Genomic DNA, 114,513 nt, shown 5'->3' with positions numbered 1-114,513 from the left:
CGAACAGGTCGCGCGCGCGCGCCTCTTCGCCGGCCTTCATCAGGCGGGCGACATCGGCCATCATCTCGGGGTAGGCGAAGCCCGTCATCGCGCCATCGGCGCCGCGGATCATTTCTTCCAGCAAGAACATGCCGCCATTGCCGCACAGGATCGAGATGCGGCGCGCGCCCTCGGCCTCGTGCTTGCGCAAGGTGCTGATCTTTTCCAGCCCCGGCCAATCCTCATGCTTGAGCATGACGCAGGTCGGGCAGGTGTCCATGATGGTGCGGATCACGCGGGGCGAGATTTGCACATCTGTGATCAGCGGGAAATCCTGCAAGACCCAAGGCACATCGCCCAGAACCTCGGCCACCATCTGGAAATAGCCGATGATCTGGTCATCGGTGCGCAGAGTGGACGGCGGCGCGACCATGACGCCCGCGGCGGCGCGTTCCATCGCCGTGTCGGTCAGCGCCTTGATCGCGGCAAGCCCCGCAGCGGACACGCCCACCACCACCGGCACGCTGGCGCGCGTTGTGACGCGGTCGATGACGATGCTGCTTTCCTTGGCCGACAGCTTGCCCGCCTCGCCCATCATGCCCAGAATCGTCAGTCCTGTGGCGCCCTTGGCCTCGTAGAAATCGACCATCGTGTCGATGCTCTCGAGATCGAGCGCCCCATCGGGCAGGAAAGGGGTCGCCGCGATGGTGAACACGCCTGCGGCGGTTTCGTCGAGCAGCTTGGGGTCAACCATCTGGGCCTCCGGTGTTGTCATGGGCACGGCCTGGGACGGCCGTTCTGGCCGCCACCTCTAGCGCGCCCGCCGGGGCGTGCCAAGGTGGGTGCAGCGATCAGACGCCCGCGCGCGTGGCTTCCTGCATCTCGATCTGATAGCCCTCAGGATCACGGAAGACGAAGGCGCGGATGCCTATGGTGTCGTTGGAAAACATGCGCGACAGTCCAACGACGCCCTGCGCCCCAAGATAGGCATACCACGCGTCCACATCCTCGACCCGGATGCAGAGCTGCACGCATTTTTCGGCCTGCCAGTTGTTCATCCCCTGCGCCTCGTCCACCAGACCGACATGGGCGTTGGGGGCAATTTCCATGATCTTGGCAAGGCTGCCCTGATCGATGGCAAGGCGCAGGCCCATCACGTCGCGGTAGAAGGCGAACGCGGCGTCAAGGTCCTTGTAATAGAGGAACGTGATTGCAAGGACATTCGGGGCGGTAGGGCGGTCGGTCATCGTCTGTCTCCGGGTCAGGGGGCGATCACGCCTCGATCAGCTTGCGCAACTCGGCCAGTTTCTCGGCCACAAGGTCGGGCTTGCCCCGCGCCTCGATGTTGAGGCGCAGCAGCGGCTCGGTGTTCGACGCGCGCAGGTTGAACCGCCACTCGCCGAAGCTGAGCGACAGGCCGTCGGTCTCGTCGCGCGCTTGCGCCTTGGGGGCATAGTCGGCCTCGATGGCGGCGATCACGGCGGCCTGATCGGTGACGCGGAAATTCACCTCGCCCGAGGATGGGTAGGCCGCGCGGCGTTCCGACAAGATGTCCTTGAGGCTCCGGCCCTTGCGGCAGACCAGTTCGATCATCAACAGCATCGGGATCATGCCGCTGTCGCAGGCCATGAAATCGCGGAAATAGTGATGCGCGGACATCTCGCCGCCATAGACGGCGCTGGTGTCGCGCATCACCTGCTTGATGAAGGAATGCCCGCATTTGGACTGGATCGCCTGACCGCCCAGTTCGGCCACGATCTCTTGCGTGGCCCAGATGACGCGGGGGTCATGCACGATCTTCTGGCCCGGCTCCTTGGCCAGAAAGGCTTCGGCCAGCAGGCTCACCACATATTCGCCGGGCACAAACCCGCCCTCATGGTCGAAAAAGAAGCAGCGGTCGAAATCGCCATCCCATGCGACGCCCATCTCGGCGCCTTCGGCGATGACCGCGTTTGCTGTCAGGGGCTGGTTTTCATCCAGCAGCGGGTTGGGGATGCCGGCGGGAAAGCTTCCGTCGGGGTCGTGGTAGACGCGGACGAACTCGATCGGCGCGCCTGCCTTGGACAGCGCGTCGGCGATGGCGTCAAAGGTCGGGCCTGCCGCGCCATGGCCGCCGTTCACCAGCACCTTCATGGGTTTGAGCGCTGCAACATCGACAAAGCCCATCAGCCGCTCGACATAGGCCGTGCGGGTGCGGCTTGCGTCTGTCACATGGCCACCCGCAACCGCCGGGGCGAAATCGCCGCTTTCGGCCAGCGCCTTGATCGCGGCCATCCCGTCGGCGTTGCCGATCGGCGCGGACCCGCGCTTGACCATCTTCATCCCGTTGTAATCCATCGGGTTATGGCTGGCCGTCACGCAGATGCCACCATCGGCGTTCAAATGTGTGGTGGCGAAATAGGTCTCCTCTGTCCCCGACAGGCCCAGATCCAAAACCTCGACGCCCGCCTCGATCAGCCCGCGCGCCACTGCGCCCGCCAGCGCCTCGGACGTCGGGCGCACATCGCGGCCCAGAACCACGCGCTTGGCGCCCATCACCTGCGCAAAGGCGCGGCCGATGCGGTAGGCGATGTCCGCGTTCAACTCGTCGCCCAGACGGCCACGGATGTCATAGGCCTTGAAGCACTTCAGCGGGGGAATGCGTGTCATCACTTTGGGTCCTGTCAGGTCCGTTTCCCCAAAGACCTAGCCTATCGCGCCCGATGGTGAAAGCGCAGGCATTGGCGACCCGCGCAAATGCGCTAGGCTAGGGCCCAAGGGAAAGACCATGTTGATCGTCAGCGACACCACCACTTCCAATCGCGGGGTTTTGGAAACGCGAAGCCTGCCGAGGAAGTTCCTTGGCCGGGTGCAACTGCTGCCGCGCCGCGCAGGTCTGGGGCTGTGGCTGCGTCTGATCGTGGAAATGCAATTGCTGCGCTATCTCTTCGCGCTTCTGCCCTTTGTCATCATGCCGCTTGTCGCGCGCGACACGGCTGCGCCGATCATGCAGGCGCCTTTGGCGATGGTGGTTGTCATCGGTCTGGTCGAGATGAAGGTGCTGCGCCTGTCCAAGGCGGGCCGTGCCCGGGCGGTCGATGCCGACGAGGCCGCGCGCCGGCTCGACACGTTGGCGTTTCGCGCAAAGGGCTGCTTGCGCAAGATCGCGGCGCGGCACGAGGTGACGGAGGGAGAATTGCGGCTGGTGATCGAGCAATCGGAGCTTGCGCGCGTTCCGCCGTTGACGCTTGTCTCCGTCCAGACTGACCAACCCGCGCCTCGCCTTTTCTCGCTGGATGCCGAGGATCGCGCAGCCTTGGTCATGCTTTTCGACAAGGACCTGACCGAGCGCGACCTGCTGGCGGTCAACCATCGCGATGACCTCTATATTCGCGACATCGCGCAGGAGGCGCGGGCTGTCTCTGCCCATGCGCGGCTGGCCGCGGCGCTGGAAAAGCGGGCAGCGACGGCATGAGCGTGAACGCCACAACAGTCTCGGCGGGCGAGGCGCTGCGCGTGCTGGAGGCAGGCTGGGCCGCGCAAGTCTCCGGTGGGCTGACCGCAAGCTGGATGCTGCACGGCCGCCCCGGCGTGGGGAAAACCGAGCTGGTCCAGACGCTTGCGAGGCGGATCGGGGCGGAGCTGTTTGACCTGCGCCTCACGACCATCGAGCCGCAGGACCTGCGCGGACTGCCCTATTTCGACCACGAGGCCGCGAAAACCATCTGGTATCGCCCTGAGGATCTGCCAGACACCGACGCCCCTGCGATCTTGTTTCTTGATGAGTTGACCGCTGCCGCGCCCGCCTTGCAACCGACTGTCTACGGGCTCTTGCAGGAACGCCGCGTGGGCCGGCATCGCCTGCCCGACAGCGTAATGATCGTGGCCGCCGGCAATCGGATCGAGGATGGCGCCATCGCCTATGACATGGGCACCGCCCTGTCGGACCGGCTGATCCACATGATCGTGCAGGCCAACCCCGAGGATTGGCTCAAGAATTATGCCGTGGAGGCAGGCATCCATGCATCTGTCGCGGCCTTCATCCGCACGCGTCCCGACCTGCTCGAAACGACCGAGGACGCCCTGCGCCGGGGTCAGATGATCGCCTGCACGCCGCGCAGCTGGACCCGGGTGAGCCGCATCATGGAAACGGTGCCGGATCGCGCCTTGCGGCAGGTGATGGTCGCGGGCACGGTGGGCGCGGCGGCGGCGGCGGAGTTCGCCCTTCTGGCCGACGAGATTGCCGCGACGGTGCAGATCGACGCGATGATGGATGCGCCGCGCAAGGACCGCGCCGCACTGTATCCGCGCACACTGCATGGGCTGACCGCGCTGGTGTACGGCCTCGTAGGGGCAGCACACCGGGAAAACCTGTCCACAGCCATCGAGATTCTGGCGGATCTTCGCGGGCTTGGCGGGCAAGGCTACGGTGGATTGCCGGTAAGTGAACTGGCGGCCTTCGGTTTCGAGATGCTGATCGGGCGCGCGCTGGAGCGGGGGTGGGAGGAGGCCTTTGCCGACAGCCCCGATTACGCCGCTTATGCCGCCGAGAGGCAGGCGGCGGGCCTGCTGTGAGCCACCACAGCGCCCGCGCCACCCGCGCACTGGCCCATCTGGGCGAGGTCGATCCGGCGCTGGCGGTCTTGGCGCTGTGGTGTCGGCACCGCGATGGCGAGGGCGCCACACGGACCGATGGCGACATGATCAGCTACGGGTCTGGGTTCGACACATTGGGCCTGCCCGAACAGGTGGGACTGGTGGCGCATCACGTGTTGCACGTGGCTTTGCGCCATTCCGACCGGCAGGCGGGGCTGGCCGAGCGGCTGGGCGAAGGGTTCGATGCCTCGCTTTTTGGTTTGGCGGCGGACGGGATCATCAACGAGGTGTTGATCCTCGCCGGTCATGCGGTGCCGCGCCCTTCGGTGACGCTGACCGATCTGCTGGTCGAGGCGGGGATGCCTGCAAAAAGCGCCGTCGAGGCATTGGAAAGCTGGGATGCCGACAGGCTGGCCATGGCCCTGCATGCCGATCCCAAACGGGCCGAAAGACTGCGCGATTGGGGCGCGACCCGGGGATTTGCGGTCGATCTGGGGTTGGGCGAACCCGACAAGACAGGCGAGACGCAAAAGGCCGCCGACTGGCGCAACCAGATCCTGCGTGCGCTTGAGGCAGGGCGCAAAGCGGGCAGCGGCATCGGGAAACTGGGGGCTATTCTCGCTGATCTGGCACCCGCGCAGGTACCTTGGGAGGTGCAGCTGCGCGGGCTGATGGCGCGCGCGCTCACCGAGCGACCGAGGCGGAGCTGGCGGCGGCCCTCGGGGGCTTGGGTCGCGGGCATGGCCGAGGCGGAACGCTCGGGTGGGCCGGTGCCGGTCTATGAGCCCGGGCGCGCGCGGATGGATACGCGGCCGCGGCTGGTGGTGGCCCTTGATACCTCGTCCTCCATCGACGCGCAGATGCTGCGGCTCTTTACGGCGGAGGCGGAGGGCATTGCCCGGCGCACAGGTGCAGAGGTGCATCTGTTCGGGTTCGACGAGGCGGTGTTTGTGGAAAAACGCATTGATCCATTGGGTTGGCAAGGGATGCGCGATCTGCCGCTGCGCACGGGAGGGGGAACAGACTACGTCGATCTGTTCGAGAAGGCGGGGAAAAAGGCACCCTCGATGCTGGTGGTTCTAACCGATCTGGATGCGCCCTTGCCGCCCGCTCCGGGGTTTGCGGTGCTTTGGGCGGTGCCGCGCGCGGTCGCATCTCCGCCCTATGGGCGGTTACTGGTGATCGGCCAAGGTTAGCTATTCGGCCGCGGTGGCGCGGGCCTCGCTTTCGCGCTGGGCGTGGCGCCAGTCAGGGGCGATCCAGGGTTCGAGGTTTTCGGCGGACAGGCTGCGGCCAAGGATGTGATCGGCGGCCTTCTCGCCCACCATGATCGAGGGCGCGTTGAGATTTCCGTTCGGGATCAGAGGGAAGACCGAGCTGTCTGCGAGCCTGAGCCCCTCGACGCCGATCACGCGCGTTTCGGGGTCCACCACGGCCATCGGGTCGTCGCGCCGCCCCATCCGGGCCGTGCCGCAGGGGTGATAGGCGCTTTCGGCATGCTCGCGGATTACGGCGTCGAGCGCGTCGTCGCTTTGCGCGGCACTGCCGGGCTGGATCTCGTGATCGACGTAGTCCGCCATCGGATCGGTTGCGAAGATCTCGCGCGTGAGCCGGATGGCGGCGCGAAACTCTTCCCAGTCAGAGGCCTCAGACATGTAGTTGAAGTTGATGCGCGGGGCATCGGCCGGATTTGCCGAGCGCAGGGTGACGGCCCCGCGACTGTCCGACCGCATCGGCCCGACATGAGCCTGAAACCCGTGGCCCTGCGCGGCGGTCTTGCCGTCGTAGCGCACGGCTATGGGTAGGAAGTGGAACTGGATATCGGGATAATCGATGCCGGCGCGCGAGCGGATGAAGCCGCAGGCCTCGAAATTGTTCGACGCGCCCAGCCCCTTGCGGGTAAAGAGCCATTGCGCACCCACCAGCGCCTTGCCCCAGAGCGACCAGTAGGGCGCAAGGCTGACGGGCTTGGTCGAGGCGTATTGCACGTAAAGCTCAAGGTGATCTTGCAGGTTCGCGCCCACGCCCGGGCGGTCGGCGATCACGGGAATTCCGTGCTCGGCCAGATGCTTGCCGGGTCCAATTCCACTGAGCATGAGAATTTTGGGCGAATTGATCGAACCGGCGGAGAGGATGACCTCGGCCCGCGCGTGGATGATCCGGCCACCTGAAAGCCGGACGCCGGTGGCGCGGCCATTCTCGATCTCGACCTTTTCGACCAGCCCGCGTGCGACGGTGCAGCGCCCCGTGGCGATGGCGGGGCGCAGATAGGCCTTGGCCGCCGACCAGCGTTCGCCCTGCCAGACCGTCATCTCGAAGGCGCCAAAGCCTTCCTGACGCTGGCCGTTGTAATCCTCGGTCGCGCCGTAGCCCGCATTGACGCCCGCCGCGATGAACGCGTCGAAGAGCGGGTTCTTGCGGGGGCCGCGGGTGATGTGCAGCGGACCCTCATGGCCGCGAAAGGCCGGATCGCCCGCGTCGCCATGCCAAGTCTCGGCCCGTTTGAAATAGGGCAGGACATCGGCGTAGCCCCAACCTTCTGCCCCCATCTCGGCCCAGGTGTCGAAATCGCGGGCATGGCCGCGGACATAGATCATGCCATTGATGGAAGAGGAGCCGCCCAGCACCTTGCCGCGCGGGCAGGCCATGACGCGGCCCCCCATGTGAGGCTCGGGTTCGGTCACATATCCCCAGTCATAGCGGCGCATGCCCATCGGGTAGGACAGCGCTGCGGGCATATTGATGAAGGGGCCCCAGTCACTGCCGCCATGCTCGACGACAATGACGGATTTCCCTGCCTTGGCAAGGCGATAGGCGATGGCGCAGCCGGCGGAGCCTGCGCCGACGATGACGTAATCGGCCTGGGTGGTGTCGGACATCAGTAGGCCGCCCCCACGGGTGTCATGCCGACATAGACGGTCTTGAACTGGGAATAGGCCTCGATCGCCGCGCGGGAGTTTTCACGACCGACGCCGGAGCCTTTCACGCCGCCGAAGGGCACCTCCACGGGCGTGAGGTTGTATTGGTTGATCCAGACCGATCCGGCCTCCAGCGCGTGGACGACGCGGTGGCCGCGGGCAAGGTCGCGGGTAAAGACTGCGCCCGACAGGCCAAGGTCGGTGGCATTGGCGCGGGTGATCACCTCGTCCTCGCTGTCGAAGTCGAGGACGGACATGACGGGGCCGAAGATCTCCTCGCGCGCGATGGTCATGTCGTCGGTGACATCGGAAAAGACGGTGGGCTGGATGAAGGCGCCGGGGCGGTCCAGACGGGCACCGCCGTAGGCCAGCGTTGCCCCCTCGGCCTTCCCTTTTTCGATGTAGGAACAGGTGATTGAGAGCTGTTCTTCACTGACCATCGGGCCGAAAGTCGTGGCCTCGTCGCGCGGGTCGCCGATGACGGCCTTGGCCAACCGCGCGGTCAGGCGGTCAAGGAAGGCTGACTTGATCCCTTTTTGCACAAAGACCCGCGTGCCGTTGGAGCAGACCTGCCCGGTGGCGAAGAAATTGGCGTTGATGGCGGCGGAGACCGCCGACTCCAGATCGGCGTCGTCGAAGATGATTAGGGGCGATTTGCCACCCAGTTCCATCGTGACATGCTTCATCTGTGACGCGGCGCTGGCGTAGACCTTCTTGCCGGTTTCCGCCGAGCCGGTGAGCGAGACCTTGGCCACGCGCGCATCCTCGACCAAAGCGCGGCCCACGGTGCCCGCGCCCTGGATCACGTTGATGACGCCCGGGGGGGCGCCGGCCTCGGTCAGGATCGCGGCGAGTTTCAGCGCGCAAAGCGGCGTCTGTTCGGAGGGTTTGAACACCATCGTGTTGCCGCAGATGAGGGCCGGTGCGGTCTTCCACGCCGCGACCTGCGTGGGGTAGTTCCACGCGCCAAGGCCGACGCAAACCCCCAGCGGGATGCGCATCGTATAGGCCCAGTCGGCGCCCAGCGGGATATGTTCGCCCGTCAGCGTGCCCGCCAGACCGCCGAAATATTCCAGCGCGTCGGCCGCCGAGGTTGCATCGGCGACCAGCGTTTCCGAGATGGGCTTGCCGGTGTCGAGCGTTTCCAGTTCCGACAATTCGCGATTGCGGACGCGGATGATGTCGGCGGCGCGGCGCAGGATGCGGCCGCGTTCGACCGGCATCAGCGCGGCCCAGGGACCTTGGGCGGCATGGGCGGCGGCAAGGGCCGCCTCGATCACGGCGGGGGTCGCCTCGTGGACCTGCGCGATGGTCTCGCCGGTGCCGGGGAAGATCACGGGCATGGGGGTGCCCGACGTATCCTCGATATAGGCGCCGTTCACGAAATGGCTGGCGGTCGGTTGGGCTTGCATCATTCCCCCCTTGGATAGCGTTGATTTTCCTCAAGAACGTTGAGGTCCATGTGGTTGCGCATGAAGCGTTCGGAGGCGGCGCGCAGCGGTTGGAAATCCCATGGGAAATAGGCGCCGTTGCGCAACGCCTCGTAGACGACCCAGCGCCGCGCCTGGCTTTCGCGGACGGCGGCGTCGAAACCCTCGAGGTCCCAGCGTTCGGCGGCCATCACGCGGAAGCGTTCCAACGTTGCGGCATGGGCGGGGTCATCAGCGAGGTTCACCCGTTCCTGCGGGTCGGCGTCGAGGTCGAAAAGCTGCTCGGGGTCGGCGGCGCAATTGGTGTATTTCCAGCGGTCTTGGCGCAGGGCGACCAAGGGCGTGATCGAGGCCTCGGCGGCATATTCCATCGCCACGGGGCTCTCGCGGCGGCGGCCACGAGCCAGCGGCACAAGGCTTTCGCCATCGGTCCAAGGCATCACCTCGGCCATCGACACGCCCGCGAGGTCGCAAAGCGTGGGACAGAGGTCGATGGTAGACACCGGATCGGTCACGACGCCCGGCGCAAGCCCCGGGGCCGCGATCATCAGGGGGACGCGGGCGGACCCCTCGTAGAAGTTCATCTTGAACCACAGCCCACGCTCACCGAGCATGTCGCCGTGATCGGAGACGAAGACCACGATCGCCTCTTGCCGCGTGCGGTCGAGCACGTCGAGAAGCCCGCCGATCTTGTCGTCGAGATAGGAGATATTGGCGAAATAGGCGCGGCGGGAGCGGGCAATGTCACCCTCGGTGATGTCGAAACTGCGCCAGTCATTGGCATCGAAGATGCGCCGGGCATGGGGGTCGTGATCTTCGTAGGGCAGGGCGGGCACGTCGGGCTGAAGGTGCCCGCAGTCCTCGTAAAGGTCCCAGTATTTGCGCCGCGCGACGTAAGGGTCGTGCGGATGGGTGAAGCTGACGGTCAGGCACCAGGGCCGGTCGTCCTTGGCCCGCGCGAGGTCATAGAGCTTTTGCTCGGCCATGAAGGCCACCTCGTCGTCGTATTCCATCTGGTTGGTGATCTCGGCCACGCCTGCGCCGGTGACGGACCCCATGTTGTGATACCACCAGTCGATCCGCTGCCCCGGTTTGCGGTAATCGGGCGTCCAGCCGAAATCGGCGGGGTAGATATCGGTCGTCAGGCGTTGCTCGAACCCATGCAATTGATCGGGCCCGACGAAATGCATCTTGCCCGACAGGCAGGTGTGATAGCCCGCCCGGCGCAGGTGATGGGCATAGGTCGGGATGGAGGAGGCGAATTCGGCCGCATTGTCATAGACGCCCGTGCGCGATGGCAGTTGGCCGGACATGAAGCTGGCGCGGGCAGGCGCGCAAAGCGGGCTTGCCGTGTAGCTGTTGGTAAAGCGCATCGACCGCGCGGCCAGTGCCTTGAGGTGCGGCGCATGCAGCCAATCCGCCGGTCCGTCGGGGAAGAGCGTGCCGGTCAGCTGATCGACCATGACGATGAGGATGTTGGGCTGGGTCACGATCGGTCTCCGATGGCGAGGGCAAGGTAGCGCTCGACCGTGGCGATGGCCGTTGCGGCGTCGGGCGGGCCTGCGGAGGCAAGCGCGTGGCGGATGTAGAGCCCGTCGATCAGAGCTGCGGCAGTCCGTGCGGCCGTGGTGGGGTCGGCGGCCAGCGGGCGCAGCGCATGGGTCAGGTTCGACACGAGGCGGCGCTGGTAGACGGCAAGAAGGCGCGCGGCCTGCGGCTGGGTCTGGGCGAGAACGTAGAAGTTGAGCCAAGCGGCCACCACTTCGGGGCGGAAGTTCTGGCCGCCGAAACTGGCCCGCACGATGGCCGACAGTCGGGCCTGCGGTGTACTGGCCCGCGCCAGTTCGCGCCGCGCCTCCGCCCCGAACTCGGACAGAATCGCCCGCATGGCGGCAAGGAACAGCTCGTCCTTGGAGCCGAAATAGTGATGTGCCAGCGCGCTGGACACGCCGGCGGCCTTGGCGATCTGGCTTACGGTCACGTCAAGAGAGCCCTTGCGCCCGATCTGCTCGATCGTGGCGTTGACAAGCGCGTCCATACGCAGTGCCATCATCCCCACGCGCGGCATCGGGTCTCCTTGATTGGTTGCATCGCCGCAAGAAACAGGTTTTTAATTGACTGGTCAATCAACAAAAAGACCAGAACAGGGAGGTACGACCATGATCCGACTGACTCGAGGCGCTGCAACTGCGCTTGCACTGACGCTGGCCGCCGGGGGCGCGACGGCGCAGGATGCCTGCGACACGGTGCGGTTCTCCGATGTGGGTTGGACCGACATCACCGCGACCACGGCGGCCACGACCGTTGTACTGGAGGCGCTGGGATACGACACGGCGATCCGCGTTCTTTCGGTGCCTGTCACTTATACCTCGCTGGCAAATGGCGACATCGACATCTTCCTTGGCAACTGGATGCCGACGATGGAGGCCGATATCGCGCCCTATCGCGACGCGGGCACCGTCGACACGGTGCGCGCGAACCTTGAAGGGGCGAAATACACGCTCGCCACCAACGCGCATGGCGCGGCTATGGGGCTCACGGATTTCAGCGACATCGCGGGCGCGGGCGACGATCTCGCGCGCCGGATCTATGGGATCGAGCCGGGCAATGACGGCAACCGCCTGATCCTCGACATGATTGCGGCGGACGCCTTTGGCCTTGATGCGGCGGATTTCGATATCGTCGAAAGCTCGGAACAGGGCATGTTGGCGCAGGTGGCCCGCGCGGTGGACCGGGGCGAGCCGATCGTGTTCCTGGCGTGGGAGCCGCATCCGATGAACGCCAATTTCGATCTGACCTACCTGACGGGCGGCGATGACTGGTTCGGGCCCGATCTGGGTGGCGCCACGGTCTACACCAACACCCGCGCGGGTTATGTCGAGGCCTGCCCCAATGTCGGACAGCTGCTCACCAATCTCGAGTTCACGCTGGCGATGGAGAACGAGATCATGGGTGCGATCCTGAACGACGGCGCCGATCCTGATGCGGCTGCAACGGCATGGATGACGGCCAACCCCGAGACCGTGATGGCTTGGCTGGATGGCGTGACCACCATAGACGGGGGCGATGCGAAGGCTGCGGTGTCGGCGGCGCTAGGGCTTTGAGTTCTTGACACGCGCCCGACCGGGCGGCGCAGGTCCCGTGCCCGCGCCGCCCGTGTGACGACTGGAAGGGTCCATGATGCTCAACTGGCTGACCACCTGCCGCGATGGCCTGCCCGAGGGGCTTGGCCCGCTGGAGGTGCTGACCACCTGCAAGATCCGCGTCAGCGACGCGGCCTCGAACGGGTTTGGCTGGTTGCAGCGCAATTTTTCGGGGTTCTTCGATGCGCTGGCCGATGCGCTGAACGTGATGATCGGCGCGATCCTTGCGCTGCTGCAGCAGCCGCCCAATACCGGCTGGATCTACGACCTGCGCCGGTCAGAGATCGAGTATCTCTATCCGCCGGGCTGGCATCCCTTCTTGATGACACTGATCTTCGTCGCGCTGGCCTGGTGGGTGCACCGGGGCTGGCGGATACCGGCGCTGGTGGCGGCGGGCCTCATGTTCATTATCAACCAAGGCTATTGGGAGGAGACCACCGAGAGCCTGACTCTGGTGCTGTCGGCCTGCGTGGTCTGCATGGGGCTGGGGGTGCCCATCGGCATCGCGGCGGCGCACCGGCCGAGGCTATACGCGGCGATGCGGCCGGTTCTGGACCTGATGCAGACGCTGCCGACCTTTGTCTACCTGATCCCGGCCATCGTGTTCTTCGGCATCGGCATGGTGCCGGGGCTGATCGCGACGGTGATCTTCGTGCTGCCCGCGCCGATCCGGCTGACGCATCTTGGGATTTCCTCGACGCCCATGGCGCTGATCGAGGCGGCGGATGCCTTTGGGGCGACGCCCCGGCAAAAGCTGTGGAAGGTCGAACTGCCCTATGCGACGCCGCAGATCATGGCGGGGCTGAACCAGACCATCATGCTGTCGCTGTCGATGGTGGTGATCGCGGCGCTGGTCGGTGCCGACGGTCTGGGCGTGCCGGTGGTGCGCGCGCTCAATCAGGTCAACACCGGGTTGGGGTTCGAGGCGGGGTTGATCATCGTGGTCGTGGCCATTGTATTGGACCGCCTGTTGCGGGTGAGCCGCCGATGACCGCCGCAGTGACGTTCCACCAAGTCTGCATCATGTTCGGGGATGATCCCGAACCCGCGCTGGCGCGGGCTGACGATGGCGCGAGCCGGGCCGAGATTCAGGGCGCCACGGGGCAGGTTCTGGGGGTCCACAATTGTTCGCTCGAGGTCGAGGAGGGGGAAATCCTTGTCCTCATGGGTCTGTCGGGGTCGGGCAAATCCACGCTCCTGCGTGCGGTCAATGCGCTGAACCCGGTGGTGCGCGGCCATGTGGAGGTGCGCGTGGGCGAGGTGATGGTGAATGTCACCGAGGCGCGCGGCGCGGCCCTGCGGCGGTTGCGGCAGACGGCAGTGACCATGGTGTTCCAGCAATTCGGTCTGCTGCCCTGGCGGAGCGTGCGCGACAATGTGGGTTTCGGGCTGGAACTGGCCGGTGTTGCGCCGGAGGAGCGGCAGGCCCGCGTCGCGCGCCAACTGGCGCTGGTCGGACTGTCGGATCGCGCCGGCGCGCTGGTGGGCGAATTGTCGGGCGGCATGCAGCAACGCGTGGGGCTGGCGCGCGCCTTTGCCACCGAGGCGCCGATCTTGCTGATGGACGAGCCGTTTTCCGCGCTCGACCCGCTGATCCGGTCGAAATTGCAAGACGAGCTGCTGGACCTGCAGCGCGACCTGAAGCGGACCATCATCTTCGTCAGCCATGACCTCGACGAGGCCTTCAAGATCGGCAACCGCATCGCCATCATGGAGGGCGGGCGGATCGTGCAATGCGGGACGCCGCGCGAGATATTCTCCAGCCCCGCGAACGGTTATGTGGCGGAATTTGTGGCCAACATGAACCCCTTGGGTGTCTTGACCGCGCGCGACGTGATGCAGCCCATGCCCTGCACCGGCGCGCGGATCGCGGCCGATCTGTCGGTGCGCGAGATCCTCAAACGCTTCGCCGAAAGCCCTGCGGCTTTGGCCGTGGATGACGCGGGCGAAGTGATCGGCACGGTCACGCCCGAAAGCGTGACCGCGCGGCTGGGAATGTGAGCCGCCTCAGAAAAACGCCTGCAAACCGGTCTGCGCGCGGCCCAAGATCAGGGCGTGCACGTCATGCGTGCCCTCGTAGGTGTTCACCGTCTCGAGGTTCTGGGCATGGCGCATGACGTGGTATTCCGCCATGATCCCATTGCCGCCGTGCATGTCGCGGGCCGCCCGCGCGATATCGAGCGCCTTGCCGCAATTGTTGCGCTTGATGAGGGAAATGACCTCGGGCGCGCAACTGCCCTCGTCCATCATCCGGCCCGCGCGCAAGGCGGCTTGCAGCCCAAGCGCGATCTCGGTCTGCATGTCGGCCAGCTTCTTCTGGAACAGCTGCGTCTGCGCCAAGGGCCGCCCGAACTGCACCCGGTCAAGGCCATACTGCCGCGCGCGGTGCCACGCATCCTCGGCCGCGCCCATAACGCCCCATGCGATGCCGTAGCGCGCGCGGTTGAGACAACCGAACGGCCCCTTGAGCCCCTCGACGCCCGGCAGCAGCGCATCCTCGCCCACGGCCACGTCCTTCATCACGATTTCGCCGGTTACGCTGGCGCGCAGGGACAGTTTCCCGCCGATCTTTGGCGCCGAAAGGCCCGGCATGCCCTTGTCCAGCACGAAGCCGCGGATCTTGCCGCCATGCGCCTCGGATTTCGCCCAGACGACAAAGACATCGGCGATCGGGCTGTTGGAAATCCACATCTTGGCGCCGTTCAGCACATAGCCATCGGCGGTTTTCTTGGCCACCGTCTTCATCCCCGCGGGGTCGGACCCGGCGTCGGGTTCGGTCAGGCCGAAACAACCGATGAGCGTTCCGGCGGCCAGTCCTGGCAGGTATTTCGCTTTCTGCGCCTCTGACCCGTAGGCGTGGATCGGATACATCACGAGGCTCGATTGAACCGACATCATCGAGCGGTAGCCGCTGTCGACGCGCTCGACCTCACGCGCGACAAGGCCATAGGTGACATAGCCCGCGCCAAGCCCGCCGTATTCCTCGGGGATGGTCACGCCCAGAAGGCCCATCGCGCCCATCTCGGCAAAGATCTCGGGGGCGACGCGTTCGTTCAGATAGGCGTCGGTGACGCGCGGCATCAGTTTGTCCTGCGCATAGGCCCGCGCGCTGTTGGCGACCATCCGTTCCTCTTCCGACAACTGCTCGGCGAGGTGGAAGGGATCGGCCCAGTCGAAAGGGGCAAGCGAGGGTCCGGTGTGGCGGCTTTGTCCGTCGGGCATGGCGGGTCTCCTGATGGGGTGGCTTGATTCATAGCATTTGCACCGGTTGTGCAACCCCGCGTCGCCCGGTAGCGTCGATCTCGCGCATCTGGCAGGGGGAGGGTCGCGATGGATCTTGGGCTGAGCGATCATGTGCGGCCGCTGGTCGAGGCCGTGCGCCGCATGGTGCGCGAGGAGATCGCGCCGCTCGACGCCGAGTTTCATGGCGAGGTGGGGCGTCATCCGTCGGGCGACCGCTTCGCGCTGACAGCCCGCCAGATCGAGATCCTGTCGGACCTCAAGGGCAGGGCGCAGGCGCGCGGGTTCTGGAATTTCTGGCTGACGGACAGCGACAAGGGCCATGGCCTGTCGACGGTCGACTATGCCTATCTGGCCGAGGAAATGGGCGCGGTCAGCCTTGCCCCTGAGATCTTCAATTGCAACGCGCCCGACACCGGCAACATGGAGGTGCTGGAACGCTACGGCACCGCGCCGCAAAAGGCGCGCTGGCTGCCCGGCCTGATGGCGGGCGAGAGGCGGTCGGCCTACCTGATGACCGAACCCGGTGTTGCCTCATCGGATGCCACCCAAATTTCGCTCAAATGCGAACGGCAAGGTGAAGACTACGTTCTAAACGGCGAGAAATACTGGGCGACGGGTGCGGGCGATCCGCGCTGTACGCTCTTCATCGTGATGGCCTGCACCGAGCCTGACGCGCCGAAACACGCCCGCCACACCATGCTTCTGGTGCCCGCAGACAGCGCGGGCATCGAAAAGATCCGCCCCATGCAGGTCTTTGGCCATGACGACGCGCCGCATGGACACATGCACATCCGCTTTACCGATGTGCGCGTGCGCCAAGACGCCGTGGTGCTGGGCGAGGGGCGCGGGTTCGAGGTGGCGCAGGGGCGGCTGGGCCCGGGGCGCATCCACCATTGCATGCGCGCCATCGGGCGGGCGGAATATGCCCTTGAACTGATGTGCAAAAGGGCGCTTGCGCGCGAGGCCTTCGGCAAGCCGCTGGCAGAACTGGGCGCGAATTACGACATCATCGCCAATGCACGGATCGAGATCGAGATGACGCGGCTTTTGTGTCTCAAGGCCGCGTGGATGATGGATCATGCAGGCGTGCGCGCGGCTCAGCCGTGGATTTCCAAGATCAAGGTTCAGGCCCCCTTGATGGCGCTCAAGGTCGTGGACGAGGCGATGCAGATCCATGGCGCGACCGGCCTCAGTCAGGATACGCCGCTGGCGGCGATCTACACCGATTTGCGCACGCTCAGGCTGGCCGATGGCCCGGATGCCGTTCACCGGCGGCAGGTCGCGCGGGCCGAGTTGCGCAAGTATTCGAACCTCGGGCGATGAGCCTTGATCTGGAGGCCGTGGCGCGCTGGATGGCGGGGCAGGGGATCGACATCCAAGTCCCTCTGTCGGCCGAGAAATTCAGTGGGGGCCAGTCGAACCCCACCTATCTTCTAAAGTCCGCGCACAAGGCTTGGGTGTTGCGGCGCAAGCCCGCCGGGGCGCTGCTGAAATCCGCCCATGCCGTCGAGCGGGAATTTCGCGTCCAGTGCGCGCTGGCCGGATCGGATGTTCCCGTGGCCCCGATGATTGCGTTGTGCGAGGATGCGGGCGTGATCGGATCGGCCTTCTACCTGATGGATCACGTTTCGGGGCGCTGTTTCGACGATCCCCGCCTGCTCGACGTTCTGATGGGCGAAAGAGCAAGCTACATCAACGAGATGGGGCGCGTTCTTGCGGCAATCCATAAAATTGATCTGACCGCCACAGGCCTGTCGGACTACGGCCCGCGCGGCAATTATTACCGCCGCCAGATCGACCGCTGGTCGCAGCAATATCGCGCGTCCGAAACCGGGGTGATCCTTGCGATGGATGGGCTGATGGCCGCGCTCGATGTCGCCTGTCCGCAAGATGACGGGCGCGCCACGCTGGTCCATGGCGATTACCGGATCGACAACCTGCTCTTTGCGCCCGACGCGCCACGCATCGCGGCGGTTCTGGATTGGGAGCTCAGCACCATCGGCCATCCCTTCGCCGATCTGGCCGCCGTGATCATGCAATGGCAGATGCCGCCGGGCGATCAGGGGCGGGGGTTGCGCGGCGTCGGCCGGGCCGCCTTGGGCCTGCCATCGGATGAGGTGGTCGTGGCCGCCTATTGCGACCGCATGGGGTTGGCGCGGATCGACAATTTCGGTTTCTACGTCGGTTTTTGCTTCTTTCGCATGGCCGCGATCTTGCAGGGCGTGAAGAAGCGCGCGCTTGACGGCACGGCCTCCGACCCCGAGCGGGGGCTGAGGCTGGGCGCGCTGGTGCCCGATTATGCCGCGGCCGGGTTGGAGGCTTTGGGCTGAACGATTGCTCAACAATTAGGCGGAAAGCGTGAAGTCTGTGCGGTTGTGTCCCGCACCCTGTAGACAGCGCGCGCGCCCTGCGCCCATGTGCCTCAAACCGGAGGATGACATGACCCTGCCAAAGCCCCTGTGGCGCGAGATGACCACGCGCGAATTTTCCCTGTCCGACACGTCGGACTGGATCGCCGTCCTGCCGATCGCGGCGATCGAACAGCACGGGCCCCATCTGCCCGTGGGCGTCGATGCGATCCTGGCCGAGGCGATGGTTGGCCGCGTTGTCGCGGCCCTGCCCGGCGATCTGCCCGCCACTTTCCTGCCGGTGCAACAGGTCTGCAAATCGAACGAACATATTGAATTTCCGGGTACATTGACCCTGACATGGGAAACCGCGATCAAGGTCTGGATCGAGATCGGGCAAAGCGTGGCGCGCGCGGGCGTCGCCAAGATGGTCATCGTCACCAGCCATGGCGGCAACATCCCCCCGATGGAGATCGTGGCCCGCGAATTGCGCCAGACCTTGGGCATGGCGGTGGCGACGACCTCATGGACACGTCTGGGCGGCGCGCGGGTCTATGAGTATCCCGAAGGACCGATGGTGGACATACACGGCGGCTTGTCGGAAACCTCGATGATGCTGGCCAGCCGCCCCGATCTGGTGCAGTCCGATTTCGTTGAGGATTTCGACAGCCGCCAGACTGCGCTGCGACAGGGCTCGGCCAAGCTGGCCTATCATATGGCCGAGGCCAATCTGGCCTGGCTGTCCAATGACTTGAACCCCAAGGGCACCGTCGGCGACGCATCCGCCGCGACGGCCGCACTGGGCGAAGTCGATCTGAGTGCGCAAACCGATGGCTTCATCGCGCTTTTGCGGGATATGGCGCGGTATCGGCTGGAACGGTGATCGTGGACATGCAGTCGGTTTGGCACGAACTCAGTGGGCTACCGCCGGAATGTTTCTTCATGTCATGCATTACAAGTGCTTGTCCGTAGCCCGCCCACCCTACCGCCGACATGCGCGCCCCATGCTCACCCGCCTGATCTGGCTTGCGTCGATCCTACCTGCCCGGTGGCCTGATCTGCATGGCACCTTTTTCCGATGTGGGTGCCCGGAAAGGCTTCTCGGCGGCTTGCGGGATCGACCCGGCCTGCCTTGCGGCAGCACGGAAATGACCTCCCGCCCTTGCAGCCCCCCCCACCCGCAACTAAGACTGAAGGGCAACACGCGAAACGCATTCGAGGCAGGCCGCCATGATCGATCCGACACAGCAATACATGAACCTTGTGCCCATGGTGGTCGAGCAGACCAGCCGCGGCGAACGGGCCTATGACATTTTCTCGCGCCTGCTCAAGGAGCGCATCATCTTCGTCAACGGGCCGGTCCATGACGGGATGGCCACATTGGTCGTGGCACAGCTTTTGCATCTGGAGGCGGAGAACCCGTCGAAGGAGATCTCGATGTACATCAACTCGCCCGGCGGATCGGTGATCGCAGGGATGAGCATCTACGACACGATGCAATACATCAAACCCAAGGTGTCGACGCTGGTCTGCGGACTGGCGGCCTCGATGGGGTCGGTGATCGCTTTGGGTGGCGAGAAGGGCATGCGCTTTTCCCTGCCGAACTCGGAATTTCTGGTCCACCAGCCCTCGGGTGGCAGCCAGGGCACGGCAGAGGATATCTTGATCCAGTCGCGCCACATCGAGGCGACACGCGAGCGGTTCTACCAGCTCTACATGCGGCACACCGGCCAGGATTACGATACGGTGCGCCAGGCGCTGGACCGCGACAAGTGGATGACACCCGAGGAAGCCAAGGCATGGGGCCACATCGACGAGATCGTCGCGACCCGCAAGACCGACGCGGCCGAGGGCAAGTGAGCGCCCAGATCCCTTCGATCACAGGGCTGTTCCCGCGCCGCGATCCGGGGGAATTTGACATTGTGATGACTGCCCGCCTGTTCTAGGCTTTCCAGAGATTTCGGCCCGGGGTTTGCCCGGGCCCGGGGCCACGCGGGTCCCGAATGACCGATCAAGGTGGACGATATGGCGACTTCATCCGGCAGCGACTCGAAAAACACGCTCTACTGCTCGTTTTGTGGCAAGAGCCAGCACGAGGTCCGCAAACTGATCGCCGGGCCGACGGTTTTCATCTGCGATGAATGCGTCGAGCTGTGCATGGACATCATCCGCGAGGAAACGAAGACCTCGGGCCTCAAATCCTCGGACGGCGTGCCGACCCCGCTGGAGATCTGCGATGTGCTGGATGATTACGTCATCGGCCAGATGCATGCCAAGCGCGTGCTGTCCGTCGCGGTCCATAACCACTACAAACGGCTCAACAATTCGGGCAAATCCGACATCGAATTGTCCAAGTCGAACATTCTGCTGATCGGCCCGACTGGCTGCGGCAAGACGCTTCTGGCGCAGACCTTGGCGCGCATCCTTGATGTGCCCTTCACCATGGCCGATGCGACGACCCTGACCGAGGCGGGATATGTGGGCGAGGATGTGGAAAACATCATCCTCAAGCTTTTGCAGGCCAGCGAATACAACGTCGAGCGCGCGCAGCGCGGCATCGTCTACATCGACGAGGTCGACAAGATCACGCGCAAGTCCGACAACCCGTCGATTACGCGGGATGTGTCGGGCGAAGGTGTGCAGCAAGCGCTGCTCAAGATCATGGAGGGCACGGTCGCCAGTGTTCCCCCGCAGGGTGGGCGCAAGCATCCGCAGCAGGAATTCCTGCAGGTCGACACGACCAACATCCTGTTCATCTGCGGCGGCGCCTTTGCGGGCCTCGACAAGATCATCGCGCAGCGTGGCAAGGGTAGCGCCATGGGCTTTGGTGCCGATGTGCGCGACCCGGCGTCGAAGACCGTGGGCGAGTATTTCAAGGAACTGGAGCCCGAGGATCTGCTGAAATTCGGCCTGATCCCGGAATTCGTCGGCCGCCTGCCCGTGATCGCAACGCTCGAGGATCTGGACGAGCCCGCGCTGGTCACCATCCTGACCGAGCCCAAGAACGCGCTGGTCAAGCAATACCAGCGCCTGTTCGAGCTCGAGGACGTGAAGCTCAAGTTCACCGACGATGCGCTGAAAGCCATCGCCAAGCGCGCCATCGCCCGCAAGACCGGCGCGCGCGGCCTGCGCTCGATCATGGAAGACATCTTGCTCAACACCATGTTCGACCTGCCCAGCACCGAAGGCGTGCAAGAGGTCGTGGTGAACGAGGAAGCCGTGACCTCGGACGCGCAGCCGCTGATGATCTATGCGGAGCGCAAGAAAAAGGACGAGCCGGCGACCGCCGGATAACCTTGCGATCGTAACTTACCTTGCGGCCTCACCCATCGGTGGGGCCGTTTGTCTTTCAGATGTCACCGCAGCCAGAGTTTCTCGCGCTTGAGCGTGTTGCGGATCACCTGTTCCTTGCGCGGCAGGTTCGCCCGGTCGAACAGCGCGCGCGCCTTGGCGCCCTTGCCCTGATAGATCATCCGCTTGATCGGGTCGTAGCCCTTGAGGACCTTCTTGATCTTGTTGGGGGCGCTGATGCGTTCGAGCGTGTCGATCACGCGCTGATCTTCGCGCGCATAGGCCAAGGGCAGGACGCGATAGTGGCAGGAATGGCTGCCATCGAGAAAGCCCGGGGCGAGCGCGTCGCGCCCGCCGCCCAGCCCGTGGATGACCAGCGGCAGGGCGATCTGGTCAAGCCAGGGGTCGAGCGACTGGCACACCAATTCCGCCGGGCGGTCGTCGCGGATCGACCGCGCGTAGTCGAGAAAGCGCCGCCCGAATTCCGCCGGGTCGCGGTAATAGAAGAAGCCCGCGTTGAAGTAGAGGTAGCGCCGCCAGTATTCGTCGGGCCAGTTGAGGTCGAGCGTGGTTTCGAAATCGAGCCCGAACCGGTCGTAGAGCGATTTCCAGGTCGCGGTGTAGCCGGGGCCGTAAAGTTCGATCTCGGGCCATGTGCCTTCGACGCGGCGCGAGGCCGAGGGGCGGTCGAAATCGAAGGGCACCTCGGTCAGGTCGCCGGTGATGAGCGTGTCGGTGTCGAAGAACACGAAGGGTTCGCCGGCGGGCAGCGCGGACAGCATCTCGATCTTGTTGCCATAGGGGTAGCTGTCGCCGAAATGGTGGCTCTCGAAGGGCAGGATCGTCGCGCCTAAATCCTCGGTCAGAAGGCTCCGCAGGGCCGTATCGGATATCCGGGGGTCACGCGACCAGCGCGGGCCGGGTTGCGGCTCAGCGATCAGGAACTTGCCGGGAAAGGCCGGGTTGAAGGCACGAAAGGACGCAGCAAACAACACGGCCTCGTATTCCAGCCGCCCCGCCTGCGCCACGATCACGATGTTGAAGGGCTGCGGAGGGGAAGCCGCTGGCGGGTCTTTCAGGGCTGTGGGCATGGTCTTGCGGGGCCTACGGGGCATGGTCAACAGACCCTAGCCGCCCCGCACAAGGCGCGCCAGTCGTCTCAGGCACCGCGCATGCGGAAGACGGTGACCACGGTGCGCCAAAAGATCCACAGGTCCAGCCGCAGACTTGCTTGCCGGATATAGATCAAGTCGGCTGAAGTCTTGAGACGCGTTGCGTTCAGCCCGGCGGCGTAGCCATGTTTGATCTGGGCCAGACCGCTTATGCCCGGCCGCACATTGTGCCGCGCCCGGTAGCCGGGGATCACGCGCACGTAATGGCAGGCGTGGCGAAAATAATCGGGGCGTGGCCCAATCAGGCTCATCTCGCCCCGGTAGACATTCCAGATCTGGGGCAATTCGTCGAACCGCGACCGCCGCAGAAGATTGCCCAGAAGGGTGATGCGCTCCACCTCGATCGGGTCGTCCGGGCCGCGCATGCCCCGCGGTTGCACGAACATCGAGCGGAACTTGTAGGCGCGGAACGGTTTGCAATCGCGGCCCATGCGTTTTTGCACATGGATAAGCGGGCCCTTGTTGATGAACGGATTGAGAACCAACAGCGCAATTGCCACGATAAGGGTGGCGGGCAGCAAGACGATGGTCGCAAACACCAGGTCAAACGCACGTTTGCTGACCATGTAGACTAGGTCGCCATTGCCCGATTGCGCTGCGGCGGCTTTTGACGGTGCAACCAAGGGTGCAACGAAATCCCTGTCATCCGGAACAATAGTCATCAGCATCCTCTGGCGCGACCCGGTAGCAGCCCCAAAGTCAGCCCGTCAACCTTAGTGTCTGCATCGTGGTCGGACAAGCGCGGTCGGCCCGGCAAGGGCCGCGACCGGCACGAAAACGCTCGCAAAGTTAACACCTTTTCCGTGCCGCGGCGAAATTGCCGCAAGGTTGGGCAGGAAACGCATGACTGCGGCCGATCCGACGACACAAGGCGCACGAATCGACACGGATAGTGTGATTTTGAGGGGGGATGGTGGGCGACCCTGGAATCGAACCAAGCATCGCTTCTACTTGTATGAATTATATATTATAATCAGTTACTTATGAAAGGCATCGGATCGACATAATGTTAAATTGTAGCGAAATATCCATCATTTGTAGCGAAAATAGTGCATGTAAGTTGGTGCCACGCCGTTCATTGAAGGAGACGTTGATCTTGGAAAGGGATTTGTCTTGCTCTTCTGTCTAAACGTTTGCGCCATTACCTTCCAATTGGCTGAGATGGCCGTCACGCCCCCGATGGTCCTTACAATTCTCGCTACCATCCGCCACCTACGGACGCCAATCTAATGATTTCGAGAATTATACTCGTGACCTAGATCCAGACCCAAACTGAATCAGAGCTAGAGAACAGGTCTGTTTCTCGGCTGAAACACAGCAACGAAAGATAAAGATTATCCTAAAACTAAAAAAAGCCGCGCAAAAGATAAAAAAATATTCTCGTTTTCTACCAATGCAAACCAATGAAAGATTGTGCTAGCGGTCCGATCAAGTAATCTTGGGTGCTCAATCTGAGCACTTGGGGAATCTCAACTAAATGCGCTTGAAATCATTGCTCTCTAAATCTGAATATCTGGCTGACAACACCAAACTTTCGCATGAGATAACGCTTGGGCCTGAAATTATTCGAGATAATTACAGGAAAGTTGAAAGTCGAGATCTTGATATTGAAAATCACCCAAGCTTTAGCGCTAAGATCCACCAAAGGATGATCGATTTTCATACAAAGGGCGCTGACACTGCAACGCTTTTAGCAGATAAGCTCGCAGTAAAAGATTATGTTCGGAGTCGTGTCGGCAAAGAATTTATCCCTTCAGTAATTTGGCAAGCACCCAGATTAACATATAATTACTTTGTAGATATGCCAAAGCAAGGAATTCTAAAGTGTAACGAAGGCTGCAGGAAGAACTTAACGCTACGAGAGAATCAGAATTATAACAGCTTAAAAAAAGAAACCGATGATTGGCTTGACAACAGTTATTACTGGTTTCGTCGCGAGTATCAATATTATAACATTGCAAGTGAATTGTTTGTGGAGGAAGGCATCGATGATGGCCATCCAGATGGACCTATTGATTATATTTTTTATTGTTTTGATGGAAAAGTGCAGCTCATTCAAACAGGGAGCAGATCACATACTGTTCACAGTTTCTTCACGAGAAACTGGGAAAAACTAAATCTCACATATCGGAAAATTTATGAGGCGCCATTGCTCCCCCTACCAAGCAGATTGGGCCAAATGATCGAAGTTGCAGAAGCACTTTCGCATGGTATCGATTTTATTCGAGTAGACTTGTACCAGGCCAGAGAGAGAGTACTCTTTGGCGAAATGACGCTTACTCCGCGTGCGGGTGACATCCAATTCACTCCGTCTGAGTGGAATATGAAATTGGGGCAATTGTGGAACTACAGGTATCAATTCTAAAATGACAAAAAAATTGCTTGATATTGGTGATAAATGGAATGTGCATGCTGGTTTCCAGTATGGTGCATCCACTCAGACTATATCCGGGAGCCTTTATGTTGCGCGAAAAACGGTACAACGAGAGAAATTTAGATCCGTTGTAGGGCAAAAAATATTCAACATATTTCATAATTTCAGCGCTCTAGAAGGAGATCTAACTGAAGCGGATCTGCTTGAAGCAATATTTACGATTGAGCAACATTTTCAACAGCCGACACCCAAGCGTGGTTATTTGATAAGTAAAATCCAGGTTTTCAACGGCATCAACTATTTTGTCAGCCTTCAAACCTTCAATGTTTCTAGAACGCTAAAAATCCTCAAGTATATCAAGCAGTGCTGCATGTTTTTGAGCTCTCCCAAAAATCTACAGAACTTTGAAAAGGCTACAAGGGAGTTCGTAGAGCTTGCGGAAAGAGAGCGAAGCAGAAATTCGATTTCTGTTAATAATTCAAGAATTGTCCAATTTGCAGATTCCTCTAGTATCCCTTATAGACTCGACGGGCAAGATATCGTTAGAGTTGGCTCTGGGCGGCACTCGCATATTTTTAAAAGCACTATTACGCAATCAACGTCTGGCCTTGGTGTCGTTGATGCATCCTCAAAAGCTAGGACTGGACAATTGCTTGAGCGACATTTTTTACCGGTGCCGCGCAAATCTATCGCTACGGATTTAGCGCAAGCGCAAATGCAAGCTCAAAAAATTGGTTTTCCAATTGCAATTAAGCCAGATGATGGCAAGCAGGGTCGTGGAGTGACAGCGCCAGTCACCCACAAAAAGGATTTAGCAGTAGCGTTTGAGAGCGCTGTAAGGCATGGAAAGCGGGTGGTAATTGAGCAGTTTGTACCCGGTAAAGACTATCGAATTACAGTTGATAGCGGTAAAATCATCAAGGCGATCGAGCGGAGACCTGGCAGCATAACTGGCGATGGAATTCGTACTATTAAAGAAATTTTAGATGACGAATTAACTGACTTTAGAAAAGGTTTAAAAAAAGGCAAGCCAGTTCTTCTTGACGACGAAGCTAGCCACTTAATAAAGCAAGCAGGCTACACATTGAATACTGTATTAGTGGATGGACTAGAAGTCGTTCTCCGACGTAGAGCAAATATGTCCACAGGAGGAACCGCTTATGACGTGTCTGAACTACTACATCCCGACAACGCAAAGCTGGCTATTCGTGCCGCTGAGGCTCTAATGCTTGACATAGCGGGTGTTGACTTGATTGCTGAGGACATCTCACGATCATGGCGAGAAACAGATGTTAAGATTTTGGAAGTAAATGCGCAACCTCAGATATCGCCTCAGTTTGTTCCTGATGTGTACAGAGATATTATTATGCCCCGGTTAAAAGGCGGCACGCGAGCTCGTGTGGCTTTGTTTGTTACCGACGATTGGACAGCAGATGTTCAAAGTGCATTTGAAGTTCTTAAGCATAGCCTTCGAACAGAGTGGGGTGTGATGGTGGAGCAGGATAGAGAAGGCTTGTTCCGTTCGGGGCAATGGATCGCTCAGCCCGTGCAGTCCGGCTTAAAATTTGTCCAGAACGCAGAATGGGATCAGTCGATCGATGGGATTTTGGCCTGCCCAAGCTACGATGAACTTGCAAGACATGGAATGCCGGCGCAATTTGTTGATCGCATACTTTTCTATGCGACGAGAGCATCTGATGTAAATACTAACATTGCGAAAATTCTGGAAATACTATCAAAAACAGCGGACCATGTCGTTGAAAAAGACATTAAAGTCTCAATAGTAGGAGGTAATTTATCAGACCAACTTATTGCTGAGGGGAGGAAAGTTGGCTTTCGGTTATACCAAGCGAATACTAGCTGATAACAACTTATGGGAGAGTGATTTTCTAAGCTTGTTTGGATTGAATGAGATGCGGCACCACGTTGTGAAAGTTGGGGGTACTTTTTGTGAAAAAAATGGAAGATAACATGATCGCAATCACTGCTTTTTTTGCGCCGCCTGAGCAAACAATAAGAAAATATAATTTTCTGATTTTTCAGAAACATCTTCAGATTCCTCTTATTGTGGTTGAGTGGTCGCCAGAAGGTATTTTTCACATTCGGGAGGATGAGTGTGATCACTTAATTCAGATAACGAGTGGTTCCATTCTTTGGCAAAAAGAAGCATTATTGAATATTGGCATCATGAAAGCTCGGGCGTTAGGATATGATAAAGTTGCGCTCCTCGATGCGGACATCGTTTTCTTAGAGCCTAAGTGGGCTGAAGTGGTCTCTGAGACTCTAGATGATAATTATCTGGTCCAATGCTTTAATGAAGTGCGTTATCTCCCTGAAACTGGTCAAATAAATTTGATGACAATTAATCAAATTTCAGGGATAGAATCACAAATGCAAGTTCCTTCTCTGTCATTTGTAAATAGGCTAGGGTTGCAGCAACTTTTTGCGAAAAGAGACATGGATGATAGGCCGCTCGAAGCGTTAGGTACCAACCTATTGGGGAATCCAGGACTGGCTACAGCCATAAATATAGGAAAGCTTTCATTTAAACTATATGATGCAAATATTGTTGGAGCAGGAGACCTGGTGATGTTTTCCGCCGCAAATGGTTTGCTAGATGAACTTTTTGAAGAACGCTCTTTTTCCAATGCACACAAGGAACACATAATTTATTGGGCTCAAAGTAATGAAATTATCAATAGTAGATTTGGATGTTGCGATTTGTGCTTAGCTCATCTGTGGCACGGCGATGGGGAGTCTAGAAGTTATCTGAAACGTTTTGAAATTTTATCATCTAGAAATTTTAATCCTATCGATGACATTAAAAAAAATTCATCGGGATTACTCGAATTTACTGAATATGGAGGTCGGTTGATTTGCCCTGTAGGTGAGTATATGGATCGCAGGAAGGATGGCTAGAAAAAATGATACCTATTGTTATAAAGCCACGCGGTCGTTTGGGTAATTTAATGTTTCAGTTAATGTTGGCATTAAAAATCCAAGAGCGCTTAGATTGCAAAAGTGAAATATTTGGAATATCAATACCAGAATGGAATATTTTTAAAGAACGGGGGCCGGCGCTAAAAAACCCTTTGTTATTGAGTGGACACACATTTGATCTTGACGAGGTGTGTTATCTGCTTCGCTCAGGCGCTGTAGATGGAGTGCTGATAAACGGTTGGGGCATGAGGGTTGAATATTATGGTGATCCACGTTTATATAATCAAATTTTCCCTCCGCAAAAACAAGAATCATTCTTTGGTGACGATGTAATTTTGGTCAATGTAAGGGCCGAAGATATAACATCAGGCCGGTATCGAGGTTATTACCCCTTGCCGTTAGATTACTACGAAAAAGTAATTCGCGAAAGTGGTCGACACCCAGTTTTTTTTGGTCAGCTAGATGGTCAATCCTATATAGATATTCTTAAGGAGCATTTCTCAGAAGCAGAATTCTTGCCACAAGCTTCACCTATAGTCGATTTTGGAAGGCTGCGCTCTGCAAAGCACGTTTGTTTGTCGATTAGTTCTTTTGCTTGGCTTGGAACATGGTTGTCGTCTGTAGCTGAAACAATACACATGCCGGTAGCTGGGATTTTTGATCCAAGGCCTGGCATTCAAAATCTTATTCCCGCGAATGATCCGCGTTATCACTATTGGGAGGTGAAAATTCCTTCAATGAAGGAAAGATCTAAAATTGACTCTATGCTGTGGATTTCAAATTATTCTGGATCTCGAAAAATTGAAAAGCGAATGTTGCATAGCATTATTGCAGCTGGGGCTACAAGAAGGGTAAACAATAAGGTATTTCAAGAATTTATTAATAGAAGCGCGCCGGGTAAATGATCATTTAATTTTTTTATTATCTATTTTGTCGATTCGTTTTAAGAGATTCTAATTTAACCATCGGCATGGCACATCTCGATGCCGACGGGATGTTGCATCCACGTCATGAACAGTGTTGCTCTTTCGTCATCACAAATTTAATCTTTAACTAAGGATCTGGTGATTTTGAGGTTAGATTTAGAAAGATGACAAAACGCGCACTAATTACCGGTATCACGGGTCAGGACGGCTCTTACCTCGCCGAATTTCTCCTTGAAAAAGGCTATGAGGTGCATGGGATCAAGCGCCGCGCGTCTTTGTTCAACACGCAGCGGATCGACCATATCTACGAGGATCCGCATAACCCGAGCCCCAATCTGAGGCTGCATTACGGCGACCTGACGGACAGCTCCAACCTGACCCGGATCCTGTCCGAAGTGCAGCCCGAAGAGGTGTATAATCTCGGCGCGCAAAGCCATGTGGCCGTCAGCTTTGAAGCGCCCGAATATACGGCGGATGTGGACGCCATGGGAACGCTGCGCCTGCTTGAGGCGATCCGTTTTCTGAAGCTTGAGAACAAGACGCGCTTCTACCAGGCCTCGACGTCCGAGCTTTATGGTCTAGTGCAGGAAGTCCCGCAGCGCGAGACCACGCCTTTCCACCCGCGCAGCCCCTATGCCGTCGCCAAGATGTATGCCTATTGGATCACGGTGAACTATCGTGAGGCATATGGCATCTATGCGTGCAACGGCATCCTGTTCAACCACGAGAGCCCCCGCCGCGGCGAGACATTCGTGACTCGCAAGATCACGCGCGGCCTTTGCAACATCGCTCAGGGTCTTGAGACCTGCCTTTACATGGGCAACATCGACGCCTTGCGCGACTGGGGTCACGCAAAGGATTATGTGCGGATGCAGTGGATGATGTTGCAGCAGGACGCGGCGGACGATTTCGTCATCGCCACGGGTGTGCAATATTCGGTCCGGGAATTTATTCAGTGGACGGCCCGGGAATTGGGCATCACGCTGGAATTCACCGGCACGGGTGTCGATGAGATCGCGACCGTTGCGGCCGTGACCGGATACCGCGCGCCCGCGGTGAAACCCGGTGACGTGATCATGAAGATCGTTCCGCGCTATTTCCGCCCGGCCGAGGTCGAGACCCTTCTGGGTGACGCCACGAAAGCCAAGGAAAAGCTTGGCTGGGTGCCGGAAATCACGGCACATGAGATGTGTGTGGAGATGGTTGCAGAAGATCTGAAAGCCGCGCGGCGGCATAGGCTTTTTCGTGAGAACGGTCTTGATCTTCCGGTATCGCTGGAAGGCTGAAGGGGTGGCATGTGAGAACCTATGTAGCAGGGCATCGCGGCATGGTAGGTGGCGCGGTGATGCGTCAGTTGCAGGCGCGTGGCCAGACGGTCATCACCCGCACCCATGCAGAGCTTGACCTGACCGATCAGCAAGCCGTGCGCGACTTCATGCAAGCAGAGCGTCCGGATGCCGTAGTTCTGGCGGCGGCCAAGGTCGGGGGTATTCACGCCAATAACACCTACCCGGCCAGTTTCATTTATGAAAACCTGATGATCGAGGCCAATGTCATCCACCAAGCCTTCGAGGCCGGTGTGATGCGGCTTCTGTTTCTTGGATCATCCTGCATCTATCCGCGTGCCGTTCCGCAGCCTATGCGCGAAGAAGCTCTTCTGACCGGCGTGCTGGATCCGACGAATGAACCCTACGCGATCGCCAAGATCGCCGGTATCAAGTTGTGCGAAAGCTATAACCGGCAGTATGGCACGGATTACAGGTCCGTCATGCCGACGAACCTCTATGGTCCCGGTGACAATTTTCACCCCCAGAACAGCCATGTCTTGCCTGCCCTGATGCGCCGCTTTCACGAGGCTGTCGAAACAGGGGCCAACGAGGTGGTGATCTGGGGATCGGGCAAGCCGATGCGCGAGTTTCTGCATGTGGATGACATGGCGGAAGCCTCGCTTTTCGTAATGGATCTGGATGTGGTGACCTACCGCCAGAACAGCGATCTCATGTTGAGCCATATCAACGTCGGAACGGGCGAGGATGTGACCATTGCCGAACTCGCCCGGATCATCGCCGATGTCACAGGCTTTGAAGGACGGATTTCCTTTGACCCCAGCAAACCGGATGGCACGCCGCGCAAACTGCTCGACGTCTCACGCCTAACGCGCCTCGGCTGGCAAGCCCAGATCGAGCTGCGCCAAGGTGCAGCCGAGACCTATCGTTGGTATCTCCAAAACATTGCCGACTTGCGCTTCTGAACTTGTCACAAAAGCCATCGGCATCATCCATCCTGTTCCCCTCTGCCGCAGCCAGCACCATGGTCAGTCCTGACCGTCATCCTATGGGGCTATGCGCATGCTGAAGAAGCACTATTGGGTGGTAACTACCCTTCCTGATGCCAAAGGCGCATAGCAGTTTCTTAACGATTTTTACGTATGACCTGACTTGGCGTTTGGCTGTGAATGACTATTTTAATATGGTGGTTATGTTTACCGATGCTGCCGCCCTTACAAAAACTTTAGGAGATAAATGACTAAGATTCAGGAAAAGATCAAAACTGCTTTCGACCAGCTGGAGGAAGCAATGAAAGCGCAACAACACCTTGATGAAGGCAAAATTGACGAAGTGCTTGCGCTTACTGCCCAATGCTCAAAATTCTGGCGTGTACTGGATGATGAACACCGTGATTTTTTGAATGCTGTTCGGTTCGCCATTGAAGCCAAGATGCAGTGGAAATGAACATGCAGATCATTCAATGCAAAAAATGTCGATATTTGATCTGGAACCTTGGTGTGGGTCAGGGGATTAGATGTTCAAACCGCCAAAACTGGTCAGGTGATCGTCCTCCACAAATTGGCGAAGTCATTTCCTGCAAGTTCTATCAAGAAGAAGCATCAGTCGCCCACAAACCGTAACATTTTACCTTACCCTAATGATAAATTTTATGATATACATATTCTGTAGCAAATGAATAGGTTTTGCCTTTTTGCTACATCCTGCATCAAACATCTAGAATTAAATGAAACAAACATGGGGGATCCATGAAGATAGGCTATCGGCGTGTGTCAACTATTGAACAAAACCTTGATCGACAAGAATTTGGTGACGTTGACAAGGTATTTGAAGAAAAGCTTTCTGGCGCTACTGCGAAAGATCGACCAGCCCTTCAACAGATGATCGAATTTGCCCGTGAAGGTGATGAAGTTCTTGTGTGGTCTATTGATCGGATCGCACGGGATTTGCGGGATCTGCAAACAATCGTTCAGACCTTGGTTGATAAGGGTGTGACTGTTTGCTTTATGTCTGAACGCTTGACCTTTAGTGCCGCCCAAGATGATCCCTTTGCCAAGCTTCAACTTCACCTGATGGGTAGCTTTGCCGAATTTGAACGTGCCATCATCCGCAAACGCGTTGCTGAAGGCGTAGCTCAAGCGAAACTTCGTGGGGTCTATAAGGGTCGTCCGCCTTCAATAGATGCAAACAAGATCCGTGATCTACGGCAACAAGGTCTTGGCGCGACCAAGATTGCTGAACAGTTGAAGATCAGTCGTGTATCTGTCTACCGCGCACTTAAAGCCGCTTAGATGGCGATACTTCCCAATTATGGGACAACAGCCCATGAAGCACACACGGCTTGTACGGTGGATTTCATGGGCCGTGATGGCAACCCGAATACGAAACCGGACAACATTATAGGCGGATTGAATGACACAGATTTGGGACGATCCCGATGTGACCACACCTGACAACAAAATTCCACACCCGAACAGTTTGAACGACAAGCTGTCCGTTGACCAGATCCTCGAAATGGCAAAACTGCTTGGACAGCTACATGATCGGTTTGTGACAGATGACACCAAACCTGTTGCATGGCCTGAATGGCAATCCTTCATGCGCATGTCATATGATCTTGGCTTTGTCTGTCGTGATGCAACTGATCGTATGGATGATGAAACGCCTATAGGGGACTTCATCACTATGATGATCAAGGACAAGACACGTGTGGGGTCGCTGTCACTTCGTCAAATGCGCCAGGTCATCCACTACATTGTGCGATCAGAACGCCATGGTGACGGTGGCGGTGATCGTGGTGCAGGAACCCTCTACAAATTTGTTGAAAATGGACTTGCTGACGCCTTCGCTGGACGTCTGAACGGAAACCCATAGGAAAGGATATCAATGGGAAAAGGCCGCAAGCGGAAAGATGCAGAACGCAAAGCTGCACAAAAATGGGTGTTGGTCTATCTGGACGCCTATGCCTTTGCCGAACCAGCTATCGTATCAGACCCCATGTCATATGATGACGCCATGATAGCATTGGAAAAAGCAAAGAAATCAGAAGGTCCAGATGGCTTTGACAGCTTCGAAATCTGGCCTGCACCAACTATAAGTAGCAAAGACCATCACACAGCTACTACAAGGGCCTTACAGGCGGTCTAGCGCATCAGCTAGGGCATGACCCAAACCCGATTCCAGCATATCCCACACACAACCCCCGCCAAATTGGGATCCACCATCGTTCCAGCGTTCACATCTGATGATATGATGAACGACATGCCGTAGCTGTTGACCTGTAAGGGTCTGAACAAGTTGGGGATGAAATTCAAGCTGTTGAACTAAAGCATCGATGGAACCACCATCATCGACCTGTTGTTCAAAGTCGCTACATACAAACCCACAAACATATGCGGCATCGATGAAGGCAGAAAATTCTGGCCAATTAACAGGCTTGCACTTGGACGTGTCATAAACTTTGTCATACCGTCCAAGAAGGCTTCGTAAAATCTGTTTGAAATAATCGATCTGAATGCGCTTCAAGGGATCATGCTTGGAAAATAACGCATCATCTATATTCATGAAGATCCCTTTTACTTGCGCATCACTATATCATAATCAAACCACCTGATCCATATAGATCAAAATACTTTAGCGAACCCATGTGTTCTTTCGGCTACCCAAAGATTCAAGCTTCGTAATGTGATCACGAATAGCTTCGCGGACCATTTCTGATCGTGACTGACCTGTATCCCTATAGGAATCAAGTTCTATCAACAAGTTTGTGTCGACAAGGACATGGATGGGTGAATATGATTTCATAGGAATGTTCCTTTATTTTGATCGCAAAGCTGACGCTTTACTAGTGTGTCAAAGATTGAATCTGATCGTTTTATAGCTTTTTCATCAAGTAAAAGGTCATGCGGAAAAACGCTTGGCTGACATTTTGTTAGATGAAGTTTATTAGATATCAAGTCAGCCTTTATCGAATATGATACCAACTTACCCAATGGAAATCTGTATTCGTACTTGCTAAGCTTCTTCCGTGACTGATCATCATATATTGTCCACCAAAAATACTGCCTATACTGGTTTTTATTTATATCTTCGCGTTCAAACTTCGTTTCATTCAAATCAGCTAAGTGATAAGCGTAGCTACGCATAAGATAATAAAATCTTCGCTGTAGTTTATCCCATAGCGAACTAGAAAATACAATAATTACATGGTAGTGGGGTTCATATGGATTAATCATTGTAGATCTATCAACATTAAACTTTCTAGTTCCTTCAACATCACCAGCTACTAGCATCGAAATTTGATCACTTCTGATATCGACCTTAAGATCGCGAACGGCATATAAGAACTTCCTGTAAACTTGTAGCTTGAAGTTTTCATACCTTTCCATATTGGATACTTTGATTGAAACCATTAGACATCTGTTTTCAATACCTGTAATCTTCATTTGGTTTGAAAATAATCTTGATGTCGTCCACGCCACAATCTGATCCTGAATCGACAAGTCTTTTGATTTGGCTTTATGCTTGAACATGTTCTTTGATGTAGATATTGTATCGTTGTTTGATAATTCGTTTTTCATTCTTAATCCTTTCAATAGATAATAACCCTAAAAGACAATAGTAGGCTAAATACGGTATTTTAACACCGCATCATTTACGCTAGTTCTGGCTGACCCATAGTTCAGTACCATGCTTGACGCATAGGTTTGATCCAAATTTGCCGCAGCACTCGGACGTATGTATTTATAAGCCGAAATCTTACGCTGATGCAAAAATCTGATATTTTTTCGCCTATCTATTAATCATTTTCGATACGAGGGTCCGTCCTACTTACTGCCTCGTACTTCTTTTCGAATTCCGGGCCATCATCATAGTGGCGAATAGCACCAGACTCCTTATGCCCAAGAATTGCTCTTTGCATTTGTATGTCTGCGCCCGCACGGCGCATCGCATTCACAAATGTCGAACGTAGGCTGTAAAGCGCTTTCTGTTCATCAGAAATCGCTGGATTTAAGGTCTTTCTAATCAACTTCGTAAAGTTATGTCGGATTGCTCCAACCGCGTCGGTTTCAATGTTTCGGTAAGTCTCTAACCCTCCTGATTGTATCCATTCAGGAAAATCTTTAATTTCAGGATGCACTGGAATAACTCGTGTTGAACTTTCCGTTTTGCTTCCTGAAATCCGTATAAGACGCGCCGAAACATCGGAGGGCTTAAGCCTAAGGACTTCAATTGGCCTCATTCCAGAAAACATAAGAACTCGAACTACCATGACGAAGGCTTTACGTCTCTTCTCGCTCAGGCCTTGAACGTTATTTTCCCATATTATTCTTAATGCTTCATCGATCCTTTGTACCTCATTGGGATCAAACTTCTTCCACTTCCTTTCCTCAATGGGCCTCTTGTCTTTTGGCAAGGCAACTGCTGACATAGGATTAAATTCTATCAGCTGCTCATTGAATGCGTAGCGCAATAACCCCTTAATTGGGGTGAAGACTGCCTGCAAAGATGCAGGTTTTATCTCAAAAACTAATTCTTCTCGAAGTTCCTTTAAATGCGCTGGCGTTATTTGATTGATCGGCATGTCCCCAAAAATCTTTATAAGTCTTGAAACATCTCTGCGATACTTTCTGGCTGTTAAATTCTTTATTTGATTGAAGGCTATGTATTTCTCTAATACCGATGAAATTGTATTTGGGTTTGCTACGACCTCGGATAACTTGCGTTCGATCTTCGATTTAATAAAGAAGTGCTCTTCCCGATCATCAATTTTTTTAGGCGGATTGGGCGAATTCTTTCCATATACTTTTTCTAATATTGATTGAAGCTCGTAAGCGTATTCAGCATCGCTCAATGGCTTAGGAAGTGTTTTTTCAAATGTCACGAATTCGCGAAACGCGCAGAATTGCGCCATTTCTAGGATTTCAATGTATCTTTGGTAAGGGGGAACAGTTGTCTGTGTTGGTTGTAACTTACCTGCTTTCCATCGGGATAACCTTGCCAAAAATTGTGCTTCTGCCCAGCTTTCCGGTAATCCACCAAGGCGCTGCTTATCAAGATCGTTAAGGCGACTCTTTGCCCATAGCCAATTTGGTTCAGTTTCTTGACCGTAGGTTATACTGCATCCTTCAATTTCAGGAGGAAGGAAATGTATGATTTCAGCACCATTGTCGGCGACAAAGGTATCAAGTAATTCATGTTCTCTTTTGCGGTGGTCTAAAAGATAAGCTTCCCTTTCATCGGGGCTTTTTAGTCTAGCTATCAGTTTGTCGTGTTCTTCCGCCCATGTGACCACAAGCTGCACAGCCTTAGGATAGGTGACGTTCCCGCAAGGGCGTCTCCAGACATCCTCATTGGGAAAGCACTCCTTCAGTCCAAGGGGAATTCTGCGCTGGTAAAAGTACCTACCGCGATCAATCTTGAGGTATCGAACCTTCTTGGTGTCGGTCATTGTAGCGAAAACTGCCGCAAAAGTAGCGAAACACGCGTTGTCATGGTGGCAGATTAGCACCATTTTCTATGAAATTCAATGACTTCAGGAGAATGGTGGGCGACCCTGGAATCGAACCAGGCATGGGTCTCCCCGGCGGAGTTACAGTCCGCTGCCGCACCTTGCAGCACGTCGCCCGACGCGAAGCGGTGGATAGTCGGGGGGGCTGGGGGCGTCAACCGGAAATCTCCGCCGCACCCGGCCTTGGCAAGCGAGCGTGGCGGGCGTAACCCGATGGGGCAGCAAGGGCCGGGGGCAGGGTGCGTGGCGAAGAAACCGACATGGGTGGTCGACAAGGAACGGACACGCCGGATGGCCGCAGCGGAAACCGTGTGGCTTTTCGGCCTGCATGCAGTGCGCGATGCGTTGATGAACCCCGACCGGGTCAAGTTGCGTCTCGTGCTGACCAAGAACGCCGAGGACAAGCTGCAAGACGCGATCGTCGCAGGCGGCCTTGCGCCCGAGATTGCCGATCCGCGTAAGTTTTCCGCACCTCTCGACCCCGGATCGGTGCATCAAGGCGCAGCACTCGAGGTCAAGGCGCTCGACTGGGGGCGGCTCGAGGATGTGGCGCTGGCACAGGGTCATGGCGCGCCGCGTCTGCTGCTGCTCGATCAGGTGACCGACCCGCATAACGTGGGCGCGATCCTGCGTTCGGCCGAAGTGTTCGGCGCGCGTGCCGTCATCGCGCCTGCCCGCCATGCCGCGCCCGAGACGGGGGCGCTGGCCAAGACGGCCAGCGGCGCGTTGGAACGACAGCCCTATCTGAGGGTGCAGAACCTCGGAAATGCGATCGAGACGTTGAAAGGAATGGGCTATACCGTTCTGGGCCTCGATGGCGATGGCGAGGTCGAGATCGGCACGCTGGCGGCCACCTTGCGCGACCGACCCGTGGCCCTCGTGCTGGGCGCCGAGGGGCCGGGGCTGCGGGCCCGCACGCGCGAGCTTTGCGACCATCTGGTGCGGATCCCGGCCGCAGGTGCCTTTGGGTCGCTGAACGTCTCGAATGCGGCGGCCGTGTCCCTATATGCGGTCACACGCCCCTGAAGGACCGCACCGATGCCGGATACAAAGATCGCCACCTGTTGCTATTGCGGCAGGCGGCAGGCCTTTCAGTTGCTGGCGCGCGGCGGGCGTGAGCTGGCGTGCGGGGCCTGCGGTGCACCGCTGCACGAGATGAAATGGCTGAAAGTCCCCGATCCGGCGTATCCCAAGAAACGCAGTCCCCGCATCCCCGCGCCGCATCCTGTGCCCTTGGCGGGGTCCGGCCGGGGCGCGGTGCGGGCCGAGGACCCGCGCAACCGCCGACCCAAGAAGCGGCGCAAGCCCGTGTGGAAAAAGGTATTGGAAGAGGTTTTCGAGGTGATCGAGGACATCTTCGATTGAGACCGCCCCGCCGCTGTCTTGGATGTCTGTGGCATCACGATTGTGTAATCCGGCTTTAATCCTGTGCGTTGTTTCCTATTTCCAACACATGGCGCTGCGGTTCGGAACACCGCACGCTCTTCACTGTCCCTCGTTCCGTGACTTGCGCCCGCGCTGTACAAGCTGCGGGCGCTTTTTCTTGGGCCGCGGCTGTGGCAGGGTAAACCCATGACGGAAACACCCTCTGACGATCAGCTGCGCGATATTCTCGAACGCGCCAAGGTCTTTGCCTGCATCGGCGTGTCGCCCAACCCGGTGCGGCCCAGCCATTACGTAGGCCGCTACCTGACGCTCAAGGGTTACCGGGTGATCCCGGTCAACCCAGGGCGGGCGGGCACGACGCTCTGGGGGGGGGAGGTCAAGGCGCGGCTGTCGGATGTGACCGAGCCGGTCGACGTGGTCGACATCTTCCGCAAGTCCGAGGCGGTGCCCGAGATCGTGGAGGAGGCGCTGGCGCTGGAGCCATTGCCGTCGGTGATCTGGATGCAGATCGGCGTGAGCCACCCGGAGGCCGCGGCCAAAGCCCGCGCAGCCGGGCTGACCGTGATCGAGAATCGCTGCCCCAAGATCGAATACCAAAGGCTTTTTGGCGAATTGCGCATGGGCGGCTTCGCCACCGGCATCATCTCGTCCCGGTTATGAGACGCGCTCTCTGGCTCTGGGTTGCGCTGGGGTGCATCGCGGTTCCTGTCTCGGAGCTGATGTTCTGGCCTGTCCATCTACGCGACCTGCCAGGGGCCGTGGCAGTCTATGGCGCCGCGGGCCTTATGGCGCTGGGACTTGTCGAACGCGCCGGGGCCTTGGGCTGGGCCCCCCTTGTTCTGTCGGCGGGCGTGTTCGGCTGGCTCATCGAAGGCGTGATCGTCGGCACGACCTACGAGGACATGCCCTTTTCGCTCAGCTGGACGCCGCTTGCCTGGCACGGCTTGCTCACGGTCGGCATCGGTCTGGTCGCGATCCGACAAGGATTGATAGCGCGGCGGGTCTGGCCGGGCGTCGCAGTGCTGGCCGCCACGGGGGTGTTTGCCGGTCTGTGGGCCGCCCAAAGCTGGCCCGCTTTCGCCCGCGACATGGGCGATGCCCTGCCCGCGCAGGGATTTCCCGTGCAGATCGTGACCGCGACCGCTTGCCTTGCACTGGGGCACAGGCTGCTGGACCTGTTGCCACCCGGCAAGGTGCCGGACGGGGTGCTGGCGGCCCTTGCGCTTGCGGCGGCGACTGTCTGGGGATTGGTCTGGGCCGTCCCGCTCTTTCCGGTGTCGCTTGCGGTGCCAGCCCTGATCGCGGTGGCGGCCCTTCTGATCCGGCGCTCGGGCGAGGCGGGGTCCGCGTTGCGCTATGGGCGCATCCCGCTGCGGCGCTATGCGGGTTTCGCGCTGGTGCCGGCTTTGGCCATCTTGGTTCACGATGCGGTCGCGGGGTGGGGTGGTCTCGACGTTCTGCATATCTGGGTGGCGCTGCCGACCACCGTCGCGGGGGCCGCGATCTGGCTTTGGGCGGCGACAGGCTGCGCGGTGCACAGGACCGGGCGGGCATGATGACCCGAAGCGGGGTTTGCCTTAGCGGCTGGCTTTTTCCGCGATGCCCGATTGGCCTTCGCGGCGTTCCAGCACCGTGTATACATCCGACAGGCTCACGCCGCGCGCGGTCAGCATGACGAGGAAGTGGTAGAGCACATCGGCTGCTTCTTCGGTCAGCTTGTCCTTGTCGCCGCGCGCCGCCTCGATCACGGCCTCGATGGCTTCCTCGCCGAATTTCTGCGCCGCCTTCTTGGGGCCGCGCGACAGCAGTTTGGCGGTCCACGATGTTTCGGGGTCGGCCCCCTTGCGCGCTTCGATGGTGGCGGCAAGGCGGAGGAGGGTATCGTCGCTCATGGTCTGCCTCAACTCAGTCTCATGGGAATGCCTGCGGCCTGCATATGCGCCTTTGCCTCGGCGATGGAATAGGTCCCGAAATGGAAGATCGAGGCGGCGAGAACTGCGCTGGCGTGCCCCTCGGTCACGCCTTCGACCAGATGGTCGAGCGTGCCGACACCGCCCGACGCGATCACCGGCACAGGCACGGCATCGGCGACGGCACGGGTGAGGGGCAGGTTGAAGCCCTGTTTCGTCCCGTCGCGATCCATCGAGGTCAAAAGGATCTCGCCCGCGCCCTTGGCCACGACGGTGCGGGCGAATTCGACAGCGTCGATGCCCGTGGGCTTTCGGCCGCCATGGGTGAAGATCTCCCATTTGCCCGGTGCCACGGTCTTGGCGTCGATGGCGACCACGATGCATTGCGACCCGAAGCGGTCGGCGGCGCGCGCCACCACATCGGGGTCGGCCACGGCGGCGGAGTTGAAGCTGACCTTGTCGGCGCCCGCGAGCAGCAGGTTGCGCACATCGTCCACCGTGCGCACGCCGCCTCCGATGGTGAGCGGCATGAAGCATTGTTCCGCCGTTCGCGTGGCCAGATCATACATTGTGCCCCGGTTTTCATGCGTGGCGTGAATGTCGAGGAAACACAGCTCATCCGCGCCCGCCGCGTCATAGGCCTGGGCCTGTTCCACCGGGTCGCCCGCGTCGATCAGGTCGACGAAATTAACGCCCTTGACCACGCGGCCATCGGCGACATCGAGACAGGGGATGATGCGGGTCTTGAGCATGGAATGTGCCTAGCCGATCGGCGGGGGTGAGGGAAGGCGGGCGTTGCAGTGCATATTTGGGGAAAGATGAAGGGATCAGGCCAGCGCGACCAAAGCCTCGGCCAGATCGAGCGCGCCGTCATAGAGCGCCCGGCCCGAAATGGCGCCTGCGATCGCGCCGGTATCGCGCAGGGCGATGAGATCGGCGAGCGAGGAAACGCCACCGCTCGCGATGACGGGGATGGCAGTGGCGCGGGCAAGATCGGCGGTGGCCTGCACGTTCGGGCCACCCATCGCGCCGTCGCGGTCGATGTCGGTGTAGATGATGGCGGCCACGCCCGCATCCTCGAAGGCGCGGGCAAGGTCGGTCACCATCACATCGGTTTCCTCAGCCCAGCCCTTGGTGGCGACCCGGCCCTTTCGCGCGTCGATCCCCACGGCGACCCTGCCCGGAAAGGCGCGGGCGGCCTGCCGCACCAGATCGGGGTTTTCCACGGCCACGGTGCCGAGGATGACGCGGGCGATGCCGCGGGCCAGCCACATCTCGATCGTGGCCATGTCGCGGATGCCGCCGCCAAGCTGGGCAGGGACGGAGGTGGCCGCGAGGATCGCCTCGACCGCCGCCCCGTTCACAGGCTGGCCTGCGAAGGCCCCGTTGAGGTCGACCAGATGCAGCCATTGGCAGCCAGCATCCTGAAAGGCGCGGGCTTGGGCTGCCGGGTCGGTGTTGAACACCGTCGCCTGATCCATCGCGCCGCGCACGAGGCGCACGGCCTGCCCATCCTTGAGGTCGATGGCGGGGTAGAGGATCATCGCGTCAGCCTTTCGGTTTGCTTGGCGTGGCTATGGCAAAGCCCCGGCGCGGGGGCAAGGGCGAGGGTGTTTCGCAACGTCACGCTGGACAAGTTGCAAGCCATGTCCGCAGCGTTTCCAGAGGGTTCATGGGAGGAGATGAAACCATGCGGAAACTCATGCTCGGCGTTGTGGCTCTGGTGGCCATGACGGGTGCGGCGATGGCCGACGACCTGATCGGCGACTGGCGCACGGCCCCCGACGACAATGGCAACACCGGTCTGATCCGGATCACCCAATGCGGCGCGTCGCTGTGCGGCACGTTGATACAGGCCTTCGATCCATCGGGAGCGCAGATGCAATCGCCCAATGTCGGGCGTCAGATCATCTGGGACACCAACCCGACCGGCACGGCGGGCGAGTATCGCGGCATGCTCTATTCACCCGACCGCGACCGCGAATACCGCTCGCGGCTGCAGCGGACGGGCAATGGTGTGAGTGTCTCGGGCTGCGTCATGGGGGGCGCGGTCTGCCGTGAAGGCGGCACCTGGCAACGGGTGAACTGAGCCTTGCGCCCCCGCGCCGCAACGGCCCGGGGGCGCCTCAGGGTTTCCAGCGCAGGAAATTGGCGATCAGGCGAAGGCCGGCGGCTTGGCTTTTTTCCGGGTGGAATTGCGCACCCACCACGTTGCGGGTGCCGACGATGGCCGTGACCGGCCCGCCATAATCGACATGGGCGAGCAGGTGGGCGGGTTCTGCCACCTGCATGGCGTAGGAATGGACGAAATAGGCGTGATCGCCGGTTTCGATCCCGGCCAGAACAGGGTGCTGGCTGTCGATCACCAGATCGTTCCAGCCCATATGCGGGACCTTGAGGGCCGGGTCGCGGGGCGTGATCCGCGTCACCTCGCCGGGGACCCAGCCAAAGCCGCGCATATCCTCGTATTCGCGGCCCCATGTGGTCAGCATCTGCATGCCCACGCAAATGCCGAGGAAAGGCACCGCGCGGGTCTGCACGGCCTCCACGATGGCCTCTTCCAGACCGTCGATGGCCTGCAAGCCCCGGCGGCAGGATGGAAAGGCGCCGTCGCCCGGCAAGACGATGCGGCTGGCCCGCGCCACAGCGTCGGGGTCTGCGGTGACGAGGACAGGGCCCGCGCCGGTCTCGGCCGCCATGCGCTGAAAGGCCTTTTCGGCCGAGTGCAGGTTGCCCGAATCGTAATCGACCAGAACCGTGGTCATGGCGCTAGAGGCTGCCCTTGGTGGAGGGAATGGCCTGCGCCTGTCGCGCGTCGGGCTCCAACGCCTCTCGCAGGCTGCGCGCGACGGATTTGAACGACGCCTCGGCGATGTGGTGGCTGTTGATCCCGGCCAGTTTGCGCACATGCAGCGTGATGCCGCCATGGGTCGACAGCGCCTGAAAGAATTCGCGCACCAGTTCGGTGTCGAATGTGCCGATCTTGGGCGTGGGGAAATCGACATCCCAGACCAGATAGGGCCGCCCCGACAGGTCGAGCGCGCTCAGGATCAGCGCGTCATCCATCGCAAGGTGGAAACTGCCGTAGCGCCGGATGCCGCGTTTGTCGCCAAGCGCCTGCGTCAGGGCCTGACCGATGGCGATGCCCACATCCTCGACCGTGTGGTGATCGTCGATGTGCAGGTCGCCCGCGCAACGCACGCTCAGGTCGATCAGCGCGTGCCGGGCCAGCTGGTCGAGCATGTGGTCGAAAAAGCCCACGCCCGTCTGGTTGTCATAGGTGCCCGTGCCGTCGAGCGTGACCGTGACCTCGATCGCGGTCTCCGTGGTCTTGCGGGTGATGGTGGCTGTGCGCATGGCGGCCGCTCCGTCCTGGTTCGGGGGTTCTATAGACGCGACAAGATGGCGGGGGAAGGGCAGGCTAGAGGCCGAGCAGGTCGAAATAGGCGGCCGTGACATCGGCCCAGCGATAGCGGCGCCGCGCGATGGCACGCATCTCGGCCCCCATCCCGTGGGCGAGCCGCGGATCGCTCAGCACCGGTATCAGGGCGCGCAGGGCGTCCGGACTGTCGAAATAGGCAGCGGCATTGTCAGTGGTGGCGCGGTTGAAGCCGCAATCCCAGGCGGCAACGGGCAGGCCGAACCCCATCATCTCGACCAGCGAGGGGTTGGTGCCACCGGCGGAATGGCCATGAATGTAGAGAGTGGCGCGCGCCCGGATCGCATGCAGGCGGCCGGCATCGTATTCGGCATCGAGCAGGCGAATATGCGGGTGGTCGCCATAGCGGGCGCGCAGGGCGCGGCCATGCGGCGTGGCCTGCCAATTGGCGATCATCACCAGCGGGGGGCGCGGCGGCAAGGTGGCGAAGGCGGCGAGGATCGTCTCGAGGTTGTTCTCGGGCTCGGCCCGCGCAAGGGCCAGCGCGTAGGATGGTGGCAGGGCAAGGTCGCAAATATCGGCGGGCGGCACGGCCTGCGCGCGTTCATGGCCATAGGCGATCTGGACCGCCTCGACGCCGTAGCGGGCGCGGACATGGGCGGCGATCTCGGGGTTGTCGGCGATCACGGCATGCGACCAGCGCACGGCCATCGCCTCGGAGCGCTCGAGGATCCTCCGCGCCACGCGGCCCCATTTCGGACGCCGCCATTCGAGGCCGTCGAGATGGGTGATGATGCGCATGCGCGACGTGGCGCGGATCAGAGGCAGGGCGCTTGCACCTGAGACGCCCAGAAGCAGCGCCGTCGCGTGGCCACTGCGCGCCGCCTGCCAGAGCGACAGGGCATCATAGGGGATGGATTGTGCGCCATTGGCCCGCAAGGGCAGGTAGCGCAGGCGAGCCCCTTGGAACTTGTCGAGGCGATTTGCGCCAGCTTGCGGGGCGCTGCACCAGACGGTCAGGCAGTGCGACTGCGCACGCATGGAAGCTGCGCGCACAAGCTCGTCTGCAAGGGTCTCAAAGCCCCCATAGCGCGCCGGCAGCCCAACGGTGCCAAGAATCGCGATCTGTGTGACCGTCACCTGTGCGGGTATGCTGAAACACATGCCCCTCGCAGGGCCATCCTGCGAGGGGCATGTGTCATGTCGTCAGACTTCGCCAGTGAACACGGTCGTGGAGGTGGTGCCGCTGTCGCCAAGGATTGTCACGATGATGATACCGGCGACGAGGGTGGCTGCGATGATCGTGCCGCCCCCGAACGTGGTGCCCAGCAGACCTGCAAGGCCATCGCCCTGGGTTGCGGCGGTGCTGGTCAGCGGTTGAACCTGCTCAGCGTAGGCGACGTTCGCGGCCAAAACGGCGGCCACGATGGACAGCGCAGCGATCTTTTTCATGGCAAAGCCTCCTGATGAATTTGAGATCTTCTAGTATGAACCGCCTTGTCGATCAACAACGGTTGAGCGGTTTCGTGTCTTTTTCGGGATGTGCGGCATCTAAAGTGTGAAAGTATCGAGGGATGGCAAAAATTTCAGCGCGTTGAGAACCGTCAGCGCGCCAGATAGGTGACATCCAACGTGCCGATCTGCGGGCTGACCCATTGCACCGACCGAACGGCAAAGCCGCCTTGATCAATCCAGTAGACGTTATCGTAGGCAATTGTGCCGGCGCGGCATGTCTCGGTCGCGCGTGTCAGCGTGGTCGGACGTTCCGCGATGACGACGGTCTCACGTCCTTCGAAACGCAAGCTGCAGACGTGATTCTCGAAAACCTCCTGACGATCGCCATCAAGATGAACGAGCCTGCGAAGTGTGTCCGCGTCCCTGCGCGCGCCCAGTGCCGTCGCGGTTGCCTGAACGTCGGAGGCCATCAGGTCGAACCCGAGGCCGCGCGTCGACAGCAACACCCCATTCGCGTCCAGCGTCAGCCCGATCTGCTCCGGACTGCGCCAGGTTTCTGTACCGCCATTGCGCCCGACACGGGTGAACAGGGTCGCGCCGCCCAGTTGCGTCGGCACAGCCAGCATGAGCGGCTGGTTCACCTGTTCGACCAGCGCGCGCGTGACCACCGGCGCTGCGGGGGGGGTATCCTCGCCGCCGCGCACTGCATCGAGGGCAAGGTCCGCCACAAGTGTCAGGGCGTTATCCTGCTGCTCGCTGCCGCAGCCGGCCAAAAGCCCCGCGACGCCCAGCATCAGCGCGCCAAGCGTTCCGCGCATGTTCAAGTTCACCGCCATATCAGCCCCTGCGTGTCTTCCAGTTCCGGCCGTGTGTAGTCGGTCACAAGGCCATGCAGCCGTCCGTTGACCGACAGGCGCGCGCCGCCATCGCGTTGGACGGGCCGCACCGTGGCGGATTGGACCGTACGACCGGAATTGCCGGTGAACCATGACAGCGGCACGTCCAGCGTGATGCCCTTGTCGAACGAGCCTTCGCCGAAATCCTCGAAGGACACGTCGGTGAAGGTGGCGAAGGCACCGACGCGCCAACCGTTGTCGAACACGCGCTCAAGGCTGAAGGTCGCGCCCCAGTCGCCGGCCAGATAGCGCCCGGCATCGACCTGCGCCTCGAACCTGTTGCCGAGATCGAAGTAGAGCGAGGCGTGACCGGTGGTGATGTTGTAGTCCTGCAGGCCGAGACCGCCATCCTCGAAGGCCCTTTGCCAGACGTGGTTCACCTCAAGGCCGACGCCGATGTCCGAATTGACCGGCTGCCACAGCAACTCGCCCGAAACGCCGGCATACATCCGCTCCAGATAGCCCAGCGTCAGTCGGCTGTACAAATTGCGGGCTGGTCTGCCGTAATGCGAGACGGTCCCATAATCGAGGTAGATGTCGTTCTCACGATCGTAGAGATAGCCGTCCGTGCGCACCGGCGGCAGGGCGGTGAACCCGATCGACCGGGGCTCGTCCAGGTTGCCGATCAGGGGCGCGCGGAGGCGGCCCTCGGCCACGAAGCCCCCGCCGAAGGCATATCTGGCACTGGCCTGCACGCCCAATTCCCCCCGGAAGGGCGAACTCGGATCGAACAGGCTGCTCCGGATGTAGGGGCCGATATCCCAGGTCAGGCGCTGCGTGGGGTTCAGGATCTGGATCAACTCGGGGTCGTCGGAGGCCAACGGATCCTCGATCACCGCGCGCTCGAGGGCCAGAGCGGCCCCATCCACATCCTGCTCAAGCGCCTCGATGTCGCTGCGGGTCATGCGGACGCGGCTGACATCCATCCCCTCGACCACGAAGACCACCTCGAACACGTCCACGGAATTGGGCATGGTGGCCGTCAGCACGCGCATCGCCCGGCCAAGCGCCATGGACTCGGCATCGAAGCGCGTGTTCTGCACCCGGATCACCGCCCGGCGGCTGTCGAGGGCAAGACTGACCAGCCGCAGGTCGTTCTCATCAAAGAGCCGATTGATGTTGTCGCGCAAGATGACCGGGGCGTCGGGTTGCGAGACCCAAGTGGTGTCATAGGCGGCGGTTTGCGGCGGGCGCACCACGACAGGCTGTGGGGCGGCGTCGATGAAGGAATTGGTCGAGGGCCGGCGTGGATCAAGCGTCAGCGAAAGGCTGATGCCGAAGGTATTCCCGTAGAGATACGAGGCCCCCAAGGTCGCGGAGTCGCTCAACTGATAGGTGGCGCCGAAGTTCAGCGGGCTTTCCACGGTCAGCACGTCGTCCGCGACCTCTTCCAGATAGAGGTCCGAGGAGTATTCCACCTGAAATCTGAGCCGGTCGGTGGCCTGCCATTCGATGCCGCCGAAAAAGGCCGCATCGCCGCGGAAGAACTGGTCGAAGCTGAAAGTGCCCCCGACGCCGAAATCGAGAGTTGGGCGGGTTTCAAAACGGCTGTCCAGAACGCCGAGCGGGTTGGTGAAGCCGCTGCGCTGACCCAGCCGACCCCAGCCGATGCCGAGCGACATTGCAAGCTGGTCCTGCGCGCCGAAGTGGCGGGTGGCAACCACATATTCGCCACCATAGACCCCGGTGCCGGCAAGATCGCGGATGCCGATGGCGACGGCGGGCCACCAGCTTTCTTCTTCGATCGCGAGCCAGTGAATGTCGAAACTGCGGTCGTAGTAGAAAACACCCGGACGCGGGTTATCCGGCCCGGGGCGGAACCCGTCCATCCCGGCATACCGGAACGAGCCGGTGACGCGCGGCAGGAGCTGAAAGCTGAGCGTTCCCCGGGTCTGGTTTGCGAAATACGATGCGGTGACCCCAAGCGTGCCGTCCGGCATGACGTCTGCGGTCGGCATGTCGATCAGGCCGGGCATGCCGTAGTAGTTCAACGTCGGGTGGCTGGCGAGCGTCCGGGTCTCGTTGGTCTGGGCCACGGCCGGATGTGTGCCGACAACGACGAGGGTGATCGACGCAAGAGCAAGGGGGCGCAGCATGGTCCAGGTCCTCGGCAGGCTCGGTCTTGGCGGGTCAGGATCCGCAGCGAATGGTCATGTTGTATCGTTAAGCGGATTCGGCGCAACGTTAGCCATATCCGACCTGTACGATTTTCGGATTTCCCTGCTTCGATGCAATCGTGTCACGGTCGGGACTACGCCATGGCAACGATCGCAAACGAAAAAGCCCGGGTCGATCCGACCCGGGCTTTTACGACTGGAGCGGGTGATGAGATTCGAACTCACGACCCTTACCTTGGCAAGGTAATGCTCTACCCCTGAGCTACACCCGCTCTGTGGAGGCGGTGATTACTGCCAAGCGCGGGGGGGTGCAAGGGGGAATTTCGACGTTTTTCCCTGACCGGGCGGTCAACGTGGGCAAGCCTCGTTGCATTGAAGAAAACAAGTTTCCGGAGCTTGCGTGTTTCATCTGGTCCTTTCCCGGTTGTCCCGGGCTGCAGTCCTATCCGCGGCCGCCCTGTTCGACCTTTCGGCGCTCATGGCGGCGCAATCGCCCCTCGTGCCCGTGTCGATGGAGGTGCATCGCTATGATGAGGTCCTCGCGGCAAGCCGTTCCAACCGCGCATCATGCTGCGCGCCCCGGATTTACGCCAGCGGGTCCGACTTCGATTTCATCCATGTCCGCGTCGTGTTCAACTTGGCCTTCAGCGACATGCTGGACCGCGTTTCAGTGCACTCCAGCGACATTGTGCGGGTCACCCCGGAGGTGCCCGAGGGGCTGGATTCCTTCGGCTACGACAGGCTTCGCGGTGCGTTCGAGGATGCAGTCACACCCTTGTCCGCGCATATCGCCCGCGCGACCGGCCGGCCACTACAGTCCAGACCGCGCTCGATTCGGTCTGGACGGTGCCCCAGACCGCAACATCCGCCACCCTCAGGCTTGGAGAAGGCAACGAGACGCTGGAGATCCGCTTGACCTCTGCCTCGGGGTCTGCCCGCCGGTCGCGCCCGGCAGTCTGGCGCAGTTGGTCGTGACAGGTTCCGAGGCCACAGCGTCGCTGGACGCCGGCGGTGGGCCAGATCGTGCAGCTTGATCTGAGCGTCACGCCGCTTGCCTCGGACGACACACCGCTTGCGGTGGGGCGCGAAGGCTATGGCTTGCCAGTCCGGCAGGTCATGTCGGTCGCCCCGGATGGCGTGCCGATGTTGTCGCTGGGGCAGGCCGTTTTGCGGGGCTGCAGCCGAAGTGGTCGAATTCCATGGACTTGGACAGAGGCGAGCCCGCCCCGCCCGAGGTGGCCGCGCTCTGTTTCCTCGGGGCGCCGACGGCGGGGAGCTGCACGCTCCACCTCCTGCAAGACCCGGTGGCGCAGTTCACCTTGCAAAAGGTCAGGCGCGCGACCGCCCTATTCCAGCTCGATCAGCAGGTCCTTGGCGTCGATCTGGCCGCCGGGCGCGACGTGGACGGCCTTGACCGTCGCGTCACGCTCGGCGTGCAGGCCGGTTTCCATCTTCATCGCCTCGATGGTCAGCAGCAGATCGCCCGTCTTGATCTTCGTGCCCGCACCGACCCCCACCGAGGCCACCACACCGGGCATCGGCGCGCCGATATGGTTGGGGTTGCCCGGCTCGGCCTTGGCGCGTTTCACGCTTGTGGCGGCCGCCTTGCGGTTGGGCACGCGGATGGTGCGGGGCTGGCCGTTGAGTTCGAAGAACACCTTGACCTCGCCATCATCCGTCGTCTCGCCCACGGCCTGCAACTGGACCACCAGCGTCACGCCGGGGTCGATGTCTGCCTCGATCTGTTCGCCGGGTTCCATCCCGTAAAAGAAGGTGCGCGTGGGCAGCGTGCGGACAGGGCCGTAGATCTTGTGACGCGCGGCATAGTCGGTGAACACCTTGGGATACATCAGGTAGCCCATCAGATCCTCGTCATCGACGGCGACCTCCAGCTTCTCGGCCAGATCCGCGCGCGTCGCCTCGAGATCGACAGGCGGCACATTCAGGCCGGGGCGCTCGAGCACGGGCTGTTCATCCTTGAGGATCTTTTTCACAATGCCGGGGGGAAATCCGCCCGGAGGCTGGCCCAGATTGCCGCGCATCATGTCGATCACGCTGTCGGGGAAGGCCACGTCCTTGTCGGGGTCCTCCACATCGGCGCGGCTCAGGCCCTGGCTCACCATCATCAGCGCCATGTCGCCCACCACCTTGGACGACGGCGTGACCTTGACGATATCGCCGAACATCCGGTTCACATCGGCATAGGTCTGCGCGACCTCGTGCCAGCGATCCTCCAGCCCCATGGAGCGGGCCTGCGCCTTGAGATTGGTGAACTGCCCGCCCGGCATCTCGTGCAGGTAGACCTCGGAGGCGGGGGCCTGCATGCCGGTCTCGAAGGCCGCGTAATGCGCGCGTACGGCCTCCCAGTAGTCCGAGATCTCGCGGATCGCCCCGATGTCGAGGCCCGTGTCGCGGTCTGTGTGCTGCAAAGCCTCGACGATGGTGCCGAGCGTCGCCTGAGAGGTGTTGCCCGACAGCGCATCCATCGCGCAATCGACGGCATCGACGCCCGCCGCACTGGCCGCAAGGATGGTGCCGCAAGCAATGCCCGCGGTGTCATGGGTGTGGAAATGAATCGGCAGATCCACCGCATCCTTGAGTGCGGGGATCAGCACCGCGGCGGCGGCGGGCTTCAAAAGCCCCGCCATGTCCTTGAGACCCAGAACATGGGCGCCGGCCGCCTCAAGCTCCTTGGCCATTTTCACATAGTATTTGAGGTCATACTTCGCCCGGTCGGGGTCGAGGATATTGCCGGTGTAGCAGATCGTGCCTTCGCAGATCTTGCCCGTCTCCTGCACCGCGTCCATGGCTGTGCGCATGTTCTCGACCCAGTTGAGACTGTCGAAGACGCGGAATATGTCGACGCCGCTCTCGGCCGCCTGTTTGACGAACCCCTGCACCACATTGTCGGGGTAGTTCGTATAGCCTACCCCGTTGGCGCCGCGCAAAAGCATCTGTGTCATGATGTTGGGCATGGCCGCACGGATGTCGCGCAACCTTTGCCACGGGCATTCCTGCAAGAAGCGGTAGGCCACGTCGAAGGTCGCGCCGCCCCAGCATTCCACGCTGAACAGCTGCGGCAGGTTGGCGGCATAGGCAGGGGCCACCTTGATCATGTCGATCGACCGCATCCTCGTGGCGAGCAGCGACTGGTGTCCGTCACGCATCGTGGTGTCGGTGATCAGAAGCTGTGTCTGATCCTGCATCCATTTGGCGACTGCCGCGGGCCCGTCTTGTTCGAGCATGTTGCGCGTGCCCGAGGGCGGCACCTCGGCACGCAGGGCCGGGGGCCTCGGGTCCTTGACGTCCGCCCGCGGCTTCGGCCGCCCCTCGGTCTCGGGGTGCCCGTTCACGGTGATGTCCGCGATATAGGTCAAGATGCGCGTGGCCCGGTCGCGGCGCGGCTTGAAATCGAACAGCTCGGGCGTCTCGTCGATGAATTTCGTGTGGTACTGGTAGCTCAGGAATGTCGGGTGCTTCAGCAGGTTCTCGACAAAGGCGATGTTGGTCGAGACACCCCGGATGCGGAACTCGCGCAGGGCGCGGTCCATTCGCGCGATGGCCGCTTCGGGCGTCGGCGCCCAGGCGGTGACCTTTTCCAGAAGCGAATCATAGTAGCGCGTGATGACCGCCCCCGAATAGGCCGTGCCGCCATCGAGCCGGATGCCCATGCCCGTGGCACCCCGATAGGCCGTGATGCGGCCATAGTCGGGAATGAAATTGTTGGTCGGGTCCTCGGTCGTGATCCGGCACTGGATCGCGTGACCGTCAAGCTTGACGTCATATTGGCTGGCCGTGCCCGTCGCCTCGGTCAGGGTCTTGCCCTCGGCGATCAGGATCTGGGCGCGCACGATGTCGATGCCCGTCACCTCTTCGGTCACGGTATGTTCGACCTGCACGCGGGGGTTCACCTCGATGAAGTAGAATTTCCCCGTCTCCATATCCATCAGGAATTCGACGGTTCCTGCGCATTCGTAATTCACATGCTCGCAGATCTTCTTGCCCAGCCCGCAGATTTCCTCGCGCTGTGCCTCGGAGAGGTAAGGGGCGGGCGCGCGTTCCACGACCTTCTGGTTGCGGCGCTGGACCGAACAGTCGCGCTCATAGAGGTGGTAGATGTTGCCATGGCTGTCGCCCAGGATCTGCACCTCGACATGGCGGGCGCGCAGGATCATCTTTTCTAGATACCCCTCGCCATTGCCAAAGGCCGCCTCGGCCTCGCGCCGGCCCTCGCGGACCTTTTCCTCAAGCTCACCCTCGCTGGCGATCGGGCGCATCCCGCGCCCACCGCCGCCCCAGGACGCCTTGAGCATCAGCGGATAGCCGACCGCCGCCGCCTCCTTGCGGATGGCGGCCATGTCCTCGCCCAGCACCTCGGTCGCGGGGATGACGGGCACGCCCGCCTCGATCGCCACCCGCCGTGCGCTGGCCTTGTCGCCCAACTGCCGCATTGTCAGTGCCTTGGGCCCGATGAAGGTGATGCCCGCCGCGTCGCAGGCATCGACGAAATCGGGGTTCTCCGACAGCAACCCATAGCCCGGATGGATCGCATCCGCCCCGCAGGCGCGCGCCACCCGGATGATTTCGGGGATCGAGAGATAGGCCGCCACCGGCCCCAGCCCCTCGCCGATCTTGTAGGCCTCGTCCGCCTTGAAGCGGTGCAGCGACAGCTTGTCCTCCTCGGCGTAGACAGCGACGGTGCGCTTGCCCAACTCGTTGGCCGCGCGCATCACGCGGATGGCGATCTCGCCGCGGTTGGCGATGAGGATTTTCCGGAATTCGGCCATCTGGACACGCGCCCTTCTTCTTGCGGTTGCAGAATGTGTAAGGGGCGTTCCCCGGTCCGGCAACAGAATAGACGTCGCGGCCCTGCGCGCAGGCCCCTTGTTTTCATGTGAAAATTGCATGCCGTGGTGCACCGGCGCACCCGGGCACCCTCAGGTGGGCGAGACCAGCCGACCGGCTAGATCCGACAGGCGGCTTGCCCCGATCTGCGCCATGTTGCTGGTCATGTCCTTGACCAGCACGTCATGCCAATGCGCAGGCCCCTCGCGCCCCAGCGCGCCCAACGCATAATGCCACGGTCGGCCCATCATCACGAAATCCGCCCCCAGCGCCAGCGCCCGCATCACGTCGAGACCGCCCGTCACGCCGCTGTCGAAGATCAGCGGCAGGGTGGTCGCGCCCCTGATGTCGCGCACCGCATCAAGGCTTGCCGTCGACCCGTCGAACTGCCGCCCGGCATGGTTCGACACCCAGACGGCATCGACGCCTTCGCCCGCCGCCTGCGCCGCAACCTCGGCCTCCATCACACCTTTCAGAACCAGCTTGCCTTGCCAGCGCTCGCGCAAGGCGCGGACATAATCCCAATCGGGGGCCGCGCGCAGCAGATAGCCCACATGCGCAGTCGAGGGCAGAGGCCCGGTCTTGGTCTGGTCGGCATAGCTGTCCATCAGCCGCATCCGCGGCATGCCGGTTGCCTTTATCCCCAAGGCCCAGGCCGGGCACATCGCCACCTGCGCCAGCAAGCGCGGCGTCAGGCGGGGCGGCTGCACCAGCCCGCCGCGGGTCTGCCTCTCGCGGCGCGAGGCGGCGGGCACATCGACGGTCAGCACCAGCGTATGAAACCCCGCCTCGCGCGCGCGCTTCAACATGTCGTCGCGCATCTCGGCCGCGCGGGGCGGATACATCTGGAACCAGCCCTGATCGCCGATGTCGCGCGCCACCTCTTCGGGGGTGCGGGTGGCCACGGTCGACAATGTGTAGGGAATGCCCGCGCGCGCCGCATGACGCGCCAGAAGGCGCTCGGCCTCGGGCCAGATCAGGCCCGACATGCCAAGCGGCGCGATCCCGAAGGGCACGGGGTGGTCGCGGCCCATCAGCTGCGTCGCCAGATCGGGCTTGATCTCGCCCCTCAGCGCGGCGGGCCGGAACAGCACGGCATCCAGTGCAGCGCGGTTGCGGGTGGTGATGGTCTCGGAGCCGGTCGCGCTGTCGAGATATTCCCACACGAAATGTGGGATACGACGGCGCGCGCGGGCCTTGAGGTCGGAAAGGGCGGGGTATCGGGCATGCAGGTCCATGACGCGCAAGACATCCCGCCGCGCGGGAATTGTCCAGCCCCGCCGGACAGCTTGGGCCCGCCGCCATCCTGACGCCTGCTTTGCCCCTCATCTTTCCACAAATATGCGAGCTCAGGTGCCTCTAAAGGCAAATCAGGAACAATATGAGAACAAACCTTTAAAGACGCGCCCGACCGCTATATCCTGCAATCATGAACCGGTTCGATGACGACATAGGTGAGTCGGACGCCTTCGAGGCCGCCGCAAGCCGCCCCCTTTCCGCCCGCGCCATGGCCGCGCGGCCCACGCCCTATCTGGACGGCTTGAACCCCGAACAACGCCGCGCGGTCGAGACTTTGGATGGGCCGGTCCTGATGCTGGCGGGCGCGGGTACGGGCAAGACCCGCGCACTGACCGCGCGCATCGCGCATCTGCTGCTGTCAGGCACGGCGCGGCCCAATGAAATCCTCGCCGTCACCTTCACCAACAAGGCCGCGCGCGAGATGAAGACCCGGGTGGCCAACCTGATGGGCCAGCCGGTCGAGGGGATGCCGTGGCTCGGCACCTTCCATGCCATCTGTGTGAAACTGCTGCGGCGGCATGCCGAACTGGCGGGGCTGAAATCGAATTTCACCATCCTCGACACCGACGATCAGGTGCGGCTGATGAAGCAGCTGATCAATGCCGCCGAGATCGACGAGAAACGTTGGCCCGCCCGGCAACTCGCCGGCATCATCGACGGCTGGAAGAACCGCGCGCTGACGCCCGACAAGGTGCCGGCGGCAGATGCGGGGGCCTTCAACCGCCGCGGCCCGGAGCTTTACGCGCACTACCAAAGCCGCCTGCGCGATCTGAACGCCGTCGATTTCGGTGATCTGCTGCTCCATATGGTCACGATCTTTCAGGCCCACCCGGACCTGCTCGGCCAATACCAGCGCTGGTTCCGCTACATCCTCGTCGACGAATACCAAGACACCAACGTCGCCCAATACCTCTGGCTGCGGCTCTTGGCGCAGGGCCATTCCAACATCTGCGTGGTGGGCGACGACGACCAGTCGATCTACGGCTGGCGCGGTGCCGAGGTAGGCAATATCTTGCGGTTTGAAAAGGATTTTCCGGGCGCGCAGGTGATCCGGCTGGAACAGAACTACCGCTCCACCGGCCATATTCTTGCCGCCGCTTCCGGCGTCATCGCGGGCAACAAGGGGCGCTTGGGCAAGACGCTCTGGACGGACGGCGAGGATGGCCACAAGGTCCGGCTGATCGGCCATTGGGACGGCGACGAGGAAGCCCGCTGGGTCGGCGAAGAGATCGAGGCGATGGCGCGCGGCACCCGTGGCATGGACCCCGTCAGCCCCGACCACATGGCGATCCTTGTCCGCGCCTCCCACCAGATGCGCGCCTTCGAGGATCGGTTCCTGACCATCGGCCTGCCCTATCGCGTGATCGGCGGCCCGCGCTTCTACGAACGTTTGGAAATCCGCGACGCGATGGCCTATTTCCGCCTCGTGGTCAGCCCCGACGACGATCTGGCCTTCGAGCGGGTGGTCAACACCCCCAAGCGCGGGCTTGGCGACAAGGCGCAGCAATCCATCCAGAAAATTGCGCGCGCCAATGGCGTCAGCCTTGTCGATGGGGCGCGGCTTGCGGTCGAGACGGGCCTGATCGGCGGCAAGGGCGCCAAGGAATTGCGCAGCTTCGTTCATGGGCTGGCGCGCTGGCGCGACCTGATGCTGGGCGGCCTGCGCCCTGTGGGGCCGGGGGCCGACCTGATCGACGACGACCTGATCGAAGAGGACAGGCCCGTCCGAAAGATCAGCCATATCGAACTGGCCGAGAAGATCCTCGACGAATCGGGCTACACCGCGATGTGGCAAAACGACAAAACACCCGAGGCGCCGGGGCGGCTGGAAAACCTCAAGGAACTGGTCAAGGCTTTGGAAGGGTTCGAGAACCTGCAAGGTTTCCTCGAACATGTCAGCCTGATCATGGACAACGAGCAAGATGGCGAGGACCCCAAGGTCACGCTGATGACGCTGCACGCCGCGAAGGGGCTGGAATTTCCCGCCGTCTTCCTGCCCGGATGGGAAGATGGCTTGTTCCCGTCCCAGCGCGCGATGGACGAGGAAGGCGTGAAGGGGCTGGAGGAGGAACGCCGTCTTGCCTATGTCGGCATCACGCGCGCCGAACGGGTTTGCACCGTCAGCTTCGCGGGCAACCGCCGGGTCTATGGCCAGTGGCAAAGCCAGATGCCGTCGCGCTTCATCGACGAATTGCCCGAGGATCATGTCGAGGTGCTGACGCCCTCGGGGCTGCATGGCCATTCCGGCATGGGGGCCAGCGCCAGCCCGATGGCGGGCATGATGGCGGGCAGCGACCTGCATGCGCAAGCGGCGCGCGCAGATGTCTACAACTCGCCCGGCTGGCGGCGGCTGCAGACCAATCAGACCCGCCCCGGTCTGCGCCAACCGTCGGAGGCTCGGCACATGACCATCGACGCCGAAGCCATCAGCGCCTTTGCCATCGATGACCGCGTGTTTCACCAGAAGTTCGGCTATGGCACGGTAACCTCGGTCGAGGGCGACAAGCTGGGCATCGCCTTTGACAAGGCAGGCGAGAAACATGTCGTCGCGCGCTTTTTGGTCAGCGCCGACGCGGCCGATGACGTGCCGTTCTAGGCGTCACCCCGTCAGCATCGGGTAAAGCGACGCGACCAGCAAAAGCGCCATCGTGATGTTGAAGGCGCGCAGCCGCCCCGGCGCCGCGAGCCAGCGCCGCAACTGCGTGCCCAAAGCCGCCCAGACGGTGACCGAGGGCAGGTTGACCATTGCAAAGACCACCGGCACGACCAGCGCGCCGGTCCAGGCAGAGGTCTCGGGCGCGAAATGGGTCTGGGCGTAGATTGCCATGTACCATGCCTTGGGGTTCACCCACTGAAAGGCTGCGGCCTGCAGGAAGCCAAAGGGTTGGGTATCGGTTCGGGCGGCATCGGGGGCTGCCGCATGAGCGATCTTCCACGCCAGATACAGCAGGTAGCCCGCACAAACCGCCATCAGCGCAGACCGAAGCCCGGGCAGCGCCTCGAACACCTGCAGCAAGCCCAGCCCGATCAGCGCCACCATGACCGCATGGCCGACGGAAATGCCCAGCATATGCGGCACCGTGCGCCTCAGCCCGAAATTCGCGCCCGAGGCCAGAAGCATGATGTTGTTCGGCCCCGGCGTGATGGACGAGGCGAAGGCGAACACGATCAGGGCAAGGATCAGGTCTGTGGTCATGCCGGCCAGATTGCGCGCGACGGCCCGCAATGAAACCGCTATTCGTGAGAAAAACGGCCCATCGGTGCAACGAATGACGGAAATCGACGAAAAGGACCGCCAGATATTGCGCATCTTGGCCCGTGAGGGGCGGATCAGCAACCTTGAACTGGCCGAGCGCGTGGCGCTGAGCCCCTCGGCCTGTTCGCGGCGGGTGCAGGCGCTTGAGGCCTCAGGCGTGATCGCGGGGTATCGGGCTGTCCTCTCGCCCGAGCGTTTGGGGGTGGGCTTTACCGCCTATCTGACGGTCGGTCTGTCCGAACACACCAAGCGCGTGCAAGAGGCGTTCGAGCGCGCCATGCGCGCCGCCCCCGAAGTGCGCGAATGCCACAACATCACCGGTGCGGTGGAATATCTGCTGCGCGTCGAGGTATCGGATCTGCGCGCCTACAAGCGGTTTCATACCGACATCTTGGGCGCGCTGCCGCAGGTGGCCACGATCACGACCTATGTGGTGATGGGCTCGCCCAAGGATGACCGCGGCTGAAGGCTGCCTCCTGACATGAAAAAGGCGGCGGACCCAAGGGAGGAGGAGGGCCCGCCGCCAGCATCAAGCGCCAAGGGAGGAGGAGGCGCCGATCTGCGGTGCCCGGGCCGTGGCCGGGGCGGAATGTCGTGGCGGCGGGGCCAAGGGAGGAGAAGAACCCCGCCGCCGGTCGTCACGGTTCCCAAGGGAGGAGGAAGGAACCGATCCGTGTGGTCCGTTGCCGGACCGGGTATTTGCGGACCCACCCAAGAGGGAGGAGGAGGCGGACCCGCGAGCGGGGCGATCCAAGGGAGGAGGAGGATCGCCGCGCTGTTTCGAAATTCGTCGGGCTCAGCCCTTCTTGCCGTAGGCCGCTTCCAGTGCGATCGAGCGCAACATGGTCGGATTCAGGCCAAGGTCGTTCAACTCGCGGGCCGACAACCCTTGCAATTCGCGCAGCGTCTGCCGATAGATGCTGTGCGCGCGCCAGGCCGCTGCCAGATCCTTGCGGATATCGGCAAAGCGGTCGCCAAGGCTCAGCGCGGCGGTGGTACGGTTGCTCGAAACATATGCCATATCGTTTTTCTTTCCTCTTTCATCGGGGATGCGCCGGATTGCGCTAACATCTGACCCCGTGGGGCGCGGTCTTGTTCGCCCCTGTTGAAAACGAAGATAAGCGAATGCTGCGAATGCACAATAGCGCATGCCTCAATGCTGCTTTGCAGCAAATGCATGGCTGGGGATGACGTTGCGGCACCTGCATCTTGACAGGAATACCCTTGCCGGCGGTGCGTTTACGGACGGCCAGTTCCGCCTCTTCTTTCTGGGCATCTTCTTTGCAGTGCAGGCGATCTGGGTCCAGCGGGTCACTCTGGGCTGGCTGGCGTGGGAGCGCACCGGATCGGCAGGTTTCGTGGGGCTGGTCGCGGGCCTGAGCCTTGCGCCCGCATTGGTGCTGGGGCCGTTTTTCGGAGTGATGACCGACCGGGTCGACATTCGCCGCGCCTCTTTCGCCACCAATGGGTCCATGGCTCTGGTTCTGGCGGCGCTGGCGCTGGCATTGCCTTGGACGGGTTCTGTGGCGCTGATCGTGGCGGCATTGGCCATCGGGGTGATTTCTTCGGCGCATCATCCGGTGCGGATGTCGCTGGGGCCACGTCTGGTTCCCACCGAACTGGTGCAGCATGTGGTCACCGTGCAGGCACTCAACTTCAACCTTGCGCGCCTCGTCGCCCCGGTCATCGCCGGTTGGGTCATCGCCACCGCAGGGGCCGAGGTGGCGCTTTGGGTTTCGGTCCTGTGCTACATGCCGATGCTGATGGTGCTGCCCCGTCTTGTCCCCCGCGCCTTGCCGCCGCGCCCGCCCGCCTCGGTTCTTGCCGATCTGCTGGACGGTATGCGCTATGCGCTGACCGATCCGCTGGTGCGCAATGCGCTGCTTTTGACGCTGGCATTCGCCATGGCGGTGCGCGGCGCGCTCGAGGTGTTGCCGGTGCTGGCCGATGGCGCCTTTGGCCGGGGGGCGGCGGGCTTGGGCATGCTGACGGCGGCGGCGGGGGCGGGCGCGATTTCCTCGGCCCTTCTCAAGGCGGTGGGCCTCGGGGCGTTCGGCGCGCGGATCGCGCCCGCCGTCTTGTGGGCCGCGATGGCGGGGCAGGGCGCGGTGATCGCCATGGGCCTGTCGCCGGTCTGGCCCCTGGCCATCGCCTCGGTCGCGGTCGCGGGGTTCTGTTCAACATGGGTCGGCGTGAGCATGCAGGCGGCGATCCAGACCGACCTGCCCGACGGCTACCGTGGCCGCGTCATGAGCCTGTGGATCGTGATGGGCTTTGGCAGCGTCGCCTTGGGGGCCTTTGCGGTGGGCGGACTGGCCGAATGGATGGGAATTTCCTGGGCGCTGGTCGTGGCTGGCATGGTCGGCGCGCTGGCCCAACTGGCGATCATTCTGGGGATGCAGAGGCGCGGCTGACGGCCTATGTCTGCGGCAACACCGGCAGGAGGCCCAAGATGACACAGACCCGCGAAACCATCCTTGACGCGCTGCGCGGCCTGACGCTTCCCGATGGCGGCGATGTGGTCAGCCGCGACATGGTGCGCGCGCTGCGGGTGGACGGCGGAAAGGTCAGTTTCGTTCTCGAGGCCGAAAGCCCGGAGCTCGCTGCAAGGATGGAGCCGGTGCGGTTGGCCTGTGAAGGTCTGGTGCGCAAGCTTCCCGGCGTCGAACAGGTCAGTGTTGCGCTGACCGCACATGGCCCGGCGGCCAAGGCCATGGCGCGCCCCGCCGGGGCCGAGCCGCCCAGCCTCAAGATCGGCGGTCACCCGACGCCGCAGGCCGGACCGATGCGGCCCACGGGCGTGAAACGCATCATCGCCATCGGCTCTGGCAAGGGGGGCGTGGGAAAATCCACCGTGTCCTCGAACCTCGCCGTGGCGCTGGCGCGGGCGGGCAAACGGGTGGGGCTGCTGGATGCGGATATCTACGGGCCGTCCCAGCCGCGCATGATGGGCGTGAACAAGCGCCCGTCCTCGCCCGACGGCAAGACGATCATTCCGCTGCACGGCCATGGCGTCACGCTGATGTCCATCGGCTTCATGCTGCCCGAGGACAAGGCCGTGGTCTGGCGCGGGCCGATGCTGATGGGGGCGCTGCAACAGATGCTGACGCAGGTGGAATGGGGCGAGCTGGATGTGCTTTTGGTCGATCTGCCGCCGGGCACCGGCGATGTGGCGATGACGCTGTGCCAGAAATCCGAGGTGACCGGCGCCATCGTGGTCTCGACCCCGCAGGATGTGGCGCTTCTGGATGCGCGCAAGGCGCTCAACATGTTCGATGTCCTCAAGACGCCGATCCTTGGCCTGATCGAGAACATGGGCGTCTACCATTGCCCGAATTGCGGGCACGAAGCGCATATCTTTGGCGAGGGCGGTGTGAAGGCCGAGGCCGCCCGGCTGGGCCTGCCGTTTCTGGGCTCGCTTCCCATCGACCTCGACACGCGGCTGGCAGGCGACGCGGGCACGCCAATCGCGGCGGGCGACAGCCCGATGGCGCAGGCCTATGCGGCGCTGGCCAAGCGGTTCATCGACGCCGGAATCGTCTGATCGTTGCCCCCACAAAGAGGGTGATTCGCGGCCCATTCGGCACGATCAGCGCCAGAAGAGCCGGTTTTCCCGCCTTGATCCGATTTTTTTGGGTTTCTGTCCCATGGCGTCCCATGAGCCATGGCGCCGCTATATATGGGGCTTTGTCATCCTGACAGCACAACCCATGGTCTTATGGTGGGCCTTAGCACCCCCACATCCTGTTCCGGCGACCCCTGAAATCCCACATCTTGGGAGTTTTTCCCAAAAAAAGGATTTGCATGGGAATTCTCTCCATGGCATCACTAGGTCATCGGCAGACGAGATAAACGACAGGCCGCAACGGTCTGAACAAAAACAAAAAACGGCAGGTTCATACAGGCATCTCCAACGCCAGAAAAAAGAGATCCGGCGCGCAAGCGAGCAGACATCCCCCCAGGTGGCCTGCGCAGTCGGACACCCAGCAATGGGACGAGGACGGCGGATTGAGCAGTGGCAGCTTGCTCGATCCGCCGCTTTCGTTTCGGCGGCCAGAATGCGGCCGGATTGAGGCATAAAAAGGGCAAAGCCCGTGGATCGCAGGTTTCAAGGCGAAAGCCTGAACAAGGTGGATGGAAAGGGTCGGGTGTCTATCCCGGTCAAGTTTCGTCGTGTCTTGCAAAACTGCGACAGCCAATTTGCGCCCGGTGGGGCAGCACGGCTTTATCTCGCCTATGGCGACCCCAACAAGAATTACCTCGAATGCCTCACGGGCGATGCCTATGACGCGATAGACAAGCTGATCCAGTCGCTGCAGCCGGGATCGAAGCTGCGTCTTGCGCTGAGCAAGCTCTACTACGCCAAATGCGACGAGATGAACCTCGACGAGACCGGGCGTATGGTCTTGCCACAGGCCGCGCGCGACAAGATCGGGCTGGGCGAAGAGGCGCTGTTCGAGGGCAATGGCGAGAAGTTCCATATCATGAACCCGGAGCAGGGCGCGGTGGAGGATCAAGACCTCATTGCGTTGCTGGCGGAACTGGGCGGCAATGACCCGCATTTCGATCCGCTGTCGCTGGCCGTCGTGGGCGGTGCGGCCGCCGTATCGGAATGAGTGCCCGACGCCCCGCAGGTCCGGCGCGCGCGCCGCATGTCCCGGTTCTTTTGCGCGCGCTTCTCGAGGCCGTGGCCCCCGTGGCTGGCGTCTGGGTCGATGGCACCTTCGGCGCGGGGGGTTACAGTCGCGGCCTGCTGGAGGCGGGGGCAGCGCGGGTGATCGGCATCGACCGCGACCCCTTGGCCTTTCAGATGGCGGCGGATTGGGCGGGCGGGTATGGCGACAGGCTGCGGCTGGTCGCCGGCACGTTTTCAAACCTTGATAGGCTGGCGGGTGAAGCGCTGGACGGTGTCGCCCTCGATCTGGGCGTGTCCTCGATGCAGCTTGACCGGGCGGAGCGGGGGTTTTCCTTCATGTCGGACGGGCCGCTCGACATGCGGATGGGTCAGAGCGGTCCCTCGGCCGAGGATCTGGTCAACGACGCCCCCGAAGAGGTCATCGCCGACGTGCTCTACCATTACGGCGAGGAACGCGCGGCGCGCCGCATCGCCAAATCCATCGTCACGGCCCGCGCGCAGGCGCGCATCACCACCACCTTGCGGCTGGCGGGCATCGTCGAGGGGTGCCTGCCGCGCAAGAAACCGGGGCAAAGCCATCCCGCAACCCGCAGCTTTCAGGCGATCCGCATCGCGGTGAATGACGAATTCCGCCAATTGGCCGAGGGGCTAGATGCGGCCGAACGCGCCTTGAGGCCGGGCGGCAAGCTCGCTGTCGTGACCTTTCATTCGCTCGAGGACCGGGTGGTCAAACGCTACATGGCCGACCGGTCCAGCACCGGCGGCGGTGGCTCGCGGCATGCGCCCGAACCCGGGGCGCGGGTGCCAACCTTTGATCTGACGCCGAAAAAGGCCATCGCCCCCGATGAGGCCGAACTGGCCGTGAACCCGCGCGCGCGTTCGGCCCGGCTGCGCGTGGCGACCCGCACCACGGCTCCCGCCTCGCCCGTCGACCGGGCGCAGCTGGGCCTGCCGCAGCTGACCGAGGTGTTTTGATGCGTGGCATGTCCAGCGTCGTCTTCTTGCTTGCCGTGATCGCGCTTGGCTACTGGGCCTACGGTCAGACCATCCTCACCCAGCAGGCCGAGCGCCGCGTAGACCAATTGCAGCGCCAGATCGGTGCAGAACGCGATCGCCTTGCCATCCTGCGCGCCGAATGGGCCTATCTCAACCGGCCCGACCGCCTGCGTGAACTGGCCGATTTCAACTTCGAGCGGCTGCAGCTTCTGCCGCTTGCGCCCGAACAATTCGGCCGCGCGACGCAGATCCCCTATCCACTGCCGCCCGAACCTGAGCCCGAGTTTGAAGAAACCCTGCTGGGCAATGCCTCCGGCTCTGAGAGAGAGGAACGGATCCCATGACCCCGCGCACGCCGCTTCGCCCGCTTGCCCGCATCCTCGAGGCGCGCGCGCGGGGCGAAAACCCCGATGCGATCGAACGCGAGAACCTGCGACTGCGCCATGAGGCCGTGCGCGACCGCCTGCGTCAGCGCGCCGAAAGCCGGTTGCTGCTCCTGTCGCTGGTCTTTTTGCTGGCCTTCGGGTCGGTCGGCGTGCGCATGGCGGCCTTGGCCACCACCGAAGCGGTCGAACCGCGCGTCGCGCGCTCCGCGTCGATCCACGCAACGCGTGCCGATATTGTCGACCGGCATGGCCGCGTTCTGGCGACGAATTTCGCCACCAACGCGCTTTACGCCCATCCCCACGAGATCGTCGACGCCCGCGCCGCCGCCGATGGTCTGGCCGAGATCTTTCCCGAGATGGATGCCGACACGCTTTACACCCGCTTTACCTCGGAACGCCGGTTCTTGTGGTTGCGGCGCTATCTCAGCCCGGAACAGGAACAGCAGGTGCATGATCTTGGCGATCCGGGCCTGCTTTTCGGCCCGCGCGAGATGCGGCTTTACCCCAATGGCGCGATTGCCGCGCATGTTCTGGGCGGTGCGGGCTTCGGCCAAGAAGCGGTGAACGCCGCCGAGGTGATCGGGGTGGCGGGCATCGAGGCGCGCTTTGACGAGCAGCTGCGCGATCCGGGCCAGACCGGGCCGCTGACACTGTCCATCGACCTGACCGTTCAGGCCACGATCGAAGAAGTGCTGGCGGGCGGCATGGCGCTGCTCAATGCGCAAGGGGCGGCCGCCGTCTTGCTGGATGTGCATACCGGTGAGATCATCGCCATGGCCAGCCTGCCCGATTTCGACCCCAACGCCCGTCCGCGTCCCGCGCTCGAGGGCGATCCGGCCGACAGCCCGCTGTTCAACCGCGCGGTGCAGGGCGTTTATGAATTGGGCAGCGTGTTCAAGGCCTTCACCATCGCGCAGGCGCTCGATCTCGGGCTTTACAACACCGATGACATGATCGACACGCGCGGGCCGCTCAGGGTCGGGCGGTTTGCGATCAGCGATTTCCGCAGCTATGGTCCGTCGCAATCGGTCCATGACGTCTTTACCCATTCCTCCAACATCGGCACCGCGCGCATCGCGCAGGTGATCGGCGGCGAACGCCAGCGGGAATTTCTCGCCGCACTTGGCCTGCTGGAACCCACCCCGGTGGAACTGGTCGAGGCGACGAACGCCCGCCCGCTGTTGCCGCCGCGCTGGGGCGAGTTGTCGTCGATGACGATTTCCTACGGCCATGGCTTGTCGACCTCGCAACTGCATCTGGCTGCGGCCTATGCCACCATGGTCAATGGCGGCACGCGGATCCGCCCGACCCTGTTGCGTCAAGACGAGCCGCAAGCGGGCGAGCGGGTGATTTCCGAGGCGACCAGTCAGGCCATGCGCGGGTTGATGCGCGCCACCGTGACCGAAGGCACCGCCAGTTTCGGCGAGGTCGAAGGCTATGCCGTGGGCGGCAAGACCGGCACCGCCGACATGCCGCGCCCTACGGGCGGCTATTACAGCGACCGCAACCTTGTCACCTTTGCTTCGGCCTTTCCGATGCATGACCCGCGCTATGTGCTGATCACGACGCTGCAGGAACCGGTGGAAACCTCCGGGCCGGAGCCGCGCCGCACCGCAGGCTGGACAGCCGTGCCTGTCGCGGCCGAGATCATTCGCCGCACGGCCCCGCTGATGGGCCTCAGACCAGAGATTGAACCTTTGGATGCCTATGCGCTATCCAGCGCCTCGAGATGACCGCTGACGCGGTCGAAAGGGGTGGGGCATGGCGCAACAGACACGGCATTTGTCCGACCTCGGCCTGACCGCGCGGACGGGCGGCGATGTGGCGGTGACGGGGCTGGCGCTGGACAGTCGCAAGGTGGAACGGGGCACGCTCTTCGCGGCCTTGCCCGGCACGCGGGTGCATGGGGCTGAGTTCATCCCATATGCGCTGCGCATGGGCGCGGGCGCCATCCTGACCGACCGGGCGGGCGCCGAGATCGCCGCCGCCGATCTGGCCGGGGCCAAGGCCGCACTGGTGGTGGTCGAGGATGCGCGCGCTGCACTTGCCCATGCCGCTGCCCTGTGGTTTGGCGCGCAGCCCACCACGGTCGTGGCGGTCACGGGCACCAACGGCAAGACATCGGTGGCCAGTTTCACCCGGCAGATCTGGACCCTTCTAGGGCTTGAGGCGGTCAATATCGGCACCACCGGGGTCGAGGGCGCCTTTGCCGCGCCCGGTATCCACACCACGCCCGAACCCCTTACGCTGCACCGTGTGCTGGCCGAGATGGCGGAGGCGGGCGTGAGCCACGCGGCGATGGAGGCGTCGTCGCATGGCCTTGACCAGCGGCGGATGGAGGCGGTGGGGCTTGCGGCCTGCGGCTTCACCAACCTGACGCAGGACCATCTCGACTATCACGGCGACATGGAGACCTATTTCGAGGCCAAGCTGCGCATGTTCACCGAACTTTTGGACGAGGATGGCGTGGCGGTGGTCAACCTCGATGACGCCTATGGCCGTCGCGTCGCCGAAGCCTGCGACCGGCGCGAGATCGAGGTGATCGGCGTGGGCCAATATGCCGAGGATGCCAGCCTCAAGGTCACCGGGCGGCGGCTGGACGAGACCGGGCAAGATGTGCTGTTCCGCTGGCAGGGCCAGCCGGTGCAGACCCGCCTGCCCTTGATCGGGGCGTTTCAGGCGATGAACGTGCTGACCGCTGCGGGGCTTGTGATCGCCGCTGGCGAGGACCCCGACGCGGTGTTTTCTGTCCTGCCGCGCCTGACGGGCGTGCGCGGGCGGATGCAGCTGGCGGGGCGGCGCGCGAACGGTGCGCCGGTTTTCGTGGATTACGCCCATACGCCCGACGCGCTGGAAACCGCTCTCAAGGCGCTGCGCCCGCATGTGCTGGGCCGCCTGATCGTGGTCTTCGGCGCGGGCGGCGACCGCGACCGGGGCAAGCGGCCCCTGATGGGGCAAGCCGCCGCTGCCCATGCCGATGTGGTGTTCGTGACCGACGACAATCCCCGGTCCGAGGTTCCGGCGGCCATCCGTGCCGAGATCCTGCAAGGCTGCCCCGAGGCGATCGAGGTCGGCGACCGCGCCGAGGCGATCTTGCGGGGCGTCGATGCGCTGGAACCGGGCGATGCGCTGTTGATCGCGGGCAAGGGGCACGAGACCGGGCAGACGGTGGGCGATGTGGTCTATCCCTTCGACGATGTGGAACAGGCCAGCGTCGCCGTCGCCGCGCTGGAGGGTCGCGCATGACGGTGCTTTGGACAGCGGCGGATGCCGCAGCCGCCACGGGTGGTCAGATCGCGGGCTACTGGCAGGCCAAGGGCATTTGCATCGACAGCCGCAGCGTGGCCAAGGGCGATCTGTTCGTGGCCCTGTCGGCCGCGCGCGACGGGCATGACTTCGTGGCCGATGCGCTGGCGCGCGGCGCGGTGGCGGCGCTGGTGGCCCGCATCCCCGAGGGCGTGGACCCCGCCCGCCTTCTGATCGTGGCCGACGTGATGGATGGCCTGCGCGCGCTGGGCGCCGCGGGGCGGGCGCGAACGCAAGCCCGCGTCATCGCGGTGACGGGATCGGTCGGCAAGACCACCGTCAAGGAAATGCTGCGCGCGGCGCTGTCGCCGCAGGGCCGCACCCATGCGGCCGAGGCGAGCTTCAACAACCATTGGGGCGTTCCGATCACCTTGGCGCGGATGCCCGCCGATACCGAATATGCGGTGATCGAGATCGGCATGAACCACCCCGGCGAGATCGCGCCGCTGGCCCGGCTGGCCCGGCCCCATGTGGCCATCGTGACCACCGTGGCCCCCGCGCATCTGGAAGCCTTCGGCGTGATCGAGGGCATCGCCCATGAAAAAGCGGCCATCTTCGAGGGGCTGGAGCCGGGGGGCACGGCGCTTGCCCATGCCGATATCGGCACGGCGGCCATTCTGTTCGACAAGGCAAAGGCTTGCGGCGCGACGCTGATCCGCTTCGGGGTGACCGAAGGCGTCGAGGCGCGGTTGGTCGAGGCGCAGGTCGCCGAGGCCGCAACCGTGATCCGGGCCGAGATTCTGGGCACCGACCGCCTGCTCAGGATCGGCGCGCCGGGGCGGCATTACGCGATGAACGCGCTGATCGCGCTGACCGCCGCCAAGGTCGCGGGCGCGGATGCGACGCAGGCGGCACTGGCGCTGTCCGGTTGGACGCCGTTTCAGGGTCGGGGCACGCGTGAAAAGATCACGCTCAGCGCCGCAGATGATCTGGTGATCGAGATGATCGACGACGCGTTCAACGCCAACCCTGCATCCATCGCCGCAGCGCTCGACATGCTGGCCGCGTCCGAGCCGCAGGGCCGCGGGAGGCGTATCGCGGTCTTGGGCGACATGCTGGAACTGGGGCCGACCGGTCCCGCATTGCACGCCGCCATCGCCGAGCATCCGGCCATGGCGCGCATCGCCACCGTCCACACTGTCGGCCCGTTGATGGAACATCTGTACGCCGCCCTGCCGGGCGCTTTGCGCGGCCAGCACGCAAGCAGCGCCGAGGAGATGGCAGCAAACCTGCCGCAAACCCTGCGGTCGGGGGATGTGTTGCTGATTAAGGGCAGCAAGGGGATCAAGGTTGCCCGTGTGGTTGACGCCTTGCGCAAACTGGGGCAATCCGCAGCGTATCAGGGACAAGGACCCCGCTAGATGTTGTATTGGCTGAGCGATCTGTCCGACGGTGGCGACGTGTTCAACCTGTTCCGGTACATCACCTTTCGGGCCGGAGCGGCGTTTTTCACCGCGCTGATCTTCGGCTTCATGTTCGGCCGCCCGCTGATCAACGCGCTGCGCCGCAAATACGCGCAAGGTCAACCGATCCGCGAGGATGGCCCGGCCCATCACATCGCCACCAAGGCGGGCACGCCGACCATGGGGGGGCTGTTGATCCTTGCCGCTCTGACGCTCTCGACGATTTTGTGGGCACGGCTCGATAACCCCTATGTCTGGATCGTGCTGGGCACGACGGTCGCCTTCGGGCTGGTCGGCTTTGCCGATGACTGGGCCAAGGTCAGCCGCCAGACGAGCAAGGGCGTGTCGGGGCGCTTGCGGCTCTTGATCGGATTCGCCATCGCCGCCGTCGCCGCCGTCGCCGCCGTCTACATCCACCCGCCCGGGCTGTCGGCGCAACTGGCCGTGCCGGTGTTCAAGGATGTGCTGTTCAACATGGGCTGGATGTTCATTCCCTTTGCCATGTTCGTCATCGTCGGATCGGCCAATGCGGTGAACCTGACCGATGGTCTGGATGGCCTCGCCATCATGCCGGTGATGATCGCGGCCGCGACGCTGGGCGTCATCGCCTATGCGGTCGGCCGGGTCGATTTCACCGAGTATCTCGACGTCCATTACGTGCCCGGCACGGGCGAATTGCTGGTCTTCGTCGCGGGCCTGATCGGTGGGGGCCTGGGCTTCTTGTGGTACAACGCCCCGCCCGCCGCGGTCTTCATGGGCGACACCGGGTCGCTGGCCCTGGGCGGCGCGCTGGGGGCCATCGCGGTGTCGACGAAGCACGAGATCGTGTTGGCGATCGTGGGCGGGCTGTTTGTCGCCGAGGCCGTGAGCGTGATCGTGCAGGTCGGTTATTTCAAGGCAACGGGCAAGCGCGTCTTCCTGATGGCACCGATCCACCATCATTTCGAGAAGAAGGGCTGGGCCGAGCCGCAGGTGGTGATCCGGTTCTGGATCATCTCGCTGATCCTTGCGCTGATCGGCCTTGCCACGTTGAAGCTCAGATGACGGGCCGTCCCGACAGACCGAACGCCCTTGTGACCGGCGGAAATCGCGGCATCGGACGCGCCATCGCTACGGGCCTTGTGGCGCGCGGGTTTCGCGTGGTGATCGGGGTGCGCGATCTGGAGGCCGGGCGCATGGCGGCCGACGAGATCGGCGCGCAGGCGGTGCGGATCGATGTGGCGCGGCTCGACAGCATCGGGGCCGCAGTCGACAAGATCGGCGGCGTCGACGTTTTGGTGAACAACGCAGGCGTCCTGATTGACTCGAGCATGCTGGAGGACCCGGGCGGGTTCCACATGTCGGTCGACGTGATGTTTCGCGGACCTTTCGAGCTGATCCGGGCCTGCGTGCCGCATATGGGGGCGCAGGGGTGGGGACGGATCGTCAACGTATCGTCAAGCTGGGGAAGTTTCGGCGAAGGCCTTGAGGGCCCCGGCGGCTATGGCGTGGCCAAGGCGGCGCTGAACGCGCTGACCAAGGCACTGCCGCGCGATCTGCCCGAGGGGGTCAAGATCAACGCGGTCGATCCGGGCTGGGTGCGGACCCGGATGGGCGGCGCGACGGCGCAGCGCAGCCCCGAACAAGGCGCCGAGACGGCGCTGTGGTTGGCCGACCTGCCCGAGGACGGGCCCACGGGCCGCTTCTTTCGCGACAAGCTTTCGGTGCGCTGGTAGGTTTTGCGCCGGCTGCGCCGCCGGCGGGTGCGATTTTTCATGCGAAAAATCGGGCGCTGCCCCGAGGTCTCATCGTCTGGCGGTCGTCTGGCCGTGCATATTTCCCGAAAGATGAAACAAGGGCGCGGTGATGGAGCGTTTCTTCGTCTTGTCGGGCTGTTCGGGGGGCGGGAAATCGACGCTGCTCGCGGCACTGGCGGCGGCGGGCATCAAGACCGTGCCGGAGCCGGGGCGCCGCGTGTTGCGCGCGGGCAAGCCCGCGCCAAGGAAAGATATGGGGGCTTTTCTTTCGGCCTGTCTCGCGCTTGCGCTGGAAGATCATGCCCGGGCCCATGCCGTGGCGGGGCCGGTGATCTTCGACCGATGCGCCATCGATGCGGTTTCGGGGCTGGACGCTCTGGGTGAAGTCGTCGCGGAATACGGGCGGCTGTCGCAGGTCTTTCTTGCGGCAAGATATGCGATAGAGATCATGCCAAAGGTCCCCGTGGCCGAGCGCGTGGCATGGATCATGGCGCGCATCGGGCCGCCGGGTGTGTAAGGCGACGAGAGGTGGGGCGATGATACCGGTTCAGGGGTTTGAGGGGCAACGTGTGGCGGTGCTCGGGCTTGGGCGCTCGGGTCTTGCCACGGCGCGGGCCTTGCGTGCGGGGGGCGCCGTGGCGCTGTGCTGGGATGATGGCGCGGCCGCGCGCGCGGCGGCGGAGGTCGAGGGGTTCGAGATCCGGGACCCGATGGCGGCCGGCGCCTTTGCCGACGTGGCCTGCCTGGTCACATCGCCTGGCATCGCGCATCTTTACCCTGCGCCGCACCGGGCCATCGCGGCGGCGATGGCTTTGGGTGTGCCGGTGGACAATGACATCGGGCTCTTCTTCCGCTCGCTTGGCTTGGGCGAATGGGACGGGATGGAGGAGCCGCCCAAGGTCGTGGCAGTCACCGGGTCGAACGGCAAGTCCACCACCTCGGCCCTGATCGCCCATATCCTGACCGTGGCGGGGCGCTCGGTGCAACTGGCGGGCAACATCGGGCGCGGGGTGCTGGATATCGAGCCGCCAGAGAATGGCGGGGTGGTCGTGCTGGAACTGTCCTCCTACCAGACCGATCTGGCGCGTGCGCTGACGCCCGACATCGCGGTTTTCACCAATCTTTCGCCCGATCATCTGGACCGGCATGGCGGGATGGGCGGCTATTTCGCGGCCAAGCGGCGGCTCTTCGCCGAGGGCGGGCCGGATCGCGCCATCGTCGGTGTGGATGAACCCGAGGGGCGATATCTGGCCAATCAGCTGGCCGAGGGGCCGGGCGATCTGCGTTTGATCCGGGTGTCGGCGGGCAAGCTGGAGGGCATCGGCTGGGATCTGGTGGCACGCAAGGGCTGGCTGTCGGAGATGCGCAAGGGGCGGCAGGTGGCCTCCATCGACCTGCGCGGCGTCGCGGGCCTGCCGGGTGCACACAATCACCAAAACGCGGCCTGTGCCTACGGCGTGGCGCGCGCGCTGGGTCTGTCGCCGAAGGAAATCGAGGCGGGGTTCCATTCCTTCGAAGGCCTGCCGCACCGCTCGCAGCGGGTGGCGGATATCGGCGGCGTGTCCTTTGTGAATGATTCGAAGGCCACGAATGTGGATGCGGCGGTCAAGGCGCTGGCGGCCTTCAGGCGCATCCGCTGGATCTGCGGCGGGCTGGAGAAGGAGGGGGGGATGGCCGCGCTTGCCCCTGCGGCGGGCGAGGTGGTGAAGGCCTATGTCATCGGGCGCGAGGCCGCGGCTTTCGCGCTGCATCTCGGCGCAGTGCGGCACGAGATCTGCGGCGACATGGCGACCGCCGTGGCCCGCGCCGCGGCTGAGGCGGAGCCGGGCGATACGGTGCTGCTCGCGCCCGCCGCGGCGAGTTTCGACCAGTACGACAGTTTCGAGCATCGCGGGCGGGATTTCATGGAGCAGGTCGCCAAGCTGACCTGACGCAAATCGGTCACGGTCAAGCGAAAGGCTGGCCCTGCGCGGAATTTCAGGTTAGGCTGTGTATCACGACCCGGAAAACCGGGCGGTCCTGAGGCAGGCAACAACAAGAAACGGGCGGGCAGTCCCCATGACGGAAATCGCGCATGGCACGGTGATCGTGCAATCGGGCGAAGCCGTTCTTCCACGCTGGTGGCGGACGGTGGACCGGGTCACGATCTTTTGCGTTCTGGCGCTGTTTGCTATCGGCATCTTGCTGGGCCTTGCGGCCTCGACGCCGCTGGCGCAGCGCAACGGACTTGATCCGTTTCACTACATGATCCGGCAACTGGCCTTTGGCGGGATGGCGCTGACGGCGATGATCCTCGTGTCGATGATCGCGCCGGTCACCATCCGCAGGCTGGGTGTGATCGGGTTTTTCGGCGCGATGCTGGCGCTCGCAATGCTGCCCGCCTTCGGCACGGATTTCGGACAGGGCGCGACACGCTGGTATTCGCTCGGTTTTGCCTCGGTGCAGCCGGCCGAATTCCTGAAACCTGTCTTCGTCATCTTCACCGCCTGGATGATCGCCGCAAGTCAGGAGGTCGCGGGCCCGCCGGGCAAGAGCGTGTCGTTGTTTGCCACCTGCGTGATCGTGGGATTTTTGGTGACGCAGCCCGATTTCGGGCAGGGCGCGTTGATCATCTTCGCCTGGTCCGTGATCTATTTCGTGGCGGGCGCGCCGATGCTGATGCTGTTTGCGGTGATGGGGATCGTCGCGGTGGGCGGTGCCATCGCCTACAGCAATTCCGAGCATGTCGCGCGCCGGATCGACGGGTTCTTGTCGGCCGAGATCGACCCCACGACGCAGATCGGCTATGCCACGGACGCGATCCGCAATGGCGGGCTGTTCGGTGCGGGGCTGGGAGAGGGGACGGTGCGCTGGACCCTGCCTGACGCCCACACCGATTTCATCATCGCGGTCGCGGCCGAGGAATATGGCGTGATGCTGGTTTTCGTGATCATCGCGCTTTTTGCCACCATCACGATCCGCGCCTTTTTGCGGCTGATCCGCGAACGCGACCCGTTCATCCGGCTGGCGGGCACAGGGCTTGCGAGCCTTCTGGCGCTGCAGGCCTTCATCAATCTGGGTGTGGCCGCGCGCCTTTTGCCTGCCAAGGGCATGACGCTGCCCTTCGTGAGCTACGGGGGGTCCTCGCTGATCGCCACCGGCATTGCGGTGGGGATGCTCTTGGCCTTCACGCGGTCGCGGCCTCAGGGTGAGATCGGCGACATCTTGTTGTCGCGTCACGCAGGGCGCGGCAGATGACGCCCGCCAACCCCCATCTCATCATCGCCGCCGGCGGCACCGGGGGGCACATGTTCCCCGCGCAGGCGCTGTCCGAGGTCATGATCCGGCGCGGCTGGCGGGTGACGCTCAGCACGGACGCGCGGGGCGCGCGCTACACTGACGGGTTTTCCCATGCGGTCGCGGTGCGGCAGGTGGCCTCGGCCACTTTCGCGCGGGGCGGGATCGCCGCGAAACTTCTCGCGCCTTTCCGCATCCTTGGCGGCATCCTTGGCGCGACCCTCAAGATGTGGCGCGAGCGTCCCGATGTCGTGGTGGGCTTTGGCGGCTATCCCACGATTCCGGCGCTGGCGGCCGCCTGGCTGACGCGCACGCCGTGCATGATACATGAACAAAACGGCGTTCTGGGCCGGGTCAACCGCGCCTTTGCGCGGCGCGTCGATGTCGTGGCCTGCGGCACATGGCCCACGACCCTGCCCGAAGGTGTCGAGGGGGCGCAGACCGGCAACCCGGTGCGCGCCGCGGTGCTGGAGCGGGCGGGCGCGCCCTACATGCCGCCCGGCGACTGGCCGATGATGCTGCTGGTCTTTGGCGGCAGTCAGGGGGCGCGCGTTCTGGCCGACACCGTGCCCGAAGCGCTGGCGCGCCTGCCCGAGGGGCTGCGCGGTCATCTGCGGGTGGCCCAACAGGCCCGCCCCGAAGATTTCGAGCGCGTGACCGAGGCCTATGCCCGCATCGGCATCCGCGCCGAGGTAGAGCCGTTCTTCCGCGACATCCCCCGAAGATTGTCCGAGGCGCAGCTGGTCATCAGCCGCTCGGGCGCGTCTTCCGTTGCCGATATCGCCGTGGTGGGTCGCCCCGCAATCTTGATCCCTTATGCGGCGGCAACCGCCGACCATCAGACCGCGAACGCCCGCGCTTTGGTCGAAGCACAGGCCGCCATCGTGATCCCCGAGGCGCGGCTGTCGCCCGACACGCTGGCCGAGGCCATTCACTCCATTCTCACCCAACCCGCCGCCGCCGATGCCATGGCGCAGGCCGCCTTGTCGGTCGGTGTCCCCGATGCCGCGACACGGCTGGCAGCCCTGGTCGAGGAACTGGCCCGGAAAGGAGCGTCATGAGCCCTGCTGTCACCAAACTGCCCACGCAACTGGGCGCGATCCATTTCGTCGGCATCGGCGGCATCGGCATGTCGGGCATTGCCGAGGTGCTGCTGAACCACGGCTACACTGTGCAGGGGTCCGACCTGAAGGCCTCCAAGATCACCGAGCGGCTGGAGGGGTTGGGCGCGCGCGTCTTCATCGGGCAAAAGGCCGAGAACCTCGAGGCGGCCGAGGTCGTGGTGATCTCCTCCGCGATCAAGTCCGGCAACCCGGAACTGGACGCGGCGCGTGCGCGCGGGTTGCCGGTGGTGCGGCGCGCCGAGATGCTGGCCGAATTGATGCGCCTGCGTTCGAACATCGCGGTGGCGGGCACGCATGGCAAGACGACGACGACGACGCTGGTTGCCACGCTGCTTGATGCCGGTGGTGTCGATCCGACGGTCATCAACGGCGGTGTGATCCACGCCTATGGCTCAAACGCGCGGGTGGGGCAGGGTGACTGGATGGTGGTCGAGGCCGACGAGAGCGACGGCACCTTCAACCGCCTGCCCGCGACCATCGCCATCGTGACCAACATCGACCCCGAGCACATGGAACATTGGGGCACGATCGAGAACCTGCGGCAGGGCTTTACCGATTTCGTGTCGAACATCCCGTTCTACGGGATCGCGGTCTGCTGCACCGATCACCCCGAGGTGCGGGCGCTGGTGGGCCGCATCACCGACCGGCGGATCGTGACCTTCGGCTTCAACGCGCAGGCCGATGTGCGCGCGATCAACCTGACCTACAAGGCGGGCGTGGCCCACTTCGACATCGCCCTTCAGGCCGAAGGGCAGGTTATCGAGGGCTGCACCTTGCCTATGCCGGGCGATCACAATGTCTCGAACGCCTTGGCGGCCGTGGCGGTTGCGCGCCATCTGGGCATGAAGGCCGACGAGATCCGCGCGGCGCTTGCGGGCTTCAAGGGCGTCAACCGCCGCTTCACCAAGGTGGGCGAGGTCGGCGGCGTGACGATCATCGACGATTACGGTCATCACCCGGTCGAGATTGCCGCCGTCCTGCGCGCGGCCCGGCAGGCCATCGGATCGGACGCGGGCGGCCGCGTGATCGCGGTGCACCAGCCGCACCGCTATTCGCGCCTGTCGTCGCTGTTCGAGGATTTCTGCGGCTGTTTCAACGACGCCGACGTGGTCGCCATCGCCGAGGTCTATGCCGCAGGCGAGGACCCGATTCCGGGTGCCAGCCGCGACGATCTGGTGGCGGGTCTGATCCGGCACGGGCACCGGCATGCACGCGCCATATTGTCCGAGGACGACCTTGAACGGTTGGTGCGCGAACAGGCGCGACCGGGCGACATGGTGGTCTGTCTTGGGGCGGGCACGATTTCGGCTTGGGCGCACGGGTTGCCCGCGCGACTGAAGGACATGGAGACGCGCGCGGCCACTGGCTGAATGGCGCGCAAGGCAGGAAAGGACGCGGACATGCCATTGTCGTTGACGCTGAGCGCGCTCTGGGTCGTTGCCGCCGCCTGCGTGGCGATGCTGCCGATGCGATGGCAATATGCCCCCGGGATGACGCTCTTGATCCTCGCCCTGCCGCTGTGCGTCATGGTGGGGCGCGAGGTCGGCTGGCTCTGGGTCTGTGCGGTCGCCTTCGCCATTATTTCGATGTATCGCCGCCCGCTCGGCGCGCTCGCGCGCCATCTGCGGGCAAGGGTCGGGGGGGCCGCGTGATGCCTTTTGCCATTGTCCTGCTGTGCCTGTGGGTGATTGCGGCCTGCATCGCGGGCATGACGCCCCAGCGCTATCATTGGCCTGCGGCATGGGTGCTCATCGGCACGGGCATTCCGCTTCTGGGGCTTCTCACGCTCAGCATGGGCCCGGTCTGGGGGCTGATCGCGCTGGCCGCCGGCGTGTCGATCCTGCGCTGGCCGATCCTGCGCGCGGGGCAGCGTCTGGCGGGCCTCTTGGCACCCGCGGACGAGCGTGAACACCCGGGGGAATAGTGAGCGCCATCCCTGACATCCCCGTGCGCGGTCGCCTGACCGCAGACCGTCCGCTGGCCGGTCTGACATGGCTGCGCGTGGGCGGTCCCGCCGACTGGCTGTTCCAGCCCGCCGACGAGGCCGACCTGAGCAATTTCCTGGCCGCCCTGCCGCAAGATGTGCCGGTCTTTCCTATGGGTGTCGGGTCGAACCTGATCGTGCGCGACGGCGGGATCGCAGGGGTGGTGATCCGGCTGGGGCGCGGCTTCAACGGCATCCGGATCGAGGGGGATCTGGTGACGGCGGGGGCGGCTGCGCTCGATGCGCATGTGGCGATCGGCGCGGCCGAGGCGGGGCGCGACCTGACCTTTTTGCGCACCATCCCCGGTTCCATCGGCGGCGCTTTGCGGATGAATGCGGGCTGCTATGGGCGCTATGTCGCCGATCATTTCCACGCCGCGCGCGCGGTCCTGCGCGACGGGCGCGTCGTGACGCTGGCGTCTTCCGACGTCGCCTTTGCCTACCGCCAGACCGACCTGCCCGAGGGCGCCGTTATCACCGAGGTGACGTTTCGCGCCGCTACTGGTGATCCGCAGGCGCTGGCGGGCACGATGGCCGACCAGCTTGCCAAACGCGATGCGACCCAACCCACCAAGGACCGCAGCGCGGGCAGCACCTTTCGCAACCCGGCAGGCTTTTCCTCGACCGGACGGGCCGATGATACCCATGAGATGAAGGCGTGGAAGGTGATCGATGACGCGGGCTTGCGGGGTGCCATGCGCGGCGGGGCGCAGATGTCGCAGATGCATTCCAACTTTCTCATCAATACCGGCACCGCCACGGCGGCCGATCTGGAGGAACTGGGCGAAGAGGTGCGAAAAAGGGTTTTAGAAACCCAAGGAATAGCGCTAGAATGGGAAATCATGCGCGTCGGGCGAGCGACACGCGCGTGACAGGCGATTGACCCGGAATACCGGGCGGAAAACAAAAGGCTGACCGGGCACCAGAACCCGGCGGCGACATGAGGCACAGGTGGCGGGTTCGAGCGGTAAAACCCCCCGTGTTGCGATTCTGATGGGTGGCCCTTCGTCCGAGCGCGAAGTGTCCCTGTCTACGGGTCGTGGCTGCGCGCAGGCGCTGCGGGACGAAGGCTATGAGGTGATCGAGGTCGATGCCGGCCCCGACCTGCCCGCGCGCCTGTCCGACATCAAGCCAGACGTCTGTTTCAACGCGCTCCATGGCCGCTGGGGCGAGGATGGCTGCGTGCAGGGCATCCTTGAATGGATGCGCATTCCCTATACCCATTCGGGCGTTCTGGCTTCGGCGCTGGCGATGGACAAGGCGCGGACCAAAGACGTCTACCGCGCCCATGGCCTGCCTGTGGTGGACAGCGTGATCGTGCCCAAGGCGCAGGCGATGGCCGCGCATGTCATGGCCCCGCCCTATGTGGTCAAGCCCAACAACGAAGGATCGTCCGTTGGGGTTTATCTTGTCGCCGAAGGCGCCAACAGGCCGCCGCTGCTGGCCGACACGATGCCCGACCATGTCATGGTGGAGGCCTTCGTGCGCGGCCGCGAACTGACCTGCTCGGTCATGGGGGGCGCTGCGGGCGACCCGGGCGCGCTGACCGTCACCGACATCTTGACCGACGGCTGGTACGACTACGACGCCAAATACGTCGAAGGCGGCTCGCGCCATGTGGTCCCCGCCGAGATACCCCCCGCCATATTCGACGCCTGCATGGACATGGCCACGACCGCGCATCGCGCGCTGGGCTGCCGGGGCGTCAGCCGCACCGATTTCCGATGGGATGACAGCCGAGGGTTCGACGGTCTGATCTTGCTGGAAACCAACACCCAGCCCGGCATGACGCCGACCTCGCTGACGCCGGAACAGGCGGCGGCCTGCGGGATTTCCTTCGGCGCGCTGTGCCGCTGGCTGGTGGAGGATGCCTCATGCGACCGTTGACCGCCAGCCGCTCCGGACCAAGGCTCTCGACCCCCGCCCTGATGGCGCAGCGTGGCCCGTTGTCGGCGCCTGCGCCCACTGCCCAGCCCGTCGCCCTGTCCGAGCCTTCGCGCGACCCTGCGCCCTCGATCTGGTCCTACAGGGTGCAGCGGCTGTGGCTGACGCCGCTGTTTCGCAAGCTTCTGCGCGTCGGTCTGCCGACCTTTGTCATCGCGTTTTGCGGGCTGGCCTATTTCGGTGACGAGGGGCGGCGCGCCGCGATCTGGGACGCGGGGATGGAAATCCGCCGCGAGATCGAGAACCGCCCCGAATTCCGCGTCAACGTCATCGGCGTGGAGGGCGCAAGCGATCCCGTCATCGCCGAGATCCGGGCTGCGCTGGCGCTGGATCTGCCGATGTCCTCCTTCGATCTCGACCTGACCGACCTTCGCGCACGCGTCGAGGCGCTGCCCGCCGTGGCCGCGGCCGAGCTGCGCATCCAGACGGGCGGTTATCTGGCGGTGCGGATCACCGAACGGGTGCCTGCCCTGATCTGGCAGACCCGCGACGACATCGTGCTGATCGATGCCGAGGGTCATTTCGTGGCCGCGTTGGCGGATCGTCAGCTCGAGGCGCCGTTGCCCGCCGTGGCGGGCGAGGGGGCGGATGGTGTGGTCGACGAGGCGCTGGCCCTGTACGCCGCCGCCGCCCCCCTTGGCGAGGCACTGCGCGGTTTCGTGCGGGTGGGCGAACGGCGCTGGGATGTCGTGCTGAACGACGGGCGGCGCATCTTGCTGCCGGCCGACCGCCCGGTGCAGGCGCTCGATCGGGCGTTGGCGCTTGATGACGTGACCGACATTCTGGCGCGGGACGTGCTCAGGATCGACCTGCGCAATCCCGACCGACTGACCGTGCAATTGACCGACCCCGCGCTGGAAGAGCTGCGCCGCCTGCGCGCGCTGGAGCGGGACACTCAGACCGGAGAGCGAAGCGGATGAACATGCTTTATCAAGCGCAGCGCGGCATGCGGGCCAAGCGTCAGGAGGCGATGCGCCGCGGTGTGATCGCGGTGCTCGACATCGGGACCCACAAACTGTCGTGCCTGATCCTGAAATTCGACCAGACCAATGTCTCGGCCCCTGCCGAAGGGATCGGGGCGATGGCGGGGCAGGCGAATTTCCGCATCATCGGGGCAAACACCACCCGGTCGCGTGGTGTGCGCTTTGGCGAGATCGACAGCGTTCAGGAAACCGAGCGCGCGATCCGGACGGTGGTGCAGGCGGCCCAGAAGATGGCGCAGATCCGCGTCGATCACGTCATCGTCGCGCTGGCCGGTGGGCGGCCGCGCAGCTATGGCCTTGATGGCGAGATGACGTTGACGGCTGGCACGGTCGGCGATCTGGACGTGGCGCAGGTCTTGTCGGCCTGCGACGTTCCCGATCTGGGGCACGGCCGCGAGGTGCTGCATGCCCAGCCGGTGAACTTTTCGCTAGATCATCGCACGGGGCTGGCCGATCCGCGCGGCCATGTGGGCAATCGCCTGTCGGTCGACATGCACCTGCTGACGATCGAGGCGCATGCGATCGAGACGCTTCTGCATTGCGTCAAGCGCTGCGATCTGGAACTGGCCGGTCTGGCCAGCGCCCCTTACGTCTCAGCCGTCTCAAGTCTGGTGGAGGATGAACAGGAATTGGGGGCGGCCTGCATCGACATGGGGGGCGGCACGACCAGCCTGTCGATCTTCATGAAGAAACACATGATCTACGCCGATACCGTGCGGATGGGCGGCGACCATGTGACCGGCGACATCAGCCAGGGCCTGCACATTCCGATGGCGCATGCCGAAAAGATCAAGACCCGTTTCGGTGGTGTCATCGCCACCGGCATGGATGACCGCGAGATCATCGAGCTGGAGTCCGAGACTGGCGATTGGCACCACGACCGCCGCACCGTGACGCGCGCCGAGCTGATCGGGGTGATGCGCCCCCGCGTGGAGGAAATCCTAGAGGAGGTGCAGGCGAGATTGGCCGCAGCAGGCTTTGACCATTTGCCCAGCCAGCGCATCGTGCTGACAGGCGGTGCCAGCCAGATCCCCGGGCTTGACGGGTTGGCCAGTCGCATCTTGGGCAATCAGGTGCGTCTGGGTCGCCCGCTCAGGGTGCAGGGCCTGCCGCAATCCACCTGCGGGCCGGCGTTTTCGGCCTGTGTGGGGCTGGCGCTGTTTGCGGCCTATCCGCAGGACGAATGGTGGGATTTCGAAAACTCCGCCGACCGGCTGCCCGCGCGCAGCCTCAAACGGGCCGTCAGATGGTTCCGTGACAACTGGTAACCCCCTGATCTGGTGTGTCACCGCAAAACCGGGGCATTTCGGCGGAATTCCGCCCCATATTTCGTGGAATTCCTTGAATTTCCGCGTGACGTGCCCTGTGGAAACAGGTAGGATTTCTGCAATCTGAGGCAGAAGCGGCCAGTCGGCGACAAGACCGCGGCCGCATCAACGAGATCGAAGAACAGGCGGACAGACCCATGACACTCAACCTGATGATGCCGAACAACCAGCCCGACCTGAAGCCGAGGATCACCGTGTTCGGCGTCGGTGGGGCAGGTGGGAACGCGGTCAACAACATGATCGACCAGCAGCTTGACGGCTGTGAATTCGTGGTCGCCAACACCGATGCGCAGGCCTTGGCGCAATCGCGGGCCACGGCCAAGATCCAGATGGGCGCGCGGGTGACCGAAGGGTTGGGCGCGGGCGCGCGGCCCGCCGTAGGCGCCTCTGCCGCCGAGGAAAGCATCGAGGATATCGTCGACCATCTGGCCGGCGCGCACATGGCGTTCATCACTGCGGGCATGGGCGGCGGCACCGGTACGGGCGCCGCGCCGATCATCGCGCAGGCCGCGCGCGAACTGGGCGTGCTGACCGTGGGTGTCGTGACCAAGCCCTTCCAGTTCGAAGGCACCAAGAGGATGCGTCAGGCCGATGAGGGCATCGAGGCGCTGCAAAAGGTCGTCGACACGCTGATCATCATTCCCAACCAGAACCTGTTCCGGCTGGCCAACGAAAAGACCACTTTCACCGAAGCCTTCGCCATGGCCGATGACGTGCTGTATCAGGGCGTGAAGGGCGTGACCGACCTGATGGTGCGGCCGGGCCTCATCAACCTCGATTTCGCCGATGTCCGCGCCGTGATGAACGAAATGGGCAAAGCGATGATGGGCACCGGCGAGGCCGAGGGCGACAGCCGCGCGCTGCAGGCCGCCGAAAAGGCCATCGCCAATCCGCTGCTCGACGAGATCAGTCTCAAGGGCGCACGCGGCGTTCTGATCAATGTCACCGGCGGCTATGACCTGACGCTGTTCGAGCTGGACGAAGCTGCAAACCGCATCCGCGAGGAAGTCGACCCCGAGGCGAACATCATCGTCGGCTCCACCCTCGACCCCGACATGGAAGGCAAGATGCGCGTCAGCGTCGTGGCCACCGGAATCGATGTGGGCGAGGGCAAGGCCTATGTGGCCCCCAGCCGCAGCTTTGCCTCGGCCGCGATTGCGCCCCGGCAGGCCGCTGCCGCCCAGCCCGCGGCCCCGCAGGCCCCCGTTGCACAGGCACCGGCCGTCCTGACCGAAGCAGATTACGAGATGGAAGAGGACGAGGCCGGGCACATGCCCGAAGCGACGCTGTTCTCGAACCTCGGCATGGACGAGGCCGAGGATGATTACGCCGATGACGCCGTGCCGCCCCCGGCCTACCGTCCCGCGGTCCAGACCGCGCCCCGCCCGGAGCCGCGGGTGATGGTCTCGGCGCAGCCTGAATTCGTCGCGCCTCGTCCGCCTGCCGCTGGCAAACCGACGCCCGAGGCGCTGGCGCGTCTGCGGGCCGCCATCCAGAAGGACACACCGCGCGCCGGAGCCCCCGTCCCGCAGGACGCGCCCGTGGAAACCGCACATCGTGGCCGCCTTGGCATCGGGTCGCTGATCAACCGCATGACCGGGCATACGGAAGAGGCCGCCGCCCCTGCCGAACGCCGTCAACCTCCGATGTCGGGCGTCCAGCCCCAGCACCGGGCCCCCGCGCCGCATCACGCCGTCGATGACGGTATTGTGGACCCCGATCAGGAGCGGATCGAAATCCCCGCCTTCCTGCGGCGTCAGGCGAACTGAGCGCGGTCACAAAATTGTCACAATGGCCGGCCTAGCGCCGGCCTTTTTCTTTGAAATTTCAACTATTTGGCATGGTCTCTTGTCTGGATAGGCAAACTTTTGCCGATGCTGATGCGCTTTATTGCAAGCCGTCATAAAGCTTGAATTGTTCCTTTTTCATCGGGCCTTTATCTCCAAGTTTGCGGCATGCGGCGTCGGGCTTCGACCCTGTTCCGCACAAGAACGCCGCCGGATGCCACAACCGGCGCACCCAAGGAACAGGACCTCGGAGAGATCATGCAGGCAACTCTCAGGCAATCGGTGAGCTTCACGGGCGTGGGGCTTCACACCGGACGTCTTGTCCGGATGACGGTGCGCCCGCAGGCTGCAAACATGGGCCTGTGGTTTGCACGCAGCGACACGCCCGCTGCCGCCTTGATCCCGGCCCGCTACGACACTGTTCCGATGAGCCGGCTTTGCACCAAGCTGCAAGGTGATGACGGGGCCGAGGTCTCGACTGTGGAACATGTGATGGCGGCACTTGCCGGCTGCGGCATCCACAACGCGCTGGTCGAGGTTGATGGCCCCGAACTGCCGATTCTGGACGGCTCTGCTGCGCCCTTCGTGCGTGCCTTTCTGGACGCCGGGATCGTGCGGCAATCCGCCCCGATCCATGCCATCGAGATCCTGCGCGAAGTCAGCGTGACCGAGGGTGAAGCCTTGGCCGCGCTGTCGCCTGCACGCGGGCTGGAGATGGATTTCACCATCGATTTCGAGGATGCCGCCATCGGCCGCCAACGCCGCGTCGCATCGCTCGCCAATGGTCACTTCGTGCGAGAATTGTGTGACAGCCGCACCTTTTGCCGAAAGGCAGATGTCGATGCGATGCATGCCGCCGGTCTGGCGCTGGGGGGCACCTATGACAATGCTGTCGTCGTCGACGGCGGCACGGTCCTCAGCCCCGGTGGGCTGCGCCACGCAGACGAAGCCGTGCGCCACAAGATGCTCGATGCTCTGGGCGATCTGGCCTTGGCTGGGGCACCCATTCTGGGCCGCTATACGGGCGTCCGGGCCGGTCACATGCTGACCAATCAGCTTTTGCGTGCGCTTTTTGCACGGCCGGGCGCGTGGCGCTTTGTGGAATGCACCCCCGAACAGGCCGCGCGCCTTCCAGGCATGGGCGTCAAGACGGCTGATCTGGCGCATGTCGCCTGAGCGGAGGGGCCGCGCAGGCTGCGGACGCCGAAAGTCGATTTCAGACGTTTTGCCCCCAGAAAGAATATGCTAGACCGACGGCATAGCGGTTCACTGCGGCAGGACCGTGCTGAAAATATTGGGGTTTCGAGCATGCACGCGAGCGGTGGCGCGATGATCCGGAAACTGGGCCTCGGCACCGGGCTGGTTCTGGTGATGACGCTGTCGGCCTGCGGTGGCGGCGGTCTTTTCGGTGGCGGCGGTGGCGGTCTGTTCGCCAGCCGAAACGCGACGGTCCCGCTCGAGGAGCAAGATGCCGCCACGATCTTCCAGCAGGGCGAGGCGGAACTGGAGAATGGCAGCCCCGACCGTGCCGCCGCGCTGTTCATCGAGGTCGAACGCCTGCATCCCTATTCGGAATGGGCCAGTCGTGGCCTGATCATGGCCGCCTTCGCCTATCATGCCGACCGGGATTACGAGAGCACCCGGATCGCGGCACAACGCTACCTCGACTTCTACCCCGGCGAGGAGGATGCCGCCTATGCGCAGTATCTTCTGGCACTCAGCTATTACGATCAGATCGACCAGGTCGGCCGTGACCAGGGACTGACCTTTCAGGCGCTGCAGGCGCTGCGCGAAGTGATCGAGCGGTATCCCGACAGTGACTATACCCAAGATGCGATCCTGCGCTTCGAGGTGGCCTTCGACCATCTCGCCGGCAAGGAGATGGAGATCGGGCGCTACTATCTGCGCCGCCAGCATTATACCGCCGCGATCAACCGCTTCCGCGTCGTGGTCGAGCAGTTCCAGACCACCAGCTATACGCCCGAGGCATTGATGCGTCTGGTCGAGGCCTATATTGCGCTGGGTCTGACCAACGAGGCGCAGACGGCTGGCGCCATCCTCGGCTACAACTTCCAGTCCTCGCCCTTCTACGACGACGCCTTCCGTCAATTGACCGGGCAAAATCTGTCGATGGAGGCGCAGGGCGAAAGCTGGCTGCGCGACATCTGGCGCCAGACCGTGCGGGGCGACTGGCTGTGATCCCTCGCGCGCCCTTGACGGGGCGCGGGGCCTGAGGGACACCGGCGCCATGCTGCGTCATCTCGACATCCGGAACATGCTCATCATCGACCGGCTGGAGCTTGCCTTCCAGCCGGGCCTCAACGTGCTGACAGGCGAGACCGGGGCGGGCAAGTCGATCCTGCTCGATGCGCTCGGCTTCGTGCTGGGCTGGCGCGGGCGCGCCGATCTCGTGCGCAGCGGTGCCGATCAGGGCGAGGTGGTGGCTGAGTTCCACCTGTCGCCCGGCCATCCCGCCCGCGCCGTGTTGGCCGAGGCCGGCTTTCCAGTCGAAGATGAATTGATCTTGCGCCGCGTGAACACGCCCGAGGGGCGAAAGACGGCTTGGGTCAACGACCGCCGCGCCAGTGGAGAGGTGCTGCGCGCGCTGTCCGATACGCTGGTGGAACTGCACGGGCAGCAAGACGACCGTGGCCTTCTCGATCCCCGGCAACACCGGGCCATGCTGGATCAGTTCGGCGCGCTCGGGGATCTGGTGGCGGCGACCCGGGCGGCCTGGTCCGAACGGCGCGCAGCGCTCAGGGCGCTGGAATCCGCCGAGGCGCGGCTGGCCGAGATGCGCGCCGAAGAGGATTTCTTGCGCCACGCCGTCGCCGAACTCGACAAACTCGACCCGCAACCGGGCGAGGAGGATGCACTCGATATCCGGCGTCGCCTGATGCAAGGCGCGGCCCGGATGCGCGAGGATGTGGCGCGCGCCGCTGCAGCGCTGGGGCTCGACGGGGCCGAGGGCGCGATGGGCGATGCGCGGCGCTGGCTCGACGGTGTGGCCGACCGGGCGGAGGGTGGGCTGGATGCCGCCCTTTCGGCGCTGGAACGCGCTCTGGTGGAACTGGGCGAGGCGCAATCGGGCGTGGAGCGCTTCGCCGAGGCGCTGGCCTTCAACCCGGCCGAGCTCGAAGAGACCGAGGATCGCCTTTTCGCCCTGCGCGGACTGGCGCGCAAGCATGCGGTCCAGCCTGATGATCTGGCCGGTCTGGCCGAGGATCTGCGCGGGCGGTTGGCGCGGCTCGATGGCGGCGCGGGCGAGATTGCGGGGCTGAAGGCCACCGCCGATGCGGCGGCCGCCACCTATGATGCTGCGGCGCTGGCGCTGCGCGCGGCACGGCGGGTGGCAGCACAGCGGCTGGATGCGGCCATGGCGGCCGAACTTGCCCCGCTCAAGATGGAACGCGCCGTGTTCTCCACCGTGTTCGAGGACGCCCCGCCGGGACCTGACGGCGCCGATACCGTCACCTTCACCGTCGCCACCAACCCCGGCGCGCCCGCGGGACCGCTCAACAAGATCGCCTCGGGCGGGGAATTGTCGCGGTTTTTGCTTGCGCTCAAGGTCTGCCTGACGGGCGATGACAGCGGGCTGACAATGATCTTCGACGAGATCGACCGCGGTGTGGGCGGGGCCACGGCGGATGCGGTGGGGCGCAGGCTCAAGGCGCTGGCCGAAGGCGGGCAGGTTCTGGTCGTCACCCATTCCCCACAGGTCGCGGCGCTCGGCGCGCATCACTGGCGCGTGGCCAAGCAGGTCGAGGATGGCCTGACGCTGAGCCGAGTGGTGCCGCTGGACGCGGGCGCGCGCGTCGACGAGGTGGCCCGCATGCTGGCGGGCGACACCGTGACCGAAGCCGCCCGCGAGGCGGCGCGCGCCCTTTTGGCGGGCTAAGCCTGCGGGTGAAACGGCGTAAATGCAGCCCCCGGCTGAGGCATCTTCCGAAACAAGAAAAGGTCTGAGGATCCCGCAAGCTTGCAAGGCTTGCAGGTTGCAGGTGTCTTTCGTGATCCCGGTTGGGCTTTTCTAAGGCCAAGCTAGCGCCTACACCGGGGACACCCCGGTCGGGACCGCGTGCAGCAGGGCGCGGCGGCTTCGTGGCGAGAGGTGTGGGTGTGATCAACTTTGGGCGCGGACTTATGAAGGATCTGACGACCGAGGCGTCGCAGAGCCTGCGCCGCGGCTTGGACGTGCTGCGCCACAAAGGGCCGACACAGATCCAGTTCTGGCTGATCGCCCTTCTGATCGGGATTGCCGCGGGCTTTGCCGCACTCTTCTTCCGCAAGGGGATCAACTGGCTGCAGGAGACTTTGTACGGCGTGGAGGATGTGCGGCTGTTGCATTCCTTTGCCGAGAGCCTGCCTTGGTATCTGATCTTGCTCATCCCGGTTTGCGGCGGGCTGGTCGTGGGTTTGATCCTGCACTGGTTCACGCCCGATGGCCGGGCCCGGTCGGTGGCCGATGTGATCGAGGGCGCGGCGCTCGCCGATGGGCGGGTGGAGCACAGGGCGGGACTTGCCTCGGCGCTGGCGTCGATGATCACGCTGGGATCGGGCGGATCCTCGGGGCGGGAGGGGCCGGTGGTGCACCTTGCCGCCGTGATCTCAAGCTGGGTCAGCGGCAAGATCAAGGCCGATGGCATCACAGCGCGCGACCTGATGGGCTGCGCGGTCGCCGCTGCCGTCTCGGCCAGTTTCAACGCGCCCATTGCCGGCGCGCTCTTCGCGCTCGAGGTGGTGCTGCGCCATTCCGCGGTCCATGCCTTTGCGCCGATCGCCATCGCCAGTGTCGCGGGCACGGTCATCAATCGGCTCGAGTTCGGGGGGGTCACGGAATACACCCTTGGCGGGGACGGGGCGTTGCAATTCTACGCCGAATTGCCCGCGTTCCTGATCCTCGGGCTCTTGTGCGGGCTGGTCGCCACGGTCTTCATGCGCACCGTGTTCTGGGCCGAGGATATGGGCAATCTGGTGCAACGCCTGACCGGCCTGCCGCGTTGGCTGCGCCCGGCCTTTGCGGGGCTGTTGCTGGGGGCGCTGGCGATCTGGTTTCCCCATATCATTGGCGTCGGCTACCAGACGACCGAGGCCGCGCTGACCGGCGAGCTCTTGTTGTGGGAGGCGGTGGTCTTTACCATCCTCAAGGTCATCGCCGTCGCCATCACTATCGGCGGGCGCATGGGGGGCGGCATCTTTTCGCCTTCGCTGATGATCGGGGCGATGACGGGGCTCGCCTTCGGGATCGTCGCCACGAGCGTTTTCCCCGACAATTCGGGCGAGGGGACGCTTTACGCTCTGGCGGGCATGGGGGCGGTCGCGGCCGCGGTGCTGGGCGCGCCGATCTCCACCACGCTGATCGTGTTCGAGCTGACGGGCGACTGGCAGACGGGTCTTGCCGTGATGGTCGCTGTGTCGATGTCGACCGCGCTGTCCTCGCGGCTGGTTGACCGCTCCTTCTTCCTGACGCAACTGGAACGGCGCAACATCCATCTGGCGGCCGGTCCGCAGGCCTATTTGCTGGCGATGTTCCGGGTCGGCAAGGTGATGCGGCCGATGGATCACGAGAATGCCGCGCCCCATGACCGTTTGCTGACGCTGATCGAGCAGGGGATCTACACCGATACCAACGCCACGCTCGAACGCGCCCTGCCGATCTTCGAGCGCACGGGCCTTGATTTCGTGCCGGTGGTGCAACTGGCGCCGGGCGATGGCCCACCCGCGCTGGAGGGCGCGCTGTTCCATGTCGATGCGCTCAAGGCCTACAACCGCGCGCTCGCGGCCACCGCGGCCGAGGAACACAGCTGAATGCCCGCAACGCGCTTGCCCGGGCGGCGCGAAGACACCATGCTGCTCTCATGACAGTCGCTTTGCACCGCCGGGTGATGATCCCGTTTGCCTTGTGCCTTCTGCTCTGGCCGGGGATCGCCGGGGCTGACACGCCATCCGCCGGGATGCGCGCGGCGCTTGGCGCGGTGCCGCAGGGCGCGATCGCGCTCGAAGGTCCGGTGCCCTTGCAAATCGAATTCGGCGATCCCGGCGCGTTGGGGGCGGTCGTCGCCCTTCAGGCGCTGCATGGTGCCGTGTCGGCACCGCCGGAGGCCTTGGCCCTGTCGCGCAGCCTGCCGGGCGAGATGGCCACGGCAACGCTCCTGAGCGCGCCCGACGCCTTCGCGGCCGCGACCGGGCTTGTGCTGGGGGATCTTGGCCCGATCCTGACCGTCAGCCGGTCACCCGAGCGGTTGACGCGTCTATGGATCGCGCCGGGTGCGGCCGCGCGGATGGTGACGACGCTTGTCGCCAACGGCCATGACATCACCGGTCGGCAAGGCGATGCCGTAAGGCTCGCGCGCGGTGCGGATTTCTCCATCGACCTTGCAAGGCGCGAGCCTGCAAACCCGTTCGGCGGCCCCCTTGGCCAGTCGACGCGGTTTCTCGTATCCGAAGGGCTGGTCCTCCATGCCCCCGCCACACCGATCCTCGAGGCGGCCATTTCAGCTGTGGGGCCGATGCTGGCCGAGCATCCCGGCCTTGACGCGCTGCTGAACGGTCTGGATGCCGCGGCCGATGGGGCGGGCGGGCTTGTCCATGCCCTCGCCCTGCTGGGTGTCAACGGGCGCGACCTTTTGGTGGCCGATCTTGCGCAGGGCGCGGAGGAAACCGGACTTCTGGTGATCGGCGTGGCCGATACCGTCACGGCCGAGAGGCTTGCCATGCGCCTGTCAGACAGATGGCACTCCGTCAACAGCCCGATCACGGGCCAGCCCCTTGCGGCCCTGTTCGACGGGCCGGTCACGATCACAGCCCATCCCGGCGCGCCCGCGAGCGTCACCCTCAGGCGCAGCCAGCCGCGCGACTTTGCCGAACAGGTGTTTCGCAACCGCCCCGTCGAAAGCTTCCAAAGGCTCCTTCTGATGGGCGATCTGTCGGCGCTGCTGGCCCCGTAAGGCTAGAGCTGCTCGACCGTCACCCGGTCGGTGTAGAAGGAAATGTGATCCTTGATCGCCGCCACGCCCTCGGTTGGGTTCTCATAGGACCAGGCTGCATCGGGCAGATCGCCCGCCGCTGTTGAGACCGTAAAATAGGTGGCCGTGCCCTTCCACGGGCATTTGGTCGAGCTTGCCGTCCGCTCGAGAAAGGCCATGCCGATGTCTTCGCGCGGGAAATAGATCGCCGGGCGATAGTCGCCCTCTGTCAGTTCCAGCGCATTGGCGCTTTCGCCCAGCACCGCGCCACCGGCGCGAACCACCCATGTTCCGGGCGCCTTTCGGATCTTGATATGGTCGGCCATGCACGGTCCCTCCCTTTTCCTGTTGCCCCTTCTAGGGGTGCCCTGTCCCGGTTGCCAAGGGCATGTGACATGTTGATGTCAGATTGGCGCGCAGGCGGCGGTCAACCACGCGAGGTCTGCGCCCTCCACAAGCGGGCCGATCCGTTCCAGCACCTGCGCATGATAGGCGTTCAGCCAGTCGCGCTCCCATGGGGCCAGCAGCGCGGACAGCACCAGCCGCCGGTCGATCGGCACGAAGGTCAGCGTCTCGAAATCCAGCTGCGCGCGATGTGCGTCGCCGCCCGGCAGGGCCTCGGCCTCGCGCACCACGATCAGGTTCTCGATGCGGATGCCAAACGCACCCTCGCGGTAATAGCCCGGCTCGTTCGACAAGATCATGCCGGGCTCCAGCGCCACGGTCGACACCCGGCTGAGCCGTTGCGGCCCCTCGTGGACTGACAGGTAGACGCCCACGCCATGCCCGGTGCCATGGTCGAAATCCCGCCCTGCGGCCCAAAGCGGCGCGCGCGCAAGCGCGTCCAGATGCGCGCCCGCCACCCCCTTCGGAAAGCGCGCGCGATGGATGGCGATCATACCCTGCAACACCTGGGTAAAGGCCTCGCGCGCGTCCTGGCTCACATCCCCCACCGCGATGGTCCGGGTGACGTCGGTGGTCCCGTCGCCATATTGCCCGCCACTGTCCACCAGCAGCAGCTCGCCCGGACGCACGGGGCGGTTGGTCTCTTCGCTCACGCGGTAATGCACGATGGCCCCGTTCGGCCCCGCGCCGCAGATCGTCTCGAAGGAGATGTCGCGCAGCTGGTTGGTGTCGCGGCGAAACCCCTCCAGACGCGTCACCACGTCGATCTCGGTCAACCCGCCCTTCGGCGCCTCGGCGTCGAGCCATGCCAGAAAGCGCACCATCGCAGCCCCGTCGCGCAGATGGGCCGCGCGTGTGGCGGCGATCTCTGCCCCGGTCTTGCGCGCCTTGGGCATCACCGTGGGGTCGCGGTCAAAGACAATCTCCGTGCCCGCCGCCTCGAGGATATCCAGCACCGCCTGAGGGGCCGAGGCGCGATCGACCCGCACCCGGCCCGTCAGCCCGGCCAGCGCCGCCGAAAAGCTCGCGGGGTCCTCGACCTGCACTTCGGGCCCCAGATGCGCCTTGATCTCGGGGCCGACCCGCGCCTCATCCAAGAACAGAAGCACGACACCATCATCGTAAAGGATCGCAGTGGCCTGAACGACGGGATTGCGGGGAATGTCACGGCCGCGGATGTTGAGCAGCCAGTTGATCCCGTCAGGAAGGGTCAGCACCGCCGCCCCGTGCCTTGCCTTGCGCAACGCCTCGGCGCAAACCGTACGCTTTTGCGCGGCGCTGCGCCCTGCGATGGCATCGGGAAAGATCTCGACAGGTCCCGTGGGCGGGCCGGGCCGGTCCGTCCAGATCCGGTCGACGAGGTTCGCACTTTGCTCAAGCGCCACCTCCGATCCCTCCAGCGCGGTGCGCAGGGCCGCGACCTCTTCGACCGTGTGCAGCCAAGCATCGAAACCGACCCTCCCGCCCTCCGGCAAGGCTGCGCGCAGCCAATCGGCCAGCTTGGTCTCCGGCCAATCCACGGGAGTATAGGCCGCAAGGTCCACCTGCGTCTTGACCTGCACCCGGTAGCGCCCGTCGACGAAGACGCCCGCGCGCTCCTCCAGCACCGCCGCAAACCCCGCCGAGCCGGTAAACCCCGTCAGCCACGACAGCCGATCGTCACAAGGCGCCACGTATTCCCCCTGGAACCGGTCGGCGCGCGGCACCAGAAACCCGTCCAGCGCGGCCTGTGCCATCACATCGCGCAGCGCCGCCAGCCGCGGCACCCCGTCACCGGGGTGTGTCCTGACCTCGAAATCCTGGAACACCGCTTTCCCCTTCATCTTTCACAAATATGCACTGCGGGCGCACTTCCAGAGGCGCGGCGCTGGCATGACGCGCGCGGAAAACGTTGCGTTTTCCGGCCGGTTGCCGCGCAGGCGGCAAAACGCCTCAACCCGCCCGCCGCATCCCCATCACCCGCGCCCGCGCCCGCGGATCGCTGTCGAACAGGCTCGCCAATTGCTCGGTGATGGCGCCCGCCAATTGCTCGGCATCGGTGATGGTCACCGCGCGGCTGTAATAGCGCGTCACGTCATGGCCGATGCCGATGGCGAGCAATTCCACCGCGCGCCGCCGCTCGACCATGGCGATGACGTCGCGCAGGTGTTTCTCAAGGTAATTGGCCGGGTTCACGCTCAGCGTGCTGTCATCCACCGGCGCGCCATCCGAGATGACCATCAAGATCTTGCGCGCCTCGCGTCGGTTCACCATCCGCCGATGCGCCCATTCCAGCGCCTCGCCGTCGATGTTTTCCTTCAAGAGCCCTTCTTTCATCATCAGGCCCAGATTGTCGCGCACCCGCCGCCAGGGCGCATCGGCGCTCTTGTAGACGATGTGGCGCAGGTCGTTCAGCCGCCCCGGCCCGGTGGGCCTTCCCTGCGCCAGCCATTCCTCGCGCGCCTTGCCGCCTTTCCAGGCCCGCGTGGTGAAGCCAAGGATCTCGACCTTGACCCCGCAGCGTTCCAGCGTGCGCGCCAGTACATCGGCGCAGATCGCGGCGATGGAGATCGGGCGCCCGCGCATCGAGCCGGAATTGTCCAGCAAAAGCGTCACCACCGTGTCGCGGAACTCGGTGTCCTTCTCGATCTTGAAGGACAGGGGCGTGGTCGGGTTTGCCACCACGCGCGCCAGCCGTCCGGCATCCAGCGTGCCTTCCTCCAGATCGAACTCCCACGCCCGGTTCTGCTGCGCCTGCAACCGGCGCTGAAGCTTGTTGGCCAGACGCGACACAGCACCCTTCAGCGGCTCAAGCTGCTGGTCGAGATAGGCGCGCAGCCGTTCCAATTCCTGCGCCTCGGCCAGATCTTCGGCGGCGATTTCTTCGTCATGGGCGGTGGTGAAGACCACATAGGCCGGGTCGGCATCGGAATGGGGCGGGATGGGCGGCGGCTCCTGCGGCGCGTCGCCGTCGGGCATCTCCTGTTCCTCGGCCTCTTCCATGTCGCCTTGGTCGTCCATCTGGACCTGGGCCTGGGATTGGTCTTGCTGCTGGTCCTGGCTGCGTTCGGGATTGGCCTCGGCGTCCTCGTCCTCGCTGTCATCCTCGCCGGTGCTGTCAGGCTGATCGTCTTGATCCTCAGACGCCTCGTCCTCGCCGTCTTCGTCCATCTGGTCGGGGTCGTCGCCCAATTGGTCGCCATAGCCCAGATCGTCGATCATGCGCCGTGCGAAACGGGCAAAGGCCGCCTGATCGGTCAGGACGCGGCCCAGATCCTCCAGCGTGCCGTCGCAGCGGTCTTCGATGAAGCCGCGCCACAACTCCATCACGTTGGCGGCCTCGGGCGGCAGGGCACGGCCCGTGGCCAGATGCCGGATCAGGTAGCCCGCAGCCGTCGCCAGCGGCGCATCGGCCGGATCGCGGATCTCGCCATAGCCCTTGCGCCGCGCCTCATGCCCGATCTTGGCGTCGATGTTGCCCGCGGTCCCCGGCATGTAGCGCGCGCCGACCGCTTCGCAGCGCGCGATCTCCATCGCGTCCATCAGGTCGCGCGCCATCGCGCCGGGAGGCGCATAGCGCGCCGCCGTACCGGTGTCGTGGTAGCGGTGGCGCAGCGCCAGCGCGTCGGCCGTGCCGCGCGCCAGCAGCACCTCGTCGCGGGTCATGCGGCGGCTGATCTGGGGCAGCCGAACGCTGTCGCCGGAAATGCCGGGCGGATCGACCGTATAGGTCACCGCGAGGTCAGGATCATCCGCCAGCACGCGCGTCGCATCCGCGAGCGCCTTCTTGAACGGGTCGGCCGGGTTGTCAGTGGGGTGCTTTGCCATGGGCGGAATGTGGCGCGAAGGGCGGGGGAGGGCAAGGGGCTGTCGCCGCGCGGCATCAGCCTCCGTAGAGCACCGTAAAGGCCTCTTCGCAGGCGGCGGGTGAGGGCGTTTCGATGGTCCAGGCGGTTGCAGGCAGCACCATGGGCGCGCCGCGTCCGGTCCGGTCGACAAGCACCGACTCGGGCTGGTTGTCCACGCCACCGCCCAGTGCCTCGATGACATAGTCGCCCGTCAACAGGTTCACGTCACACCCGGCGCTTGAGGCCGTGATCCGGTCATAGGCTGATCTCGTGTAGCCCGCGACGACAAATTCCCCGTCGCGCCACGCCAAAGTCAGGGTCTGGGTCCACGGAAATCGCCCGATGCCGGTCTGTTCGGACTGGACCAGCAGCGATCCATTCTCGGCCTGTTCGAGCCAGGGCGACATGCCCCAGAGCGGGCCGTTGAACACGATTCCGCGCGCGACCAGCAGGGGCGCGCCGGCCGGGTCCGTGCGCCTGTCGGTCAGAACGAGCAGGTCGGCGGTGTCCGGTTCCGTCTCGGAGGCGAGCAAGATCACGGTCTCGCAGCCATTGCTGTCCTCTATAAGGTCAAAACAGGCGCTTGCGATCAGCCGGGGCAGGGTGTCGGATTCCGGTCCACTCAACGTCTGGGCAGCGGCGGGCAGGGTAAGGGCAAAGAGGGCACCCGTGGCGCGGATCATTCGGACAAACTTTCCATGGCATCAAGGAATTGCAACCGCAGCTCCGAGCAGGCCTCCAGCGTGTCCATCAGCCCGTCATCCATCACCATACCGGTGGCCGCTTCATTGGCGACGATCCGGTCGACATAGAGCGCCGATGCCGCCTCGATCAGGGGGCGGATCTCGTCCATCACCGCCGTCTCCTCGGCGCCGGTCTCTTGCTGGCGCAGGAGGGTGGACATCACGGCAAGGTCCAGTTCCCGCTCCAGCGCCGCCGCGCCCGGCTCGGACTCGACACCGGCAAGAACCCGGAACGCCTGGAAAAAGCCGGTACAGCGCAGGAAGGGCGCGCTGTCGCCCGCGGGGGCAAGCGCCGCGTCCATCTGGCGTGTGAAGGCGTCATCCTGTGCCTGCCCCGGGCTTGCCAGCAGCATCAGCGCGACAAGGGGTGCGGCCCGCCTCATCAGACGAACCAATCCGGTTCCGCATTGCCGCCGCACAGCAAGACGCAGACGCGTTCGTCCTTTCCGGGGACATAGGCGCCCGAGGTCAGGGCCGCCAAGGCCACCGCGCTGCCCGGCTCACCCACAAGGCGGGTGCCCTCCCACAGGCGCTTCGCGGCGTCGAACACCGCCGCGTCGGGCAGCACGATGGCTTGGTCCACATGCGCCTTCGCTACCTCGTAGGACATCACGCCCAGTCGCGGGCCACCGAGCGAACTGGCGGCAATACCCGTGGCCTGCACGCTGATATCCGGGCCCTCGCGCAAGGACCGCGCCAACGTGTTTGTCCCCTCGGTTTCCACCGAGATGACGCGGACGCGGTCGCGGAACCATGCGGCGACGCCCGCGATCAGCCCGCCGCCTCCGGTGGACACAAGGATGGTGTCGATGCCGCCCAGATCGGATTGGGCCATCTGGTCCTCGATCTCGCGCGCCACGGTGCCTTGTCCCGCCAGCGTCGGAAAGGTGTCGTAGGGGTGGACCGACAGCGCGCCGGTCTTGGTCGCATGATCGGCATAGGCGGCCATGCAGTCCTCGACCGCGCCGTCGGTCAGGATCACCTCGCCCCCGAACATCCGCATCCGGCGGAGTTTTTCCTCCTTGGCGATGGCCTTGGGCACGAAGATGACAGAGCGGTGCCCCAGTTCGGTCGCCGCATAGGCCACCGCCGCGCCGTGGTTGCCACCCGAGGCCGCGACGACGCCCGCAGGCGGCACGCCCTTGGACAGCATGGTGTTGAAGGCGCCGCGCACCTTGAAGCTGCCCGTGACCTGCGTGTGTTCCAGCTTGAACGTGACGGGGCAAGGCAGGCCAAGCGCCGCGCCCTCGACCTTGAGGATTGGGGTGTGCCGCACACGGCCTGTGATCAGGGCGGCGGCGGCGGTGATGTCGTCAGGGGTAGGATATGTCATGATGGCGCGACGATGGACCGGCGCCGTGGCGGGGTCAACGGGCGCTCAGCGCAGCCTTGCGCACCAATCGGGCCGCCTGCCGCCGTCATAAGGCAGGGCCAGCCCCTCGGCGATCAACCGCGCGCCCACGTCGCGCCCGTCGATGGATAGCTGCACCAGCCGCCGCTCGCAGCGGTCCCAGCGCCCAAGACGCGCCTCGATCTGGCGGGCGTCGGCGACCAGCGCACGCAATCGCCGTGTGGCGGCTTGACCCAAAAGCGCTTCATTGGCGCAACCGGGGCGATGGGTTTCGGGCGTGTCATAGCCCGTCAGCCGAGCGCGAAAGCGGCCTTCGCCGAGACAGTCCATATCGACCGTGTCGCCATCGACCACGCGCACCACAACGCAGGGCGGGCTGTCGCTGCTGGCCGTGGCCTGCAGGGGAGAAAAGGTAAGTATACCCATGAAAACAAGGGCAAGGAACGAAGGGATCGGGCGAAAAACAGCAAAGGTCATGCCCCCTGAATGGCGGCAGGTGCAGCGGGTGTCGAGGCAAAAATTAACCTTTGGTTAACATTCGTTAACGCCGCTTTTACGTCGCAGGCGGCATGACACCAATCAAAAAAGCCGCGTCCCATACGGGATCGCAGCTTTCATTCTGTCTGGTTCTGATGGAGGAAGATCAGCCCAGCGACATGCTCGCGGCACTTTCCGGCAATTCCTCGTCAAAGCAGCGCTGGTAGAATTCGGCGACCGTCTGCCGCTCCAGCTCGTCGCATTTGTTGAGGAAGGACAGCCTGAACGCATAGCCCACGTCGCGGAAAATCTCGGCGTTCTGGGCCCATGTGATGACCGTGCGCGGGCTCATCACGGTGGAAAGTTCCCCGTTCATGAAGGCGGTGCGCGTCAGATCGGCCACGGTGACCATCTGGCTGACGTGGCGGCGGCCTTTTTCGGTGTTGTAATGGGGGTTCTTGGCGAGAACGATGGCGCTTTCTGCGTCATGGCTGAGGTAGTTCAGCGTGGCGACCAGCGACCAACGGTCCATCTGCGCCTGGTTGATCTGCTGCACGCCGTGGTAAAGACCGGTCGTGTCACCCAGACCCACGGTGTTGGCGGTGGCGAACAGGCGGAAATACTTGTGCGGCGTGATGATCTCGTTTTGATCGAGCAGCGTCAGCTTGCCGTCATGTTCCAGAACGCGCTGGATCACGAACATCACGTCGGCGCGGCCTGCATCGTATTCGTCGAAGACGATGGCGACGGGATTGCGCAGAGCCCAGGGCAGGATGCCCTCGTGGAATTCGGTCACCTGCATGCCGTCGCGCAGCTTGATCGCATCCTTGCCGATCAGGTCGATCCGGCTGATGTGGCTGTCGAGGTTCACGCGCACGGCGGGCCAGTTCAGGCGGGCGGCGACCTGTTCGATATGGGTCGACTTGCCGGTGCCGTGATAGCCTTGGATCATCACGCGGCGGTTGTAGCCAAAGCCCGCCAGGATCGCCATCGTGGTGTCGGGGTCGAACTTGTAGGTGCTGTCGACCTCGGGCACGCGGTCGGAGCGGTCGGCGAACCCCTTGACCTTCATGTCGGTGTCGATGCCGAACACCTCGCGCACCGAGATCTCTTCTGTCGGTTTCGCGTCCATGCTCAAGCTGCCGTCTGCCATGAGATCCTCGGGGTCTGTTTGGGGGTAATCGCGCTGCGTCCGGGCATGCAACATATCGCCGGAGGCTGCAAGGGGAAGGGATAAAAACCGGGCTGGCCAAGCCGGCGCGGGGCGCGGTATCAACCCCTATGCCTGATGCGCTGCGCTGCGATGTCTGATCGCGATCATCTCGAGACCCTGATCGCCCGCGTCGCGCTGCGCGATCGTGAGGCGTTTTCCGCCCTCTACCGTGCAACCTCCGCGAAACTCTTCGGCATCTGCCTGCGTGTCTTGGTAGACCGGGCCCGGGCCGAGGAGGCGTTGCAGGAGGTGTATGTCAAGATCTGGAACCGTGCCGACCGATACCGCGTGACCGGCCATAGCCCGATGACATGGTTGATCACGGTGGCGCGCAATCATGCCATCGACCGGCTGCGCGCGGCGGGGCCCGCGACGGCGGCGCTTGAGGATGTTGCTCCGATGGCCGCCCCCGGACCGACGCCCGAGGCCAGCGCCATCGCGGCCAGCGAGGCGCGGCGCATCACGGCCTGTCTTGACGAATTGCCCGCCGACCGCGCCGATGCGGTCAGGGGCGCCTATCTGGAGGGCCAGTCCTATCAGGATCTGGCCACGCGGCATGCGGTGCCGCTCAACACGATGAAGACATGGCTGCGCCGCAGCCTCTTGACCCTGAAGGAGTGCCTGTCGCGATGACCGACCGGCCTGATGACCAGATGCCCGAGTTGGAGGCCCGCGCGGCGGAATACGCGCTGGGTCTGCTTGAGGCGTCCGAGCGCGCGGCCTTCGAGGCGCAGTTGCGGGACGACCCGGTGCTGGCGCGGCTGGTGACGGATTGGCAGGCGCGGTTTGCCAGCATGGCCGACGCCGAGGTTGCCCCCGTGACCCCGCCCGCCCGGCTGGAGGCGGCCATCATGGACCGGCTGTCGGGCACACCCGCCCCCGCCCGCGCGCCGCTGTGGGACCGGGTGGCGTTTTGGCGCGGGGTTTCCGCGTTGAGCGGGGCTGTGGCCGCTGTGGCGGTGGGCGTTGCCGTGCTGCCCATGGTCGAGCGGCCCGGCGAGCGACCCGAGGTGGACAAGCCCGCCGAGGGCATTCCGCCCGGCACGATCTTGATGACGCATCTTTTGCCTGTCGAGGGATCGGGCCTTGGCCTTGCTATCACCCGCGAGCCCGGTGGCGCTTTGCAGGTGCTGCGCGTGGCCGGCGGGCCGAGCGAGGGCCGGGCGCAGGAGGTCTGGCTGGTGCTCGACGAGGCCACGCCGCCGATCTCGCTGGGGGTGCTTGGCGAAGAGCCGTTGACCACGCTGACGCCCGAGGCCGATGTCGCGGCGCTGTTTGGCGTGGGGGCGGCCATCGCGATCTCGGACGAGCCGCCGGGTGGGTCGCCCACGGGCCAGCCGACGGGCGCGATCCTTGCGCTCGGCGCGCTGGTTGCGCTGTGAACACCGCTCACGAAGCTGTGACCGGATTTTTCGTGTTGCGCTGAAACCCCTGCCGCCCGGCTTGCGTGGCTGTCTGCATCCTCCCCCGACACAGGGGGACGGGACGCAGACACCAACAGACGGAGCTATCCCATGACCAAGACCAAACTGACCGCCGCAGCCCTCGCCACGCTGATCGCAGGCGCGGCCATCGCGCAAAACGTGCCCATGGTGGGCGGCGCGCCGATGTTCCCCGAGCGCAACATCGTCGAGAACGCGGTCAATTCCGCCGATCACACCACGCTGGTGGCCGCCGTGCAGGCCGCGGGCCTTGTCGACACGCTGGCGGGCGAAGGCCCCTTCACCGTTTTCGCGCCGGTCAACGACGCCTTTGCCGCTCTGCCGCAAGATCAGGTCGCGGCCCTGCTCGAGCCGCGCAACCGCGACCGTTTGGTCGAGATCCTGACCTGCCATGTTGTCGCCGCCGAGGCGTTCTCGAGCGATATCGTCGGCATGATCCGCGCCTCGGGTGGCGCGCATCCCATCGAGACCGTCGGCGGCTGCACCTTTACCGCGCGCATGGTGAACGGTCGGGTGATGATCGAGGATGAACAGGGCCGCATGGCGACCGTGACCATTGCCGATGTCGACCAGTCGAACGGCGTGATCCATGTGATCGACACGGTGCTTTTGCCCGACGCAATGTAACCCCAAACGATACCACGGGCAGGCTCTTGCGCCCTGCCCGTGGTGCGCGGTCGGCCCCGCCCCATCCCAGATCAGGGGCCGGCCGCATCTGCCGGGCGGGGGTGCATTTCCCTGCGCCCCGGGCAACAGGGGTCCCCATCCCCCCGCCTGTCGATCCGACCGCCCGGCCTCTTTTCCGCCTTGAGCGTGCCCCTCAGAAAGGATCCCACCCATGCCCACCCGCCGCCAGACCCTGACAGCCGCGCTTGCCGTGATGGCCGCCTTGCCGCTGGCCGCGCGCCGCGCCGATGCCGCCATCGCCCAAGGCCCGTTCGAGTTCACGCGCACGGATGCCGAATGGCGTGCGATGCTGAGCGCCGATGAATATGCTGTGATGCGGCAAGGTGCGACGGAACGGGCAGGCACCAGCCCCCTCGACGCCGAGACGCGGGCGGGGCTCTATCAGTGCCGGGGCTGCGATCTGCCGCTCTATTCTTCGGAGGCGAAATACGACAGCGGCACCGGCTGGCCCAGCTTCTGGGACGTGCTGCCGGGTGCCATCGGCACGATGGAAGACCGCAGCTTCTTCACCACCCGCACGGAATGCCATTGCCGCCGCTGCGGCAGCCATCTGGGGCATATCTTCGACGACGGCCCCCAGCCCACCGGGCTGAGGCATTGTCTCAACGGGGTGTCGCTGGTGTTCCGCCCGGCCTGAGATGGCCTAGGGGGTGGAACATTCAGTTCCAGCAGGTGACCGTCACCGTCATGTCGGCCCCCAGCCGGGCCAGCCGCTCGCGGCTCATGGTGGTGGTGCGGGTGGAGATGGTGGGCGTCAGCCCTGCCGCCGCCAAGGCAGCCCCCAACTGGTCCGCGCGCAACGCCAGCGTCACATCGGCGGGCAAGGCGCGCGCCTCGGTGGCGCCGGGCAGGACCATTCCCACAACCGTGCCGGTCAGGTCGAACACCGGCCCGCCCGCCTCGCTGTCGGCGGTGTCGAGCGCAAGGCGCTGGATGGTTTCCTCGCCGTTCATCCCGCGCAGATCGGCCAGCGTGCCGAAGGCCATCGAGGCCGAGGACAGCGCACCGTCAAAGGGAAAGCCCGCCACGCCCACATCGGACCGCAGGCGCCCGGGGCTTGACGCCATCTCGGCGAAGGCCATCGGCGCCAGCCGCTGGCGCGGGCGCAGCACGGCCAGTCCCAAAGCGTCATCGCGATAGGACACCTCGGCCTCGTAGGCATTGTCGATCAGCACCTGCGCGCATTGGCCCGCAACCGCCTCGGTCGTGGTCAGGACCGAGCCTTGGGCGTCGATGTAAAAGCCCGAGCGCACCAGATCGGGCTGGCGCACCTCGAGACCCGAGACCATGTCGATATTCTCCTCGAGGCCCGCGGGGATCGCGCCGGGGTCCAACGCGCCATCGAGCGCGGTGAAGCTTTGCTGCATCATCGGCAGGACGCGGGCGATCTGATCATCGCGCTCGGGCGGCCAGACCAGCGTGAAGCCCTTGACAGCACCGCCCACCAGCCGCGCCTCGGTATGGCTGCGCAAGGTGTCGGACTGGCCGGTCAGCACGAACCGGTCGCCCTGCCGCTCTCGCGCGCCCTCAAGCGGCACGATTTCCAGCGTCTGCATGATTTCATACAGGCCAAACAGCGTGTTGCGGTCGCCGGGCTGGCTGATGAGCAGGATCTGCACGGCGCTGTCGTTGATCTGGTCAAACTGGGCGAAGGGGAAATTGTAGTCGCCCTGCCGCACCATGGCGAGCGGCAGGTCGATCTGGATGCCCGCGCGTTCGTCGCGGATGGTCTGCATGCCAAGAGACGCCAGTTCGCCCTGATATTCCCCAAGAAGTTGCTCGCGCTGGCGTGTCGTCAGAACGCCCGTGGGGTCCAGCCCGCGGTCTTGTTGCCAAGCCGACATGGCGTTGCGTGTGCCGGGGCCGAATGCGCCGTCGATGGCAGAATTGTAAAAGCCGAACCATTGCAGCGCGATCTGCAGCGCGTCGCGGCCCGCGCGGTCAAGTTGCGCCTCGCTGTTGCGGGCCTGTTGCAGGGTTTCCTCGGGCTCTTCGGGGGCAAGGACGATGGTCGCCTCGGGCGCGGTCAGGACGGGGGCTGTGCCGGGTTGCGCAGAGGCATCGGGCAGGGCGGTCTGTTCGATCACCGGCGCCTCGGCCCCGCCCGTGACCGGCTGTGCGGGGGCGGCAAGCGCGTTGGCGCCGATCGGGTAGACCTGCGCCACATAGGGCGTGCCCGTGACCACGAAACTGTCGCGCGGCACAAGGCCCTGCGCCAGCAATTGGCTTAGCAGGGTCTGCGCATCGGCGGGCGCATAGGGCCCGAGCGACACGGCATAAAGCCCGGTCTGCGCGCGGAAGGCGTTCACATTCGGCACTAGTTGCGCATAGGCGCGCGCGCGGCTTTCGGCCTCGGTCAGCGAGGCATGGCTTTCGATCTGGATGAAGACACCTTGCTGCGCGCGCGCCGCACCGGGCCAGAACAGGGCCAGTGCCAGTGTGGCGGTCAGCATCAGGGCCAGCAGCCCGCGAAATCCGTTAAGTCGCATCTTGGTCAAATTCCCTTGGTCAGCCGGTTTAAATGCCGCGCATGGGTGCGCAAGCCCCATTCGGCCCAGACGTTAACAAAGCCACGTCTGATTGCACCAGAAAAACCCGTGACCGCAAGGCGCTTGGCGCAGGGTCCGCGTTGACCGCCCCGACCTGTGACACTAGAGAGACCCGGCCCCTTGCCAGAAAGATCCGGTGCACGCCATGACCCAGACCCCGCGGAGTTTTCAGGAAATCATCCTGCGCCTGCAAGCCTACTGGGCCGCGCAGGGCTGCGCGATCTTGCAGCCCTATGACATGGAGGTGGGGGCGGGCACCTTTCACCCCGCGACCACGCTGCGCAGTCTTGGCACGCGCGCTTGGGCCGCGGCTTATGTCCAGCCGTCGCGCCGCCCGACCGACGGGCGCTACGGTGAAAACCCCAACCGGTTGCAGCATTACTACCAGTATCAGGTCATCATCAAACCCTCGCCGCCCGATCTTCAGGCGCTGTACCTTGGCAGTCTGGAAGCCATCGGGATCGACATGGGCCTGCACGACATCCGCTTTGTCGAGGATGACTGGGAAAGCCCGACGCTGGGCGCATGGGGCTTGGGCTGGGAGGTGTGGTGCGACGGCATGGAAGTGTCGCAATTCACCTATTTCCAGCAGGTCGGCGGGCATGATTGCCATCCCGTCTCGGGCGAGCTGACCTACGGGCTGGAGCGGTTGGCGATGTATGTGCTGGGCGTGGATCACGTGATGGACATGCCCTTCAACGACCCCGCAGCACCCATCCCGCTCAGCTACGGCGACATCTTTCGCCAGACGGAGGAGGAATATTCCCGCCACAACTTCGATGCGGCCTCGACCGAAAACCTGCTGCAGCATTTCGAGGATGCCGAGGCCGAATGCCGCCGCCTGCTCGACGCCACGCCCGATGACCCCAAGACGGCCAAGCGGATCATCATGGTGCACCCGGCCTATGACCAGTGCATCAAGGCGAGCCACCTGTTCAACCTGCTCGACGCGCGCGGCGTCATCTCGGTGACGGAACGGCAGGCCTATATCGGGCGGGTGCGCACGCTGGCCAAGCTCTGCGCGGATGCTTTCGTGCAAACGGCGGCGGGCGGCTGGGTGCCCGAGGGGGCCGTGGCATGACCTCCGGGCGTTGGGTTGTCGTGGCCATCCTCGGCGTCACGGCGCTGTTCGCCGCGGGCATGTGGTACGCCCAGACCCGCGCCTATTACGACACCGTTCCGCTCAATGCCCTGCCCGTGACGATGGCCGATGGCGAGACCGTCAACCTGCAACTGATCGGCGCGCAGGCCATCGACGCCGAGACATCGCCGCTCCGCTTCCGGGCCTGCTTCAACATCGGCCCCGATCTGGCCGCACGGCTGGTCGACCGCGCCGCGCCCGCCACCGATCCGACGCCGCTGGTCGCGCCCGCCTGGTTCGACTGCTACAGCGCCGCCGACATTGGTGCCGCGCTGGAAGAGGGCGCGGCGCAGGCGGTGCTGGCGACCCACGAGATCGCGCGCGGCGTCGACCGGATCATCGCGGTTTACCCCGATGGCCGCGCCTTTGCGTGGCAACAGTTGAACGGAACGCTCGATGAGTGACGACACGCCCGACCTGCAGGCCGAACACGACGCCCTGAAGGCCGCCCACCAGAAGCTCAAGCGCCGCGCGCAGCGCAACGAGCGGGCGCAATTCGCCCGTGGTCTGTTGCAGGGCATCATGTCGATGCTCAAACCCGGCGATGTGGTCTTTGACTGCGGCGCGAATGTCGGTGCGGTCACGGGGCCCTTGGCCGAGACCGGCGCGACGGTCCATGCCTTCGAGCCCGATCCCTTCGCCTTCGGGCAGTTGTCGCAGCGCGTGCAGGGGATGGAAAACGTGGTGCTCCACAATGTTGCCGTGGGCGTCACGGCGGGGTCCGTGCGCCTGATGCGGGCGGCGAATTTCGAGGATAACCCGCTGGGCGGATCGGTGAAATCGACCGTCATCGCGGGTGGCCGCAACATCGACGAGCGCGACGACGCCACCATCGAGGTGGCCATGATCGCGCTGCCCGACATGATCCGAAGCGTCGCCGCTCAGGCGGGCCGCATCGCCTTTCTCAAGATGGATATCGAGGGGGCCGAGCTGGAGCTGCTCGAACACATGCAGGCCCATGGCCTGTTCGAGTTTGTCGGCCTGACCGTGGCCGAAACCCACGAGAACAAGTTCCGCGACCTGCGCCCGCGTTTCGCCGCCCTGCGCGAGGCGGTCGCCGCCCAATACCCCGTCACCCGCGTCAACCTTGACTGGATCTGAGACCATGCCCGATCTTCTCCTCGAACTCTTCTCCGAGGAAATTCCCGCCCGCATGCAGGCGCGCGCCGCCGAGGATCTCAAGCGGCTGGTGACCGACGGTCTGGTCGAGGCAGGGCTGACCTATGCCGGCGCCGGGGCCTTTGCCACGCCGCGCCGTCTGACGCTGACGGTGGAGGGGCTGACCGCCCACAGCCCGACGACGCGCGAGGAACGGCGCGGGCCGCGCACCGATGCGCCCGAGGCCGCCATCGAAGGCTTTTTGCGCGGCGCGGGCGTGAGGCGCGATCAGCTTGAGGCGCGGGCTGACAAGAAGGGCGAGGTATTTTTCGCCGTCATCGAGAAACCGGGGCGCGCGGCGTCAGACATCATCGCCGATCTGGTGCCTCAGGTGATCCGCGATTTCCCATGGCCCAAGTCGATGCGCTGGGGGGCGGGGTCCTTGCGCTGGGTGCGTCCCTTGCAGTCGATCTTGTGTGTCCTGTCGTCGGAGACGGGGTCGGAAGTCGTTGCTTTTGACGTCGACGGGATCACCGCGGGCGACACGACCGAGGGGCATCGCTTCATGTCGCCGGGGCGATTTTCCGTCACGAGTTTCCAGGATTACGAGGCAAAGCTGAAGCGCGCGCATGTGATCTTGTCTGCCAGCGAACGCGCCGAACATATCCGGCACGAGGCCGAGCAGATGGCCTTTGCCGCGGGCCTTGAGCTGGTTGCCGATCCGGGGCTTCTGGCCGAGGTCGCAGGGCTGGTGGAATGGCCGGTGGTGCTGATGGGCACGATCGAGGACCGCTTTCTCGACCTGCCGCCCGAGGTGCTGCAGACGTCGATGAAGGAGCACCAGAAATTCTTTTCGGTGCGCAACCCGAAAACGGGCCGGATCGAACGCTTCATCACCGTCGCCAACCGCGAGACGGCGGATCATGGCGCGACGATTCTTGCGGGAAATCAGAAGGTTCTGTCGGCCCGTCTGTCGGATGCGGCGTTTTTCTGGGAAAACGACCTCCGGGTGGCAAAGGCAGGGATGGGCGATTGGCTCGACGGGCTGGCGAATGTCACCTTCCACGCGAAACTTGGGTCGCAGGCCGACAGGATCGGGCGGATCGCGGCGCTTGCGCGCGAGATCGCGCCGATGGTGGGGGCGGATGCGGATCTGGCGGAGGAGGCCGCGCGGATCGCCAAGGCCGATCTGCGGTCGGAAATGGTGGGCGAATTTCCCGAATTGCAGGGCGTGATGGGGCGGTATTATGCGCTGGCCTCTGGCCGTGCGCCCGAGGTGGCCGATGCCTGCCGCGACCACTGGAAGCCGATGGGGCAGGGCGACGCCGTGCCGACCGCGCCCGTGTCGCTCGCCGTGGCGCTGGCCGACAAGATCGACACGCTGACGGGATTCTGGGCGATTGACGAGAAGCCAACGGGGTCGAAGGACCCCTATGCTCTGCGGCGGGCGGCGCTGGGTGTGGTGCGGATGGTGTTGGAGAATGGGGTCAGGTTGGGCCTTGAGCAGCCTCTCCGAGCTTCGTTTGTCCATATCGCTGTGCAGCGCGCAGAAGATTGCTGGGCTTATTTCCAGGCTGGGAACCCCGCTTTGCCCGATGATTCAGTTTTTCTGTCCTTTTACAGCGCAAAAGACGCGAGTTTCGACGGCGCAGGCTTGGTCACCGAGAAGCTCGTGGAGGGTTCTTTCTTCTTGAGCACCGAAAAAGGCACGATGTTCGACTACCCCAGAATTCAGACATTGATCCCAGTGCGTCCGCTAAACACTCTAGCCTCCGACCTCCTCGCCTTCTTCCACGACCGCCTCAAGGTCCACCTCCGCGACGAGGGCATCCGCCACGACATCATCGACGCAGCCCTTGCCAAACCGCCCGCCGATGACCTGTTCCTCGTCGTCGCCCGCGCCCGCGCGCTGGCGGCCTTCCTCGCCACGCCCGATGGCGAAAACCTTGTGCAGGGCTACCGCCGCGCGGCCAATATCCTGACCCAAGCCGAGGAAAAGGACGGCGTCGAATACCGCTACGGCGCCGACCCGAAATTCGCCGAGACGGACGCTGAACGCGCGCTTTTTGACGCACTGGCGCAAGCGCAGGCCGCGATCAAACCCGCGCTCGCGGCCGAGGATTTCGCCGGCGCCATGACCCAGATGGCCAGCCTCCGCGCCCCCATCGACGCGTTTTTCGAGGCGGTGCAGGTCAATGCCGACAACCAGATCGTGCGCCGCAACCGGCTGAACCTGCTCCACCGGATCGTGGAAACCTGCGGCGCGGTGGCCGATCTGTCCAAACTGGAGGGCTGATCCGCCGCAAAATCGGGCAGACCCAGCCGCGACGTGCCGTTTCTCTGGACACTTCGCGCCATGGTTGTATCTAATGCTGCAGATGCACAAGGGTCCGAGATGCTGAGCACGCCCGATTACACCACGATCACCCCCACCGCCGAGATCCGCACCTCGACGCATGGCAACCGCGCGAAATGCCTGCAGCGCCTGCTGCGCCTGAATCTGCCCGTGCCCAAAACCGTCGCGCTTCGCTTTGACACGGTGCGCACTATCGCGGGCGGGCGGATGCCTGACATCCGCGCGCTGCTGGGCGTCTTCGGCGACGGGGCGCTCTTGTCGGTGCGGTCGTCCTCGCAAATGGCTGATTGGGGTGGGCCGGGCACGATCCTCAACATCGGAATGAACGACGAAAAGGCGGCCCATCTGGCCAAGACGCATGGCCCCTCGGCGGCCGACGCGCTTTATGTCAGCTTCATCCGGGCCTATGCGGTCGATGTGCTGCGGCTGGATGCCGACGGGTTCGAAGGGCCGATCACGCCCCGGCTGGCCAAGGCGGCCTTTGAGGCCGAGATGGACGAGCCCTTTCCGCAAGACCCGGCTGAACAGATGGCCGAGGTTCTGCGGTCCATGGCGCGGGCTTGGGAAGGCACCACCGCGCGCCTGCTTAGGCAAGCGCAGGGCGCACCGCTTGATGCAGGCTTGGGCCTTTTGGTACAGGAAATGGCGCTGGGTATCGGGCAGGGCGTGTCGGGATCGGGTGTGGTGCAATTCGCCTCGCCCGAGACCGGCGAGGCGCGCGCGACGGGCCGCTGGCTGCCGCAGGCCCAAGGCCGAGCGGCGCTGTCCGAAGGCGAGGCGCAGTTCATCGTCACTGACACGCGCGGCAAGTCGCTCGAAGATGTGGCCCCCGAACAGGTCGCGGCCCTGAAGGCTGCGGGCGCGCTGATGCGCGAGCGGCTGCGCGAGGAAATGCAGATCGAGTTCACGCTGATGAACGGGCAGCTTTCGATCCTCGACGCGGTGAAATGCCCGCGCTCGGGCCGGGCCGAGGTGGCGATCACCGTGGCGCTGGCCGAGGACGGGATCATCACCAGCGACGAGGCAATCTTGCGCATCCCGCCCTTTACGCTCAACCAGCTTCTGCACCGGCAGGTCAGCCCGACGGCGTCACGCGATGTGCTGACCCGCGGCATTGCCGCAGCACCTGGGGCCGCGACCGGCAAGATCGTGTTTTCCGCCAGCGCCGCGCAGGCCATGGCCTCGCAGGGCGAGCCCTGCATCCTCGTGCGGCGCGAAACCTCGCCCGAGGATATCCGCGGCATGCATGCGGCGCAGGCCGTGCTGACCGAACGGGGCGGCATGACGAGCCATGCCGCCGTGATCGCGCGTGGCCTTGGCTTGCCTTGCGTCAGCGGGGCGACGCGGCTGCAACTGGACGGTCGCAAGAAGACGCTGACCGTGCCGGGGCGCCGGGTGTTTCACGAGGGCGATATCATCACCGTCGATGGCTCAACCGGCGACGTGCTTGTGGGTGCGCCCGCGATGGTGGAGCCCGCGCTGGGGGGCGCCTTTGCCACCCTGATGGATTGGGCCGATGCGGCGCGCGACATCGGCATCCGTGCCAATGCCGACACGCCAGAGGATGCGGCGATGGCGCAGCGGTTTGGCGTGGACGGCATCGGGCTGTGCCGGACCGAACACATGTTCTTCGACCCCGCCCGCCTGACCGTGATGCGCGAGATGATCTTTGCCGAGAACCCGGCTGACCGCGCCGCGGCGCTGGACCGGCTGTTGCCGATGCAGCGGGCCGATTTCATCGAGCTGTTCCAGATGATGCAGGGCCAGCCGGTGACGATCCGCCTGTTCGACCCGCCCTTGCACGAATTCCTGCCGGGCGACCGCGACGGTATCCGGGCGCTCGCCGAAGCGCTCGACCTGCCCGTCAGCCGGGTGGCGGCGCGCATCGAAAGCTTGCAGGAATTCAACCCGATGCTTGGCATGCGGGGCGTCCGGCTTGGGGTGACGGTGCCCGAGATTTACGAAATGCAAGCGCGCGCGATTTTCGAGGCGACGATCAAGGCCTCGACCAAGGGCGCGCCTGTGGTGCCCGAAATCATGATTCCCTTGGTGTCCGCCCGGCGCGAGGTGGAACTGGTCAAGGGCCGGGTCGATGCCATCGCGGCCGAGGTTCGTTCCCAGACCGGGCAAGACTTCACCTATCGCCTCGGTGTCATGGTGGAAACGCCGCGGGCCGCGCTGCGCGCGGGCGAGATCGCGGAACATTCGGCGTTTTTGTCCTTCGGGACCAACGATCTGACCCAGATGACCTATGGCCTGTCGCGCGACGATGCCGGACGGTTCATGTCGGCCTATGTGCAACAGGGTGTCTTTCCCGAGGATCCGTTCACCCAGCTCGATGTCGACGGGGTGGGTGAATTGATGCATCTTGGCGCAGATCGTGGCAGGCGGGCGCGGCCTGACCTCATCATCTCGATCTGCGGCGAACACGCGGGCCAACCCTCGGCCATCGCCTTTTGCCGCAAGGCCGGGTTCGACTATGTGTCCTGCTCGCCCTTCCGGGTCCCGGTGGCGAAACTTGCTGCGGCGCAGTTGTCTATACAAGACAGGCAGTTGCAGGCAGATCCTCACAGATTGGATGAGGAACGGCTCTGATCTTCTTGTTCTCAATCTATTTGTAGTTATCCACAAGGCGTCATCCCCAAGACCCGGTGCCGATTTTGAGCTTTGCGCCGACAGGGGTAGAACCCGATTCGCGGCCAAGGATTGAGCAGGCCGAAGCGGGGCAAAAGACCCCGGAAAGGGTAACATGATGACGGCATGTCGGATCTGCGTCGCGCTTTGCGCGGCGGCCGTGACGCTTGCGACCTCGGCATGGGCAGATGTCACGGTCAGCACTTCCAACCCCCCGGTCGATACCGGGATCGGCGTTCGTCTGGGCGCGCTGATGGGGCTCGAGACCAGTTCACTGTCGGGTTTATCGGGCGACAGGTTGCGCCGGATCGGCGCGCCTTTCATCGGCCCAAGCGAGGATGCCCTCGACGGCCGCCTGATGTCGGGCAGCGACCTTGACGCGTTGCCCGAACCGCGTGGCGACGCGCAATGGCGCTGCATGACGGAAGCCATCTATTTCGAGGCCCGTGGCGAGACCATCGAGGGGCAATACGCTGTTGCCGAGGTGATCTTGAACCGCGTCGACAGTGCCAACTACCCTGACACGGTCTGCGGCGTCATCACCCAGGGCACCGGGCGGCGCTATGCTTGCCAGTTCACCTACACGTGCGACGGCATTCCCGAGGTCATCACCGACCAGCGCGCCTGGAACCGCGCCGGCCAGATCGCGCGCATCATGCTAGATGACGCGCCGCGCCCGCTGACGGCCGGGGCCACGCATTACCATGCCGATTGGGTCAACCCGCACTGGGCGCGCGTCTATCCGCGCACCGCGACCTACGGGACGCATATCTTCTACCGCCAGCAATACTGAAGGCGTCGCGGATCGCCGCCGATACGCCGCCCGCGGGCTTGGCCGGTTTCGGGCTGGCGTGCTAGGCCGGGCCATGACCGACGAGATAGCACAGGCCTTCGGCCACCCTTCCGAACGGGCGCGCGCGCTGGCGGGCGACCCGCCGCGCGACCGTATTTCCATGACCGAGCATCGCCGCGAGGTGGAGATCGGCGCCTTTCAGACCGAGCGGGGCATCACCCAGACGGTGCAATTCGACGTGGTCGTCGAGGTCGTGACCCGCGCCGAACAGGCCGTCGACGACGTTGACCGCATCCTGAGCTATGACACTATCGTCGAGGCGATCGACGCCGCGTTGGCCGCCGAGCGGGTCAACCTTTTGGAAACGCTGGCCGCGCGCATCGCCGACCGCATCCTTGCACATCCCTTGGCCGTGCGCTGCATCGTGCGGATCGGCAAGCTGGATCGTGGCCCTTACGTGCTGGGGGTGGAGATCCTCCGCAACGCGCCCGAGACACGCGCGCCTTTGCGGCTGCTGCCCGATGATGCGCCCCATCCGCGCGTCGTCTACTTGTCGGCCGAGGCTGTCGCGCGCCCTGACCTCTCTGCCCTTCTGGACAGGCTCGAGACCGATGACGCGCCGCTGATCTTGTGCGTCGGCCGTCCCGACGCGCCCGTGCCACGGGCCGCCCATGCGATGCCGCAGCGCCGGATCGATCTGCTCGCCATCGAGCAATCGGCCTGGGTGCTGGCCGCGTGTGATCCGCGTTGTGTGGTTGTCGCCAGCCGGACGGAACTGGAATGGGCGATGCGGCAGGGTCGGATCAGTGTCTGGGCCCCGTCGAAACTGGTGCTCGACGCCCATGACGGGCCGGGGGCGCATGTGCGCGATGCGTTCGCACTGACGCTGTGGCTGGCGCAGGCCTTCGAGGCGATCGAGGTGCTGGCCTTCGGCGCGCTGCTGGGTGATCCTCTCCCGGAAAGACTGCGCGTCAGCCGTCTTGACCCTTTGGCGATGCCGGGGGGCGGGGCGTAAGCTTCAGGCGCATCAGATGCTTCCCCTTCGCCTCGCGCTCGCGCACGAATCCGGCCTTGTCCAGCACCCGGATGGATGCGGCGTTCTCGGCGCTGACGAAGGCAAAGAACCTATCCTCGCGCAGGTCCGCCACGGCTGTATCCAGCGCGGCCTGCACGAATTCGCTCGCCAAGCCCTGACCGGCGACATCGGGCAGGAAATGGAAACTCAGCTCCAGCCCGGTCTCGCCAAAGCCGATGCGGAACCCGGCGACGCCCACGGGATGATCGGCGTGAAACAGAACCCAAGGCGCGACCTGATGGCGGGTCCAGTCCTGCAAGTCGGCCGACAGGCGCGCAGGGCCGCGATCCGGCCCGAAAAGCGCGCCGTAAAGCGCAGCCGCGCCCGGATACGGGGCCCGGCCGGAAAGTCGCGCAGTGCGAAAAAGGATGGGCCCGCTCATGCCGATCATCTGACGTACAAAGTGACCTTAGGTCAAGTTTGCCTGCACAGTGGTTCGCGCTGTGGCGCGCTGCCCTTGCCAAACCGGCCCGCGGCCCGGTAGGGCGCGGTCATGGAGCCAAGATACCTGCGCCCGATCCCCCTGACCGACCCCGCGCCCTGTGGCGACGCCCTGATGCTTGCGGGCGGTTGGGTGCGCTTTACCCATGTCGAGAGCCTGTCGCGCGGCGCACCTCCCCGGATCATCGCTGCCGCCGACCTGCCGCCCGAGCATCTGGCCCCGTTTCTGGCCCCCCGCGCGCCCTTCGCGGGGCTGAGCCTTGATCGTCCGCGGCTGATGGGCATCGTGAATGTCACGCCCGACAGCTTTTCCGACGGCGGGCGCCATGCGGACCCCACCGCGGCGCTGGCACAGGTCGAGGCGATGCTGGCCCAAGGCGCTGATGTGATCGACATCGGCGGCGAATCGACCCGGCCCGGCGCGAGGGAACTGGCCGAGGCCGAAGAGATCGCCCGCATCCTGCCGGTGATCGAGGCGCTGGCGGCGCGCGGCATGGCGACGCCTGTCAGCCTCGACACCCGCAAGGCGGGCGTGGCGCGCGCGGGGCTGGCGGCGGGGGTGCGGATCGTCAACGATGTCTCGGGCTTGCGTTTTGATCCCGCCTTGGCGGGCGTTGTGGCCGAGGCCGGGGCGGCGTTGATCGTGATGCATTCCATCGGCACGCCGCAGACCATGCAGGCGCTCGCGGCCGATGCCTATGGCGATGTGGTGCTTGATGTCTATGACGCGCTGGCCGCCTGCGTGGCACAGGCCGAGGCGGCGGGTGTGCCCCGCACGCGCATTATGATCGACCCCGGCATCGGGTTCGGCAAGACGCTGGATCAGAACCTTGCGATCTTGCGGCGGCTGAGCCTGTTTCACGGCCTGGGCTGCGCGGTGCTGCTGGGGGCTTCGCGCAAGGGGATGATCGGCACCATCGCGGGCGAGCCTGTTGCCGCGCGCCGCGCGCCGGGATCGGCGGCAATCGGCCTTTGGGCCGTTGCACAGGGCATGCAGATGCTGCGGGTTCATGATATGGAGACCCACCAACAGGCGCTGGCCCTGTGGCAGGCCTTGGCCGTGCAGTAACCGGCGATGTTTGAGAGAATGAGGGCAGACATGACACGCAAGTTGTTCGGCACCGATGGCGTCCGTGGGCGCGCCAATTCCCATCCGATGACCGCCGAGATGGCGCTGCGCCTTGGCGCTGCGGCCGGGCGCTATTTCCGCCGCGACGGCAGCCGGGCACATCGGGTCGTGATCGGCAAGGACACGCGCCTGTCGGGCTACATGCTGGAAAACGCGCTGACGGCTGGCTTTACATCCACGGGCATGAACGTGCTGCTGCTGGGTCCGGTGCCGACGCCCGCGGTGGGCTTGCTCACGCCCTCGATGCGGGCGGATGTGGGGGTGATGATCTCGGCCAGCCACAATCCGGCCGAGGATAACGGGATCAAGTTCTTCGGCCCCGACGGGTTCAAGCTGTCGGACGAGGCCGAGATGGAGATCGAGGCGCTGGTCGAAGCCGAGATCCAGCCCGCGCAGGCGCGCGACATCGGACGCGCCAAGCGGATCGACGATGGCCGGTTCCGCTATGTCGAGCGGGTCAAGGGCACATTCCCCCACGGCCTGACGCTGGAGGGGCTGAAGGTGGTGATCGACTGTGCCAATGGCGCGGCCTATCGCGCGGCCCCTGAGGTGTTGTGGGAACTGGGGGCGGAGGTGGTGGCCATCGGCGTCTCGCCTGACGGCTACAACATCAACGCCGGTGTGGGATCGACCGCGCCCGAGGCGGCTGCGGCCAAGATCCGCGAGGTTGGGGCCGATGTGGGCATCTGTCTGGACGGCGATGCCGACCGGGTGATCTTGCTCGACGAGACCGGCGCTGTGGCCGATGGCGACCAGATCATGGCGCTGTTTGCCAATCGCTGGGCCGAAGAGGGGCGGCTGAAGGGCCACGCGCTGGCTGCGACCGTGATGTCGAACCTTGGGCTCGAGCGCTATCTGGACGCGCGCGGCGTCCGGTTGCATCGCACGCCTGTGGGTGACCGCTACGTGGTGGAGGCGATGCGCGCGCTGGGGCTGAATCTGGGCGGGGAACAGTCGGGCCATATCGTGATGACAGATTACGCCACGACCGGCGACGGGCTGATCGCGGGGCTGCAGTTTCTGGCCGAGATGGTGCGCACGGGTCAGCCCGCGAGCCTGCTGGCGCATAGTTTCGAGACGGTGCCGCAGCTGTTGCGCAACGTGCGGTTTGCCGCTGGTCAGGCGCCTCTGGACGCGCCGGCGGTCAAGGCGGCGATCGCGGCGGGCGAGGCCAAATTGGTCGGGCAGGGGCGTTTGCTGATCCGAAAGTCGGGGACGGAGCCGCTGATCCGGGTGATGGCCGAGGCGGAGGACGAGGCGCTGATGGTGGCCGTGGTGGACGAGATCGTGGGCGCGGTCGAGGCGGCGGTCTGACGCGACGGTGTGAAGCGACGTGCGAATTTTCCTACGAAAATTCAGGGGGCTCTGCCCCCGTCGCGCCTTGCGCGCCTCCCCCGGGATATTTGTGAAACAGAGAAGCAGGGCTCATGGTTTGACCGGGTGCCCGGCGACATAGACCTGCGAGATGGCGCGGTCGTCGCCCATCATGATCGTGGGAAAGACCGCCTGCCAGATGTCATCCGCCCGCGCTTGCGCCTGCGCTATGGCGGGGGTGGAGGCGAGATCGAGGACGACGAGATCGGCCTCGTATCCGAGTGCGAGCCGCCCGATCCGGTCGCCGAGCCGGAGCGCTGCGGCCGAGCCGCCGGTGGCAAGCCACAAAAGCTCGGCTGGGTGGAGCGCCGTGCCGCGCAACTGCGCGATCTCGTAGGCCGCAGCCATGGTGCGCAGCATCGAGAAGGACGAGCCGCCGCCGGTATCGGTGGCGAGCCCCACGCGCAGCCTTGCGCGCAGACCCATGTCGAAAAGCCCCGAGCCGATGAAGCTGTTGGAGGTCGGGCAATGGACCACCGCCGCGCCGGTCTCGGCCAGGCGGTCGATTTCGCGTGGCGTGAGATGGATGGCGTGGCCGTAAAGGCCGTTGGGGCCCAGCAGGCCATGCGCCTCGTAGGTGTCAAGGTAGTCGCGCGCTTGCGGGTAGAGCGATCTGACCCAGGCGATCTCGTCGGTCTGTTCGCTCAGATGCGTCTGCATCAGGCAATCGGGGTGGTCTGCCCACAAACGGCCCAGAGCGTCGAGTTGTTCCGGCGTCGAGGTGGGCGAGAAGCGCGGTGTGATGATGTAGGACAGCCGGTCCACCCCATGCCAGCGGGTGAGCAGCGCCTTGCTGTCATCATGGGCGGATTGCGCGGTGTCGCGGAGATAGGCGGGCGCAGTGTCGCGGTCCATGCAGGTCTTGCCCGCGAGCGCCCGCAGGCCGCGCGCTTGTGCGGCGGCAAAGAAGGCGTCCACGCTTTCGGGGTGAATCGTGCCGTAGCTGGCGACGGTGGTCGTGCCGTTCGAAAGCAGCAGGTCGAGATAGCAGTCTGCGATCCCGGCTGCATAGGCGGGATCTGAAAACCGCGCCTCCTCGGGGAAAGTGTAGGTGTTCAGCCAGTCGATCAGCCGCTTGCCCCAGGATGCGATGATCGCGGTTTGCGGGTAATGGGCATGCGCATCGACAAAGCCCGGCAGGATCAGGCCCGCGCCATGGTCGGTCACCTCGACCTGGGGGTGGCGGGCGCGCAGGCTGGCACCGTCGCCCAGTGCCGTGATCCGACCGTCCTGGATCAGCACGCC

The 114,513-nt window shown here is 63.7% G+C and carries 106 protein-coding genes and 2 tRNA genes (2 of these 108 running past the window's edge); 68 read left to right on the top strand and 40 right to left on the bottom strand.

Annotated elements, in window-relative coordinates:
* The 3 genes from C7455_RS10285 to C7455_RS10275 form a co-directional block, all read right to left on the bottom strand.
* On the bottom strand, positions 1-754 hold the 5' portion of the coding sequence (locus C7455_RS10285; RefSeq protein WP_245904289.1) for a dihydrodipicolinate synthase family protein. Its footprint begins 197 nt before the window's first position; 754 of the gene's 951 nt are visible here — the first part of the coding sequence; its start codon is at positions 752-754; its stop codon lies beyond the left edge, outside the window.
* A 76-nt stretch (positions 755-830) separates the two neighbouring features.
* Positions 831-1,226, bottom strand: coding sequence for a VOC family protein (locus C7455_RS10280; RefSeq protein ID WP_109667898.1), 396 nt, complete (start codon positions 1,224-1,226; stop codon positions 831-833).
* Between the two features lie 25 nt (positions 1,227-1,251).
* Entirely contained in the window at positions 1,252-2,619 is a 1,368-nt protein-coding gene (locus C7455_RS10275) for a phosphohexomutase domain-containing protein (protein WP_109668184.1), read from the bottom strand.
* 127 nt (positions 2,620-2,746) lie between these two features.
* Between C7455_RS10275 and C7455_RS10270 the strand changes: the two genes are divergently transcribed.
* The 3 genes from C7455_RS10270 to C7455_RS10260 are packed head-to-tail and all read left to right on the top strand — an operon-like array spanning position 2,747 to position 5,750.
* Positions 2,747-3,433, top strand: a complete 687-nt coding sequence (locus tag C7455_RS10270) for a hypothetical protein (RefSeq protein WP_109667896.1) — start codon at positions 2,747-2,749, stop codon at positions 3,431-3,433.
* Complete coding sequence (locus tag C7455_RS10265) at positions 3,430-4,533, top strand: AAA family ATPase (RefSeq protein WP_109667894.1); 1,104 nt, start codon at positions 3,430-3,432, stop codon at positions 4,531-4,533. The genes C7455_RS10270 and C7455_RS10265 overlap by 4 nt, the downstream gene beginning before the upstream one ends.
* Complete coding sequence (locus C7455_RS10260) at positions 4,530-5,750, top strand: vWA domain-containing protein (RefSeq protein ID WP_109667893.1); 1,221 nt, start codon at positions 4,530-4,532, stop codon at positions 5,748-5,750. The genes C7455_RS10265 and C7455_RS10260 overlap by 4 nt, the downstream gene beginning before the upstream one ends.
* Here C7455_RS10260 and betA read toward each other — a convergent pair whose 3' ends face one another.
* From betA to betI, 4 genes are read right to left on the bottom strand one after another with little or no spacing between them, the layout of a single operon-like run.
* Complete coding sequence (gene betA, locus C7455_RS10255; RefSeq protein ID WP_109667891.1) at positions 5,751-7,433, bottom strand: choline dehydrogenase; 1,683 nt, start codon at positions 7,431-7,433, stop codon at positions 5,751-5,753.
* The gene (gene betB, locus C7455_RS10250) at positions 7,433-8,887 is read right to left on the bottom strand and encodes a betaine-aldehyde dehydrogenase (protein ID WP_109667889.1); all 1,455 of its coding nucleotides are present in this window, start codon (positions 8,885-8,887) and stop codon (positions 7,433-7,435) included. The genes betA and betB overlap by 1 nt, the downstream gene beginning before the upstream one ends.
* Positions 8,884-10,392: a choline-sulfatase gene (gene betC / locus C7455_RS10245; RefSeq protein WP_109667887.1), complete on the bottom strand. Its 1,509-nt coding sequence runs from the start codon at positions 10,390-10,392 to the stop codon at positions 8,884-8,886. The genes betB and betC overlap by 4 nt, the downstream gene beginning before the upstream one ends.
* Entirely contained in the window at positions 10,389-10,970 is a 582-nt protein-coding gene (gene betI, locus C7455_RS10240; protein ID WP_109667885.1) for a choline-binding transcriptional repressor BetI, read from the bottom strand. The genes betC and betI overlap by 4 nt, the downstream gene beginning before the upstream one ends.
* Positions 10,971-11,061: 91 nt before the next feature.
* Here betI and choX point away from each other — a divergent pair, with 91 nt between their 5' ends.
* From choX to choV, 3 genes are all read left to right on the top strand, one after another.
* Complete coding sequence (gene choX / locus C7455_RS10235; RefSeq protein WP_109667883.1) at positions 11,062-12,006, top strand: choline ABC transporter substrate-binding protein; 945 nt, start codon at positions 11,062-11,064, stop codon at positions 12,004-12,006.
* Between the two features lie 76 nt (positions 12,007-12,082).
* A complete protein-coding gene (gene choW / locus C7455_RS10230) occupies positions 12,083-13,036 on the top strand; it encodes a choline ABC transporter permease subunit (RefSeq protein ID WP_109668183.1) in 954 nt (317 codons plus the stop codon).
* Positions 13,033-14,046, top strand: coding sequence for a choline ABC transporter ATP-binding protein (choV, locus tag C7455_RS10225; protein ID WP_109667881.1), 1,014 nt, complete (start codon positions 13,033-13,035; stop codon positions 14,044-14,046). The genes choW and choV overlap by 4 nt, the downstream gene beginning before the upstream one ends.
* A gap of 6 nt (positions 14,047-14,052) precedes the next feature.
* Here choV and C7455_RS10220 read toward each other — a convergent pair whose 3' ends face one another.
* Complete coding sequence (locus C7455_RS10220; RefSeq protein ID WP_109667879.1) at positions 14,053-15,267, bottom strand: acyl-CoA dehydrogenase; 1,215 nt, start codon at positions 15,265-15,267, stop codon at positions 14,053-14,055.
* A gap of 108 nt (positions 15,268-15,375) precedes the next feature.
* Here C7455_RS10220 and C7455_RS10215 point away from each other — a divergent pair, with 108 nt between their 5' ends.
* The 5 genes from C7455_RS10215 to clpX all read left to right on the top strand — a co-directional run bounded on the left by C7455_RS10215 (position 15,376) and on the right by clpX (position 20,930).
* Positions 15,376-16,611, top strand: coding sequence for an acyl-CoA dehydrogenase family protein (locus tag C7455_RS10215; protein WP_109667877.1), 1,236 nt, complete (start codon positions 15,376-15,378; stop codon positions 16,609-16,611).
* Positions 16,608-17,618: a phosphotransferase family protein gene (locus C7455_RS10210; protein ID WP_109667876.1), complete on the top strand. Its 1,011-nt coding sequence runs from the start codon at positions 16,608-16,610 to the stop codon at positions 17,616-17,618. Before C7455_RS10215 ends, C7455_RS10210 begins: the two co-directional genes overlap by 4 nt.
* Positions 17,619-17,727: 109 nt before the next feature.
* On the top strand, positions 17,728-18,519 hold the full coding sequence (locus tag C7455_RS10205; RefSeq protein WP_211315475.1) for a creatininase family protein: 792 nt from the start codon (positions 17,728-17,730) through the stop codon (positions 18,517-18,519).
* Between the two features lie 347 nt (positions 18,520-18,866).
* Positions 18,867-19,496: an ATP-dependent Clp protease proteolytic subunit gene (locus C7455_RS10200; protein ID WP_109667874.1), complete on the top strand. Its 630-nt coding sequence runs from the start codon at positions 18,867-18,869 to the stop codon at positions 19,494-19,496.
* Positions 19,497-19,661: 165 nt separating this feature from the next.
* Positions 19,662-20,930 carry an ATP-dependent Clp protease ATP-binding subunit ClpX gene (gene clpX / locus C7455_RS10195; RefSeq protein WP_109667873.1) on the top strand — a complete coding sequence of 423 codons (1,269 nt, stop codon included), beginning with the start codon at positions 19,662-19,664 and terminating at the stop codon, positions 20,928-20,930.
* Between the two features lie 62 nt (positions 20,931-20,992).
* Here the strand turns inward: clpX and C7455_RS10190 are convergent, their stop codons facing one another.
* Complete coding sequence (locus C7455_RS10190) at positions 20,993-22,018, bottom strand: hypothetical protein (protein WP_109667871.1); 1,026 nt, start codon at positions 22,016-22,018, stop codon at positions 20,993-20,995.
* A 68-nt stretch (positions 22,019-22,086) separates the two neighbouring features.
* Positions 22,087-22,761: a sugar transferase gene (locus C7455_RS10185; RefSeq protein ID WP_245904288.1), complete on the bottom strand. Its 675-nt coding sequence runs from the start codon at positions 22,759-22,761 to the stop codon at positions 22,087-22,089.
* 815 nt (positions 22,762-23,576) lie between these two features.
* Between C7455_RS10185 and C7455_RS10180 the strand changes: the two genes are divergently transcribed.
* The 10 genes from C7455_RS10180 to C7455_RS19895 all read left to right on the top strand — a co-directional run bounded on the left by C7455_RS10180 (position 23,577) and on the right by C7455_RS19895 (position 32,772).
* Entirely contained in the window at positions 23,577-24,464 is an 888-nt protein-coding gene (locus tag C7455_RS10180) for an ATP-grasp fold amidoligase family protein (RefSeq protein ID WP_109667867.1), read from the top strand.
* Between the two features lies 1 nt (position 24,465).
* Positions 24,466-26,337 (top strand): ATP-grasp domain-containing protein, encoded by a 1,872-nt coding sequence (locus C7455_RS10175; RefSeq protein WP_109667866.1) that lies wholly within the window; start codon positions 24,466-24,468, stop codon positions 26,335-26,337.
* Between the two features lie 107 nt (positions 26,338-26,444).
* Complete coding sequence (locus C7455_RS19910; protein ID WP_146199982.1) at positions 26,445-27,392, top strand: hypothetical protein; 948 nt, start codon at positions 26,445-26,447, stop codon at positions 27,390-27,392.
* 5 nt (positions 27,393-27,397) lie between these two features.
* Positions 27,398-28,318, top strand: coding sequence for an O-fucosyltransferase family protein (locus C7455_RS19905; protein ID WP_146199981.1), 921 nt, complete (start codon positions 27,398-27,400; stop codon positions 28,316-28,318).
* Positions 28,319-28,503: 185 nt separating this feature from the next.
* Positions 28,504-29,625, top strand: coding sequence for a GDP-mannose 4,6-dehydratase (gmd, locus tag C7455_RS10170; protein WP_109667864.1), 1,122 nt, complete (start codon positions 28,504-28,506; stop codon positions 29,623-29,625).
* Positions 29,626-29,636: 11 nt separating this feature from the next.
* Positions 29,637-30,590: a GDP-L-fucose synthase gene (fcl, locus tag C7455_RS10165; RefSeq protein ID WP_109667862.1), complete on the top strand. Its 954-nt coding sequence runs from the start codon at positions 29,637-29,639 to the stop codon at positions 30,588-30,590.
* A gap of 271 nt (positions 30,591-30,861) precedes the next feature.
* Positions 30,862-31,071 (top strand): hypothetical protein, encoded by a 210-nt coding sequence (locus C7455_RS10160; protein ID WP_109667860.1) that lies wholly within the window; start codon positions 30,862-30,864, stop codon positions 31,069-31,071.
* 302 nt (positions 31,072-31,373) lie between these two features.
* Complete coding sequence (locus tag C7455_RS10155; RefSeq protein WP_109667859.1) at positions 31,374-31,916, top strand: recombinase family protein; 543 nt, start codon at positions 31,374-31,376, stop codon at positions 31,914-31,916.
* Positions 31,917-32,037: 121 nt separating this feature from the next.
* Entirely contained in the window at positions 32,038-32,499 is a 462-nt protein-coding gene (locus tag C7455_RS19900) for a hypothetical protein (protein ID WP_146199980.1), read from the top strand.
* 12 nt (positions 32,500-32,511) lie between these two features.
* Positions 32,512-32,772, top strand: coding sequence for a hypothetical protein (locus C7455_RS19895; RefSeq protein WP_146199979.1), 261 nt, complete (start codon positions 32,512-32,514; stop codon positions 32,770-32,772).
* Here the strand turns inward: C7455_RS19895 and C7455_RS19890 are convergent.
* The 5 genes from C7455_RS19890 to C7455_RS10140 form a co-directional block, all read right to left on the bottom strand.
* Entirely contained in the window at positions 32,758-33,189 is a 432-nt protein-coding gene (locus tag C7455_RS19890) for a hypothetical protein (RefSeq protein ID WP_146199978.1), read from the bottom strand. The genes C7455_RS19895 and C7455_RS19890 overlap by 15 nt on opposite strands.
* A 69-nt stretch (positions 33,190-33,258) precedes the next feature.
* The gene (locus C7455_RS20680; protein WP_109667857.1) at positions 33,259-33,429 is read right to left on the bottom strand and encodes a ribbon-helix-helix protein, CopG family; all 171 of its coding nucleotides are present in this window, start codon (positions 33,427-33,429) and stop codon (positions 33,259-33,261) included.
* The gene (locus C7455_RS19885) at positions 33,426-34,205 is read right to left on the bottom strand and encodes a hypothetical protein (protein WP_146199977.1); all 780 of its coding nucleotides are present in this window, start codon (positions 34,203-34,205) and stop codon (positions 33,426-33,428) included. The genes C7455_RS20680 and C7455_RS19885 overlap by 4 nt, the downstream gene beginning before the upstream one ends.
* A gap of 218 nt (positions 34,206-34,423) precedes the next feature.
* The gene (locus tag C7455_RS10145) at positions 34,424-36,076 is read right to left on the bottom strand and encodes a tyrosine-type recombinase/integrase (protein WP_170119054.1); all 1,653 of its coding nucleotides are present in this window, start codon (positions 36,074-36,076) and stop codon (positions 34,424-34,426) included.
* 93 nt (positions 36,077-36,169) lie between these two features.
* Positions 36,170-36,253, bottom strand: a tRNA-Tyr gene (locus C7455_RS10140).
* 96 nt (positions 36,254-36,349) lie between these two features.
* Here C7455_RS10140 and rlmB point away from each other — a divergent pair.
* The 4 genes from rlmB (at position 36,350) to C7455_RS10120 (ending at position 39,078) form a co-directional block, all read left to right on the top strand.
* Positions 36,350-37,162 (top strand): 23S rRNA (guanosine(2251)-2'-O)-methyltransferase RlmB, encoded by an 813-nt coding sequence (gene rlmB, locus C7455_RS10135; RefSeq protein WP_109667854.1) that lies wholly within the window; start codon positions 36,350-36,352, stop codon positions 37,160-37,162.
* Positions 37,163-37,174: 12 nt separating this feature from the next.
* Positions 37,175-37,501, top strand: coding sequence for a hypothetical protein (locus C7455_RS10130; RefSeq protein WP_109667852.1), 327 nt, complete (start codon positions 37,175-37,177; stop codon positions 37,499-37,501).
* 207 nt (positions 37,502-37,708) lie between these two features.
* On the top strand, positions 37,709-38,182 hold the full coding sequence (locus C7455_RS10125; protein WP_109667851.1) for a CoA-binding protein: 474 nt from the start codon (positions 37,709-37,711) through the stop codon (positions 38,180-38,182).
* Positions 38,179-39,078 carry a hypothetical protein gene (locus C7455_RS10120; protein WP_109667849.1) on the top strand — a complete coding sequence of 300 codons (900 nt, stop codon included), beginning with the start codon at positions 38,179-38,181 and terminating at the stop codon, positions 39,076-39,078. The genes C7455_RS10125 and C7455_RS10120 overlap by 4 nt, the downstream gene beginning before the upstream one ends.
* Positions 39,079-39,099: 21 nt before the next feature.
* Here C7455_RS10120 and C7455_RS10115 read toward each other — a convergent pair whose 3' ends face one another.
* From C7455_RS10115 to hisA, 3 genes are all read right to left on the bottom strand, one after another.
* Positions 39,100-39,414, bottom strand: a complete 315-nt coding sequence (locus tag C7455_RS10115) for a phosphoribosyl-ATP diphosphatase (protein WP_109667848.1) — start codon at positions 39,412-39,414, stop codon at positions 39,100-39,102.
* A gap of 8 nt (positions 39,415-39,422) precedes the next feature.
* Positions 39,423-40,184: an imidazole glycerol phosphate synthase subunit HisF gene (gene hisF / locus C7455_RS10110; protein ID WP_109667846.1), complete on the bottom strand. Its 762-nt coding sequence runs from the start codon at positions 40,182-40,184 to the stop codon at positions 39,423-39,425.
* Positions 40,185-40,259: 75 nt separating this feature from the next.
* Entirely contained in the window at positions 40,260-40,976 is a 717-nt protein-coding gene (gene hisA / locus C7455_RS10105; RefSeq protein ID WP_109667845.1) for a 1-(5-phosphoribosyl)-5-[(5-phosphoribosylamino)methylideneamino]imidazole-4-carboxamide isomerase, read from the bottom strand.
* Positions 40,977-41,122: 146 nt separating this feature from the next.
* Between hisA and C7455_RS10100 the strand changes: the two genes are divergently transcribed.
* The gene (locus C7455_RS10100) at positions 41,123-41,521 is read left to right on the top strand and encodes a DUF2147 domain-containing protein (RefSeq protein WP_109668179.1); all 399 of its coding nucleotides are present in this window, start codon (positions 41,123-41,125) and stop codon (positions 41,519-41,521) included.
* A 37-nt stretch (positions 41,522-41,558) separates the two neighbouring features.
* Here C7455_RS10100 and hisH read toward each other — a convergent pair whose 3' ends face one another.
* The 9 genes from hisH to C7455_RS10045 all read right to left on the bottom strand — a co-directional run bounded on the left by hisH (position 41,559) and on the right by C7455_RS10045 (position 53,362).
* A complete protein-coding gene (gene hisH, locus C7455_RS10095; protein ID WP_109667843.1) occupies positions 41,559-42,197 on the bottom strand; it encodes an imidazole glycerol phosphate synthase subunit HisH in 639 nt (212 codons plus the stop codon).
* A 4-nt stretch (positions 42,198-42,201) separates the two neighbouring features.
* Positions 42,202-42,789 carry an imidazoleglycerol-phosphate dehydratase HisB gene (gene hisB, locus C7455_RS10090; RefSeq protein ID WP_109667842.1) on the bottom strand — a complete coding sequence of 196 codons (588 nt, stop codon included), beginning with the start codon at positions 42,787-42,789 and terminating at the stop codon, positions 42,202-42,204.
* Positions 42,790-42,853: 64 nt separating this feature from the next.
* Positions 42,854-43,975 (bottom strand): DUF1972 domain-containing protein, encoded by a 1,122-nt coding sequence (locus C7455_RS10085; RefSeq protein WP_109667840.1) that lies wholly within the window; start codon positions 43,973-43,975, stop codon positions 42,854-42,856.
* Positions 43,976-44,017: 42 nt separating this feature from the next.
* A complete protein-coding gene (locus C7455_RS10080) occupies positions 44,018-44,263 on the bottom strand; it encodes a hypothetical protein (protein ID WP_109667838.1) in 246 nt (81 codons plus the stop codon).
* Positions 44,264-44,415: 152 nt separating this feature from the next.
* A complete protein-coding gene (locus C7455_RS10075; RefSeq protein ID WP_170119053.1) occupies positions 44,416-45,102 on the bottom strand; it encodes a YjbF family lipoprotein in 687 nt (228 codons plus the stop codon).
* Positions 45,093-47,258: a YjbH domain-containing protein gene (locus tag C7455_RS10070; protein ID WP_109667834.1), complete on the bottom strand. Its 2,166-nt coding sequence runs from the start codon at positions 47,256-47,258 to the stop codon at positions 45,093-45,095. Before C7455_RS10070 ends, C7455_RS10075 begins: the two co-directional genes overlap by 10 nt.
* Positions 47,259-47,476: 218 nt before the next feature.
* Positions 47,477-47,551 (bottom strand) — tRNA-Gly (locus C7455_RS10065).
* Between the two features lie 1,074 nt (positions 47,552-48,625).
* The gene (locus C7455_RS10055) at positions 48,626-52,066 is read right to left on the bottom strand and encodes a pyruvate carboxylase (protein ID WP_109667831.1); all 3,441 of its coding nucleotides are present in this window, start codon (positions 52,064-52,066) and stop codon (positions 48,626-48,628) included.
* A gap of 150 nt (positions 52,067-52,216) precedes the next feature.
* Entirely contained in the window at positions 52,217-53,362 is a 1,146-nt protein-coding gene (locus tag C7455_RS10045) for an alpha-hydroxy acid oxidase (RefSeq protein ID WP_211315474.1), read from the bottom strand.
* A gap of 191 nt (positions 53,363-53,553) precedes the next feature.
* Here C7455_RS10045 and C7455_RS10040 point away from each other — a divergent pair, with 191 nt between their 5' ends.
* Positions 53,554-56,019 carry an ATP-dependent helicase gene (locus tag C7455_RS10040; protein ID WP_109667827.1) on the top strand — a complete coding sequence of 822 codons (2,466 nt, stop codon included), beginning with the start codon at positions 53,554-53,556 and terminating at the stop codon, positions 56,017-56,019.
* 3 nt (positions 56,020-56,022) lie between these two features.
* Here C7455_RS10040 and C7455_RS10035 read toward each other — a convergent pair whose 3' ends face one another.
* Complete coding sequence (locus C7455_RS10035; protein ID WP_109668177.1) at positions 56,023-56,619, bottom strand: LysE family translocator; 597 nt, start codon at positions 56,617-56,619, stop codon at positions 56,023-56,025.
* 73 nt (positions 56,620-56,692) lie between these two features.
* Between C7455_RS10035 and C7455_RS10030 the strand changes: the two genes are divergently transcribed.
* Positions 56,693-57,145 (top strand): Lrp/AsnC family transcriptional regulator, encoded by a 453-nt coding sequence (locus C7455_RS10030; RefSeq protein ID WP_109667825.1) that lies wholly within the window; start codon positions 56,693-56,695, stop codon positions 57,143-57,145.
* 330 nt (positions 57,146-57,475) lie between these two features.
* On the opposite strand, the gene C7455_RS10025 is transcribed toward C7455_RS10030, so the two are convergent.
* Positions 57,476-57,700, bottom strand: coding sequence for a DUF1127 domain-containing protein (locus C7455_RS10025; RefSeq protein WP_109667823.1), 225 nt, complete (start codon positions 57,698-57,700; stop codon positions 57,476-57,478).
* Positions 57,701-57,866: 166 nt separating this feature from the next.
* Here C7455_RS10025 and C7455_RS10020 point away from each other — a divergent pair, with 166 nt between their 5' ends.
* The 27 genes from C7455_RS10020 (at position 57,867) to C7455_RS09890 (ending at position 88,515) form a co-directional block, all read left to right on the top strand.
* Positions 57,867-59,093: an MFS transporter gene (locus tag C7455_RS10020; RefSeq protein WP_170119052.1), complete on the top strand. Its 1,227-nt coding sequence runs from the start codon at positions 57,867-57,869 to the stop codon at positions 59,091-59,093.
* Between the two features lie 38 nt (positions 59,094-59,131).
* Positions 59,132-60,223 carry an Mrp/NBP35 family ATP-binding protein gene (locus tag C7455_RS10015; protein WP_109667820.1) on the top strand — a complete coding sequence of 364 codons (1,092 nt, stop codon included), beginning with the start codon at positions 59,132-59,134 and terminating at the stop codon, positions 60,221-60,223.
* A gap of 550 nt (positions 60,224-60,773) precedes the next feature.
* Positions 60,774-61,295 carry a division/cell wall cluster transcriptional repressor MraZ gene (locus C7455_RS10010; protein ID WP_109667818.1) on the top strand — a complete coding sequence of 174 codons (522 nt, stop codon included), beginning with the start codon at positions 60,774-60,776 and terminating at the stop codon, positions 61,293-61,295.
* The gene (gene rsmH / locus C7455_RS10005; RefSeq protein ID WP_109667816.1) at positions 61,292-62,290 is read left to right on the top strand and encodes a 16S rRNA (cytosine(1402)-N(4))-methyltransferase RsmH; all 999 of its coding nucleotides are present in this window, start codon (positions 61,292-61,294) and stop codon (positions 62,288-62,290) included. Before C7455_RS10010 ends, rsmH begins: the two co-directional genes overlap by 4 nt.
* 8 nt (positions 62,291-62,298) lie before the next feature.
* Positions 62,299-62,655, top strand: coding sequence for a cell division protein FtsL (gene ftsL / locus C7455_RS10000; protein WP_342767629.1), 357 nt, complete (start codon positions 62,299-62,301; stop codon positions 62,653-62,655).
* Positions 62,652-64,430, top strand: a complete 1,779-nt coding sequence (locus C7455_RS09995; protein ID WP_109667812.1) for a peptidoglycan D,D-transpeptidase FtsI family protein — start codon at positions 62,652-62,654, stop codon at positions 64,428-64,430. The genes ftsL and C7455_RS09995 overlap by 4 nt, the downstream gene beginning before the upstream one ends.
* Positions 64,431-64,458: 28 nt before the next feature.
* Positions 64,459-65,943: a UDP-N-acetylmuramoyl-L-alanyl-D-glutamate--2,6-diaminopimelate ligase gene (locus C7455_RS09990; protein ID WP_109667810.1), complete on the top strand. Its 1,485-nt coding sequence runs from the start codon at positions 64,459-64,461 to the stop codon at positions 65,941-65,943.
* Entirely contained in the window at positions 65,940-67,364 is a 1,425-nt protein-coding gene (locus C7455_RS09985) for a UDP-N-acetylmuramoyl-tripeptide--D-alanyl-D-alanine ligase (RefSeq protein ID WP_109667808.1), read from the top strand. The genes C7455_RS09990 and C7455_RS09985 overlap by 4 nt, the downstream gene beginning before the upstream one ends.
* Complete coding sequence (mraY, locus tag C7455_RS09980; RefSeq protein WP_109667806.1) at positions 67,365-68,450, top strand: phospho-N-acetylmuramoyl-pentapeptide-transferase; 1,086 nt, start codon at positions 67,365-67,367, stop codon at positions 68,448-68,450. It abuts the gene before it with no gap.
* A complete protein-coding gene (locus C7455_RS09975; RefSeq protein ID WP_109667804.1) occupies positions 68,447-69,121 on the top strand; it encodes an SDR family NAD(P)-dependent oxidoreductase in 675 nt (224 codons plus the stop codon). Before mraY ends, C7455_RS09975 begins: the two co-directional genes overlap by 4 nt.
* 130 nt (positions 69,122-69,251) lie before the next feature.
* Positions 69,252-69,659 (top strand): AAA family ATPase, encoded by a 408-nt coding sequence (locus C7455_RS09970; protein WP_109667802.1) that lies wholly within the window; start codon positions 69,252-69,254, stop codon positions 69,657-69,659.
* Positions 69,660-69,678: 19 nt separating this feature from the next.
* Positions 69,679-71,073 (top strand): UDP-N-acetylmuramoyl-L-alanine--D-glutamate ligase, encoded by a 1,395-nt coding sequence (gene murD / locus C7455_RS09965; protein WP_109667801.1) that lies wholly within the window; start codon positions 69,679-69,681, stop codon positions 71,071-71,073.
* Positions 71,074-71,200: 127 nt separating this feature from the next.
* Entirely contained in the window at positions 71,201-72,379 is a 1,179-nt protein-coding gene (locus C7455_RS09960) for a peptidoglycan glycosyltransferase FtsW (RefSeq protein WP_109667799.1), read from the top strand.
* Positions 72,376-73,479 (top strand): UDP-N-acetylglucosamine--N-acetylmuramyl-(pentapeptide) pyrophosphoryl-undecaprenol N-acetylglucosamine transferase, encoded by a 1,104-nt coding sequence (locus C7455_RS09955; RefSeq protein WP_109667797.1) that lies wholly within the window; start codon positions 72,376-72,378, stop codon positions 73,477-73,479. Before C7455_RS09960 ends, C7455_RS09955 begins: the two co-directional genes overlap by 4 nt.
* On the top strand, positions 73,476-74,912 hold the full coding sequence (murC, locus tag C7455_RS09950; protein WP_109667796.1) for a UDP-N-acetylmuramate--L-alanine ligase: 1,437 nt from the start codon (positions 73,476-73,478) through the stop codon (positions 74,910-74,912). Before C7455_RS09955 ends, murC begins: the two co-directional genes overlap by 4 nt.
* A gap of 30 nt (positions 74,913-74,942) precedes the next feature.
* Positions 74,943-75,194 (top strand): DUF2484 family protein, encoded by a 252-nt coding sequence (locus C7455_RS09945; RefSeq protein ID WP_109668175.1) that lies wholly within the window; start codon positions 74,943-74,945, stop codon positions 75,192-75,194.
* Positions 75,194-75,466: a DUF2484 family protein gene (locus C7455_RS09940; RefSeq protein WP_109667795.1), complete on the top strand. Its 273-nt coding sequence runs from the start codon at positions 75,194-75,196 to the stop codon at positions 75,464-75,466. Before C7455_RS09945 ends, C7455_RS09940 begins: the two co-directional genes overlap by 1 nt.
* 8 nt (positions 75,467-75,474) lie before the next feature.
* The gene (gene murB, locus C7455_RS09935) at positions 75,475-76,398 is read left to right on the top strand and encodes a UDP-N-acetylmuramate dehydrogenase (RefSeq protein WP_425450638.1); all 924 of its coding nucleotides are present in this window, start codon (positions 75,475-75,477) and stop codon (positions 76,396-76,398) included.
* 79 nt (positions 76,399-76,477) lie between these two features.
* Positions 76,478-77,413, top strand: a complete 936-nt coding sequence (locus C7455_RS09930) for a D-alanine--D-alanine ligase (RefSeq protein ID WP_109667793.1) — start codon at positions 76,478-76,480, stop codon at positions 77,411-77,413.
* Positions 77,401-78,390, top strand: coding sequence for a cell division protein FtsQ/DivIB (locus C7455_RS09925; protein ID WP_245904286.1), 990 nt, complete (start codon positions 77,401-77,403; stop codon positions 78,388-78,390). Before C7455_RS09930 ends, C7455_RS09925 begins: the two co-directional genes overlap by 13 nt.
* Positions 78,387-79,721 (top strand): cell division protein FtsA, encoded by a 1,335-nt coding sequence (gene ftsA / locus C7455_RS09920; RefSeq protein WP_109667790.1) that lies wholly within the window; start codon positions 78,387-78,389, stop codon positions 79,719-79,721. Before C7455_RS09925 ends, ftsA begins: the two co-directional genes overlap by 4 nt.
* Before the next feature lie 197 nt (positions 79,722-79,918).
* On the top strand, positions 79,919-81,550 hold the full coding sequence (ftsZ, locus tag C7455_RS09915; protein WP_109667788.1) for a cell division protein FtsZ: 1,632 nt from the start codon (positions 79,919-79,921) through the stop codon (positions 81,548-81,550).
* Between the two features lie 276 nt (positions 81,551-81,826).
* Positions 81,827-82,744, top strand: a complete 918-nt coding sequence (lpxC, locus tag C7455_RS09910) for a UDP-3-O-acyl-N-acetylglucosamine deacetylase (protein WP_109668174.1) — start codon at positions 81,827-81,829, stop codon at positions 82,742-82,744.
* A gap of 153 nt (positions 82,745-82,897) precedes the next feature.
* Positions 82,898-83,767 (top strand): outer membrane protein assembly factor BamD, encoded by an 870-nt coding sequence (locus tag C7455_RS09905; protein ID WP_109667787.1) that lies wholly within the window; start codon positions 82,898-82,900, stop codon positions 83,765-83,767.
* A gap of 49 nt (positions 83,768-83,816) precedes the next feature.
* Positions 83,817-85,466 (top strand): DNA repair protein RecN, encoded by a 1,650-nt coding sequence (recN, locus tag C7455_RS09900; RefSeq protein ID WP_109667785.1) that lies wholly within the window; start codon positions 83,817-83,819, stop codon positions 85,464-85,466.
* Positions 85,467-85,711: 245 nt separating this feature from the next.
* On the top strand, positions 85,712-87,376 hold the full coding sequence (locus C7455_RS09895; protein ID WP_109667784.1) for a chloride channel protein: 1,665 nt from the start codon (positions 85,712-85,714) through the stop codon (positions 87,374-87,376).
* A 50-nt stretch (positions 87,377-87,426) separates the two neighbouring features.
* On the top strand, positions 87,427-88,515 hold the full coding sequence (locus C7455_RS09890; protein WP_146199974.1) for a hypothetical protein: 1,089 nt from the start codon (positions 87,427-87,429) through the stop codon (positions 88,513-88,515).
* A gap of 2 nt (positions 88,516-88,517) precedes the next feature.
* On the opposite strand, the gene C7455_RS09885 is transcribed toward C7455_RS09890, so the two are convergent.
* The 8 genes from C7455_RS09885 to cobS all read right to left on the bottom strand — a co-directional run bounded on the left by C7455_RS09885 (position 88,518) and on the right by cobS (position 96,489).
* Positions 88,518-88,859, bottom strand: coding sequence for a DUF427 domain-containing protein (locus tag C7455_RS09885; protein ID WP_109667780.1), 342 nt, complete (start codon positions 88,857-88,859; stop codon positions 88,518-88,520).
* A 78-nt stretch (positions 88,860-88,937) separates the two neighbouring features.
* Positions 88,938-90,746, bottom strand: coding sequence for an aminopeptidase P family protein (locus tag C7455_RS09880; RefSeq protein WP_170119059.1), 1,809 nt, complete (start codon positions 90,744-90,746; stop codon positions 88,938-88,940).
* 124 nt (positions 90,747-90,870) lie between these two features.
* Positions 90,871-92,745 carry a cobaltochelatase subunit CobT gene (gene cobT, locus C7455_RS09875; RefSeq protein WP_109667776.1) on the bottom strand — a complete coding sequence of 625 codons (1,875 nt, stop codon included), beginning with the start codon at positions 92,743-92,745 and terminating at the stop codon, positions 90,871-90,873.
* Between the two features lie 55 nt (positions 92,746-92,800).
* A complete protein-coding gene (locus tag C7455_RS09870) occupies positions 92,801-93,448 on the bottom strand; it encodes a hypothetical protein (RefSeq protein ID WP_109667775.1) in 648 nt (215 codons plus the stop codon).
* Positions 93,445-93,891, bottom strand: coding sequence for a hypothetical protein (locus C7455_RS09865; protein WP_109667773.1), 447 nt, complete (start codon positions 93,889-93,891; stop codon positions 93,445-93,447). Before C7455_RS09865 ends, C7455_RS09870 begins: the two co-directional genes overlap by 4 nt.
* Entirely contained in the window at positions 93,891-94,841 is a 951-nt protein-coding gene (locus tag C7455_RS09860; RefSeq protein ID WP_109667771.1) for a threonine/serine dehydratase, read from the bottom strand. The genes C7455_RS09865 and C7455_RS09860 overlap by 1 nt, the downstream gene beginning before the upstream one ends.
* Positions 94,842-94,886: 45 nt before the next feature.
* Positions 94,887-95,336, bottom strand: a complete 450-nt coding sequence (locus C7455_RS09855; protein ID WP_211315473.1) for a thermonuclease family protein — start codon at positions 95,334-95,336, stop codon at positions 94,887-94,889.
* Between the two features lie 166 nt (positions 95,337-95,502).
* Positions 95,503-96,489, bottom strand: coding sequence for a cobaltochelatase subunit CobS (cobS, locus tag C7455_RS09850; protein ID WP_109668170.1), 987 nt, complete (start codon positions 96,487-96,489; stop codon positions 95,503-95,505).
* A gap of 150 nt (positions 96,490-96,639) precedes the next feature.
* Between cobS and C7455_RS09845 the strand changes: the two genes are divergently transcribed.
* The 4 genes from C7455_RS09845 (at position 96,640) to msrB (ending at position 99,315) form a co-directional block, all read left to right on the top strand.
* Positions 96,640-97,182, top strand: a complete 543-nt coding sequence (locus tag C7455_RS09845) for a sigma-70 family RNA polymerase sigma factor (RefSeq protein WP_109668168.1) — start codon at positions 96,640-96,642, stop codon at positions 97,180-97,182.
* Positions 97,179-97,931, top strand: coding sequence for an anti-sigma factor (locus C7455_RS09840; protein ID WP_170119051.1), 753 nt, complete (start codon positions 97,179-97,181; stop codon positions 97,929-97,931). Before C7455_RS09845 ends, C7455_RS09840 begins: the two co-directional genes overlap by 4 nt.
* 132 nt (positions 97,932-98,063) lie before the next feature.
* Complete coding sequence (locus C7455_RS09835) at positions 98,064-98,618, top strand: fasciclin domain-containing protein (protein WP_109667768.1); 555 nt, start codon at positions 98,064-98,066, stop codon at positions 98,616-98,618.
* Between the two features lie 253 nt (positions 98,619-98,871).
* Positions 98,872-99,315: a peptide-methionine (R)-S-oxide reductase MsrB gene (gene msrB, locus C7455_RS09830; RefSeq protein WP_109668166.1), complete on the top strand. Its 444-nt coding sequence runs from the start codon at positions 98,872-98,874 to the stop codon at positions 99,313-99,315.
* 22 nt (positions 99,316-99,337) lie between these two features.
* On the opposite strand, the gene C7455_RS09825 is transcribed toward msrB, so the two are convergent.
* Entirely contained in the window at positions 99,338-101,167 is a 1,830-nt protein-coding gene (locus C7455_RS09825) for a serine protease (protein WP_170119050.1), read from the bottom strand.
* A 205-nt stretch (positions 101,168-101,372) separates the two neighbouring features.
* On the opposite strand from C7455_RS09825, the gene C7455_RS09820 reads away from it, so the two are divergent.
* From C7455_RS09820 to C7455_RS09790, 7 genes are all read left to right on the top strand, one after another.
* On the top strand, positions 101,373-102,308 hold the full coding sequence (locus tag C7455_RS09820; RefSeq protein WP_109667765.1) for a glycine--tRNA ligase subunit alpha: 936 nt from the start codon (positions 101,373-101,375) through the stop codon (positions 102,306-102,308).
* Positions 102,305-102,772, top strand: coding sequence for a DUF6446 family protein (locus tag C7455_RS09815; protein WP_146199973.1), 468 nt, complete (start codon positions 102,305-102,307; stop codon positions 102,770-102,772). The genes C7455_RS09820 and C7455_RS09815 overlap by 4 nt, the downstream gene beginning before the upstream one ends.
* Positions 102,765-103,469: an FkbM family methyltransferase gene (locus C7455_RS09810; RefSeq protein ID WP_109667761.1), complete on the top strand. Its 705-nt coding sequence runs from the start codon at positions 102,765-102,767 to the stop codon at positions 103,467-103,469. Before C7455_RS09815 ends, C7455_RS09810 begins: the two co-directional genes overlap by 8 nt.
* Positions 103,470-103,473: 4 nt before the next feature.
* The gene (gene glyS / locus C7455_RS09805; protein ID WP_109667759.1) at positions 103,474-105,762 is read left to right on the top strand and encodes a glycine--tRNA ligase subunit beta; all 2,289 of its coding nucleotides are present in this window, start codon (positions 103,474-103,476) and stop codon (positions 105,760-105,762) included.
* A 99-nt stretch (positions 105,763-105,861) separates the two neighbouring features.
* Positions 105,862-108,417, top strand: a complete 2,556-nt coding sequence (locus C7455_RS09800) for a putative PEP-binding protein (RefSeq protein WP_109667758.1) — start codon at positions 105,862-105,864, stop codon at positions 108,415-108,417.
* 154 nt (positions 108,418-108,571) lie between these two features.
* The gene (locus tag C7455_RS09795; protein ID WP_245904285.1) at positions 108,572-109,249 is read left to right on the top strand and encodes a cell wall hydrolase; all 678 of its coding nucleotides are present in this window, start codon (positions 108,572-108,574) and stop codon (positions 109,247-109,249) included.
* 73 nt (positions 109,250-109,322) lie between these two features.
* Positions 109,323-110,264 carry a dihydroneopterin aldolase gene (locus C7455_RS09790; protein ID WP_109667756.1) on the top strand — a complete coding sequence of 314 codons (942 nt, stop codon included), beginning with the start codon at positions 109,323-109,325 and terminating at the stop codon, positions 110,262-110,264.
* Here C7455_RS09790 and C7455_RS09785 read toward each other — a convergent pair.
* Positions 110,221-110,706, bottom strand: a complete 486-nt coding sequence (locus tag C7455_RS09785) for a GNAT family N-acetyltransferase (protein ID WP_170119049.1) — start codon at positions 110,704-110,706, stop codon at positions 110,221-110,223. The two genes, C7455_RS09790 and C7455_RS09785, sit on opposite strands and share 44 nt — an antisense overlap.
* Before the next feature lie 111 nt (positions 110,707-110,817).
* On the opposite strand from C7455_RS09785, the gene folP reads away from it, so the two are divergent.
* Both folP and glmM read left to right on the top strand, forming a co-directional pair.
* Complete coding sequence (gene folP, locus C7455_RS09780; protein WP_109667752.1) at positions 110,818-111,834, top strand: dihydropteroate synthase; 1,017 nt, start codon at positions 110,818-110,820, stop codon at positions 111,832-111,834.
* 30 nt (positions 111,835-111,864) lie between these two features.
* Entirely contained in the window at positions 111,865-113,208 is a 1,344-nt protein-coding gene (gene glmM / locus C7455_RS09775; RefSeq protein ID WP_109667751.1) for a phosphoglucosamine mutase, read from the top strand.
* 111 nt (positions 113,209-113,319) lie between these two features.
* On the opposite strand, the gene guaD is transcribed toward glmM, so the two are convergent.
* Positions 113,320-114,513, bottom strand: partial view of a guanine deaminase gene (gene guaD, locus C7455_RS09770; RefSeq protein ID WP_109667749.1) — the 3' portion only. It continues 93 nt past the right edge of the window; 1,194 of the gene's 1,287 nt are visible here — the last part of the coding sequence; its start codon lies beyond the right edge, outside the window; the stop codon is at positions 113,320-113,322.

The sequence above is a fragment of the Roseicyclus mahoneyensis genome (genome assembly GCF_003148775.1).
Lineage (GTDB): Bacteria > Pseudomonadota > Alphaproteobacteria > Rhodobacterales > Rhodobacteraceae > Roseicyclus > Roseicyclus mahoneyensis.
The sequence above is the reverse complement of the archived record's forward strand: the minus strand, read 5'-3'. Positions and strand labels throughout refer to the sequence as shown.

Coding starts and splice junctions, on each gene's coding strand:
- C7455_RS10280 (WP_109667898.1), bottom strand. CDS start 1,226: ATGACCGACCGCCCTACCGCCCCGAATGTCCTTGCAATCACGTTCCTC.
- C7455_RS10270 (WP_109667896.1), top strand. CDS start 2,747: ATGTTGATCGTCAGCGACACCACCACTTCCAATCGCGGGGTTTTGGAA.
- C7455_RS10265 (WP_109667894.1), top strand. CDS start 3,430: ATGAGCGTGAACGCCACAACAGTCTCGGCGGGCGAGGCGCTGCGCGTG.
- betA (WP_109667891.1), bottom strand. CDS start 7,433: ATGTCCGACACCACCCAGGCCGATTACGTCATCGTCGGCGCAGGCTCC.
- betB (WP_109667889.1), bottom strand. CDS start 8,887: ATGATGCAAGCCCAACCGACCGCCAGCCATTTCGTGAACGGCGCCTAT.
- betI (WP_109667885.1), bottom strand. CDS start 10,970: ATGCCGCGCGTGGGGATGATGGCACTGCGTATGGACGCGCTTGTCAAC.
- choX (WP_109667883.1), top strand. CDS start 11,062: ATGATCCGACTGACTCGAGGCGCTGCAACTGCGCTTGCACTGACGCTG.
- choW (WP_109668183.1), top strand. CDS start 12,083: ATGCTCAACTGGCTGACCACCTGCCGCGATGGCCTGCCCGAGGGGCTT.
- choV (WP_109667881.1), top strand. CDS start 13,033: ATGACCGCCGCAGTGACGTTCCACCAAGTCTGCATCATGTTCGGGGAT.
- C7455_RS10220 (WP_109667879.1), bottom strand. CDS start 15,267: ATGCCCGACGGACAAAGCCGCCACACCGGACCCTCGCTTGCCCCTTTC.
- C7455_RS10215 (WP_109667877.1), top strand. CDS start 15,376: ATGGATCTTGGGCTGAGCGATCATGTGCGGCCGCTGGTCGAGGCCGTG.
- C7455_RS10210 (WP_109667876.1), top strand. CDS start 16,608: ATGAGCCTTGATCTGGAGGCCGTGGCGCGCTGGATGGCGGGGCAGGGG.
- C7455_RS10205 (WP_211315475.1), top strand. CDS start 17,728: ATGACCCTGCCAAAGCCCCTGTGGCGCGAGATGACCACGCGCGAATTT.
- C7455_RS10200 (WP_109667874.1), top strand. CDS start 18,867: ATGATCGATCCGACACAGCAATACATGAACCTTGTGCCCATGGTGGTC.
- clpX (WP_109667873.1), top strand. CDS start 19,662: ATGGCGACTTCATCCGGCAGCGACTCGAAAAACACGCTCTACTGCTCG.
- C7455_RS10190 (WP_109667871.1), bottom strand. CDS start 22,018: ATGCCCACAGCCCTGAAAGACCCGCCAGCGGCTTCCCCTCCGCAGCCC.
- C7455_RS10185 (WP_245904288.1), bottom strand. CDS start 22,761: ATGACTATTGTTCCGGATGACAGGGATTTCGTTGCACCCTTGGTTGCA.
- C7455_RS10180 (WP_109667867.1), top strand. CDS start 23,577: ATGCGCTTGAAATCATTGCTCTCTAAATCTGAATATCTGGCTGACAAC.
- C7455_RS10175 (WP_109667866.1), top strand. CDS start 24,466: ATGACAAAAAAATTGCTTGATATTGGTGATAAATGGAATGTGCATGCT.
- C7455_RS19910 (WP_146199982.1), top strand. CDS start 26,445: ATGATCGCAATCACTGCTTTTTTTGCGCCGCCTGAGCAAACAATAAGA.
- C7455_RS19905 (WP_146199981.1), top strand. CDS start 27,398: ATGATACCTATTGTTATAAAGCCACGCGGTCGTTTGGGTAATTTAATG.
- gmd (WP_109667864.1), top strand. CDS start 28,504: ATGACAAAACGCGCACTAATTACCGGTATCACGGGTCAGGACGGCTCT.
- C7455_RS10160 (WP_109667860.1), top strand. CDS start 30,862: ATGACTAAGATTCAGGAAAAGATCAAAACTGCTTTCGACCAGCTGGAG.
- C7455_RS10155 (WP_109667859.1), top strand. CDS start 31,374: ATGAAGATAGGCTATCGGCGTGTGTCAACTATTGAACAAAACCTTGAT.
- C7455_RS19900 (WP_146199980.1), top strand. CDS start 32,038: ATGACACAGATTTGGGACGATCCCGATGTGACCACACCTGACAACAAA.
- C7455_RS19895 (WP_146199979.1), top strand. CDS start 32,512: ATGGGAAAAGGCCGCAAGCGGAAAGATGCAGAACGCAAAGCTGCACAA.
- C7455_RS19890 (WP_146199978.1), bottom strand. CDS start 33,189: ATGAATATAGATGATGCGTTATTTTCCAAGCATGATCCCTTGAAGCGC.
- C7455_RS20680 (WP_109667857.1), bottom strand. CDS start 33,429: ATGAAATCATATTCACCCATCCATGTCCTTGTCGACACAAACTTGTTG.
- C7455_RS19885 (WP_146199977.1), bottom strand. CDS start 34,205: ATGAAAAACGAATTATCAAACAACGATACAATATCTACATCAAAGAAC.
- C7455_RS10145 (WP_170119054.1), bottom strand. CDS start 36,076: ATGACCGACACCAAGAAGGTTCGATACCTCAAGATTGATCGCGGTAGG.
- rlmB (WP_109667854.1), top strand. CDS start 36,350: ATGGGGCAGCAAGGGCCGGGGGCAGGGTGCGTGGCGAAGAAACCGACA.
- C7455_RS10130 (WP_109667852.1), top strand. CDS start 37,175: ATGCCGGATACAAAGATCGCCACCTGTTGCTATTGCGGCAGGCGGCAG.
- C7455_RS10125 (WP_109667851.1), top strand. CDS start 37,709: ATGACGGAAACACCCTCTGACGATCAGCTGCGCGATATTCTCGAACGC.
- C7455_RS10120 (WP_109667849.1), top strand. CDS start 38,179: ATGAGACGCGCTCTCTGGCTCTGGGTTGCGCTGGGGTGCATCGCGGTT.
- C7455_RS10115 (WP_109667848.1), bottom strand. CDS start 39,414: ATGAGCGACGATACCCTCCTCCGCCTTGCCGCCACCATCGAAGCGCGC.
- hisF (WP_109667846.1), bottom strand. CDS start 40,184: ATGCTCAAGACCCGCATCATCCCCTGTCTCGATGTCGCCGATGGCCGC.
- hisA (WP_109667845.1), bottom strand. CDS start 40,976: ATGATCCTCTACCCCGCCATCGACCTCAAGGATGGGCAGGCCGTGCGC.
- C7455_RS10100 (WP_109668179.1), top strand. CDS start 41,123: ATGCGGAAACTCATGCTCGGCGTTGTGGCTCTGGTGGCCATGACGGGT.
- hisH (WP_109667843.1), bottom strand. CDS start 42,197: ATGACCACGGTTCTGGTCGATTACGATTCGGGCAACCTGCACTCGGCC.
- hisB (WP_109667842.1), bottom strand. CDS start 42,789: ATGCGCACAGCCACCATCACCCGCAAGACCACGGAGACCGCGATCGAG.
- C7455_RS10085 (WP_109667840.1), bottom strand. CDS start 43,975: ATGTGTTTCAGCATACCCGCACAGGTGACGGTCACACAGATCGCGATT.
- C7455_RS10080 (WP_109667838.1), bottom strand. CDS start 44,263: ATGAAAAAGATCGCTGCGCTGTCCATCGTGGCCGCCGTTTTGGCCGCG.
- C7455_RS10075 (WP_170119053.1), bottom strand. CDS start 45,102: ATGGCGGTGAACTTGAACATGCGCGGAACGCTTGGCGCGCTGATGCTG.
- C7455_RS10070 (WP_109667834.1), bottom strand. CDS start 47,258: ATGCTGCGCCCCCTTGCTCTTGCGTCGATCACCCTCGTCGTTGTCGGC.
- C7455_RS10055 (WP_109667831.1), bottom strand. CDS start 52,066: ATGGCCGAATTCCGGAAAATCCTCATCGCCAACCGCGGCGAGATCGCC.
- C7455_RS10045 (WP_211315474.1), bottom strand. CDS start 53,362: ATGGACCTGCATGCCCGATACCCCGCCCTTTCCGACCTCAAGGCCCGC.
- C7455_RS10040 (WP_109667827.1), top strand. CDS start 53,554: ATGAACCGGTTCGATGACGACATAGGTGAGTCGGACGCCTTCGAGGCC.
- C7455_RS10035 (WP_109668177.1), bottom strand. CDS start 56,619: ATGACCACAGACCTGATCCTTGCCCTGATCGTGTTCGCCTTCGCCTCG.
- C7455_RS10030 (WP_109667825.1), top strand. CDS start 56,693: ATGACGGAAATCGACGAAAAGGACCGCCAGATATTGCGCATCTTGGCC.
- C7455_RS10025 (WP_109667823.1), bottom strand. CDS start 57,700: ATGGCATATGTTTCGAGCAACCGTACCACCGCCGCGCTGAGCCTTGGC.
- C7455_RS10020 (WP_170119052.1), top strand. CDS start 57,867: ATGACGTTGCGGCACCTGCATCTTGACAGGAATACCCTTGCCGGCGGT.
- C7455_RS10015 (WP_109667820.1), top strand. CDS start 59,132: ATGACACAGACCCGCGAAACCATCCTTGACGCGCTGCGCGGCCTGACG.
- rsmH (WP_109667816.1), top strand. CDS start 61,292: ATGAGTGCCCGACGCCCCGCAGGTCCGGCGCGCGCGCCGCATGTCCCG.
- ftsL (WP_342767629.1), top strand. CDS start 62,299: ATGTCCAGCGTCGTCTTCTTGCTTGCCGTGATCGCGCTTGGCTACTGG.
- C7455_RS09995 (WP_109667812.1), top strand. CDS start 62,652: ATGACCCCGCGCACGCCGCTTCGCCCGCTTGCCCGCATCCTCGAGGCG.
- C7455_RS09990 (WP_109667810.1), top strand. CDS start 64,459: ATGGCGCAACAGACACGGCATTTGTCCGACCTCGGCCTGACCGCGCGG.
- C7455_RS09985 (WP_109667808.1), top strand. CDS start 65,940: ATGACGGTGCTTTGGACAGCGGCGGATGCCGCAGCCGCCACGGGTGGT.
- mraY (WP_109667806.1), top strand. CDS start 67,365: ATGTTGTATTGGCTGAGCGATCTGTCCGACGGTGGCGACGTGTTCAAC.
- C7455_RS09975 (WP_109667804.1), top strand. CDS start 68,447: ATGACGGGCCGTCCCGACAGACCGAACGCCCTTGTGACCGGCGGAAAT.
- C7455_RS09970 (WP_109667802.1), top strand. CDS start 69,252: ATGGAGCGTTTCTTCGTCTTGTCGGGCTGTTCGGGGGGCGGGAAATCG.
- murD (WP_109667801.1), top strand. CDS start 69,679: ATGATACCGGTTCAGGGGTTTGAGGGGCAACGTGTGGCGGTGCTCGGG.
- C7455_RS09960 (WP_109667799.1), top strand. CDS start 71,201: ATGACGGAAATCGCGCATGGCACGGTGATCGTGCAATCGGGCGAAGCC.
- C7455_RS09955 (WP_109667797.1), top strand. CDS start 72,376: ATGACGCCCGCCAACCCCCATCTCATCATCGCCGCCGGCGGCACCGGG.
- murC (WP_109667796.1), top strand. CDS start 73,476: ATGAGCCCTGCTGTCACCAAACTGCCCACGCAACTGGGCGCGATCCAT.
- C7455_RS09945 (WP_109668175.1), top strand. CDS start 74,943: ATGCCATTGTCGTTGACGCTGAGCGCGCTCTGGGTCGTTGCCGCCGCC.
- C7455_RS09940 (WP_109667795.1), top strand. CDS start 75,194: ATGCCTTTTGCCATTGTCCTGCTGTGCCTGTGGGTGATTGCGGCCTGC.
- C7455_RS09925 (WP_245904286.1), top strand. CDS start 77,401: ATGCGACCGTTGACCGCCAGCCGCTCCGGACCAAGGCTCTCGACCCCC.
- ftsA (WP_109667790.1), top strand. CDS start 78,387: ATGAACATGCTTTATCAAGCGCAGCGCGGCATGCGGGCCAAGCGTCAG.
- ftsZ (WP_109667788.1), top strand. CDS start 79,919: ATGACACTCAACCTGATGATGCCGAACAACCAGCCCGACCTGAAGCCG.
- lpxC (WP_109668174.1), top strand. CDS start 81,827: ATGCAGGCAACTCTCAGGCAATCGGTGAGCTTCACGGGCGTGGGGCTT.
- C7455_RS09905 (WP_109667787.1), top strand. CDS start 82,898: ATGATCCGGAAACTGGGCCTCGGCACCGGGCTGGTTCTGGTGATGACG.
- recN (WP_109667785.1), top strand. CDS start 83,817: ATGCTGCGTCATCTCGACATCCGGAACATGCTCATCATCGACCGGCTG.
- C7455_RS09895 (WP_109667784.1), top strand. CDS start 85,712: ATGAAGGATCTGACGACCGAGGCGTCGCAGAGCCTGCGCCGCGGCTTG.
- C7455_RS09890 (WP_146199974.1), top strand. CDS start 87,427: ATGACAGTCGCTTTGCACCGCCGGGTGATGATCCCGTTTGCCTTGTGC.
- C7455_RS09885 (WP_109667780.1), bottom strand. CDS start 88,859: ATGGCCGACCATATCAAGATCCGAAAGGCGCCCGGAACATGGGTGGTT.
- cobT (WP_109667776.1), bottom strand. CDS start 92,745: ATGGCAAAGCACCCCACTGACAACCCGGCCGACCCGTTCAAGAAGGCG.
- C7455_RS09870 (WP_109667775.1), bottom strand. CDS start 93,448: ATGATCCGCGCCACGGGTGCCCTCTTTGCCCTTACCCTGCCCGCCGCT.
- C7455_RS09865 (WP_109667773.1), bottom strand. CDS start 93,891: ATGAGGCGGGCCGCACCCCTTGTCGCGCTGATGCTGCTGGCAAGCCCG.
- C7455_RS09860 (WP_109667771.1), bottom strand. CDS start 94,841: ATGACATATCCTACCCCTGACGACATCACCGCCGCCGCCGCCCTGATC.
- C7455_RS09855 (WP_211315473.1), bottom strand. CDS start 95,336: ATGACCTTTGCTGTTTTTCGCCCGATCCCTTCGTTCCTTGCCCTTGTT.
- cobS (WP_109668170.1), bottom strand. CDS start 96,489: ATGGCAGACGGCAGCTTGAGCATGGACGCGAAACCGACAGAAGAGATC.
- C7455_RS09845 (WP_109668168.1), top strand. CDS start 96,640: ATGTCTGATCGCGATCATCTCGAGACCCTGATCGCCCGCGTCGCGCTG.
- C7455_RS09840 (WP_170119051.1), top strand. CDS start 97,179: ATGACCGACCGGCCTGATGACCAGATGCCCGAGTTGGAGGCCCGCGCG.
- C7455_RS09835 (WP_109667768.1), top strand. CDS start 98,064: ATGACCAAGACCAAACTGACCGCCGCAGCCCTCGCCACGCTGATCGCA.
- msrB (WP_109668166.1), top strand. CDS start 98,872: ATGGCCGCCTTGCCGCTGGCCGCGCGCCGCGCCGATGCCGCCATCGCC.
- C7455_RS09825 (WP_170119050.1), bottom strand. CDS start 101,167: ATGCGACTTAACGGATTTCGCGGGCTGCTGGCCCTGATGCTGACCGCC.
- C7455_RS09820 (WP_109667765.1), top strand. CDS start 101,373: ATGACCCAGACCCCGCGGAGTTTTCAGGAAATCATCCTGCGCCTGCAA.
- C7455_RS09815 (WP_146199973.1), top strand. CDS start 102,305: ATGACCTCCGGGCGTTGGGTTGTCGTGGCCATCCTCGGCGTCACGGCG.
- C7455_RS09810 (WP_109667761.1), top strand. CDS start 102,765: ATGAGTGACGACACGCCCGACCTGCAGGCCGAACACGACGCCCTGAAG.
- glyS (WP_109667759.1), top strand. CDS start 103,474: ATGCCCGATCTTCTCCTCGAACTCTTCTCCGAGGAAATTCCCGCCCGC.
- C7455_RS09800 (WP_109667758.1), top strand. CDS start 105,862: ATGCTGAGCACGCCCGATTACACCACGATCACCCCCACCGCCGAGATC.
- C7455_RS09795 (WP_245904285.1), top strand. CDS start 108,572: ATGATGACGGCATGTCGGATCTGCGTCGCGCTTTGCGCGGCGGCCGTG.
- C7455_RS09790 (WP_109667756.1), top strand. CDS start 109,323: ATGACCGACGAGATAGCACAGGCCTTCGGCCACCCTTCCGAACGGGCG.
- C7455_RS09785 (WP_170119049.1), bottom strand. CDS start 110,706: ATGAGCGGGCCCATCCTTTTTCGCACTGCGCGACTTTCCGGCCGGGCC.
- folP (WP_109667752.1), top strand. CDS start 110,818: ATGGAGCCAAGATACCTGCGCCCGATCCCCCTGACCGACCCCGCGCCC.
- glmM (WP_109667751.1), top strand. CDS start 111,865: ATGACACGCAAGTTGTTCGGCACCGATGGCGTCCGTGGGCGCGCCAAT.